We start from the raw sequence: 115,343 nt of genomic DNA on the forward strand, positions 1-115,343 counted from the left end.
TCCTGGGATATCATATCTTTGATGACATACTCAAGAATGGATTCCTGGGAATGGTTCTTAAACAACTGGACAATCCTTGCCTTATCCATACCTATACTAAGAGGATTTTCCTTGTGGAAATTTTCAAGCTCTGTTCCCACAAGCTTTTCCATTTCCGCGGTCACTTTATAAGAAGTGATATTCCCATTTGGCATTTCAATAATTTCTTTGCCTGATAAAAGTTCCTCAAGTTCATATGATGAGAGAGAAGATTCTTGGAGAAGGCGCTCTTCCGGCAACGCCTTGAATTTTGCTAAAACATCTTCAATCCTTTGCAAGGGCGTTCCGTTTTTTTTCTGCTTCAACAAACGGATTGTGTCCTCTCCAAACTTATACCGGCTTCCGTTCGGGTCAATAACATATCCCCCGGCGACAGTTTCAGCTGGCGTCGGCCTTCTGAGGATGATCCGGTCATTTCTTTTCACGACGATCTTTCCATCTAACCTTACCTGACAAAGGATTTCCTCGTTTTCTTCCTTCACTTCATTTCTATCAAAAAACACAATCTTCCCCATTGTTTCCATAGTGCCTGCATGGAGTTTTACCGGCATCCGCTGCTTGAGAGCCAGCTCCAACCCTTTCACAAGCCTGATACTCACATCAATTGTATCTGTCACCGTGAAAAACTCAGATTTAACGAGCACATCGCCTCTGGCAGCCTCTTCTCTGCTGATTCCGGATATATTGATGGCCGTACGCTGGCCGCCAAAAGCTTCTTCCGCCTTGCTGTGGTGAACTTGAATCTGCCTCGCCCTCGTCTCTTTTCCAGCCGGGAGAAGCAAGAGAGAGTCACCCTCTTTAACACTTCCTTCATAAACTGTTCCCCTCACAACTGTACCTTGCCCTTTCACTGTAAACACCTGGTCAATAGGCATCCGGAAATCACCTGAAACACTTCTGGACGGACTTTCGCCTAAAAACTGAATGATCTTCCCTTTCAGTTCTTCTATTCCCTTGCCGCTCAGGCTGTCAGCCAAAATGACCGGGCAGCCTTCAAAAGAAGAACCTCTCAATTCTTCCACAATCTCTTCCTTAGCCAAGCTATGTAATTCTTCATCTACTTTATCAATCTTGCTTAACACAACGATCCCTTTGTCTATACCCAAAAAGGACAAAATCTCAAGATGTTCCTTCGTCTGGGGCATAACACCTTCATCAGCTGCAACGACGAGCACAACCAAATCTATGCCTGCAACTCCGGCGATCATCTGCCTGATGAATCTTTCGTGTCCAGGGACGTCCACTACCGAGACTTCCATTTCTTCTGTTTTCAGAAGGGGGGCAAACCCCAGTTCAATGGAGATCCCTCTTTCTCTCTCTTCCTTCAAACGGTCCGTGTCAATATTTGTTAAAGCTTTTACTAACGATGTTTTTCCATGGTCTATATGTCCTGCCATACCGACAGTAAAATATCTTTTTGCCAAAGCTACACCTTCCTTCTAAGAAGCCAAATAGTACAAGGAACAAATCCCTATCTTTTTCTGTTGAAAACCAAGAGGCCGACCATAATGAGCAGCAATCCAGAAAAGATGATTCCCTTGGAAACATCCCCTTCAATAAACGTTCTTATCACCCAGATAAGGATAAAAATTGTAAAAACAATATCAAATAAAAACAGTCTCTTTTTAGTTCTCTCTTTCAACTTCTGCCATCATCCTTTCTTTGACCATTACTCCCTGCCGGAACCTGGCCATCCTGAATTCACCTGCATGCCTTCCGGTTTGGATGATGGTTGCCCTGGAAACGCCTTCATCTTTAAAACCAAGCCGTTTAAAAATTTTTTTGCCTGGTCTCCAGCACTGTCAAATTCAACCCTTTCCAGCATCAGCCAATAATCCGCCAAATCAAGCAGCCTGGCGATCAGGGCCGAGCCTGCACCCTTACCATGATAATCTTCATGCACCATTATAAAGAGCGTACCGCTATGCGACCTTCGCCCTTTTCCCTGATGCATACCCGCAAAACCAATCACCTTTCCTTCCGTGACTGCAACAAAATCATGCTGACCGGGAGCGGCATTCTTCAAGATGTTCTCCATACTCTCTCTACACGCATACTAGGTAATGATACCACATTAGGCAGGACGTTTTCTTGAAGCATGATTTCTGTAACTTGCTCTGCATCACTCAATTTAATAGGCCTAATCTTTATGTCCATCTACAACCCCAACCTTCCACTTTTTCATCAGACTATTTAAAAACTTCTGTTTATTAAGATTCGACAATTCCGGTCTTTATCCTAGTGCTGAGTAAAATTAAAATTATCTGCCATTTGAATACAGATGGGAAGACATATTTACAAGCATATAGGTACTCTACTATTAATAACTTTTATTAAAGAGGACTGTTTAACAACGAGGTTATCAAAGATATCGATCAAAAAAGAATAAGAGTGGAGGATTAGAATGGGCAAAGAATATATTTCCATTTGGGAGGAGCATCAATTCTGGTTGAATATGCTTCAGGATCATGCTTATTTTGTCAGAGATTATTTGTCACCGGCTGAGAGCAAATGGGTCTACGAGGCAGACAGGTTTATAGGAAAATTCGAGACTGTTCTTGAAAGCTTGAGGCTAATCCCTCAAAATGCATCCTATTCATCTCCAGAAATGATACAACTGTCCCATATGGCTTATGATACAGCAAGCAAATATTATCTTTTTGAGGGGCATATCTTGAATTTACGATTAAAGAATGAGATAAACATTAATCTTACCCCTACCTATTTTAATGGAACGTTGAATGAGAATGCTGAATATCTCAGAATTCTGGAATATTTCATGAAGGGTGAAGATGCCCCTCCCCTTTCACTTTCCGACCTATTGACTCTTTGGCTTGAAGATCAGCTTGGCCATGCAGTATTACTCATCAGGCTGGTGGACGGCATTGAATTTGAAATCGTACAGCAGGCCAACGCTTTAAAACTAAAATTTTCCCAATTCATTGTAAAGAACAATTCTATCAAAGGCTATATGCGGTTCGTACCAGCAGGCTTCCCCGTTCAAATCAGGTTTGCACATCAAGTGGCTGAATCAGTCGTTGCCTTCAACCAGCTGGTCAACCATACGCTGCAATTATATGACGAAAAATCACTTGTCAATCAATCAACAAGACGGTTCCTGTTTCACCACTTTCCTGAAGCATGTTACTTTATGAAAAAGATGTCCTACTATGCCCCGAACATTCAGTATCCTCCCTGCCAGGTAACCTACCCTAAAGGAAGGTAAGCTGTTGTTGTGACAGGGATTGCCCGAAATATGTCGAATGGTGATTGATCCCTCTTGTGTATTTATTATTGGGTAGGGTTAACATTGGTCCGAATGTTTTTCTATGTTATTAGAGGGTTTTATGCTATCTATATTTTTTCATCAATTCAGATGTTACTTGATGGGGGATTTACGTGGCAGACCCTTGGGCAGCCATGGAAATGGTACTTACGGAGGAGTTATTTACCATCTAGCTCTTTGGTTTGCCTTTCAGATGGCACTTAACAGACGGGTATTTACCACCTAGCTCTTTGGACAGTCTTCCAGATGGCACTTAACAGACTTTTATTTACCACCTAGCTCTTTGGACAGTCTTCCAGATGGCACTTAACAGACTTTTATTTACCACCTAGCTCTTTGGACAGCCATGCAGATGGTATTTAACAGACTTTTATTTACCACCTAGCTTTTGAAGCAGCCTTCCAGATGGCACTTAATCCGCTTTTATTTACCACCTAGCTCTTTGGACAGCCTTCCAGATGGCACTTAACAGACGGTTATTTACCACCTAGCTTTTGAAGCAGCCTTCCAGATGGTATTTAACAGACTTTTATTTACCACCTAGCTTTTGAAGCAGCCTTCCAGATGGCATTTAACAGACGGTTATTTACCACCTGGCTCTTTGGACAGCCATGCAGATGGCACTTAGCAGACGGTTATTTACCACCTAGCTCTTGAGGCAACCCTACAGATGGCATTGAAAGGAGATTTACGGAACAAACAATGCGCCAAACATGTCAATAGTAGTTAGAAATAAAAAAGGACTGCCTTTTGACCAAAGGCAGTCTATTTTTTATGCGAATTATTCTGCTCCCTCTTCAATCAGCGCTTCCATATCCAAAGCGATTTGATCAAACGGCACCTCTTGATAACCACCGTAGCTCTTTACGACGACCCCATCCTGGTTGACCAGGTAAAAACTGGTCTGGTGGATAACCTGATCGGTATTAGGATCATCGGCTACAAGTGACTTAAATGATTTCTCAGCGAATTTTGAAATTTCATCCTGAGTATAACCTGTTAACAAATCCCATTTACTGGTATCGGCTTCATACTTCCCGATATATTCTTTCAATGCTTCTGGAGTATCCACTTCCGGATCAACACTGAAGGAAACAATACGATAATCTTCAACGCCCTCTTCTTTTAATTTTTCTTGAAGTTGGGTCATATTATAGGTCATTGGAGGACAAACCGTTTCACAGTTTGTGAATATGAAGTCGGCAAGCCAAACCTGTCCCTTTAAATCCTCCAAACTGACTTTTTCATTATGTTGATTCGTATAACTGAAGTCCTGGACTTCATAATTAATATCCGCTTTAAATCCACCATTCCCGCATGCTGCCAAAATGGATCCTGTTATTAATAATGATGTCAGCATAACTATTCGTTTGAACAAGAGAATCCCCTCCACAATCTAATCTGCCAAGTAAGCAATTCTTACTTATCTAATGGTAGAATAAACGAAAACAGAATACAATCTGAAAAGGAAACTATACTTGACTATTTTGTGAAGAGAGTCTGCCATTTTTCAACCAATTAAACAGCCTGTCGCTCCCGCATAAGCTTCCTTTCTTAAGAAAACGGGTCTATAGGAAATAATATCTTGAAATTGCGCCAAATCACTTTTCAACATTTCGTTCGCTGAGAGGGCACTGCCTGAGAATACAATAGTATTGGTTTTCTCATACTCTGCTGCCCGTGTTGCAAGAAGAATGATATTCTCTGCAACCATATTGATCATCGCCCTCAGAGTGTCTTCCACCTTGACGTCTCCGGAAAATCCCCCTGCAAAATTCCCTGCAGTCAAATGGCCAGAAACAGGCGGCGATTCTGTCTCATATATATCCTTAACAAGTAAATCGACATTGGAACGGTCACCTTCTTCAGCGAGACGAATGATTTCCCCGAACGACTTTCTGCCCGACAACAGCCTCCCCAACCCCATGATGGTTCCGCCTCCCATACCTGTACCTATCAGACGTTGCTGTTCCTTGTTTTCTTCATTCACATAGAATAAGGAAGTGCCTGTTCCGATATTCACCAGAATAAAAGGACCGTTATGCTGGTGCTCCTCCTTTACCAGATAGTTTGCACCGCTGCAAACAGCCTGAAACTCAGGAATTTCTATACATTCAGGCAGATATGGCTTAATTGCCGCCGCCTTTCCTCCTGTCACATAATATACTGATTTTGGTGAAAGCCATTGCAGCCATTCTCCCACCTTTTCAATTTCACTAGATGGGAAAAACTTATAATGCCTTGTATTGCCTTCATAATACACAATCTTCACCAGTGACCCTCCTGCGTCAATTCCAACCTTAGTCATGAAGAGGTATCCTTTTTTTTAGAAAATAAGAAAGCAAGAATAAGTCCATTCAGTACCATAATGACTAAAAACGCAATGAATAAATAAAAAATCCCTGTTATCTGTTCCCCACCATCCTGAGTTGAAAAATACCACCAGATTGAGCCGGCCAGCATAATAAGAAAGTTTAATACTGCCCCTTCTATAAATGGTTTTTTATAGCTGTTAAAGTCAAGCAGACGCTTCCAGCTCCAAAAAAAAGACACAGCGGCCGCCAGAAGGACGAGTACTACGTAAATAAATAATTCCATTTTTTATTCACCTTCCATCTTTTGGGATAATTCCATATTATTAGAAAGTTATGCTTATGGAAAGCCTGAGAAGCAAAACAGAACTGCCCTTTCCAGAATACCCTTAGGCAGCCCGGGAAAAACTCAATTAAACTCCCTTCCTCTATTTCTAGTTTGAATCATTTTTCAAACGGGAAAGTACGTAATAAATCTCTAATTTAGAGGAGGATATCCAAATGAAGACATTAGAAGTGAAACTTGAATATAAGGACAGTTCAAAAGAAAGTAATGCCAGGGAGAAGCTCGAAAATTTACTGGAAGATTCTAATTTCAAGCTTATCGCTTTAAAGGAAAATGCCGATGGAAAGAGTTCAGCACGGACGGACTCTTCATTTGATAAAATGCATTCATCACTTCCTGATCAGCCTGAAAAAGGTGACCCTGATGTAAGCTCTGCAGGGGCAGGAGGAATGGTTTCTCCAGACTCCGGTGCTTACCCTAACAGAAAAAAACAATAAAAATAAAGGGGATAAGGAGCCAGAGCCCTTATCCCTTTTTAATGCCTCATCAGCTGTAGCTCCGTTTTTAAAAAAAGCTTATGATTCTATGCCAAAAAATGAAATTCTGTTCTGCTTCCATTCTGAGATGAAATAACTTCAAGGCGCGCATCAATTCTTTCTTTTAATTCAGGTACATGTGAGATAAGACCCACAAGGCGCCCGCTGCTTTGGATATCCATCAATGCCTCTATCGCATGGTCAAGTGATTCGGGATCAAGGGTTCCGAAGCCCTCATCAATAAACATTGTTTCCAAGGAGACTCCCCCGGCATATTGCTGAACTACATCCGCTAATCCTAAAGCCAGACTTAGGGCAGCTTTAAAACTTTCTCCCCCTGAAAGGGTTTTAACATGTCTTTCTTGTCCTGTATATTGGTCAAAAACGAGAAGTTCCAGGCCGCTTTGTACATTTCCTTTACTTCGATCTTTCTTACGTATTAGCTTGTATCTTCCTGACGTCATTTTCATGAGCCTGTCGTTTGCAATCAGGAGAATATCCTCCAGGAAAGAGGCTAATACATATCTTTCAAAGGTAAGGCGGTGAGCATTTTGCCCTCTTGCCATTTCTGCAAGATGTCCGGAGATGCTGTACCTTTCTTCAAGGCTTTTCATTTCCTTATTCAGATTCGTGACATGCTCAAAGGTTGCCTTGTTCTCTGAAATCCTCATCTTCAGGGCATTGTATTCTTCATTTAAACCTTTCAGTTGATGGTTCATTTCGCTAAAATGCAGCTGAAGCCTTTCCAGCTGAGGCTCGTCTGTATCCTCCAGTGCCTTTTCAAGCTCTTCAAGCCTGTCCAGCACCGACCTCAGCTCCTCACCATACCCGATGACAACCTTCTCCATTGAGCTGATTTCTTCTTCGGTTCTCTTGGCTTCCTGATACGCCTTATAATTTTCAAAACCCTGCTCATCAAGGATTGCCAAGAATTTTTTTCGTTCGCTGTCCATTTCATCTGTTACCTTATTGACTGCAGCCATCTTATCCTTTACCTGAGCTTCATTAACAGATAACTCTTTACTCAACTGATTGTATGTCTCTTGTGCTTTTTCATATGATTCTTTAAGTGAATTCAGTTCCGTTCTGGCAGAGTTCAGGGCAGAGATAAATTTATCTTTTGTCCGGATCTCCGCTGGAATCGCGTTTTGCCTGCTATCCAAAACTCCCTTCTTCTCATGGTAGGCTTCTGCAAGCTCCTGTTCATCGTTATTCAGCTTTTCCACCTTTTTCTCAAGTCCCAAAAGCAAAACCTTGTTCTCTTCAATATTCTTAATAAGCGGGTTAAGAAGGTTCAACTGGCTGTTGTAAGTATTTACTGTTTCTTTCTGTTCATCCAGGGAATTTCTTAACAGCCTGAGTTCTGAATCAATATTTTCTTCAGTGAACCCTTCCCTTACTTCTTCAATTTCGTTTATCGCTTGTTGTTTTTGTGCATTAACAGCTATATTCTTTGCTTCTATTTCATACACCGCTCTGCTTGTATCGTGTTCGTGCTTTTCTTTTTGCATAAGCATTTCTTTTGCCGCTTTAATGTCTTCCTCTCCGGGCAGGTCTACCTGCAGGTGAGCAAGGTTGGGGTGATGATCTGAACCGCAGACAGGGCAAGCCTCACCATCAGCCAGGCGGGACGCCAGTATACCTGCCTGTGCTTTATTCCACTTGTCTTCCAGCCATTTTAAAGTTGAGCGTGCATCCCCTGCATCCTTTTCTGCCTTCTCATGTTCTAGTTTTCTCTTAGAAACAATGGTTTCTATTTTACTGCTTTCTGCCATTATTTTCTGCAGCTGTAAAAAAAGTTTTTCGTCGCTCTGGAGAACCGAGATCGCTTTTTCTTTTTCAAAAACTTCAAAACGCAGCTTTTCAAGGTTTGCTTTTTTCTCTTCCTGCTCCTTAAGTAGAGCTTTTTTACTATTAAGCTCGTTTATCGTCTTTTCAATCTCAGTTTTAAGCTGGGTTCTTTGCTGCTTCAGCTTGAGAACCTCTCCTTCCAGCTGTGCAAAGGAATAAATGTCTTCTTTCAAGCTTTCGAGCGTAGTCACTTTCCTCCCTGCTTGATCACGTTCTGCCTCTTTGTTTTGTTCTCTAGTCCAATTCTCATGGGCAGCTTTCATTTTACTGCTCAGTGCTTCCTGTACGGAATGGAGCTTTTGCAGCTCTTCCTCCAAGGCTTTCAACTCACGGTTCAGCCTGTGGCAATACTCGTCCTGCTTGAGGAGTTTATCAGCTTGATGGGCTTTCTTAATCTGCTCTTTCAGGCTTTCAATCTCTTCTTTTTTATTTTGCAAAGAGCCTTTTTGTTCTATCAGCACTCTTCTTTTCTTAAATTGTTCTACTAATTTCTGGGCTTGTACAATCTGTTTCTGCAATTCGTCTCTTTCTTTTTGTTTATTTTCATAAGAAAGATGTAACTTCGCTAACTCTTCACTCATTGAGTCTATATGGGGCGAAAGCTTCTCTAAGATTAAACCATCATTCATAGGTTCTTCCAGCAACAACCCTCTCAGCTCTTCGTTTTGCTCAAGGTGAATGCCAAGTAAATTCCTTGTTCTCTCTTCAACAGCCTTTTCGACATCCTTTTTCAAACTGTCACTTTCTTCTTTTAACTTATCTTGTATGAGCTTATAAAATTCAGTATGAAACAGCCTCTGAAGGATAGCTTCTTTATCTTTACTGTCAGAAGTAAGGAGCTTCCTGAATTCCCCTTGAGGTATCATCAAAATCTGCCTGAACTGATTGGCGTCAAGCTGGATAATCTCTTTTATCTTCTCATCCACATCCCTAACATTTGCAGCAAGGAGGACGCTTTCGCCCGTTTCATCAATGGCGTAAAATTCAGCCTTTGCATTGACGGTCGTAAATCCCTCTCCGCGTGCCTTCTTCTTCTCCTGCTGAGGTGAACGGGTAATGAGATAGGTTTTTCCCCGTAATGAAAAGGTAAGGGAAACTTCCGTTAGGTCATTGTCATTGGCGAACTGGCTCCGCAAATCATTTCCGCTTCTGTCTTCTCCTGAGGCTTTTCCATAAATAGCAAAAGAAATTCCATCAAAAATCGTTGTCTTTCCAGAACCGGTCTTACCAGAGATGACAAACATGGTCCTGTTGCCAAGAAGCTGAAAATCAATGGTTTCTGAAGATGGATAAGGGCCAAAAGCCTGCATGGTCAACTTTAATGGTTTCATTTCTTAGCAGCCTCCCTCTTCGCCTTTTCAATGACATTAATCATAATTTTCTCTTTATCTTCATTGAATGCAGAGGTAGTCATTTCACCGTAAAACTGTTGAAAGAGTTCCAGTTCTGTTTTCTTTTCGTCTCTCAGGCTGGTGTAGTTGTCTTTAACTCTTATGTCATGCTGCTCTATTTTTCTCTCCAGATGAAGAACATTCGGATATACCTGGCGCAGCTTATTTATCGGATCAATCAATGCACCTTCATCATGAAGGGTCACTTTCAGAAAGTCATCTGTTTTTTGCTGGTGAAAAAATTGCGGATCGAGCAGTTCTTCCAAAAATCCTGCAACTTCACGCATGTCCTGTTTAGGTGTCAGGCTCCTTTCTTCAATAGAAATACTGCCTTTTGAATCTATTTCCACTATAGATACACTTTTCCTCTGCTTGGCTTCTGAGAAGGAATATTTTAATAGTGACCCCGAATATTTCACCTTTTCATGTTTGATGGCATCTGGGCTGTGGAGATGGCCAAGTGCTGTATAGTGAAATGGATTAAATAGTTCAGAACCGACACAGCCAGAACCGCCAACAGATAAAGTCCTTTCAGAGTCTGATGTCTTTCCTCCCAGGACAAACGCATGGCCAACAAACACATGAGGCTGGGATGGATCCATGTTTTTCTCAATTTCTGTTATCAATGCTCCCATAGCATCATGATGAGAGTGGATCGAATCATTTTGGAGCAGCTGCCTCACAATTCCCGGTTCTGCATAAGGAATCAAATGGAAATTCACTCCTTCTACTTCTACCGGAGACAAGTCAGTCGTCAATTTCCCCTTTAAATATAATCGGCTTTTTCTGTACCAAGAGGAACCGAAAGAAAGCCGTTCAGCACTGTCATGGTTTCCAGAAATCGCGATTACGGGCGTTTGCAGCTCAACATTGATTTTATAAAGAATTTCATCAAGCAGCTCAACTGCTTCTGTCGGCGGAACAGAACGGTCATATAAATCTCCTGCTATAACGACAGCATCAGGTTTTTCTTCTTCTACAAGACTGACAAATTGATGAAGGACCTCCCGTTGCTGTTCTGTCATGTATATTCCGTGGACAAGCTTCCCCAAATGCCAGTCAGCCGTATGTATAAACTTCATTGCTTTCACCTCTCGAACAGATATTCTATCTCGTATTATAGCAGAGATTTCTCGCCTAATGTTACAGGAACTGGACGATGGCATGAATTAACGATTTAAATTGCTTATCCTTTATAAGATACTGCAGAATCAAAGCATTCTATTAAAATAATCACCTTTTGGAACAAAAGCCATAAATAAAAACAGCTGCCACTTTGATTTTAGTAGTCAAAGTGGCAGCTGTTTCGTTTATTGCTCCTTCATTTGCTGAGGCAGCAGCCTGATTGAAGAAATGACGTCCTCCAACTTTGTTTCAATCCGGTGAAGCAAATACATCGTTACCACAATCGGGAAGCCTACCTCTGAAATGAAGGGAAATAACTGCTCCATCCATTCACCTCCTTATTTTTGTAATCTTAAACCTCGTGTTAAGTAATACCAATTTTAATTTTCAACCTCTCTTTAAAGAATGGTGCCCCCTTAGGCCAAGACCTTCAGGACACCATATCCTACTTAGATTTCATATTCAGTGACATTTCGTTCGATCACTCTTGCACCTTTGGCAGAGACCAATGGGCCGCTGTTGCTTTGGAATACGTTAGTTGCAATCAATGTATCCATTACCTGCTGCACAATGAGTGTATCGACAGGTTCAACAGGCTCATCAATGGATAGGCGTGCTGTTTTCCCCAACTGGGTTGTGAATTGCAATTCAAGAGTTTTTGCCATTTTTACACCTCCCGTCTTTGTTTATTTCACTTCACTCCCTACGCATTAATATCAAAGCTGTCATTCTTCTCAATTAATACGAGTGGTTTAGCACTCAAACCTGCCAACGCCTCAGCTGCCTGAAGAATCTCGTCAGCTGTAGATGAGAAATTAATATTGCTGTACGACTTGTTGGAATACTGGGGTTTTCCATCGGCATCCACCCCGTTATCAAACACCATCCTTAGCTTAATGCCTTTCAAATCTGCTGTTGCCATTTGCCTCACCTCCCTTCACCGTCTATATAGAGAAAGGGAGTGAAAAAGGATACCTATCCATGAAGATTTTATTTATGGCATTGAATGGTTGAAAAAGTAAAAGGGTAGTAAATTTCATTTGAATAGTACGCTGCGTGGGCAGGCAAAGACAAGGTGGGATATATGGATACAAATCAAGACATAAAAAAAGGGTCTTTTCTAAAGACTCTTTTCTCAAAGATTGTTGCTTTTAATGCTATTTTACCCTCTAACCTATTATTTAGGGGGCTTGGAGCGGAAGCCGTGCGACCTCCTGCGGGACTAGCGGGACAGGTGAGACCAAGGTTACGTACCCACCGGAACGTAACCCCGCAGGCCAATCCAGCTCCAGCGCCCGCCCCGCGGAGTCGTACGGCTGGAGCGGAAAGCCATTCTTTTTACTCCGTCACAATCTTTGCGAAAAGAGCGTAAAAAAAAGACTGCCCGACATTAGGTGACGGACAATCTTTTTCTAAATCAATTAACCATTAATATCGTTGCTAAGGCTCGATTTAACAAGACCAGCTTCTTCAAGAAGGTTAGCAATTTGTTCTTCTGCTTCAGCAAACTTTTCGTTTGCAGCATCAAAATTCACTTCTTCTTTTTGAAGTTCTGCAGCTTTCATTTCATAAGATTCAGCAAGTGTAGATTTGAAAGTTTCCAGCTCTTCTTCGAATTGAGCTAGATCTTCAGAAACTTCCATTCCTTTGATTTCTTCGCTAACAGCCGTAGCTGATTGAGTTGCAGCTTCTTTCATTTCTGCACTTGGAGCTTCTTCTCCACCCATAGCAGCTTCATAATCATTTAACTCATTGTCGATTCCGTTAAGAGCCGTTGTCATGTTCAAGTAGAAATCCATCATAGCGCCAGATACATCAGCTGTTTCTTCTGTCGTTTCAGTGCCTTCTGCATTTTCTGCATTATTATCAGAACCGTTTTCAGTGTTGTTTGCACAGCCTGCAACCGCTAACAATAAAGCCAATCCTAACCACCATAATTTTTTCATGAGTCTCATCCTTTCTGAAATTCCCTAGTTGTTTTGATTGTTGCCAAAATCTATGTGACTGCCCTATCAGACAGCATTAAATATTTCAGCCGATAAGTATCGTATCATGGTAAATATGGAAAGGTAAAGGAATCTTTCCCCATTTCACTAAAGTTTAAATCTTATAAAAATTCATCCTTTTCCAATAATTGAACATTGGGATCTTCTTACTTGAAAAAAAGGGTCTCTTTCTCCATAATAGGAATGTACATTAATAGTTTGCACATCTTCCATTTTGGGGCTGATTGTGTTGCTGGTGCATGCCTCGGTCTTCAAAACCGCTTGGGAGGCGCGTGCCGTCTCCGCTGGGTTCGATTCCCAGGCAGTCCCGCCAAATACATCACACATTACACGTTAATATAACTAACAAAAAAAGACCATTCATGGTCTTTCAGCTTGTAGAGAAACCTAGTGTTTTTCTCTACAAGCTTTTTTTGTGGTTAAATATATTGTTGAAATTACCCTCCAAATTTTACTGAAAATAGCCTCCCACACACCTAGCCCTTCTTGGCTAGGTGTGTGGCAATCTTTTTCATGTTCTGGCAAGCTGCGGTAAGCAACACCTGCTCACTTGCATTTTGTATTCCCCTTAACCGGCAATAGCGAAGCCCATGCAGTTGTTTTGAATCTGCAAAGCTTCGCTCAACTTTTTCTTTTCTAAATTTATAAAGCATTTTTCCGGACTTTGACAACCGGTTCAACCTTACTTGTTCTTTATGTTCCTCCCAAACATGGCGTGTCACTACCTTTTGGTGGTTTTTTGAGCGTGTACACTCTTGTAAAAGAGGACACTGTGCACATTGTTTAGGATCGGATTTGTATTCTCTATACCCCTCACGGGTTGTCGTGCGGTAAGGCAAAGTCTGGCCGTTTGGACAAATATAGTGGTTTTCTTCTGAGTTATAAATAAACTTCCATTTTGGAAAAAGCCCCTTTGTAGGATGGTATCTTCTATGAGCTATTACTCCGTATATTGTACGATCAGCCAACCCCTTACAAATCGGATTCGTGAGATACCCGGAATCTAATGCGACAGCTTCTACTTCTAAATTGAATCGTTCAATCTAACGGTCAAGACGCTGAAGGTAAGGTACAGAATCATGGACATTACCAGGAGTGACAAAGGCATCGGTAATAATATTGAATTTCATATCGGTCGTCCGGTGATCTAAATAACAAAACATCTCTTGTTTTTGGTCACGCGACATAAATCCACTCTCTGGGTCTGTGTTACTTTTTCTTATTTCTTTTGTATCCTTCACCTCCTCGCGGTCCTTTAGTTCTTTTTTCCGTTATTCTTCCTGTCTTCTTCAATAGCTTTGTTTAAATCTTCCACATATTCCCGTGTTTCGACTTCTACGACTTTTTTGGTGAATTTGTGTTTGTTAGCATTCGCTTTCAGATGCGTTGAATCAGTAAATAGAACTCTTCCGCCGACCATTTTATGATTGATGGCCAGAAGAACGATTTCATCAAAGATCTCTTGAAAAATATTCGTTCCTTTAAACCTATGATGACGATTCCAACTGATGGTGGAGTGATGAGGGACGGAGTCACCGAGTCGAAGACCCAAAAACCAACGATAAGCTATATTCATTTGAATCTCTTTTTCAAGTTGGCGTTCGGAACGAATTCCATATAAATAACCTATAAACATCATTTTAAATAAGACGAGGGGATCTAATGAAGGACGCCCGTTGTCTTCACAATAGTAAGGACGAACCTTTTCGAGGATAAAGGAGAAATCTATGTACTGATCGATTTTTCTTAGAAGGTGATCTTGGGGGACTAACTCTTCAATTGAGATAAATTCGATTTCATTTTGCATGTCTTTTCTAGTATTAAACATGATAACACCCACCTTTGTTTTATAATTATATTTTAACATATTAACGCGGTGAATTATTAAAGTATTCAAACAAAAGGAAAGGCTGTCGAGACTTTCTCGACAGCCTGAAAGACCATTCATGGTCTTTTTTTGTTTTCATTACTTTTTGTTGCTCTTCTTAAATAACACATAAGCAGCAAAAAACAGCAAAATGCCTATAACGATGCCACTCAAATCAACTAACAGTCCCAAGGAGGTCCCACCGCCTTAAAAAAAATAATCTTATGTATTGTCTTTCCATTAATTTTTCTTTGGGTGTATAAAAAATCCCAGCCAGCAGATGTTAATATTCATGAAATGTAATTGTCCCATAATAATGCCTTTTACGCCAATTCAATCAATCAGGACCTCGTGGGGCAAAATATGCAATACACTTCTGTACAAATAGAAATTCATATCGTTAGTTTTTAATGGGGGGGGGAAAAATGAAGAAAAAGGAAGAGAAATCGATTTTACTTCTTCTGCTTGTTTTCGGGATCGTTGCCCTGATAAATCTCATACGCAAACCACCGGTAAAAGACTGGGTGATCATTTTCTTGCTTAAAGCATATATCTCTTCGATTTTAGATAAATTCACAGTAAAAAAAGGATTTCTTGTTTATCCTATCAAGCTGATCAATCTCTTTGATACAAGCTTTATTTTCGACTATCTCTTATTTCCTATTTCTTGTGTTTATTATAATCAGGTCACTTATCAAAAAAGTTTTTTTTCGATTTTCACGAGAGTATTGCTCTTTAGCATCCCAATGACGATAGTAGAACAATGGCTAGAACATAAGACTGATTTGGTTAAATATAAAAAAGGGTGGAACTGGATTTATACTTTTACTTCCTTAAATCTTACATTTCTTTTGGTACGTGGAGCGATTGCCATAATACGAATAAAAAGCAAACAAGCTGAGGATGAATTTTCCAGCAGCCAATAAAAAAACCGGTAATCACCGGTTTTTTATCCTAGTTGGCCAGGTATTCTATTATCGTTGTTTCCACCCGCAGATTCACTGTTGGTTGAACTTCGATATTGACCATGATTTTCGTCCATCACCTCTTCACCGGCTTCTTTAACTTTACTGCCGATTTCCTTCAAGTCGGAAGTGGCATCTTTTGCAGAAGAGAGGATTTCAGTTGATTCATCTTTAACCTGGTTCACCTGTCCTACAATATCGCCGTTAACTTTCTCATATAGATTTTGTGCATCATTAATTGCTTCTTTCAATACAGATGAAGCTGACTTCATACGTTCTTGCAGATCGTTTTTGACTCCCGAAGGGTCATTTTTCACTTGGCCGACCATATCCATTGTGGAATCTTTCATATCTTTCGTCGTGGATGATACTTTTTGTCTTGTAGTAGAGTCCAGCATCGCCAAAGCGCCTCCAACTACTGCACCAACTACCATTCCTTTAACTAACTTTCCGTTCTTTTCTTCTTCCTGGGTTGATACGTTATTATTATACGAAACTGTTTGTGTCATAAAAATATCCTCCTAAGCATGTATTTATATATTGTCTTACTTTTTCCTTTCCCGTTTTTCCTCTAATTAAACTTAGCCACCGCACGGCTCCACACTGTAATTTTTTCCATAAAAAAAGCCGCAAATTTCTTTGCAGCTTTTTAAACGGACTCTTTTAAAGTCTTTTTTTCTCTTCTTGATTTCTTTGGATGGACTGCTGGCAAAGAAATATCGAACGAGGTACCTTTACCTTTTTCACTTTGCACATGGATTGATCCATGATGGTCTTTTAAAATTCTTAAGCATACCATGAAGCCAAGGCCTGTTCCCTTTTCCTTTGTTGTATAAAAAGGTTCTCCAAGCTTATTCAGAGTGGCTTCATTCATCCCCACTCCCTCATCCTGGAAAGTAAGCAGCACTTGACCGTTTAGTTCACTTGCCGAAATATAGATATTTCCACCATTCGGCTGGGCTTCTATTGCATTCTTTATTAAGTTAATGAACACCTGCTTTATTTGATTTTCATCACACCGAATATATAACTCTCTCTTTTTGTACTGAGGATGTATTGAAACGTCAAACAGTGTAGCATTTGTTTGCAGCAGCGCCGTAACCTGCTCGATAATATTTATGACATTCTTTTCCTTGAAATGGACAGCCTGAGGCTTTGCAAGCATCAATAACTCGCTTAACACCAATTCGATTCTCTTTATCTCTGCAAAGATGATATCTAAATAATATTGATTTGTTTTAGGGTCGGATTTCATTAATTGAAGAAAGCCGTTGATGGCAGTGAGGGGATTTCGAACTTCGTGAGCGATTCCCGCAGCAAGTTGTCCTGCTATGGAAAGCTTTTGTGATTGTACTGCCAGCTTTTCATTTATTTCAATAAGTTCTTCTTCTGCATATACCCGGTGTGTAATATCAGAGATCGTGCCAATTGTACCCAGAAAAATGCCCTTTTCATCATAATTAAATTTCAGATGAAGCTCTGCCCAAAAGTTTCCGCCATCTTTCATTCTATAAAGGATTTCCACCTTGGTTCTATCGGATTTCTCCTTAATGCACCCTCTGATTATAGGCTGGACTTCATGCCGCTGCTGCAAAGGCAAGAAATGAAGAGCATTTGCATTAAGGCTTTCATTTACACTGTACCCGGAAAAAGTTTCCCATGCAGGATTGAGAAATTGAAAGTACCCCTTAGAATCAGTCCTGAAAACAACTTCATCGATATTTTCAAGCACCATGCCCATTTGATCTGACAGGGTGCGGTATTTCTTTTCATTTTCTTTAAGCTTTTCCAGATATCCATAATGGCGGTCATAAAAACCGCCGAGCCAGACGCCGGCTCCTAAAATAAGAATGGTGTAAAGTATGTCGATAGTCAAATTCATATCATTTTCCAACACGAAGTAAAAAATATAATCCCATACAATTACAAAAAGAGCTACTATTGAAAATCCCGTAATTCTGCCGCGATATCGACTCATTTCGTCACCCTTCATCCACTTCTGAGTATTTATCCTAAAATTCGCACAATTATCTTAAAATCAGTATACCATCTCTTAGAGAAAAAGAAATAATTTCCTTGCTAAATTTTTTCGAAAAAATTTCTGGCTAGAGCGGTGATTTATTTTATAATAACTATTTGAATCAGTACACGTTGATATAACTTTGCAGCCATGAAGCCTATCTGCAAGACAAATTTCTCCTGAAAAATTTTAAACTGATACAATTTAATGGTACTGCCACTTGTCACTCTCTCTTGCCTTGTCTATAATGAAAGACGATAATTGGCTTGAAAATACGAGGTGAAATGGATGCAAGTAGAATTAGAAGGCTGGTTTTTATTCTTTATTCTTTTTTGGGTAGTCATCCTTATATCTTTATTTGCAATTGGCGGATTTTTTATGTTCAGGAAGTTTCTGAAACGCATGCCGAAAGAGGATGGCCGGTCTGATTTGGATTGGGAAGAGTTTTATGTCAACAAAACCTATCAATTATGGGGACCCGCTGAGATAGAAATATTAAAAGAATTGGTATCCCCTGTTCCTGAGCTTTTCAGGGATGTCGCAAAACAAAAAATTGCAGGCAAGATTGGTGAGCTTGCACTAAAAGAGAAAGCTGACTCTATAACTCAGGATCTGATTATTCGCGGTTATATTCTTGCAACCCCCAAAAGAGATCATAAGTTTTTGAGAACAAAACTTGATGAGATGGATATAGATGTTACACCATATGAACATCTCTTTTAACCTATCCTTGAAAGGAATTTAACTGGATGAGCGCAATTTTAGTGATCCCTGCCATACTATATTTTATATTTCTTGCAGCGGGTATCTACGTTTACAGACAATACAAAAAGAAAAAAGGATGAAGCGGAAAATCGCTTCATCCTTTTTTCAAAGATTCCTTTAAAAACAGCAAGAGGAATTCCTCTTCAAGTGTTATATACAAATGCTATCCCAGCCAGAGCAAAGCGGTAATAGGCAAATGGTGTCAGTTTCACTTTAGAAAGAAGTTTCAAGAAGAACATAATGGCCAATATAGCAACGAAAAAGGCCGAAGCAAAACCTGTAATAAATAAATCTATATCCTGTACAGTGATAACATGATAGCTTTTCAACAAATCAAGGCGGCTGCTCGCACAAAAGCAGACACCGGCCACACTCATTAAATAGTATTAGTCGTCATTTCATCGTTATTATCATTTAACAGCCTTCTATATTGCATGTACATTGCAACTCTCCACGGAACAATCATTCCAAAGGCAAGGATCCAGAACATACCGCTCAGTTCCCCATAATCTATACTGCTGCTTAACAGAAGCTTGGCCGCCATTCGAATCAATAGTAATCCGATTAAAATAAAGGCGAAGGCCTTGGATCGTTTTAAGTAAATATCATTATCGCGAACTTCAAAACGGGATGTTTTGATAAGAAAAATAGAAAAAATCATGCCCACTATCAAAGCCTCTACAATTTCAGCAAAGCTGACCCTGAACATTGGAATAAAAAACATAAGTGCTCCTGTACTCATAAAAATCGGAGGCAAAATGATCTTTCTGGCAGTTACGGGTTTCTTTTGAGCTTTCATGCGGATAAAAATCACAAAAAAGCCCATGCAAATCGCAATAATGGATGAAACAATGGTCATTGACATACCTATCATCCTTTATAAATAAAATACAACTATCGACATTTATTATAGACTATTAACACAAAAGCGCAAGTGCCCTTGTTAGAAGTACATTGCCAGCCGTTGATGGACTCAATATTTTCATTACGGGCAGTCCAAGGTCTTCCTTCTAGTGACATACATATCCCTGCCTTCATTTCTAAGGAACACTAAACATTTACTTCTTCCTGAGACCCCTTAGCGCTCTCTAAAGACACTAAAACCACAAATTAATCATCTATGTCTATGACAGCTTTCTTAAGTACAAAATCCCCCAAGCAATCGCTTGGGGGATTTCAATTAGTTCAATACTCTGTTAATCGCCTCGATTACACGGCTTTCATCAAATGGCTTCACGATGAAGTCTTTTGCACCTGCTTCAATCGCTTCCACGACAAGTTTTTGCTGGCCCATTGCCGAACACATGATAATCTTGGCATCCGGGTATTCTTGAATAATTTTCCTTACAGCCTCTAAACCGCTCATTTCAGGCATTGTGATGTCCATCGTTACGATATCCGGCTTTAGTTCACGATATTTCTCAATTGCCTGTACTCCTGTTTCTGCTTCGCCAATCACATTGTGTTCGCTTGTCTTCAGCATGTTTCCAAGCGTCATTCGCATAAATTTTGCATCGTCCACTATTAGTACTCTTGCCACTGGTGCGCCCCCTTGCTCAACAATGTATAGGTATATACTGGTAGATCAGTTGAATTATCTGAATTATTAACAACTATAAATATAGCACTCTTTCCTGGATAATTTCAATTCAAAAAAACATAAACTTCCAAGTTGTACCTATTTCAGATTAAGGTCCATATTAAAATCCTGTGAATCCAGTCAGTTCATTAAAGAAGATGATCACCTTCGTCATCCAGTCAAAAAACAGCATGATACCTACAAGGATCATAATATATCCGCCGACCTTCATGATTTTAGCGTTATTCCTTCTGATCCATTGCATCTTGCCGACAAAGAAAGATAAAACAAAGAATGGAATCGAGAAACCTAATGCATACGAAATCATATAAACCAACCCAGAACCTGGATTGGTCCCTACAAGAGATATTACAGCAGCCAGAATAGGGCCTGTACATGGAGTCCAACCTGCAGCGAATGCCATTCCGATTAAAACTGAGCCTGCAAATCCAGCTGGCCTGTTTTTAAATTCAAACTTCCTGTCCTTCATTAAAAATTGCGGTTGAAAAACACCGATGACCATAAGGCCAAAAATTACAATGAATATTGCACCAGCCTGACGGATAATATCCTCATATTGAAAAAGAAAGTTGCCAAGGAAGGATGTACTGAAGCCGAGAACCACAAATATGGAAGAAAAACCTGTAAGGAAAAGAATAGTATGGATCATGCTTCTTCTTTGCAGTTTAACATTTTCATTTTTCAAATCGCTCACTGACATTCCCGTAATATAAGAAAGAAATGCCGGGTAAAGCGGCAGACAGCACGGTGATATGAAACTCAGAAAACCAGCGCCAAATGCCAGGAAAATATTTATGTCTGTCATACGACCCCAACTCCTAAAGATACTTTTATTAGTTCATTGTATCAGAGATTGGACATTTAATGATGTAAAAGTGTTGTGAACAATTTGTGTACGCTCCCGTGCTTATCACAGAAGTGATTGAGTATTCATCACTTTTACAGTTAATTACTTTTTTCATAAAAAATGTGAATACTTCTTTTAAATAAGTTATATTTTCGCTATACTATATTTATCAGTTACAGTTATTAGCAAATATATTGATAGGTTTATATTAAAAGAGCGAAGAATAACTCTTCTAGAAAGGACTTAAGGCCATGTGTAAACAAGAGCTACTAGATCGAATCGAAAAAAAGCGTGCCCAGTTAATAGACATAGCAGCGGTTAATGGTCTTAATTCACCTCTGGCTATCAAGTACAGTCAAGAATTAGATTCCCTTTTAAACCATTATAACCGTCAATTTATCAAAACATCATCTATATCAAAGTCCCTTCTTCCAAAAGAGGCGACCTGTTAAACACAAAATAAAAAGGCAAAAGCGCACTTTTAACACACTTTTGCCTTTTCTGATTGTAATAAGGTACTTAACCAGAATATATTATTACAATACGACTTCATTCACTTCTTTGGATTGTGTATCAACTGAATACCAGCCATAAGTAGCTTTGTGAGCTCCTTTTCCTTCCCCAACAACTTCAAATACGTGGATAATATAGTTTCCATCTCTCTTATGGTCATATTCAACGATATAGCGGTCGCGTTCTTCAGGGGTTAACTGCTCAAGCACCAGCTCTTCCGCATCCTTTCTTGCAGCTTCTTCTTCATTCCCTTCTTGCAATTCCGTCTTGTAGCTGCCTACAAGCCAGCCATCCTCCATTCTTTCAATCATGTATGTCAATTCCCTGTTGCCACGCAATTCATTTTGTATTTGTTGAGTGACTTTATATTGTTCATTTGACACTTTTTCGAATTGAAAATCCTGTTCAGGGTTGAGGAACACAGGCGGTTCAGTAGCAACGACAGATAACTCTCCGTCTTCTTCCTTAATAAATGTTTCAGCCTGTTTCTCAGCAAGGGATTCTGTCATGATTTGGGCAAAATGATCGATGATTTCTTCTTTTGATTGATATTCTTCAAGTTCCGGTCCTGCAGTCACGACTTGCATAAAGTTATCCTCATACTGTTTCATTACTTCTTCAGCTTCAGCCTTTGTTAATTCATTTGAGTGTTCATTTGCGGTTACCTGCTTTGTTTCTTCTTCATTTTGTGAGACTTTCTCTGATTCACTTTCTACTTCTGTATCCAGGCTTTCTTCTGCCGTTCCACATCCTGCAAGCAATAAAATTGAGATTCCCAATACCGATGATAATTTCTTCAATAGATTCCTCTCCTTTTTTGTAGTCTCATTATTGTCTCTATCACATTGGGTAGGTGTCTAAACGCTTCTATGAAAAAAAGCCGGCATGTTTTTTTCACATGCCGGCTTTCCTTAGTTAACTGTTTACCGCATCTTCTAAGCCTTCTACAAGGCCATTCTGCAGTAAGTACATTTTATGATACAGCCCTTTTTGGGAGAGCAGCTCTTGATGATTGCCTCTTTCAACTATTTCGCCTTGATGCAGAACCAGTATACAGTCAGCATCCTGGATGGTCGAAAGCCGATGTGCGATTGCAATCGTCGTACGCCCTTTTCTCATCTTCGCCAGTGCTTGCTGTATGGCATCCTCTGTTTCGGTATCAATATTGGCGGTTGCTTCATCCAGTACAAGGATCTTTGGATTGGTTGCGATTGTCCTGGCAAAAGCAATCAACTGCCTCTGCCCGCTGGAGAATGTCGAGCCTCTCTCCACCACCTTATGGGAATAACCATCAGGCAGCTTTTCAATGAACGTGTGCGCTTGGACAAACTGGGCTGCAGCTTCCACTTCTTCTTCTGTCATTTCCGAAGAATGAAGCTTGATGTTATCTTTAACAGTCCCATAGAAAAGGAACGGGTCCTGAAGGACAAGCCCTATTCTTTCCCGGAGTTCTTCTATTGGATAATCTTTAATAGACTTACCATCAATTAAGATTTCACCCTTTTCGAACTCATAAAACCTCATCAGGAGATTGATGATTGAGCTTTTACCGCTTCCCGTATGCCCTACAAGAGCAACTGTTTCACCGGGTTTGGCGACAAATGAAATATCTTTGAGTACATCTTTTCTCCCATCATAAGAAAAGGTAATATCCTTAAATTCAATTTCCGCATCCGAAATGCTCCCCTCTCTATCTTTATTCTGAGCAGGGGTTTCTTCGGTTTCATCGAGAAGTGTAAATACACGGGACGAGGCAACGATTGCCTGTTGAAACATCGACAGCCTCATCATCATTTGATTGACCGGTTCAAAGAAGCGGTCAAGATAATTAATGAAGGCATACAGCACCCCGATTTCAATCGGGTTATTAAAAGATGCAATACCAAAGTAACTGAGAACAACGATCAGGGCTGAGACATAAACAAGGTCAATCGCCGGACGCAGAAGAAGCCCATCCATTTTAATATTACGCATACCCGCTTTGTAATGACCTTCATTAATTTCACCAAACTCTTTCCTGAGGCGTTTCTCCTGGCGAAATACCTGGATGATCGCCATTCCCTGCAGAGATTCACTCAACTTTGCATTCAGCTGGCTTAAGCGCTCTCTAAGATCTTGATAGAATACAGAGCTATACTTTCTATAAGTCTTGATGATCATAAACAAAACCGGCAAAATAAACAGGCAAAATACAGCCAGTTTTACATTCAGTATAAACATCGCTGTAAAAATCCCGACAATTAGAAAGCTTCCCTGAATAAAGCTGACCAGAACACTGACAAACATATCTTTGATTGCTTCCGTATCATTTGTAACTCTTGAGACAATCCCCCCCGCAGGTGTTTTGTCAAAATACCTCATCCCCAAGTTCTGAACTTTTGAGAATACATCAACTCTTAATTGTTGAATGATTTTGAGGGCGATCTCCTGGAATTTCAAAAGCTGAAAGTACGAGATCACTACATTGGATATTTGAATCCCAATATACGCTGCCGCCAGCCATACTAAAGGTTCATAGGGAAAGTTCCTTGGTGTCAAGTAATCATCAATGAATACTTTTACCAGGTATGGACCAAGAACATCTCCCAGCGTTGTTAGAGCCAGCAAGAAAAATGCAAGAAAGATTGATTTTTTGTGAGGCGATGTATATTTCAAAAGCCTTATTAATACATGGCGCTGTTCTTTTGCCGACATGGTTGTTGTTTTTTCCATAGGCTTATCCTCCATGCTCTACTATTTCTTCTAATTGCTGCCGCAAGAACATCTCACGGTACCATCCATCATTGTCCATCAGTTGTTCATGGGTACCCTTTTCGGTGATTTGTCCATCCTCAAGCACAATGATCAGATTGGCATGTTGAATCGCACTTAAGCGGTGTGCAGTGATAATTGTCGTTTTCCCTTCCCTGTTTTCTTTTAAAGCTTTCAGAATCGACTCCTCCGTTTTCGCGTCAACAGCTGAAAGGGAGTCATCCAGGATAAGAACCTCCGGATCCATTAATAGGGCCCGGGCAATTGAGATCCTCTGTTTCTGTCCGCCTGAAAGCGATACGCCGCGTTCTCCCACCACTGTCTGGTAACCATCTGTAAATTGTCTAATATCATCATGAATATGAGCCAGGGAGGCAGCTTTCTCTATTGCATCCTCACCAATAAAAGGGTTGGTAAAGGCAATGTTTTCAGCGATAGTTGCAGAAAAAAGGAAGTGATCCTGAGGAACATAGCCCAGCGATTCACGTAGTTTCTCCAATTTAAAATCTTTAATGGACCGGCCACCGAATTCTACAGTTCCTTTGTAGCCTTCAAACTCCCTGATAAGCACTTTTATTAATGAAGTCTTGCCGGATCCCGTTTTTCCGACTATCCCCAGAGTTTCACCTCTTTTTAGTGTAAAGTGAATATTTTTAAGGACAGATTCGTCTTCATCAGGATATATAAAATCTTCCAAATCAAACCTGATATCACCTGTAGGCTTAATATCGACAGACTCTAAATCGTCATCAATCTCAATCTTTTCAGAAAGCAAATTGAAGACCCGGTCATAGGAAGCCCGGCCTCTCTCGACAATATTAAAGAGCCATCCAAAGGCGAGCATCGGCCAGATCAGCAAGCCCAAATAGGCAGTGAATGAGACAAGTTCACCAATTGTCAATTCCCCGGAGATGACATATCTTGCTCCAAAAGCGACTGAGAGAAAGAAGGATATCCCCACAATTATAGAGATGGTCGGATCAAATAGTGAATCGACTCTCGCAACTGATATATTCTTCTGTACGACATCTTCTGACTGGCTTCTGAAGGATTCAATATCTTCCTTTTCCTGGCCAAATGTCTTGATCACCTTTATTCCTGATACACTCTCCTGTGTCTTATCATTCAAATTGGAAAATGCCTCTTGGGCTTTGTGAAAGCGTTTATGTAATAATGTGCCGTAATAATTGGTCAGAAGGGCCATAATAGGCATTGGGATAAGTGCGATCAACGTCAGTTTCCAGCTGATTGTTGCTGCCATCGCAATGATAACAAAGCCGCCTGTTGCAAGGGAGTCAACAAATGTCAGGACTCCTTGGCCTGCTGTCATTTGGATTGCCTGAAGGTCATTTGTTGAATGTGCCATCAAATCTCCCACACGCCGCTTCTGATAAAATGAAGGGGTCATCTTTGTAAAGTGATGATACAATCTATTTCTAAGCAGCTTTGAGAGCTTAACAGCAGAACCGAATATCATCATTCTCCAAACAAACCTTAAGCCATACATACAAACCGCAGCACCAGCAAGTATGCCAACCCATTGCAATAGCTCTGTTGAAGTTAACTCACCCTCCTTTATACTGTCTACAACAATTCCAATTACCTTGGGCGGAACCAGTTGAAGCATCGCCACGATCAATAACATGGCAATTCCTAACAAGTAGGACTTTTTCTCTTGTTTAAAAAACCACATCAAATCCAGAAAGACTTTCATGATGTTTTCCCCCGAATCCAGAAAATTTTCGACTCTTAATTTTAGCAAATTTTTTAAAAATAGAAAATAAATAAACTACAATTTTTATTAACAATAAAAAAACGTGCGGTGGGCACGTTTTTTCAGCCTTGCCTATCATGAATATGAACAACCGGTTCATTTTCGGGTTCTTTCAAAATGGTTGCCGCCGTTCCTTCTGGTGTATTGACGTAAATATAAATCGGTTCATGCGGAAAGAAATCCGCTATTTCCGGAGTGAAGGCTTGTACAAAGCCAACAATCTCCCCATATTTAGTCATATCTGTGTTAACATCTATGACCAGCTTTTGCAGGTCATTTTCAATATACGTTCCTTTTGATACCAGCTGAACCGTCCTGTTTTTGAAAAATGAATTCATATCCTCTTCCAGGCCTTTCAATCGATTAGAGACAACCCGGTCATGCTCTTCAGCACTGTCAGAAGGGAATAAAAAGTCCTTCTTAACAATCTCTCTCCACTTTTTAATCGAGTTATCATTAGAATCAAGATATGCATAAGTAAAGTAAGATCCTGGCAGGACACTATTTTTCTCTTTAAGTTCATATAAAGAAATGACAATCGGTACATCCTTTAACTTTTCGTCTTGCCTTACTCTATTAATGATGGTTTTAGCCATTTTCTTTCCTTCACTAATCATTTTTTTAGCACTGATTCTTTGGGTATCGAAATGTTTCAATCCCAGGTTATCATCAACCGTAATATAGTCAGTCGATTTCATTGCCAGCCCAATTGACAACCCTTTTAGATTCCCTTTTTTATCAATATAATTCTGCTCATGGACATAGCCCAGATACATCGGATTTTCTTTTTTCAGCTCCATCACTTTTTCCCAGCCCATGTCTTCCGTAACTTCAATGGGGGGGTTCAGTCCAAGTTCATCATTTGACTCTCTGCGGATCCAGCTGCCTATATCCTTTAAATACTGGCCTTCCTGATAGATAAATTCATCTGCTGGAAAGTATTCTTCAGACAGGCTCATTAATCCAGTTTCTATTTCATTCATATCGACCCGATTATTCACTTGATATGTGATCAATTCTCTATTCTCACTGAAGACTGAAGATTTCACTTCATATCTTAAATATTCATTTGTTTCATTTTCTGATGTAATTTGTTGTGTAACCAAGTTGGTGTTTTCAGTTTGAGAATTCTCAGGAAAGCCCCAAAAGCTGCACCCGGATAAAAGAAACACAAAACCTGTACTTGTTGCAATCAGTCGTTTTTTCATTTAGGTCTCCCTCCGACCATTATTGTATCACATAGGTTGTTTTAAAGTGTGTGGTGTTTATTATAAGTTAATAAAAAAGCATTGCCGGATTTCCGCTCCAGGTGTGCGACTCTGCGGGGTCTCACCTGTCCCGCAGGTCCCGCAGGAGGTCGCACACCTTCCGCTCCAATCAACCTAAATATTTTCTGTTGCCAAATGATTTCCTGTAATAAAAAATTCTGGATTCTATTATCTGAAACAGAGTGAATGCTGTGGCAAAATATCAAAGAATGGCATCAGAACAAATTCACTTTTTTTGGATGAAATATTAATCTTTTTTTGACCTACAAAACATATCATTAACTAAACCATCACAAAAAATCGCGGTGTAGACCAGCCATATTTAATTCCCATTCAACCTAATATTGATATAAAGAAAGGTTAAATTCAAGCTAGAAGCTTTCAGGATTTTCAATAGTAAAAAGCACTCCATTTTGAAGTGCTTTTCTGCTTATTTCATATTCTTATTCATTGCATTCATCATTTGATTGATTTTCTTTTGGGAAGGTTTTTGTCCCATTTGCATCATCATCATTCTTAACATTTGTTCGTTGATTGGCGGATTTTTCTTAAGGTAGCTCATCATATATTTACGAGCGATGAAAAATCCTAGCGCGACACCAGCTAAAGCAGCCAGTACGCCGACTAGAATGAATTGCCAAAGCATAATTCTATTTCCTCCTTCATGTTGTCCTTATAAAAGTGTACTAAACCAAGAAACATTATACAATAATTTATTAGAAATTTCTCCATAAATCGCTCTATCACTATTGAATGCTGTCCTTACACAGCAAAAATAAACATCATTATACATATTTCCTGACTTTTATCGGTTTCAGCCAGCCGAATTGTTCATTGTTCAAATCGATAGCCAACAGGCGGCCATCCAATTTCCTTAACAACTCAAAGATGTAGGCTTCCCAATCACTATGGCCCGTTAACTCTACTCCTATCATGTTGTCCAAAACCTCTATCACAGCCGTATTATTACCGCATGGGGATTCAATATAATATTTATTATCCTGCTGGATATAATCTCTTCTATTGGCAAGTGCTTGTGCTATCGAACGGTTAAAAGGCAAAAACGGGATGGGTTTTGTGACATAGTGTATCTGTTTATTGATGATTTCTTTCAGTTCCCCGGAGCACCTCGTGCCATCCAGGAATAAATTAAAAAATGATCGTTCTCTGCCATAAAAATAATCAGCAATCTCATCTTCTATCCAGTAGAGTCGGTAGGATTTCATTTCTCTTCCTCCCTATAGGTTGTCCTTTTTTTTAGTATAAAGAACAATAGGAAGTAACCTTGTAGAAATCTGCAAAAAAATAACACTAGTTTTGTCGAAAGCGGTGACCCGATACACTTACAGCTTTCCTTCAAAAAATGAGGCTGCTGATGAACAGCAGCCTTTGAATCCTTACCCCGTACATCCCTTATTTTTCAAGAAGGGCCTTTACGCGGGACACTACATTATTAACTGAGAATCCGTATTCTTCCATGATTTTCTCTCCAGGAGCAGAAGCGCCAAATCCGTTAATTGCCAGGATATCCCCTTCATCACCTGCATAACGATCCCATCCAAGAGGCGATCCGACTTCAATCGCAAGGCGTTTTTTCACAGCTTTTGGAATAATTGATTCCCTATATTCTGTAGACTGTTGTTCGAAGCGGTCCCATGACGGCATACTGATAACTGATACAGCAATACCATCTTTAGCAAGCACTCTTTGAGCTTCCACAGCAAGGCTGACTTCAGAACCTGAAGCAAGCAGCAGGGCATCAGGCTGTTCTTTTCCAGCAGGTGAAACAACATAAGCACCTTTTTCAACACCTGTTTGCGCTTTAGAATCTGTTCCCTTCAGAGTGGGCAGATTTTGCCTTGTCAATACAAGTGCTGTCGGTTTGTCTTTTGATGTTAAGGCAGTACGCCATGCGGCAGCAGTCTCATTTCCATCTGCCGGGCGGATGACTGATAGGTTCGGCATCGCACGCAGAGAAGCTAATTGTTCAATAGGTTCATGAGTCGGACCATCTTCACCGACAGCAATACTGTCATGAGTGAAGACATACGTTACAGGCAGTCCCATTAAAGCTGCAAGTCGAATGGCTGGTCTCAGGTAGTCAGAGAATACGAAGAAAGTGCCTCCGAATACTTTGATCCCACCATGAAGTGCCATACCATTCATAGCGGCCCCCATTCCAAATTCACGAACACCGAACCAAATATTGCGGCCATCATATGATTCCGGTGTAAAGTCACTCTGGTCCTTGATCATTGTTTTATTAGAACCGGCTAAATCAGCAGAACCACCCATCAGAGTTGGCATATTCTTTGCAATTGCATTCATTACTTCTCCAGAAGATGCACGGCTGGCAAGGCTTTTTCCTTCTTCATAGACCGGAATTTCCTTATCCCACCCGCTTGGCAGTTCGCCTGTCATCGCAGATTCGAATTGAGCTGCAAGCTCAGGGTATTTAGATTTATACTCGTCGAACATTTCGTTCCACTCACGCTCTTTTCTCTCGCCTGCATCAACCATTTGTTCTTTAAAACGCTCTTGAACTTCTGAAGGCACATGAAAATCTTGATCAAAAGTCCATTTGTAGGCTTCTTTTGTCAATTTCATCTCTGCTTCGCCAAGAGGCGCTCCATGAACATCTGATTTTCCTGATTTGTTTGGTGCACCATAACCAATGACTGTTTTTACCTCGATCAGGGTTGGATGATGTTCATCAAGCTTCGCTTCTTCAAGAGCTTTTGCGATTTGCTCTGTATCGTTTCCATCATCTACTCGGATATACTGCCAGCCATAAGACTTAAAGCGTCCTTCTACATTTTCTGAGAAAGACTTATCCAGGTCTCCATCCAAGGAGATATCGTTGGAGTCATACATAACAATCAGGCGGCCCAGCTTAAGATGAGCAGCAAGGGAGGCAGCTTCTGAAGATATACCTTCCATTAAATCTCCGTCTCCACAAATACTATATGTATAATGATCTACCAGGTTGAAATTATCCCGGTTATACACGGCTGCAAGGTGGCGTTCTGCCATTGCCATTCCGACCGACATCGCCAATCCTTGGCCAAGAGGGCCTGTAGTCGCCTCAACGCCTGGTGTATGTCCATATTCCGGATGGCCAGGTGTTTTGCTTCCCCACTGTCTGAATTGTTTAAGATCTTCCATGGAAACATCATACCCGGAAAGATATAATAGGCTGTAAAGAAGCATGGAGCCATGGCCTGCAGAGAGAACAAAGCGGTCTCTATTATGCCAATCTGGATTATTAGGATTATGGTTCATAAATCTGGACCATAATGCATAAGCCATCGGAGCAGCTCCCATAGGCATTCCTGGATGCCCAGAGTTCGCTTTCTCGATTGCATCAATTGAAAGTGTACGTATAGTATTAATGGCTAATTGATCTGTTACATCAAACATTAATCAACATCCTTCCTGTTTTTCGGTTATTACTTGTTAATATTAATATTCTTATGAAGTTTATACAACCGATTTGTTTTTTGAGAAAACCTCCATAACTAATATGAAAGCGTTTACTTCATTGATTTTTAAACCTTTCCACCAAACGAAAATTATTTCCGTCATTCTAAAAATACACGAAATTATTTTCCGGAAAAACCTAAATCAATGTTAATTCATACCGGAATGATTGAAACGGATTATCCACTCCAGCGGGCTCACCTCGCACCCATGGAAAGCGAGTGTATGCAGCGGTATTCAACAAGCCTGATTCAAGACATGTCTTAACTCCGGTGTATACAAGCATTTCCTTTTTTAGATTGCTCCTTTTTTAATTCCTAATACCCTAATTTCACGTTAATAAAGATAATTAAAATAAAAAACACGCAAAAATGCGTGTTTTTGATAATATTGATGAACTTCAAGTAGTTTAATGAAGCTTTTTATTTTTTTGTATTTCTTTTACTTTTTCAGGAGTTACTTCATTTCCCTCTGGATCAAACATTCTTGTATTTTCAATCGTAGACCTCATTGATTGTCTGAATGTCTCAAGGTATTCTTTTCTTAACTTTGTTTGTTCCTTTGCTTCTGCAGCTGTTAATCCTTCACCTTTAGCTTTCTTTGCGAGTTTATTGATCCTTGCCATTTTTTCTTTTGAAAGCATAAATTGTTTCTCCTCCTGTAAATGTCGACATATAAATTTAAGCACGAATGCATATAGTCAATTCAAATAATACCGATTTAATATCGACATGTTACTAGAAATAGAGAAAAAAGACAAGTGTCATGCCTCTTCGGAGGAGCTGATAAATTCTTGATACCTTCTATGTACAGTGGCTTTGGATATATTAAAACCAAATCCCCTTAAGGTTGCAGCAATTTCTGCAAAGGTCAGTTTATTGTTTCTAAGCTTCACTATTTCCTCAACAGGAACCTCAATTCGTTCACGGCCTTCCATGTTTCCTCTGTTTTTCAGGTTCTTCTGGGGTTTATACCCCTTTTCAACAGCCCTTCTCATACCTCGCTTGATTTTCAAGTTATGGAGTTTCCGCTGGTGTTCCTCAACCATGCTGACAATCTGCAGTACCATTGAATCTGATTCGGAAAGGTGAAGTTCTCCATTATGAGAAATACTGTAGATCTTAACCCCTTCTTTCACTATACAATGGATCAGGGCAATCTTTGCATTTCCCCTGCCAATCCGTGTTTCATCTTGTATAAGCACCGCGCCAATGCTCTCTTTCTTCAACAAATCGAGCAGTTCGAGTACTCCCTCCCTGTCGAGTTCATACCCGCTGGCCTGGTCTTTAATAATATGCGCAACTTCAAAATTGAAGCTGGCAGCAAGTTGAAGAAGTTCTTCCTCCTGCCTTTGCAATGATGTTTCCTGTGTATCCTTTTTTGTACTTACTCTGCAATAAATTGCCGCTTTCATAACAAACGCTCCTATTCTGTACCGCTTGCAAGCTCATAATTATCTTTTTCAATAAGAAATGACTTTTCTGCCGGAATGATAAGAGAATCGCCAGGCCTGATGATATCCGTTGCCAGGTTATTCTTCTCGCTTACCCATTCCATCACTTCTTTAGTAGAAAGATCGTGTTCTTCCGAAAGCTCTTGAGAAATAGTCCAAAGCGAATCCCCTTCTTGAACGGTCACTTTTTGATAGGATATTGTGCTTTCTACTTTCATTAATGCTATAAAACTTGTTATGAGTGCCAATCCCATTAGAAGGATAACATAAGAATAATTTTTCCAAATTGCAGTCAACATTGAAATACCTCCATGCGAATGTTTGTTCGTTAATTGTTAAATCGATTATAATACGAACATTCGTTTGGTGTCAACAGATATTCGAACTTATGTTTGTATCCATTTCTTTGACATGCTATAATGGGAACAAAAGATCGGTTTTGAGGTGGAATAAATGACAAAATTATCTAAAAGGCAGCAGGATATCCTTCAATATATTAAAGAAGAAGTTAAATCTAAAGGATATCCGCCTTCTGTAAGGGAAATTGGTGAAGCTGTCGGGCTTGCTTCCAGTTCAACGGTACATGGCCATCTTGCCAGGCTGGAAAGCAAGGGGCTGATTAGACGAGATCCTACTAAACCAAGGGCTATTGAAGTGTTAGACTTAGAGGAAGATAGTATCCCTAGACAAACTGCCGTGAATGTACCGCTTATCGGTAAGGTTACTGCCGGCCAGCCTATAACGGCGATTGAGAATGTGGAGGAATTCTTTCCGCTTCCCCAGCACCTCGCTCCAGCTGATGAACAGGTATTCATGCTTGAAATCATGGGTGATAGTATGATAGAAGCCGGGATTCTCGATGGAGATTATGTTATTGTACGCCAGCAGCAGACCGCAAATAATGGGGACATTGTCGTAGCGATGACAGAAGAGGATGAAGCAACAGTAAAACGTTTCTTTAAAGAACAGGATTTCGTACGACTTCAACCAGAGAACTCTTCTATGGAACCTATTATCCTTCGCCATGTTTCAATTCTCGGTAAAGTAATTGGCGTTTATCGCCAAATACATTAAAACGAAAAGCAAAAAGCCAGACAAAATGCCTGGCTTTTTGCTTTTTTTAATAGATTATTTGTGTCATCTACTAATACTAATATATAAATCACTGCACTTTTTCAGGCTTCTCTATTCAGATTATTTTCTACAAGTCATTGTAGACTCCCTGCACGAACCAAACCAAATAAATGATGATAGAGCCTGCTTTTCATCATTTATTGCTGTTTGATGATGAGTTAATCCTATCTACTAAGTCATCCAGACTGCCATAGCATTTCTCAACTTCCTGCAAATAGTAGAAGGTACTGGTTTGATTTAGACTCATCGCTTCTTTATTTGGAAAATGGAGGAAGACTTTTTTACGGAGCCCCAAAGCGATCCCCAATTCAATATGGCTGCCTTTTCCTGCAGGCAGCAGCACCACCACGAAATCCGAATCCGATACTGCCTGTTTCTCTTCTTTTCCAATTTGTTCAAGCTCCTCAATGTTTACAGCTCTTTCATTCTGAGTCCAATCATAACTATGTATATAGCCCCTGTGTTTTAATTGTTCGCTGATATATCTCACCTGCTGAATGTTTTTGAAGCTGGAAGCCACATAAAATTTCATTCCTCCAAAATCCCCCTCATTCGGATTACCTTGCCATCCAGCTCAGGAGCCACTTCCTTCATACCCATCCTTTTATAGAACTTCCTGGCTGATGTATTCGTTGGCGAGACTCTTAAATGATACTCGTTAACGTTTTGTTTCAGAAAATAATCAAGAGCATACCTATGAATCTCTATTCCGTGTCCCTTGTGCCTGCATTCCGGTTTTAAATAATAAAGATGAACATATCCGATGGGTTGGCCTTCATGCTGCCTTATCGATAATTCCAGCTGGCCAATCAGTTCATTTTCTGCCTCTGCCATAACAAAACCTTCTGGAAACTCATTGATTTTCTCTTTCAGCCACCTCAGATATTCTTCCTCATTAAAGCTTGAAGTATCATTAAAACTGACTGCAAAGGAATCTTTTCGGAAGTTGAGTACAAACTTTTCATGCTCTACCAGATCGATTGGTTTAAACCGCATAAAATGGCCTCCCTCTTTTAATGATACTGTTAATTATTTCAAACCTGTAAACATTGGGCAACAAAATTTTTGAGAGAAAAAAACACCTGCATTTTACTGCAGGTGTAAGATTTATTTTTCCAGAACCAGCTCTGCAACACACTCTACATGAACTGTATGAGGGAAAAGGTCAACTGGTTGAACAACTTTCAAACTGTAACCGAATTGCTCCAATTCTTTTATATCTGTTGCGAATGTATTTGGATTACAAGATACATAGACAATTCTCTCCGGCTGTGAACGTCCGATTCTTCTCATTACCTTGCCGCCCGCACCTGAGCGTGGAGGGTCAAGAAGCAATAATTCAGGTCTGCCAAAGCTCTCCAAGATCTGGTCAATTCCCTTCCTCGCATCTTTCGCAAGGAAAGTAGTATTGTGAATTCCATTATCCTCAGCATTACGTTTAGCAGATTCAATGGAGCTTTCTACGATTTCAATTCCAGCTAGTTCTCCGACTTTATTAGCAAACGGAAGTGAAAATGTTCCTACACCACAGAAAAGATCGATCATTTTTTCTGTTTTCTTGGGTTTCCCCATTTCTACTGCAAGGTCTACAAGTTTTTGTGCCTGAACAGGGTTCGTTTGGAAGAATGTATCGAACCATAGACGAAAACGATACCCATCCATTTCATCGTAAATAAAATCACGACCACCAAGGACATGCGTTTTTTCAGATTGAGTCCGGTCTGCCCAGTCTCTGTTTTCCAGCCATAACAAACTTTTCACTTTCGGGAACTTTTCTCCTACTCGATTCACCAGGTCAGCGATTGCACTTTCCAGTTTACCTGCTGGTGCTTCCGTGGCGAAAAGTCCAAGCATAATTTCACCTGTAGCAAATGACTGTCTGACCATTAAATGGCGAAGCAACCCTTCATGGGCATCTTTGTCATACCCTTTTAATCCATAATCTTTAACCCATTCAGCCACTTCCATCGCTGTTTCTACCATTTCTTCACTCGCAATCAGACAAGTCTCCAGTGAAATGACTTTACGGAAGTTTCCTTGTTCGTGAAGACCCAATGAACCATCCGGAGCGAATGTAAATTCCATTTTGTTACGGTAACGCCAGGGATTGTCCATTCCGATTGTATCCAATACAAGAGCTGGGTCATAACCTTGAGTCGCCACCGCCTCTTTAACATGATCAGTTTTCTGATTCAGTTGACCTTGGTAGCTCAAATGCTGCCATACACAACCGCCGCAACGTTCAAAGTGAGGACAAGGCGGAGCTGTTCTTTCAGGATGTGCTTCAAGTATTTCTTCAGGAAGCGCCTTCCTTCTCCTCTTCAGCGGCTCGTCCACTACCACTTTTACTTTCTCACCTGGAAGAGTGCGCGGAACCGTAAGTTTTAATTTCCCTATGTTTCCTTTTTCATTCTCACGCCAGACAACAGCCTGCCCAGCTCCTCTATCATCTAATCGATGAATTTGCGCTTCTATCATTTCACCACTAGCAATTTTCAATTTAATTTCCTCCTTCAAAAAGAGCCTTAATACTATATAAAAGAATATATAAGTTCAATTATCGAATATATTTATGCCATACATACCAGAAAGCATACTAAACTAGTATAAAGGACGAGAAGCCATTATGGAATCCTTTAGTGCCCGGTAGTAGAAATTTACAACAAAAACAGCCTGGGCAACTGTAATCCTGAGTCAGCCTTCTCTCCTTAAAATCCGTGAGGCCGCTTGCCCTTTCCCTTCTCCAATTCTATTTGTTTTTCGGTTTCTTGTTCATGTTCTATTTTCCGCTGTTGTTTTGGAGAGTTATGCTTCTCTTTCTTATTGTCCCAGTAGAACATAAAGATAAGCAGTCCTGTAAAAACTACAGCCCAGATAATACCATCGATCAAAACAGTCACCCCTTACATTTTGCTTATACTGACTTTACGAAATGTCCCCATGAAAAGTTTCAGAGACCCGAATTGCTTTCTGAATTGTCTTCATAGGAATTTGTTATGAAAACAGTATTTACAAAGTAGCTGGTTAACAGCAAACAAACTTCCATACAAATAAAACCCCCAACATAAGTTGAGGGTTTCTCTCTCTATTAATACATTTGCAGGTATTGCTCGCGCTCCCAAGGGTGAACTTGGGTTCTAAACATATCCCACTCGATTTCTTTCGCTTCGATGAAGTGTTCAAAGATATGGCCGCCAAGTGCATTCACCATTACTTCGTCTTTCTTCAGAGCTTCAAGAGCATTGGAAAGATTTGCTGGAAGATCTTCAATTCCTGCTTCTTCGCGCTCTTCTTTATTCATAACATAGATATTGCGGTCAACTGGTTTAGGAGCTTTCATTTCATTTTTGATCCCATCCAAACCTGCTGCAAGCAATACAGACATTGCAAGGTAAGGATTCGCTGCCGGATCAACACTTCTTACTTCTACACGGGTACTCATACCGCGTGAAGCAGGAATACGGATCAACGGACTGCGGTTCTGTGCAGACCACGCAACATAACAAGGTGCCTCATAGCCGGGAACCAGACGTTTGTAAGAGTTAACTGTCGGGTTCGTGATGGCAGTGAAACCAGTAGCATGCTTGATTGTTCCCGCAAGGAACTGGCGTGCAGTTTCACTTAATTGCAGTTCTCCACTTTCATCGAAGAAAGAATTTTTGCCCTCTTTAAATAGGGACATATTGCAGTGCATACCAGAACCGTTTACACCAAACAGCGGTTTAGGCATGAACGTTGCATGAAGTCCATGCTTACGCGCAATTGTTTTAACAACAAGCTTGAACGTCTGGATGTCATCACACGCTTTTAGTGCGGATGCATATTTGAAATCGATTTCGTGCTGTCCTGGAGCAACCTCATGGTGAGATGCTTCAATTTCAAAGCCCATTTCTTCAAGTTCAAGCACAATATCTCTTCGGCAGTTTTCACCAAGGTCGGTTGGAGCAAGATCAAAATAGCCACCGTTGTCATTCAGTTCAAGTGTCGGTTGTCCTTCTACATCAAGTTTGAAGAGGAAAAATTCCGGTTCTGGTCCAAGGTTGAAGTCTGAGAATCCAAGCTCTTCCATCTCTTTAAGAACCCTTTTCAGGTTACTGCGTGGATCTCCTGCAAATGGAGTCCCATCCGGATTATAGATGTCACAGATAAGACGCGCAACTTTACCTTTTTCAGCTGTCCAAGGAAATACAACCCAAGTATCAAAGTCAGGATATAATTTCATGTCTGATTCTTCAATTCTTACAAAACCTTCGATTGAAGAACCATCGAACATCATTTCGTTATCAAGAGCTTTTCCTAATTGGCTAACCGGGATTTCAACGTTTTTAATCGTTCCCAGGATATCGGTGAATTGTAAACGAATGAACTTTACATTCTCCTTGTCAGCCATTTGTAAAATGTCTTCACGAGTAAACTTTCCCATCTTAACTAATTCCTCCTCAAGATTTTCAAATATTATTTTTTAGTGGAAAAAGCGAGAAAGATCTCCTTGGCGAAGAGAGGATTTGTTGAAACGCCCCGCATGAAGCAGTTCATTTCTTAACAATTTTCTCAATTCATTATCGGTAAGATCCGGCTTAGCTTTTTCTGTTTGCTGCTCGTTGGCATCTGTTTCTTTATGTTCTTCTTGTACAGCAAAAATCTTCTTAATACCTGCCATGTTAATTCCTTGATCCAATAAATCCTTAATTTCTAATAATTTATCGATATCATTCAAGGAGAAGAGCCTTCTTTTCCCTTCAGTTCTTGCAGGGAAAATCAATTCATTCTCTTCATAGTAGCGAACCTGGCGAGCAGTCAAATCGGTAAGCTGCATTACAATTCCCATAGGGAATAGCGGCATGCTTCTTCTAATTTCACTTCCACTCATCCCGATTCACCTCCTTCTTGCTTTCCTGATATCATTATATGTTATGTAAGGAGTTTTGTCAAAGAAATGTTATGTTTTCTTACATGACTTTTCAAAAAAAAGGACAGCTCTGATATAAGCTATCCTTTTAATCGTTTATTATCCTTTTTATATACTTAGTAAACCTTTTTCGAGCAACTTATTTAAACTTGTTAAAATAGCGATTTTAACATGAGAATAGGTAAGCCCTCCCTGCACGTAAGCTGTGTATGGCGGCCGGATCGGCCCATCTGCAGAAAGTTCGATGCTCGACCCCTGAATAAATGTGCCTGCTGCCATGATGACATCATCTTCATAGCCCGGCATATAATTCGGATACGGCGTAAAGTGTGAATTGACAGGTGAAGCAAATTGGACCGCCTGACAAAAGGCCACCATCTTTTCCTTATCATCAAATTGAACGGATTGGATTAAATCTGTTCTTTTCGCATCCCAGACCGGATTTGTGTTCATGCCGAGACTTTCAAGAAGAGAAGCAGTGAATACAGCTCCCTTCAACGCCTGAGCCACTACGTGAGGGGCAGAGAAAAACCCTTGATACATTTCCTGAAGCGAATAGAGAGATGCTCCTGCCTCCGCACCAATTCCCGGAGAAGTCATACGGTAAGAACAAGCCTCCACCAGCTGTTTCTTCCCGGCGATATAGCCGCCCGTTTTTGCCAGCCCTCCACCTGGATTTTTTATTAGGGATCCGGCGATAAGATCTGCCCCTGCATCGCATGGTTCTTCTTCTTCCACAAACTCACCGTAGCAGTTATCCACGAAAACCACTACATCCGGTTTGATCTCTTTCACAAAATCGATCATTTCTTTAATTTGACGGATTGTGAAAGAAGGGCGGTTAGCATATCCTTTTGACCGCTGGATGCCGATCATCTTTGTATTCGGCTGTATCGCTTCGGACACCGCTTTAAAGTCAACGGATCCATCCTCCTGCAAAGGAATGGACCTGTAACCTATCCCAAATTCCTTTAAGGAACCAGTTCCCTCTCCGCGGATGCCCACAATCTCTTCCAAAGTATCGTATGGTTTGCCTGTAATATATATCAATTCATCTCCAGGCCGAAGGATCCCAAATAGCGAAATCGAAATGGCATGCGTACCCGAAATGATTTGCGGGCGGACCAATGCAGCCTCTCCTCCGAACACATCCGCATAAATAAGCTCAAGGGTATCTCTGCCAATGTCGTCATACCCATAACCAGTTGTCGGAATAAAATGCGAGTCACTCACCTTATGTTTCTGAAATGAGGACAGTACCCTGAATTGATTGGATTCCGCTCTCCGGTCAATTTTTTGGTGAATTTCTGAAATTTTTTCTTCAGCCTTTTCTGCCATTGCCTGTAGCTGTTTTCCGTAAGTTAAATATTGATACATCTGTTTCTCCTTCTGAAAAGCTGATTATACTATTTCCGCTGCAAAACAAGGCGAACCAGCCCCTTCTTATTGCAATTTGGACAGCCTTTATTTTTGATATTTCCTGATGCTTCCTGTCACGGGATGGTCAATTAATGAAAAACCCTTCGCTTCATAAGTATGAGTGTCTTCTTTAAATTCCAGTTTTCTCAAAATCGTTTCATTTTTAAGCTGAGACAGCAATTTCCCTTCATTTGAAGGGAGATCGACGTGATAAGGTTCCATTTGTTCAATCACAATATCTTCTATTCTATCTTTGAGAATAATTCTGTCGTTTTCATCAAGTGCACTGATGATTATCTTTTCACTGATGCTGTCAGGAACAAAGTCTGGATGCATTTCATCTCGTTTATTATAAATCGTAAGCTGTGGGATGTGCTCCATTCCTAATTCAGCAAGTAGTGATTGGACCGTTTTTTCATGATTGTTATAATCCGGGTTGGAACTATCTACAACATGAAGAAGTAAATCCGCTTCCTTTACTTCTTCCAGAGTCGATCTGAAGGCAGCGACAAGCGCTGTAGGAAGATCCTGAATAAAACCAACCGTATCTGTTACCAGCGCTGTGTATCCACTTGGCAGGATCAGTTTTCTTGTTAACGGATCAAGTGTTGCAAATAATTGATTCTCTTCGTAAGATTCAGCGATTGAAATCCGGTTGAAAAGAGTGGACTTCCCTGCATTGGTATAACCCATTAATGCCATCTGGAATGTTTTATTCTTTTTACGCCTCTCCCTGTACCGTTCACGATGGTCGACAACAACCTGCAGTGATTTCTTAATATCATCGATTCTGCGTCGGATATGGCGCCGGTCACTCTCAAGCTTTGTCTCACCAGGACCTCTTGTACCGATTCCCCCGGCCAGCCGGGACATCGATGTCCCTTTACCGATCAGGCGGGGAAGCATGTATTGCAGCTGCGCCAATTCCACTTGCAGTTTTCCTTCCTTTGATCGTGCTCTCTGGGCAAAGATATCCAGAATCAACTGAGTCCTGTCAATAACCCTCGCGTCCAGCTGCTCTGATAAATTTCGAATCTGACTAGGTGACAGCTCATCATTAAAAATCACCAGGTCAGGTTCAAACTGTTCTTCAAGTGCAATTAGTTCTTCCACTTTCCCTTTTCCTATGTATGTTTTCGGATGAACCCGTTCTCTCTTCTGTGTAAGGGCAGCCAAGACCTCTGCTTGGGCAGTTTCTGCCAACGAAGCAAGCTCTTCCATTGAATAGGCGAACCGCTGGTCATCTTCTTCAATTTGACATCCCACCAGCAAGGCTTTTTCTATAATTTTTTCTTCCAAACAAAGCCCTTCTTTCCTTATATATTTGCTATTTTTCATCATATCAAAAACGAATTGTAAAGACTATGTTTATACTTTCATAAAAAGTGATAAAAAATGGTTGCAAAACTTTATATGCGTGTTAAAATCAATATGTTTGAAATGAAAACAGCAATGAGCCATGGGGAGTTTCTTTAACAGATTAACGCTCTAAAGGAGCTGGGGACTGTCCCTCAGCGCGTTAATGTGTTAAAGGAATTATCCGGAATTTTCAGCAAAGGGGGAACTGATTGTATGACTTGGGAGGTTTTAAGTATCATAGGCACAATTGCTTTTGCCGTATCAGGAGCGATTGTGGCCATGGAGGAAGAATACGACATTTTAGGCGTTTATATTTTGGGGATTGTTACTGCTTTCGGAGGAGGAGCGATCAGGAACTTGCTTATCGGCGTACCAGTTTCAGCTCTGTGGGAGCAAGGCTTCTTATTTCAGATAGCTTTGCTGTCGATTACAGCCGTCTTCTTATTTCCCAATAACCTGCTTAGGCACTGGCGGCGCTGGGGCAGTTTTTTCGATGCCATAGGGCTATCAGCATTTGCTATTCAGGGAGCTTTGTACGCTTCCGAGATGAACCACCCTATCAGCGCCATCATCGTAGCTGCTGTCTTGACAGGAAGCGGCGGCGGAATGATCAGGGATTTGCTTGCCGGCAGAAAACCACTTGTATTGCGATCGGAGATTTATGCAGTTTGGGCAGTGTTATGCGGAGCTTCAATTGGATTGAATTTCGTAACTGAAGCATGGGAGCTGTATACACTCTTCATCCTGACCACTTGCTTAAGAGTGATGTCCTATTCCTATAAATGGCGGCTGCCAAATAGAAACCTTAAGGCCTTTCAATAATAAAAAGCTTGAACCCTCCAATAAAGTGATGGGTTCAAGCTTTTTTTGGCCAGCGCAGTTCACTCAAAAACGGAAACTGTCAAAGTATCATTCAATGTTATTGATTCCATCGCACACTGTCTTTAACAGAAAATCCAAATCTTTGACCTCTATATTTAGAGGAGGCGATATCGTCAATACATTATTATAACCTGCAACGGTTGCACCATTCTTACCAATAATGACTCGCTTATCTTTGCAATACCTAATCACCTGATTCACTTTTTCTACTGGTAATGGTTGTTTGGATTCCTTATCAACGACAAGTTCAATCCCGATCAATAACCCTTTCCCCCGAACATCTCCCACACAATCATTCTGCTGTAATTGGGTTATCAGGACGTTGATTGCCTTGTCACCCAATTCAGCCGATCGTTCAAACAGCTTTTCCTTTTCCATAATTTCTATATTCTTCAATGCCAGGGCACATGAAGCCGGGTTTCCACCAAAAGTATTAATATGGCGTAAATAATCATATTCTTCGTTCCCTTTGAATTCTTCATAGATTTCACGTTTGACCGCTGTTACAGATAACGGCAAGTAAGCACTGGTAATCCCTTTAGCCATCGTAATAATGTCAGGCTTAACACCATAATTCATGAACCCGAAAGGCTTTCCGGTACGCCCAAAGCCGCAAATCACTTCATCGACTATAAGGAGTGCACCATGCGTTTTACAGACTTCCTGAGCGGCTTTCATGTAATCTTCTTGAGGAACGATAACTCCCCCACCGGTAATGATAGGTTCCATAATTGCCGCAGCTATCGTTTCACTCAATTCCCATGTCATCGCCTGGTCTATAGCTTTGACTCCGGGCAGCTGATGACCTTCTCCTGACACTTCATCCCGATATAAATCAGGCGGAGCGACATGGATGAACCCTGGCGCAAGAGGTTCATATTTGTACTTCCTTTGTGCCTGACCTGTAGCTGCTAACGCCCCCATAGAGCTTCCATGATATCCTCTGTATCTTGAAACTATTTTGTACCGGCCGCCTTCCCCTTTTTGCTGATGATATTGACGGGCAATCTTGAACGCTGTTTCGTTTGCTTCCGAACCGCTGTTCGAGAAAAAGAAAACATAATCCCCTCCCAGCATCTCATTCAATTTTTCCGCAAGGGCAATTGCAGGCTCATGACTTTGGGTCAGCGGAAAATAAGCCATTTTCTTAAGTTGTTCATACGCTGCTTCAGCAAGCTCCTCACGCCCGTATCCAACATTCACACACCATAATCCTGCCATGCCATCCAGATATTCTTCCCCATCTTTATCTGTAACCCATGAGCCTTTAGATTCTGCAACAACCATCGTGCCTTTGGGATTATACGGCTTCATCGAATGCCAAATATATTGTTCATCCTGAGCCAGCAGGCTGTCATGAGATCGACCTGTTTTCTCCATTTTCTAACGCCCCTTTGTTCTTCCTTATCCAAGGAATTGTTCAAATACTTTAACGATAGCGATTAAAAATCAAAACGGGAAGTTATCATTTTCTTCTTAGTAAAGAAATTTACTCCGTCTTTCCCGTTAACATGCATGTCTCCATAGAAAGAATCCTTCCATCCGGAAAACGGGAAGAATGCCATAGTCGCTGGAACCCCTACATTAATTCCAAGCATACCCGCATCGGCTTCCTCTCTGAATTGCCTAACTGCTTTGGCATCTTTCGTATAAATTGTCGCCCCGTTTCCAAATCGCGATTGACGGATATAATCAAGTGCTCCGTCTAAATCTTTTGACCGAAGCAAACTCAGAACAGGGGCAAAAATTTCTTCCTTAGCAATTGTCATATCCGGGGATACATAGTCAAAGATGGTCGCTCCCATAAAGTTCCCTTCTTGGAATTCATCCATTTCTTTACGGCCATCCCTGATCAGAGACGCCCCTTCCGCCAAGCCCTTTTCAATATATTTCAGCGTTTTTTCACGATGTTCCTTTCGAATGACCGGAGTCAACAGAACTTCTTCATCCATTCCATTTCCGATACATAATTCATCCGCTTTCTTCTTCAACGCTTTCACAAACGGTTCATTGTCACCAACGACAACGACTGCACTGCAGGCCATACACCTTTGCCCCGCACTTCCGAAAGCTGAGCTGATGATATGTTCTGCAGCCTTATCCATATCTGCATCAGGCATGACAACATGATGGTTCTTTGCACCTGACAAAGCTTGCACACGCTTTCCTTTTGTTGCCGCTTTCTCGTACACATATTTAGCCACAGGCTGGGATCCCACAAATGAAATCGCAGAAATGTCTTTGTGCTCCAGAAGGCCATTCACCACATCGTGTGCTCCGTGCACCACATTTAATACACCCGACGGGAACCCCGCTTCCGTAAACAGTTCAGCAAGCCTGTTTGCAAGGATCGGCGTCCTTTCGGAAGGCTTAAGTACGAATGTATTTCCACAGGCCACTGCGAGCGGGAACATCCAAAGCGGCACCATCATCGGGAAGTTAAACGGGGTTATGCCTCCAACCACTCCCAATGGATAACGGAACATTTCTGAGTCAATATCTTCAGCAATTCCACTTAGGGTTTCTCCCATCATTAAAGTTGGTGCACCGCAGGCAAATTCTACACACTCAAGTCCCCGCTGCACCTCCCCATAAGCCTCCTTATATGACTTCCCATTTTCTTGAACAACCAGCTTTGCAAGCTCTTCATGGTTCTCAGAAAGCAGAGAATGATATTTATACAGAAAGCGTGCTCGCTTTGGGACAGGGACCTTCTTCCATGTTACAGAAGCCCTTTTGGCTGCTTTAACTGCTTGATCTACGTCTTCTTTTGAAGAAATCGGCACTCTTGCAATCTCTTTATTCGTTGCCGGATTGACGACTTCCATCGTTTGGGAGCTGAGTGACTCCACCCACTTCCCGTCAATGTAATTTTTTAATACGGCTACTTCATTTTTGATCATAGTCATATAAATGAATCCTCCTCATCGCATTATATTCAAAAAATTCTATATCTTCATTATGGGAGATATTGATAGGGCTTTCATTAGACAAAGTGTAAAAGAACCTGGTATGTCCTTTTTACATTGCTGTTAAAGAATGTTTTTTGAAAAAACGTTATATTAATAGTGTTGCCTGATTTCCGCTCCAGGTGTGCGACTCCGCGGGGCGGGCGGTGAGCCTCCTCAGCTTCGCCTGCGGGGTCTCACCTGTCCCGCTAATCCCGCAGGAGATCGCACACCTTCCGCTCCAATCTACATTTATTATCCACTGGAGCAAAAAAATTTCATTAATTTATCAGATGGTTAAGAATGCTAATTTATTATACAAATGGTAAAGATATTTCTCCTTTAGAGCTATAAACATCATCAATAACAGATCCTTTACATTTGACTAAAATTCTAATTCTCATTAATTTATCTTCGCTCTGTCCCTCGCTCCTGAAGGCTGCAAATAGTCGTGTGCTGACAATAGAAACTCAATCGCCACCCGTTTTTCTGCCTCCATATAGTCAGCACCAAGCAGATCTTCGATTTTCTTCAGCCGGTGATACAACGTTTGCCTGACGATAAACAGTTGTTTTGCGGTTTGCTGCTTCGAGCCCTGACACTTTAAAAATACCTTCAACGTTTGAAGCAAGCTTCCATCATGGTCTTGATCATATTTTAAAATGGGCCCCAAAAACTCTTCTGTCATTTGCCACAGGTTCACATTTTGATTCACAATGGAAATGAGCCGGTATAAATGCAGATCATCTGAAAAGTAAAAGCCATTCTCTTCTCCCAACTGAGCCGGATAAAACAGGCTATCCTTAGCGGTTTCGAAACTTTTGTGTACATCAGTCACATTCTCCAGGTATTTCCCTGTAGCAAATACGAGTCCAGTAGAATTCCGACAGAACTCCGACTCAAGGATTCTTTCATAAGCACTGGTAACCCTCCGCCTCCAGGTCTTGCATTCCCCTGTGTCCAAAAGGATAAATACGAGACTGTCCCCATCAGTTTCAGCCAGCACATGAAAACCATACTGCTCAAATAAATTTCTTGTTACAAGGTTGAAATAAGTCAAATCAAGGCTTTCATTTTCCTTGAACCTCTTGACCTGGCAGATACTCACTACCCCACCGGTTATTTTGACTTTGAGTTGTGTTAAATAATTAGTCAACCAGTCAGAGGATTGCTCGTCTTTAATCCAAGACTTTATCCACCTGGATTCTTCCGCCCTTTTCTTTTCATTAAAATAGAGCTCTCTCATCAAATACTGTGCAAGGGCAGTAGCTGTCCTGTCCAAAATCAATAATTCATACTCACTGAAGGGGAAATCGTTTCGATAGATTAAGAGATCTGCATATTCCCTGTCCAGCAATATGACCTTCGCTAAAGCAAATTGATCATTGCTCCCTCGCTTATATTCACGATAATGCAGCATCAGCTTATGCTCCTCCGGCCGGCGCATCTTTGGATGAATCCCCGCATCGTGTCCTTCCAATTGAAATAATACCGGCACAGAAAGCTCTTTATGCAGTACCTGAAGGATTTCCTTATAGTCATTAACACTCAGAAGGATTTTATTTAATTCCTGTGCATAACAATCCAGTTTTTTCATCATACTGTACTGCTGATTAATCAAAATGGAGTGGATATCTTGTGTAATGCCTACAAAAGGGACCTCTTTTTCAAAGACAATCACAGGGAAGGCATTTTCTTCTGCACACTGCAAAACCGCTGCCGGAATCTCAGATATATTGGTATCAAGTTCAATTCCCAGGGCTGATGCACCACTTTCAATTAACTGCTGAATTAGAGAAAGGAACGCCTCCTCCTCTTTTAATGCAAGGCCGGTGGTAAGAATCAGTTCATTTCCGCTAAGCAGATTCCTGATTGTTGTCACTTCTACGACATGGACCCATTTAACCTGCCGGCGGATTCCCTTATGGCCCGCGATGACTTTGGCATGTTCAAAATGTCTTCTCAAAAGAATATCTTCTACTGAAAAATAATAGTCACTCTTCATGAGACTCTCCTCATTAATTAGTTATAGAAGATGAAATGAAAATAGAGAAAAAGGATTGGAAAACCCAACCCTTACTCTTCCATATGGGGAATTGAAAAATAAACCTCATCACTCATTTCTTCATCTGACAGATGTTGAGAAGTCAAGAAAACCATCACCCATTCGACCAGTTCCTCCGAACTCATGATCATCCGGCTGGGATGAGGTTCCTTTTTCACCCGTGAATTTTCCGGTTCCGGGACAGACAGGTTTTTCACCAAATTCCCCCTTCCCTGCTGATATCACCCTTTTATTAACAAATTCGAAAAGTACTTGCGTGCATTGGCAGTTTTCACATGGAGAGTGGCACTTCTTTTATTCTCGGTATTCTTGAACAAAATGAATGCGCCGCTTAAATTCTCCGTCACCTTTTCTATTTTGAAACCTTTTTGCATAAGAAAGTCTATCTTGTCTCTTTCACTTAAAAACTCCTGATACTCAGACATGGACTTCCCTCCAATTTATGATTCAATTACCATCCATTATATGCTAGACACTCTTGATTGCAGGAATTTCTTCCACTTGCGTTTCAATCTCCGCTTCAATCTCCCAATCCCTGCCGACAGAAATCCCTAAATATAATTCGTCGCTTGGATTCGTTAGTTCGGATTGCTCATATTTCTTGAACCACCAGTACTTCGCTAACACAAAGTAACTGAGAGCCCCAATGCCAAAACCAACGAGGAATGAAAAGTTAGGTACAAAATAAGACGCAACCCCTCCTAAAATCCAAGAGATGAATCCAGCTAAATTCACGCCATTCATATACTTGAATTGACCCTCTTCTTCATATAAATCGGGAACGTTGACTCTGCGCTTCCTGATAAAGTAATAATCAGATACAAGAATTCCGACAATGGCCGAAAGAATTCCACCGACAAACAGCAGCACAGGAATAATGACATCGAAAAGGTTCCAAGGCTGAACGATCGTCCCGACAATCCCTGCCGTTATGACCCCTGCCCAGAAAGGAAACTTTGGACCGCCCACATTCGAGAAAATTGTTGCCGCAGGAACAATGTTGGCAGCAATGTTAGTAGACCACTGAGCCAATACAATCATAAGAAGCAATACACCCAATATCAGTCCACTCGCTGCTTCCTGGAGTGCCACAACCGGGTCATAATTCAACACGGCGATGTATGCTACCGCACCAATCATGACCATGAATGACTGGGTCAACGGAAGAGCAATAAGGTTACCGATTAATGAACTTCTGTTTCTTTTAAACCAGTTCTTCTCATTCTTTGGAGCTTTCATGAATCGTGATATAGAAGGAATATCCGCTGCCAAGGTAGCCCAGAATCCCATATTGCTGAAGATGACGACCAGGAAGGCTGTAAAGGCCGCTCCTCCGGTAACAGGGCTTTCAACCCAGCTCCATATCTCTCTTCCTTGAGATACCGCTGAATCAGACAAAGAGGAATACATCCAAACTGAAATCAGGATAATGACAGGTGCAGCAAGGTCCGCAAACCTTTCAACTGCTTTTATTCCCAAGGCGGTGTTGACTAGTTGAAGAACAGCAAAAATCAAGAAACAGACAAACCAGTTGTCAAAATTAAATAATATATTCAAGATTCCATTCATGGCAGTAGCGCCAAAGAAAGTATTAATACCAAACCACATTGATGCAGCCAGTCCTCTTACCACAGAAGGTATATGCGTGCCAATTGTGCCAAAAGGCGCTCTCATATATACAGGAAACGATAAACCGTGCTCAATTCCTATATCACCTGTTAACGTAATAAAAAAGCCGATCGCCAGAGAACCAATTACTGTGGCCAGGACAACCATTGGCAGCGGCAGGGAAATGACTCCAGCGCCACCGATAGCAAAGGTTGCCAGGACGACAACCATCCCAACCCACATAAATGAATATCCAAGCTTCGTGATCTTTCGCTCCCCTTGCTTAATAGGCAGCAGATCAGGTGATTTCAAATAGCTCTTTTTCAAAATGAACACTCCCTTTTGTTTGCTTCGAATGGCAAAACCTTTCTTACTTGTTACAAGAGAGGCAAGAGGAGGAAGGCTGGCTGCTTGCGATACATGCCTTACAAACCTCTTGCAGGAGCTGTTCTGAATAGTAAGCTGAATAATTGATTGATAGTTTTCAGGATTTAGAGGATTGGAGTTTTTCACTCTCTTCTGTAATCAGATGATTACCGTATCTCGCTCTTTTCACATACTCGCCTTTACCCAGTCTGCCTACGAATTTCCTGTCTTTTACAACATATTCGCCCCTGGAAATTACAGAGACCGGCTCCCCTTTCACCTTCATTCCCTCAAAAGGATTATAGTCAGCTGCCATATGGTGTGTCTCTGCAGAGATAACTCTTTCCGCCTTAGGGTCAAAGATAACAAGATCTGCATCTGAACCAACAGCAATCGTTCCTTTTTTAGGGTAAAGGCCGAACAGTTTTGCACTGCGGGTAGACATGATGTCCACAAACTGATTTAAGGTGATTCTGCCTTTTTCAACTCCTTCAGAGAATAATATAGATACACGGTCCTCGATAATCGGCCCGCCATTCGGAATTTTGGTAAAGTCCCCTTTCCCCAGATCCTTTTGCCCTGCAAAGTCAAAGGAACATTGATCAGAACCCAGAGTTTGCAATTGTCCGCTCTTTAGCGCATTCCATAGAACCTCTTGGTTCCATTTCTCACGTAAAGGCGGGGACCATACATATTTAGCACCTTCAAAATTCGGTCTCTCCAGATACGACTGATCCAGAACTAAATACTGTGGACATGTTTCTCCCCATACGTTCAGCCCCTTGCTTCTGGCAGATGCGATCTGCTCAACCGCTTCTGCACAAGAAACATGAACAACATAAAGCTGCGAATCTGCCAATCCAGTTAACTTGGCTGCTCTTCCGGTTGCCTCCCCTTCAATTTCCGGCGGCCTGGTCAGTGCATGATAGATAGGATCGGTATTTCCCTCTTTCAACGCTTTTTCTGTTAAATATTCAATGACATCCCCATTTTCAGCATGGACCATGACGAGCGCACCCAAGTCCTTGGCTGCTACCAAAGTCCGAAACAGGGTTTCATCATCTGCTTGAAACACATTTTTATAGGCCATAAATACTTTAAAGGAAGTAATTCCCTCTTCACTCATGACATCCGGAAGCTGTTTCAGCACCTCTTCATTGATCTCGCCAATCATCAAATGGAAACTGTAATCTATAACGGCCTTATCTCTCGACTTTGCATGCCATGTATCAATAGCAGCCTGTAATGGTTCCCCTTTATTCGTTAAGCAGAAGTCGATTACAGTAGTCGTACCTCCAAAAGCGGCAGCTATTGTCCCGCTCTCGAAGTCATCTTTAGAGACGGTTCCGCCAAACGGCATTTCCAAGTGGGTATGCGGATCGACCCCTCCAGGAAAAATATATTTCCCGCTCGCATCAATTACTTCAGTATTTTCATCAGCATCAAAATGGTTTCCTATTGCTGAAATCTTCCCGTCTTGTACAAATACATCTGCTTTATATGTGTCTGTTGCCGTAACAATAGTTCCATTTTGGATAATCTTATTCATTCTTTGACCTCCCCAATTATTTCACTGCATCAATTTTAGATTCGGCCAGTTTACCGACCGCTGCCTGACGTTGGTTCCAAGTCATTGGCATATGCCCGCTCGGCACTTCTATCATGTCTATCGCCCCGTCTACCGGACAGACGATTGAGCAAAGGTTACATCCTACACAGTCTTCTTCCCTTACTTTCAGATAACTGTTACCTGAAGCATCTTTTAACATATCGATACATTGGTGAGAAGTATCTTCACAAGCAATGTGGCATTTATTGCAATTAATGCAAACATCTTTGTTGATTTTGGCAACAACACTGTAATTAAGATCAAGATTACCCCAGTCAGAATACCTCGGTACTGATTTCCCAACGAGATCCTGGACAGACGCAATTCCTTTATCATCAAGGTAATTATTCAATCCATCCAGCATGTCTTCCACAATTCTGAATCCGTGGTGCATGGCAGCAGTACAAACTTGTACCCCTGAAGCCCCCATTAACATGAATTCAACAGCATCCTGCCAATTTGACACCCCGCCCATTCCGGAGATCGGTACGTTAATGCGTGGGTTCCTGGCACATTCAGCCACCATATTCAACGATATCGGTTTGACTGCAGGGCCGCAGTAACCTCCATGGGCTCCTTTGCCAGCCACATGGGGGATCGTATTCCACGTATCGATGTCAACTCCGGCCAAACTGTTGATTGTATTGATCATACTTACTGCATCTGCACCACCTTGTACCGCTGCTTCAGCCGTTACGGTGATGTCTGTAATATTCGGTGTCAATTTAACGATAACAGGTGTTTGGGCAACCTCTTTGACCCAGTACGTCTGCCTTTCGACCAGCTCCGGCACTTGTCCGGAAGCTGCTCCCATTCCCCTTTCTGCCATCCCATGGGGACAGCCAAAGTTCAGTTCTAATCCATCGACACCAACATCCTCTACCTTTTTGACAATTTCATGCCACTTTTCCTGTTGGGGTTCAACCATTAAGGAAGCGATAATCGCATGATTCGGAAATCGCTTTTTTGTTTCATAGATTTCTTTTAGGTTCACCTCTAACGGTCGGTCCGTAATCAGTTCAATATTATTGAAGCCAGCTACCCTCTGGCCATTAAAACTGACAGCCGCAAACCTCGAAGAAACATTAATAATCGGTTCACCCAATGTCTTCCAAACTGCCCCTCCCCATCCTGCTTCAAATGCCCGCTGAACCTGATAGCCCGAATTGGTAGGCGGCGCTGATGCCAGCCAGAAAGGATTTGGTGATTTAATTCCTGCTAAATCAATGTTTAAGTTTGCCATAAAACTCCCCCCTCAGAACACTCTTAATTCACTTGAACTTTCTCCAATTGCCGATGCAGGTGATAAGCTGCTTGCTTGCCTTGTTCCGCTGCTGTCACCACCATTGCCTCCCCCATTCCCTTTCCAAAAACGATATCTCCACAAGCAAAAACTTTTGGGTTTGATGTCTGTAATGTCTCTCTGTCGACTTGGACAATGCCGTCAATGTGATTCAGTCCAAACTGTTCAACCAGCGATAAATGACGCGTTTGTCCGATGGCCTTGATCACTGCATCAACAGGTATAATGAATTCAGATCCATCTACAGGCACAGGACGTCTTCTTCCATCATTTCCCGGCTCTCCCAATTTCATTTTGATACATTCGATGCCGGTCACTTTTCCATCCTTATCTCCAATGATTTTCTTAGGCACAGTCAGCCAGCGAAATTCCACACCATCCTGCTTGGCAAATTCATATTCAAAGTCATAGGCTGTCATTTCTTCTTTTGTACGGCGGTAGAGAATCTTTACGTTCTCCGCTCCCAGACGGACTGAACATGTTGCTGCATCAATAGCCGTGTTCCCAGCTCCAATTACTACCACATTTTTCCCAATATAATCCTTTGAAAGTTCACCGCCCTTGGTGGATTTCACAAACTCAATCGCATCATGAACCCCTTCCAAACCTTCTCCATCCACCCTCAAATCAGGAACTTGAGCCATTCCCGCTGCTAAAATAACATAATCATGGCTGTTCACGATTTCTTCAGCAGAAATGTCGACTCCTACCTTTGTACCCGTTCTAATATCTACATTCAATTTCTTCACTTGGTCGACTTCCCAGTAGGAAATAGATTGAGGCAGACGGAAGGATACGATTCCATACGTATTCAATCCCCCCGCTTTCTTTTCCGCTTCATAAATCGTCACTTCATAGCCAAAACGGGCCAGTTCCCTTGCAGCAGAAAGTCCGGCTGGGCCTCCACCCACAATACCAACCTTCTTTCCGTTCGGTTTTCCCGCTTCAAACAAGACCGTATCATTGTGCCTTGCCCAGTCCGTGGCATACCTCTGAAGATCTCCAATCATGATCGGTTTTGTAGAATGGTTCAAAACACATGCCCCTTCACACAGCTCATCTGTAGGACATACCCGCGAGCAACTGGCTCCCACTGGATTCGAGAGCATAATGGTCTTTGCAGAACCTTTTAAATTCCCTGAAGCAATCTTCTTGATGAAAGAAGGAATATCAATTCCGGTCGGACAAGCCTGTATACATGGAGCATCAAAGCAATACAGGCACCTATTTGCTTCTTCAACGGCTTCTCTACTTGACAAACCTTCGTGTGCTTCTTGGAAATTCTTTTCCAAACTTAATAATGAAAGTGAATTAGACAAACAAACTTCCCCCTTTTCCCCTTCAATTTCCTAAATGAATGAACGACTCCCCGATAAACACTTCAGGGCTGACAGTTATCACTGTCCCCACAGCATATAATTGTCAGCCATTTTGTATTAAGGTAGTAATGCGGTCATTTCGTTGTAAGTTTCTGGCCTGCGGTCACGGTAAAATTGCCACGTGTCCCTTACTTCCCGTATTAATTTCTTGTTCATTTCCCCTATAATTACCTCATCGCTGTCCCTGCTTCCAATCGAAACGAAACTTCCGCGAGGATCCACCAGATAAGATTGACCATAAAATTCACCCATGTTCCAAGGCCCTTCAAATCCTACACGGTTGATTGCACCCAGGTAGTAGCCGTTAGCAACTGCATGCGCAGGCTGTTCCAGCTTCCATAAGTACTCCGACAGGCCGGCGACAGTAGCGGAAGGATTAAAAACAATTTCTGCTCCTTTTAACCCAAGAAGGCGGGCACCCTCCGGGAAATGCCGGTCATAGCAGATGTAGACTCCGACTTTGGCATAAGCAGTATCAAATACCGGATACCCCAGATTTCCAGGTTTGAAATAGTACTTCTCCCAGAAACCATATCCTTCATCTCCGACGCCGACATGAGGAATATGCTGTTTTCGATATTTTCCGAGATAGGATCCATCCGCATCAATGACTGCTGCTGTATTGTAATATGTAGCGATGCCCTCTCTTTCATAGATCGGCAGGACAATAACCACATTCAGTTCCTTCGCCAACTCCTGAAAACGTTTGGTGGTAGGTCCATTCGGAATTTCTTCTGCAGAGTCATACCACTTCGAGTTTTGTTCTGAGCAGAAATAAGGCCCGTAGAAAATTTCTTGTAAACAGATGATTTGCGCACCCTTCTTTGCCGCATCTCTTACCAATCCAATATGTTTTTTGATTGATTGCTCCTTATGAACCTCTACCGGTTCCTTCCCATCAACATCATGCGAAGCCTGAATAAGACCAATTTTCACCATGTCTGACACGTCAATTCCCCCTAAATAGATAAAAATTTCAATAGTAAGCGCTTTCAATGCAAGAAGTTCAAAAACAGAAAACGATTACTAGTGCTTATTTTGTTGTCTGAATATTTTGTATTTTTAATATATATTAACTCGTACCACAAGGGATTGCATTATACAATTTGTAAAATCAACTCCCTTACTTATTTGACATTATGTAGATTCTTTTAGACTGGCCATCCAGTTAGTTGCTGTTTCTATTACCCTAGCACAAGTATTCTACGAAATTTGTAAAACAAGCTGTCTATCCTTAAGGAAAATTATCTGATTTATCGACAATTTCCCTTACTTTCTTTTCGTTTTTTACAATTAAAACGACATTCAAAAAAGAGCTTGTACCTAATGTGCAAGTAGTTCAGTTTTGGAGTACAAAACACTATTTGTCCTCTTAATTGAATTGCTTTTCCCTATGAAATCGCATACTAATCTGCACCCTAATTCGTAAGGTAAAGTGCAACCAAAACTGTCAGCCTAACTGAAAGAAAATGATAAGATGAAGGGTAATGGGAAGGAATGTTTCATTAAAGGAGCAGGATAATGGAAGATGATTTTTTGATTATAGAAAGTACTATCCTTAAGTGCGGGTCACAGATCCATAAATAGAGGGAGAAATTCCCCTTAAACTGCAAAACATAGCTGAGTTAGCTATAAATAAGGGGAGATTTTCCCCTTAATCCTGGCACAGCACCCCATTTTTCATGTTTTTCAAATGAATAGCGGTAAATATTCCCCTTATTTCAACTTTTTTTAGTGTCATTTCCTAAATAAGGGAAGTTTCTCCCCTTATTTTTATCAGCTCATGCTGCTGATTTCTTTTGGGTCCATGAGATTCCGCTCTTGAATGGGGGGACACCCAGTGAACAAACGGCGTTGTTACTTGAAGAAAAGCCGTCTTTCAAACTGTAAATCCGCTGCATATTTGAACCCCTTATGAAGGAGCGAATTATAACCATAATGAACAAAATTCGTTATGGTGTTTTATGCCATTTCGCAAGTCAATTAGCGACATAAATCGCAAGACTACATTATTTATTTCAGTGTTGTGGAAACGTGTGCAAAACTAGATAAAAAAACACTTGAGAGTAGATGACTTGCTGTAATATCAATAAAAAAATAGCATACGAATAATGGTGCGAATTCGTATGCTAAAGATTTTGGATTTTTACTTTTTGGACCTCTAAAGTGAACTCCTTACCTAATGTGGTTCAAGCTCTTTTCTTTCTTTTACACTCATTTCTTTCAATGACTTATTCAAACGTCCCTTTCACAACAGCATGTCCATTTTCAACCATCAATCTCCCTCTGGCAAAGACACTATTAATGCTCAGTGAATCCTTATCAACCAAAACGATGTCTGCATCTTTTCCATTACTGATCATCCCTTTTTGTGTGAGCTTTAAAATTTTTGCCGGGTTTGAAGTAATGACCTTTATCGCTGTTGCCAACGGGACGCCTTCTTTAAGAACTGCATCCCGAACAGCATTAAACAGACTGGAGACGTCCGCAACTTTCAAACCAATAAATTCTCCCTTACTGTCGAATTCCGGCAAGCTTCCCTGTCCGTCAGAAGTGAATGTTATTTGATCTACAGGAACACCTTCAGTAAGCATCCGTTCCAACCCTTTACCGCATTCCACTTCTCCGTCTTCAAGGAATTGCGGAATGGTGCTCGTTGTAAAATCAACATAACCGCCTTTCAAGGCATATTGAATACCTTGCTCAAACAGATGGGCATTTCGGTTGATATGAGTGGGATAGAACTGCCTGATAGGTATATCCGTGGATTCGATTACGTCATAAATAAGTTTCAGACCATCTCTGCTGTCACCTAAATGGACATTAACCACAACCTGATTTGCCGGAAAGGATTCCTCCTACACGGGATTGTGATGCAATCCTGGCAAATTCCTCTGCAGTAGGCTGTGATGAACGATGGTCAGCAATTGCAATTTCCCCGGTCCCGATAATTTTATCAACGAGGATGATATCATCTTCTATCTTTCCGGTGAGTGTCCTGACAGGAACCTGGTAAGAACCAGTTTGAACGTAGCAAGTTATCCCTTCTTCATCCAGTCCTCTTGCTTTCGCTACAAGGCTGGCCATCCTCCTTGTCGTTCCATCAGTTCCGATTACACCGATCAGCGTGGTAACCCCGGAGAGTGTAGCATCAGTGAGTTTAATTTCAGGCGTACGGGTTTTATACCCGCCCTCTCCTCCGCCTCCAAGAATATGAACGTGGGAATCAATGAATCCCGGGAGTACAATCTGTCCCTCAGCATCGATTACTTTAATATTATCCGAGAAAAAACCTTCTGGTATAGCTATATTGTCTTCTACAAAACCGATTTTTTCATCAACAATCAAGATATCTTTTTTTCCTAAGTGTTCTGGAGCATAAATTTCTCCATTCCGTATTAAAATCAACATGATGCAAGCTCCTTTCAATTAGTGTGCCACTCTCCAGTTTTGAGAGAAGCTTTGCAGCCCGATCATTCATTCTTTATGGAGTCGTACACATACACTTATAGCAAAAGTCAACTACTATAGATAAATTATATAATACTCTACCAATCTTTCCATTACTAAGTTTTCAGAAGCAGATTCTCAATATATCTATTATAGTGTAAAGGTAAAAAAACCGAACACCTCTGCTCGGTTTTTTCTATATGACAGATTTTACTTGCTATACTAAACGAGGATCTTTCAGTCATCTGCTGAAGGAAAAATCAAGTCATTGCTTCTTATGGTCATCAACTCATGGCGGTCAAATGAGTTATGCATCAGCAGCCTCATCGCCTGAGCCCGGATCGATTTCTCGATTACATTCCGCACATACCTTCCGTTTGAGAATGCTGCTGGACTGATCGCCGTTTTCACTTGTGCGAGATGTTCCCTCATTTTTCTTTCCGCATCTGCGCTCAATTCATATTCCTTTTCAACAAGCATTCTCCTGCCGATCTCCATTAATTGTTCCACCGAATAATCCTGGAATTGGAACACAAGGGGAAACCGTGAATGAAGACCGGGATTGAGTGTAAGGAACTGGTCCATCTCGCGAGAATATCCTGCAAGTATAAGTATAAATTCATGCTGTTTGTCTTCCATATGTTTTACAAGTGTATCAATAGCCTCTTTCCCGAAGTCTTTTTCTCCCCCGCGTCCGAGAGAATAAGCTTCATCCACAAATAAAATACCGCCCATAGCCTTCTTGATTAAGTCTCTCGTTTTTTGTGCAGTATGGCCGATGTATTCCCCAACGAGATCCGCTCTTTCCGCTTCAATCAAGTGTCCTTTTGAAAGAACATTCATCTTGTGAAAAAGTTTGCCGATTAACCGCGCAACGGTCGTTTTCCCTGTTCCAGGATTCCCTTTAAACATCATATGCAACGCCTGTTTGCCGGCTTTCAGGCCCGTTTCTTCTCTTTTCTTGTTTACATATATCCAAGCATATATCTCTTTGACCATTTTTTTCATATCTTCCATTCCGACCAACGAAGCAAGTTCTGCTTCTATTTCCCTTAATGCAGCATGTTCTTGGGGAAGGACTTTTACCGGAGCCTCCGCCTTCGCTATGTCACGCACAGGATTGCGTTTATGTGAATTCAGCACGATACTTATTTGTCCATTATTCTTCATTCTCATTGGCTCTTCCATATCTTCACCTCACCATTCTTTACAGTGTACGCCTGGAGGTTATAAACGGTGACAAATGCCCAGTACAGGTTTAAGAAAACTCTCTTATCATCCTATTCAACATATGTTGAAATCATTATACAATTTTATCTGCCGTTGTTTTCACAACAAAAAAACACACCAGAGATATCCGGTGCGTTTTATCACTCTTATGATTATTGACCTTCATCAAAGTTAATTTGAACGTTGCGTTGAGGCGAGAAGGTTGAAATAGCATGCTTATAAACCATCTGTTGTTTTCCTTCTGACTCAAAGAGAACGGTAAAGTTATCGAAACCTTTCACAAGACCGCGTATTTGAAATCCATTCAGTAAAAACACCGTCACTTGTGTGTTATCTTTTCGTAACTGATTAAGAAATTGATCCTGGATATTAATTGCTTGTTTCATGATTAGTCCTCCTCTTCTATCTCTATCTTAACTATTCGACTATAAGCCTAGCTTTCCTGCAACAAATTCTGTTATCTCTTCAATTTTTTTGTTATTTTCCCTAGTGTTCGTCATATCAAACCATACCACATCCATTTTGTTGCGGAACCAGGTTAACTGGCGTTTAGCATACCTTCTGGAGTTCTGTTTCAGGTTTTCAACGGCATCGTCCAATGTCACCTTACCATCCAAATACTCATAAAGTTCTTTATAACCGATTGCCTGGATCGATTGCACATCCCTTAAATCTCTATCGTAAAGAGACTTCACTTCTTGCAGCAAGCCTTGTTCCATCATCAAATCTACTCTGTAATCGATCCGGTTGTATAATAAGGCCCTGTCCATTGTCAATCCGATTAACGTAACGTCGTATAAAAGTTCGCTCTGCTGGCTTTCCTGATATTCAGTCATGGTTTTACCAGTGCAATGATAAATTTCCAGGGCTCTTATGACTCTCCTGATATTGTTGGGATGAATGCTGGCAGCAGCTTTAGGATCCACCTTTGCCAGTTCTGCATGGATCCGCTCAGTCCCGGCTTCTTCAACTTTTTTTTCAAGCTTTCTCCGGTACTCCTCGTCTCCGGGTGCATCGGTAAATTGATAATCATAGATGACCGACTGAATATATAATCCAGTACCTCCGACAATCATCGGAAGCTTTCCCCGGCTGTGGATCTCGGAAATTTTTTCTCTTACAAGCTCCTGAAACTCTGCAACTGAGAAACTGTCTTCAGGTTCCCTTATGTCAATAAGGTGATGAGGAACACCTTCCATTTCTGCTTCCGTTATCTTCGCAGTACCAATATCCATTCTTTTATAAATCTGCATAGAATCACCGCTGATTATTTCAGCATCGAATTCCTTTGCCAGATTAATACTTGTGGCTGTCTTGCCCACAGCAGTAGGACCGATGAGGACGATCAGTTTTTCTTTCTGTTTCAAACCATTCACTGCCTTCTATGTAAAAGATGAGTTTACATATTATCGTACCATAAGAATCAGTCATTACATATCAGAACAGTATAACCAATAAAAACTTTTTTATACAAAGGAATTTTAAAATGAATGCAATTATTTCCACTCCAATCAATCATAGTTTGCAATTCAGCTCCATTTAGTAGCAGAAAAGAAAACATATTAACCAGGTTTTCCACTTCCATTTAAACAATAGAAAGTAATTTATGTTCTCCCATCATTCACAAACTACTGCCTTATGAAATTCTCATGCGGGAGTGTCATCCCTTAATGGATTTTCACCTTCTCGATTGTTAAAGAAAAGCAATGATATGCCGCTTCCTGCAAATAAAATCGATCCAATATAGAAGATGAATGAAATCGTAAAGAAGTCAATCAGAACCCCTGTTGCAAATACGGCAAATGAGGCAAAAAGAGACGTCCAGAAATGATATTTGCCGATTTTCTTTCCGGCTCCTTTTCCATGGAACACCTCACCAGCCATTGTCTTTTCACATGTTTTTTGAACAGCTCCCAAGAACCCCAAAATTACTTGGAGCATATACACACCAGTTAAAGTATCAACTTCAGGGATCAATAAGAATATGAATGCCATTCCCCATGCATACCCAATAAGCAAATTGCGGCTCCCTATTTTATCCGAAGCTGTTCCTATCCACCGGTGAAAAAGAGCAGAACTTAATGTGAACAACCCATAAGCAAAACCGAAGCTCGTGTAGTTTGAGCCGATATTTTTGATGAACAACAGGTAAAAAGGAAAAGAAATCGAACTGGCCATCATTGCAAAACTTTGTGACAGGATAAAGTATCTCATTCTCCATACACCTCATAAAATTGATTCATGAAAACTTCCTGTGGATCGAGTTTTCTTTTACTCTCAAAGAATGTATTTGTCTTTGGATAGGCTTTTCTCATTTGTTCCTTTGAAGGGTATGAATAATAAGGCAGGTAGTAGCTTCCCCGGTGTTCCAATGTCACATCAACCATCTTCCGGATAATCCTTTCTGTATCAGCTATGCCTTCCTTTGATTTTTCCTGATTGATAAGGAGGACCAGAGCAAACATATCTTCTTTGGAGTATGACAATACCGCATCTTCATTTTCATCAACATAACGAATGGTGATATTGATCAAGTTGAGTTCTTCTTTATCCAGGACCTCTCTTAAATCATCTATATAGGCAGTGAACTTATTTACAGGTATAAAATACTCCTGCAAAATGTCCGTATCACTGGCGCCTTCATATTCCATGAATTCAGATTCAGACCTCATTGCATTATTTCTGGTAACGAGATCGCCATCTTTGCCTGCAAAGTAGGTCTTCTGCATCTCCCAAAAGACGTCCTTTCCCCAATCAAACTTTCTGGAAATACCCAGCATGAATTTCGATATAAACGTTCCTTCTTCACCCTTTAATTCTTTGTATTCATTCATTAACTTCTGCTGTCCGGCACTGACATAGTCTGTTACATACATGTCCTCCAAAAAAGTATCAGGTGCAGTGGATATTCTCGCCAGATGCATCTTTACTTCAGGATTACCCTTTACCTCCTGTTGAAAAAATTCACTGTATTGATCATACGGCAGCTTCGTTGTTTTCATTTCATAAAGCTCATCATTTGTCAGCTGAAGTTCTACATCCAAAATGACACCTAATAGCCCATAACCGCCGATCACCAGGGGGAAGTACTCTTCATTCTCTATCCTGGAAACATTTATGATCTCCCCATCATGCTTCAATAATCGAAAAGAATTCACAGTTTCGATCAATGCACCATGCCTGATATCCCTGCCATGGACATTAACAGACAGGGATCCGCCTATGGTAAAAATATTTTGGGACTGCATCACTTTTACCGAAAGTCCGTGCGGGTTCGCTGCTTCCTGAATATCATTCCAAGTAGCACCACTTTGAACACGAATCGTCTTCTTATCAACATCCAGGTCCAAAACTTTGTTGAAACTGGTCATATCGAGTACCACACTGCCCGGATAATAGGTGTGGCCTCCCTGGCTATGCATTTTCCCAGCTATCGACACTTTCAAGTTTTCTTCTACAGCATCATTTACCGTTTTCACTATCTGCAGCTCTTCTTCTCCCTTCTTCACCTGTTCTATTTTTGTGGGCATCAAGCCGCCAATATCACTTACCATATCAGCCTCCACCGGCTCTTTTTTGTAGGCAACCATAGAAAAAACAAACCCATACACAAATAAAAAAATGATAAGCAGCCAAATTTTCGTGGATCCCCTTAATTGAACGCTTAACTTGCTCATTTTCAGCACCTCATATTTACCAAATTTCCCTTTGTTTTCTTAGTGTAATTTTACACTATATAAGATAAATTACAATATTTTTTTAATATATTTTTCTTTCTTTCCCATAATAGTTTATAAAGGAGAGGATGACTATTATGAGCAAAAATAAGCTTCTCGTACCTGAATCTCGCAGCGGGTTGAATAAAATGAAGGCTGATTTATTTCAACAAAAAGATACAGCTGAGGTAAAATATGAGGCAGCAACAGAGCAGGGTATCCCTTTTAACAAAGGTTATAATGGCGAGTTAAGTTCGCGGGAAGCAGGAAAAGTCGGAGGGAAAATCGGCGGGAGCATGGTAAGGGAAATGATCAAGCTGGCAGAAGAATCGATGGCTAATAAGAAGAGGTAGAAGCGATTTTGCTTCTACCTCTTCGTTTTCAGCTTGTAACAAAGAATGGACTGCCAGCCTTTTCTTCCCATTAGTTTCTTTCCATGGTCTTCAAACCCTGATTTCAAATAGAGAGACCTGGCTGACAAATTTTTTTCGTTTACAGCTAGGACGATTTCATCTGTATCAGGAAAATGCATAAAGGTAAACGAAGGAAGCAGTATCATGGCTTCCTTCGCGAATCCTTTTCCCTGATGGATTCGATTCACAGAAAAAGCCCTTAGCAGCAAAGCATTTGAATTGGCTGTATACTCTTTTATCGCTTCCCCTTTATGAAGAACAAAAAATCCAACTGCTTTACCTTGATCAGACATGACAATCGGGAACCTGTTCTCGTCTTTAATTTCCAACGCTTCTGAAGGTAAAGCAGTGAACTGATGCTGTTCCTCTACAAGCGAAAAGGCATTCAGATCTTCTTGGTGATTCTCATTGAAAAATTCCAGTTTCATAAAAATCCCTCCCGAATCAGCAGCCGATCATATCTTTTATTTTCTTAAGCTGTGCAGACGCCATCCTTCTTGCCTCATCTGCCCCTTTTTCAAGGATCTCATCCAGTTCATCTTTATTGTTCAGATACTCATAGTATTTTCGACGCGGCTCACTCAGCTCCCTGTTCACAACTTCAAACACTTCTTTTTTCACTTGCCCCCAACCGATTCCGTTCCCGTATTTTTCCTTCAGCAACGCAGTTTCGGAGGCTGAAGCGAATTCTTTATAGAGGGTGTATAAGGATGAACCCTTAACTTCCTTGGGCGCCTCTGGAGGAGTAGAATCCGTTACAATCTTATTAATCAACTTTTTCAGTGCCTTTTCTTCTGAAAAAAGCGGGATGGTATTCCCGTAGCTTTTGCTCATTTTTCTTCCATCGAGACCAGGTATGACAGCTGTTTCTTCCTCTATTACATACTCAGGAAGTTTGATGCCTTGCCCAAAAGTGCGATTGAAGTTCTCGGCAATGTCTCTCGCGATCTCTACATGCTGAACCTGGTCCTTTCCAACGGGTACCTTATCCGAGTTAAAAAGCAAGATATCTGCTGCCATCAATATCGGATACGTAAATAGTCCCATATTCACACCCGCATCAGAATCATTTCCTTCCAGGTTGTTCTCCTCCACTTTCGCTTTATAGGCATGCGCCCTGTTCATCAGCCCTTTTGGTGTCATACAGGACAAAATCCAATGAAGTTCAAGAATCTCCGGCACGTCGGATTGCTTATAAAAAATAACCTTGTCAGGATCCAGTCCAAGTGCAAGCCATGCTGCCGCAATTTCGTAAGTGAATTCTTTAAACTTTTTGCGGTCCTGTACTGAATTCAATGCATGGTAATCGGCAATGAAGTAAATTCCTTGTGAACCACTATCCTTCGCCATATCCAGCGCAGGCTTTATTGCGCCGATATAATTTCCGAGATGCGGATGCCCTGTCGGCTTAATCCCTGTTAATACTGTCGGTCTTTCCATTTTGATTCCCCCTAAAATATAAAAAGGGGCCTCTCATCCAAAAAGGACGAGAAACCCCGCGGTGCCACCTTCATTTACCCTTTTTGAAGGGCAATCTTTAAATAGAGCTTTAAAATATGCTCTAATATTCCTTTTATCGGTAGAACTCTCCGCCGGCCTATTCATTCAGCCTGGATGCTCCAAAGCCCATTCAACATGATCCAACACTGATTCCCACCAGCCATCAGCTCTCTTAAGTCTTCTCCATGTCTACTCTTCTTCTTCATCACATAATATTAAAAAAAATTTGATTTTATTATAGCTCATTGCGTATGGGATGGCAATCCTCTTTTCCTTTGATTCCCTGTCTTATTTTCACTGTTTTATAAGCCAAAATAGGGGTAAATAACAAGAAAGAATGTTTCGCTTTCTTGAAAAAATGAAGTAACATAGGAGGTCTTTCTATCATGATCATTGTTTACTTAAGCATAGCGCTATTTGTTCTTTCCATCGCCTACCTCGGATATAAAGGCGTTAAATTCATGAAAGAAACCAAACCCACGATCAACCACCTGAATGAAACAGTGGGGAATTTACAACAAAAAGCCCAGAATCTGCAGGAGGAAACGAATGAACTTTCTGAACACAGCCAGGAAATCAAGGCTGATATCGATGAAAAGAAAGATAATATCCAATATACAGTCGGTGCTGTCAAACAGCTGCCAAAACCCGTAAAGAAAATTTGGGAAAACAATTTCAAAAAACCGGATGAAGGAAAGAACTACAGGACTTCCAATGGATGATTATCAAGAAGAGGCTGGAACAAAACCTTAATAAAATGAATCATCCGCATGAAGTCAAGAATATAAACCTTGATCTCATGCGGCTTTACTTTAGGTATCCCTACTTGAATCAATTTATTTTTCAACTTATGTCCCAGCCTCTTCTTTTTTATATGGCCTTTAGAGTCCCTCTGCAACTTTAATCGCTTCATCAAGCTCGAGAATATATCGACTTTTTATTTCGGCATCCCAGTCCAGCAGGATTTCCATCATATCAACGACCTCCTTTTTCCAATTCTTTACCCAGTCAATATCAAAGAATAGCCTGCCGGATCTCCTCATAAAGAAATCTAAAGGGGTCACTGTCATTTCTTCATTTATTGAATACAGCAGCATGGCATAAATTTTTGGGGGCAGTTTCCTTTCCGGCTGGGGTGAGGTTTTTTTATAGGCATGCGCAATTTTATATAGTTCTTCTATATTCGATCCGTATTGCTGAACCAGCTCACATCCTGATTGTACACTCAATCCAAATTGTTCCGCTTGAAGTGATTTCTCTTTTTTAAAGGACTGAAACCCCGCAGATCCGCCAACATCACCTCCGGATAAAGGAAGATGCTTTGTTCTTGATTCAGGGAAGCTTCTCTTGGTTTCTTGCTTTAATCTTTTTGCGATCAAATCAACCACCTGCTCCGCCATTTTGCGGTATCCTGTCAATTTCCCGCCGGCAATGGTGACCAGTCCGCTGTCCCCTTCCCATACTTCATCTTTCCTCGAAATTTCAGAGGGATCTTTTCCTTCTTCGTAGATCAACGGCCGGATCCCAGCCCAGCTCGATTCAACATCAGTCTCTTTTACCTTCACTTCAGGAAACATATAGTGTATTGAACTCAGCAAATAATTACGGTCTTCATCGGACATCTTCGGACTTGCTGTGTCCCCTTCAAAAAAGGTATCTGTTGTTCCTACATAAGCTTTTCCTTCCCTTGGTATAGCGAAAATCATCCTGCCATCGGGGGTATCGAAATAAACCGCTTGTTTCAACGGGAATTTCGACTGATCCACCACAATGTGAACACCCTTTGTATGGCGTAGTTTTTTATTATTAATGGAGTAATCTTTTTTCCTCACTTCATCAACCCATGGACCAGATGCATTGACCACCTTTTCTGAATGAATTTCAAAAGTGCCTCCTGTCAACACATCTTTTGCCTGGACCCCTTTTACTTTTTTACCCTTATAAATAAATTGTTCAGCTTTCATATAATTCAAGGCAACCGCTCCTAGTTCAACTGCCTTTTTCAAAACTTCTATAGTCAAACGTGCATCATCGGTTCTGTACTCGACATAATAGCCCCCGCCTCTTAACCCTTTCCTTTTGAGTAATGGTTCCTTTTCCACCGTCTTGGAGGCAGATAGCATTTTTCTCCTTTCCTTCTTTTTTACACCGGCCAGGTAATCATATATCCTCAGGCCAACTGATGTACTGAATTTACCAAAGGAACCTCCTTTGTGAATCGGCAGCAGCATCCATTCCGGAGTAGTCACGTGAGGCCCGTTTTCATATACAATTTCTCTTTCCCTTCCGACTTCAGCAACCATTTTAACTTCAAATTGTTTTAAATAACGCAAGCCACCATGTACCAGCTTAGTTGAACGGCTCGAAGTACCTGCAGCGAAGTCCTGCATTTCCAACAGAGCGACTTTCATTCCACGGGATGCGGCATCAAGGGCAATCCCCGCTCCCGTTATACCGCCGCCGATAATTATGAGATCATAATGACAGTGTTTTAACTTTTCTTTCATATTGCTTCTTTGCAAGCTTGAAAAACCCATGCCTTATTCCCCCGCTTCTGAAGTATGCCAATAAAAAAGCGCAAGCGCCCCGCTTAGCCCTTGAGCGAAAAAATATAAAAGAGAGACCTGACATTATGGAGAAAGCATAATGTTGTCAGGACTCTCTAGATTCTCTAACCAATTATTAATTTATGTTTATGTTAGCATAACATTCTAATTTTTGAAATATTTCAGCTTATTTAAAAGCCATTGCAGCATTCACTGCCTTTTTCCAGCCGCCGTAATACTTATCAATTTCCTCTTTTCCCATGGACGGTTCAAATTTTTGATCCAAATTCCATTGAGCGGTAATTTCACTTATATCCTTCCAGTACCCAACAGCAAGGCCGGCAAGGTATGCTGCCCCAAGAGCGGTTGTTTCGTTCACCACCGGCCTTTCTACAGCAGCATTTAAAATATCACTCTGAAATTGCATTAAAAAGTTGTTCCTGACTGCTCCCCCATCGACTCGGAGCGCTTTAAGCCCTATTCCAGAGTCTGCTTCCATGGCATCAAGAACATCTTTCGTTTGATAGGCCAGAGATTCAAGAACCGCACGGATAAAGTGTTCCTTTGAAGTTCCGCGTGTTAATCCAAAGACTGCTCCGCGAACATCACTGTCCCAATATGGGGTCCCAAGTCCGACAAACGCAGGCACCACATATACGCCATCGTTTCCATCTGTTTTTTCGGCATAGCTCTCAGTCTCACTCGCGTCATTGATCATCCGCAATCCATCACGAAGCCACTGGATGGCAGATCCTGCAACAAAAATACTGCCTTCAAGTGCATACTCAACTTTGCCATTTAGACCCCAGGCAATCGTTGTCAGCAATCCGTGATCTGACTTGACGGCCTTTTCGCCTGTGTTCATCAGCATGAAACAGCCTGTTCCATAAGTGTTTTTTGCCATTCCTTCAGTGTAACAAGCCTGACCGAATAATGCCGCCTGTTGATCTCCTGCTACACCAGCTATCGGTACTTCCTTCCCAAAAAAATGATAAGGAACTGTCTTACCGTAAATTTCCGAAGATGGTTTGACCTCTGGAAGCATGCTATCCGGCACCCCTAAAATTTCCAGAAGCTTCTCATCCCATTTTAAGTCATAGATATTGTACATCAAGGTTCGGGATGCATTGGAATAATCCGTTACATGTGATTTCCCTCCTGTGAGTTTCCATATCAGCCAGGTATCAATTGTACCGAAGAGAAGGTCTCCTTTTTCAGCTTTTGACCTCGCTCCCTCCACATTATTCAGGATCCATTTGACTTTTGTCCCGGAAAAATAGGCATCAATCAATAGCCCTGTTTTTTTACGGAAGGTATCTTCCATGCCCTTCTCCTTTAAATCATCGCAAATACTGGAAGTCTGGCGAGACTGCCACACAATGGCGTTATAGACAGGCTCACCCGTATGTTTATTCCAAACTACTGTCGTTTCACGCTGGTTGGTGATGCCGATCGCAGCTATAGTCTCCGGCTTCACGGATGACTCAGAAAGTACCGCTGCTATGACAGACAGAATCGAACCCCAGATTTCATTAGGATTATGCTCCACCCAGCCCGGTTTCGGGAAATGCTGTGTGAATTCTTTTTGTGCAGTATGAATAATTTCTCCTTCTTTGTTAAAAAGGATTGCTCTCGAGCTTGTCGTACCCTGGTCTAATGATAATATGTATTTTTCCATTCTCCCCACTCCTTTTCAAATAGTCACTGAAAAAAGCAGAAAAACTCACACAACTATCGCGTGCGATAACCTGTGTGAGCCTCTTCTTGTTTCTTTACGAATTATTAACTTAATTTTAGATTAATAGAAAATGGAAACGTTGTCAATTCCCTTTTTCGTGGTTGAACAGCTTCGATAGTTCCCTGTTTGATGGGTTGGTTCTTACTTTGTTTGGAGGTCGATATGTAAAAAGGCCTATACACATCTATATGTATAAGCGCATTTTTCTTCTACATGATCCTCTTGAACATTTTCTCCATTTCATACACAGAATAGTGAATGATGATGGGACGGCCGTGCGGGCATGTGAACGGATCTTCTGACTGCCTGAGTTCATCCAGCAAAGCAGCAATTTCTTCGTTCCTCAAGTACTGGTTTGCTTTTATGGAAGCTTTGCAGCTCATCATGATGGCGGCTTCTTCACGAAGTTTCTTAATATCGACCTTTTTCATGTTGAGGAGCTGTTCTATCATTTCATCAATGAGTTCTCCCTCCTGGCCTGACGGCAGCCATTGAGGGTGTGATCGGATGATGAAGCTGTTATGGCCGAATTCCTCCAGGAAGACGCCGACTTTTTCCAGCTCATCTTTATGTTCATTTATTTTCATATATTCATCCGCAGAGTACTCCAGGGTAATCGGAACAAGCATTTCCTGCAGTTCGTTCTCGACTCTTCCGACTTTCTCCCTGTAATATTCATATTTTATCCGTTCCTGGGCAGCATGCTGGTCGACGATATACAAACCATTTTCATTTTGGGCAAAAATATAGGTCCCATGCATTTGTCCAACCGGATACAGGGGCGGAACCCTGGATTCTTTCTGTTGTTCCTCTTGGCTGGATTGATGAGGTACAGGCTTTACCTCCGGGGTTTCCTCATGAATCTTGGAGATTTCATTTTCTTCCAATTGGTCATCTTCCTGTTTATACAGCAATTCCATGACCTCTTTTGGTGGAAGTTGTTCAGGATGGTACGTGCTTGGCGGCTGATTTAGATTTGCTCTTTGTTCATGTTGATATGGTTTTTCAATCTTAGCCGGAGCACGTCTTTCCTCCGATAAGTGGTCTAGTGTCAACGTTGTTTGTTCTGACTGGGGTTTCATCTGTTTAGGTTCTTTATACCCGGATGGAATCAGTTCTCTCGTTTTAAATGAATCTCTTATTGCAGTGGATACCAGTTCAAACAATTCAGGTTCTTTACTGATTCTCACTTCCATTTTGGAAGGATGCACATTGACGTCCACCAGCAGAGGATCCATTTCGATTGAGAGCAGCACGATTGGATACCTTCCAATCGGCAGCAACGTATGATATCCTTCTCCAATTGCTTTTGCCAGGCCATAGTTCTTGATAAATCTGCCATTGATCATGGTAGAAATATAGTTCCTGGAAGCCCTCGTGATTTCCGGAAGGGAAATATACCCTTTGACAGAGAAATCCAAGGAAGAGGCTTCTATCCTCACCATTTTTCTGGCAATGTTGGTGCCATATATAGCTGCCAGAACCTGACGGACATCTCCATTTCCATTTGTATGAAGCAGCGCTTTGCCGTTATGGATCAGCTTGATTGATACTTCCGGATGGGAAAGGGCAATCCTGTTCGTCACATCGGTTATGTTGCCAAGCTCTGTATGGATGGTCTTCATGTATTTCAATCGAGCAGGTGTGTTAAAGAAAAGGTTTGAAACGGTAATGTCTGTCCCTCTTCTGCTGGAGGACTTCTCCCGGGAGATGACATTGCCGCCCTGCAGTTTGATTTTCACTCCCGGACCATCACCAGTGCTTGTATGCATTTCCAGATGGGAAACTGAAGCGATACTCGGAAGTGCTTCGCCCCTGAAACCAAGGGTGCGGATACGGAACAAATCATTTTCATCCTTGATTTTGCTGGTTGCATGCCTGCTGAATGCAGTAATAACGTCTTCTTCGAGAATTCCGTCTCCGTTGTCTATGATCCTGATGGAGGCAAGCCCCGCTTCTTCAACATGGATTTGGATTACATCCCCATTTGCATCAATCGCGTTTTCCAAAAGTTCTTTTACAACGGAAGCGGGTCTTTCCACAACCTCACCGGCGGCAATTTTATTAGACAATGCATCATCAAGCTGAAAAATCTTTCCCATATTCCCACCTCCTTATTTTTTCAATTTCTTCTGCAAGTCATAGAGCGCATTCATGGCCTGTAACGGATTCATTTCAAGGATATCGAATGATTTCAGTTCTTCAAGAAGCTTTCTTTCTCTTCTGTTTAAATCACATTCAGCCTTCGATGCCTCTTTTTCTTCTTGGAAAAATGAAAGCTGTGAAGGCTGCTCTTCGCGTGCTTTCTCAGTAACTTGCTTTATTTCTTGGTAGCTATCTATAGTAGTATCAGCCTTTTGCTCGAGCTTTTTCAAAATTTCATTGGCTCTGACAATCAGGGTTTCAGGGAGCTCAGCCAATTGAGCTACATGGATTCCGTAACTCTTATCTGCTGCACCTTCTTTGATTTTATGCAGGAACACAAGATTTCCATTATGCTCCATGGCACTTACATGAATATTCTTCACGTTGTCCAGCTCTTGTTCCAGAATGGTCAATTCATGGTAATGAGTAGAGAATAATGTTTTTGCTTTTATTTTTTCATGAATATACTCAATGATCGCTTGCGCCAAAGCCATTCCGTCATAGGTACTGGTTCCTCTTCCGATTTCATCAAATAGAATCAAGCTGTCCTGGGTTGCATTGGTGATGGCATTCTTGGCTTCAAGCATTTCGACCATAAAGGTACTCTGGCCTGAGATCAGATCATCCGCTGCACCGATTCGTGTAAAAACCTGGTCGAAAATCGGCAGGTTCGCTTCTCTTGCAGGAACATAACAACCGATTTGGGCAAGTATAGCCGTAAGAGCCAGTTGTCTCATATACGTACTTTTACCTGACATATTCGGCCCTGTTACAAGCAATATTTCCCTCTCTTGATCCATGTAGCAGTCATTCGGCACATATTCCTGTGCATCCATCACTTTCTCCACGACTGGGTGGCGGCCATCCTTAATAGCGATCCTTCTTTCACGGTTGAAAGAAGGTTTCACGTAATGCCTCTTTTCGCTCACAGTCGCAAAGCATTGCAGGACATCGATTTCACTTACAATCTTTGCAAGCTTCTGCAAGCGCGGGATATATTGCTTTACCGTTTCCCGGATATTAAGGAACAGTTCATACTCCAACTCGATACTTTTTTCATCTGCCTGCAAAATCAGAGCTTCCTTTTCTTTCAGCTCAGGAGTGATGAAACGTTCAGCATTCGTCAGAGTCTGTTTGCGTTCATAGCGTCCTTCTTCCAATGAGCCCAGGTTGGCTTTTGTTACCTCGATATAGTAACCAAAGACACGGTTATAACCGACTTTCAGGGAGCGGATTCCGGTTCTTTCCCGCTCTTCTCTTTCAAGCTGGGCAATCCATTTCTTCCCGTTTCTGCTTGCATCCCGGTATTGGTCCAGATCTTCGCTATAGCCGTCCTTTATAATGTTTCCTTCTTTGATTGAAAGCGGCGGCTGCTCATGAAGTGATTCATGAAGCATGTCCGTCACCTCATCACATGGGTCGACCATTTTTATGATTTCATCCGCGATATCGTGCCCCAGCTCTCCAATGATATTCTTGAGAAGCGGTACTTGGGCAAGAGATTTTCTCAATTGGATCAAATCCCTTGCATTTACATTTCCGAATGCCACCCTTCCAGCCAAGCGCTCCAAGTCATAGACCTCTTTAAGCAGCTCTCTGATATCTTCGCGCTCAAAAAAACGTTCCTGAAGAAGTTCAACCATGCTATGTCTCTTCTCAATTTCCCCCTGGTCAATGAGCGGGCGGTCTATCCAGCGTTTCAACATTCTTGCACCCATTGCCGTCATCGTTTCATCAAGAAGCCAGAGCAATGAACCTTTCTTCCCCTTCGCACGGATGGTTTCAGTCAATTCCAAGTTGCGCTTAGAATAGTAATCTATTTTCATAAAGTGATGTATTTGGTAGGTTTCCACTTTTTGAAGGTGATCCAGACTTCTCTTCTGAGTTCTGAATAAGTAATTTAACAGCCTGCAAACGGTACTCTTCAGCTTGTCCTGTTTTAACTCGTCAATGAGTGCTATGAAATTACCATCGACTTCTGTTCCATTTTCAAAAGAAACTGTGACCCCGGTCCTGTCACACATGTTCTTTTTTAATTCTTCATCGAATTCGGAATGGATGACAACTTCTTTTGCCCCAATTGTTGCCAATTCATTGATGGCATCATCAAAACGGCCTGACAGTTGGGTTACTTTCGTTTCTCCCGTGGATAGGTCACTGTATGCCAAAGCAGCGGTATTGTCATCAAATAGACTGATAGAAGCTATATAATTATTCTCTTTATCCTGCAGCCCTTTCCCGTCCATGACCGTACCAGGAGTAATAAGCTGAACGACTTCTCTCTTCACGACCCCTTTCGCCTGTTTCGGGTCTTCAGTCTGTTCACATATTGCCACCTTGTATCCTTTTTCAATCAATTGTTCAATATAATTGGGTGCTGAATGGTACGGCACTCCGCACATCGGAATCCGCTCCGTACTTCCCCCGTCACGGCTGGTTAATGTAATCTCGAGTTCCTGTGAAGCTTTAATTGCATCATCAAAAAACATTTCATAAAAATCGCCTAAACGAAAAAACAAAAAGGCATCTTGATACTCTGCCTTTACCTTTAAGTATTGCATAATCATTGGAGTGTATGTCGCCATTGGCCAACCAAACCTTTCCGATCTTATCTAGTAATCTACAAACACTAATTATATCACAGAGGATTGTATTTTTATATTGGTTGAAGCAATAGGCAGGGATTGGTATGGATGGGGAAATCAACAGAGAGTGTGATGCCGAGCTGTCTTTAATTAAGCAAGGGACACCATTTCGTTCTGCATACCCTTTTGATGTCCTTCGCTCCGAGGCCGAGGGACATCATTTCACTTCCAAAGATTTTTGATGTCCTCAGCTCCTTGAGCAAGGGACATCATTTCCTTCCCAAAGCTTTTTGATGTCCTTCGAACCCTGAGCGAGGGACACCATTTCCCTCCCAAAGCTTTTTGATGTCCTTCGAACCCTGCCCAAAGGTCATCAATCCCTACATAACACCTTTATAAGGATGCCATTACTCCAACGTGCATTAGATATGTAAGAATAAAAAAAAGTTCCACTCCTAAAAAAAGAAGTGAAACCCAAATAGCTAAATATACTGAAGAAACTCTACTCTGTTTCCAAACGGATCATTGATGAAAATTCGCTTCCTGTCTTCGATTCTGAAGTCTTCCTTAACGTCAATCGAAAACTCTTCCAGCCTGTTTATCAATGAATCAATATTGTGCACAACTATTGCAGGGTGTGCTTTAAGTGCAGGGGAGAACTCATTCTCCACTCCAATATGTACTTCCTGTTTGCCGCATTGAAACCAGCAGCCTCCTCCGCTTTTGAGTTTCTCTGGCTTTTCGATTTCCTTCATGCCGAGAATCTCCCCGAAAAAATATCTTGCTTTTCCTTCTGAACCCTCTGGTGCCGCCAGCTGGACATGATCTAGCCCAATAATTTCAAATCCCATAATTAATCCTCCTCTTCTCTCCCTTTTATCATACTACTTTTACCAGCAAAATTATCCACCTGAAAGAAATTTTTAAACGAACAAAAGGACGCGCCATTTAAGCGCATCCTCAATCAATAAAAAAACTAGGAAGAGGCCGTCTTCCTAGTCTCCGTTATTCTTCGTCAAGCCCTTCCAGGAAGTCCGGGTTGAGCTCTTCAAAATCGTCATCATCGAAGTCGCAATCCCAGTCGTCGTCACAGCCATCCGGGTTTACCAGGACACAAACTTTTGTCTCGCCTATGACTTCCACTTGGAATTCTCTCTCTACATGTACGATGATCTTGTTGCCGTTTGGTGAAATTACCGCTTCCACGCAATTAGGCTGCTGCAGGACGATTGCATTTACCTCTTTATCATCTAAGCAGTCAGGATCACGGTATTTCAACTTAATGACATCACAGTATTCAACTTTTTCTGTTACAACCGACGTCTTGCGATTATCGTCGTGTGAATACCAGACGTTGATTTCGTAGAAACCTGACACTTCGACTTTTTTGCCGACTTTGTGTGCTTCATACGTGTGATTTATGATCCAGCAGCCTAAAATGCTCGATGGATGGTGCGGCGGGTTGATCGTATGATGGGATTGAGTGAATTTACGTCCCTTCGCTACGACCGCTTTGGTGATAATCTCTCTGTATTCTGCCATTCGAGCGTACCTCCTCATTCATTTTCAATTCATCTTATGCGGGCCTCTAGACGTTTGTGCGAGTATTTTAAGATAGGTGACAAATTAGTTTCGAGATAGTTCATTGTATGCTTAAAAATAGTGAATGTTCCCAATTTCCCAATCGGTGAAAAACAAGGTCGGTGAAAAACAAGGAATGATAATATCCTGATGAAAAAAGATAAAATGAAGGATTCATTATCCGTAATATAATATGATGGTAAAAAGAAAAAAGACATCATTTATCGGGGAGGTTTGGATATGTTTCATAAAGGAGCAAGTGCCTATGAACAGAAGGAATTTTTAGAGAGCTTCATGAACAGGAGGCAGCGTAAGGAAAGTCCGAATAACGCAATGGAAAAACCTGCTCTCCTTGAACTGTTAGGGGATGTACGGAATAAAAAAATATTGGACCTGGGATGCGGTGATGGCGGTTTTGGTTCAGAGCTGCTTCAAATGGGAATCAATCATTACACTGGAGTGGACGGCTCAACAAACATGATCAAGTACGCACAAGAAGAATCAAATTCAAATAAAGCCACTTTTATTTTAAGTAATCTGGAAGAGCTGCAAATAGAGGATAATGAATACGACCTAATCCTCTCCCGGATGGTTTTGCACTATATAGAAGAGCTGGAACCACTTATGCATAAGGTTTACACTGCGTTAAAGCCGGGAGGGAAATTTATCTTTTCTGTCATGCATCCTGTTATCACGGCTACATTCGATCATTTTTCCGGAAAAGAAAAACGCACCCACTGGATTGTAGACAATTATTTCGAAACTGGAAAAAGAGTTGAAGCCTGGATGGATCATTCTGTAGTAAAGTATCACCGGACAATTGAAGGATATATTTCATTGGTACTTGCTGCCGGTTTTAAGATAACTAACTTAAAAGAAGCAGAGCCGAGAAAAGAATTCTTTCTTGAAGAGCAAGAGTACCAAAGGAGAACAAAAATTCCTTTATTCCTTATTCTGGAGCTCGAAAAATAAGCAAGGCTTCCAACTTGCGCACATTCATGCTTTAATAGAACTACCCTCTCAATGAGGGAATAAGAGTTAGAGGTGAGTTCTATGGCCAAGAGCATGGCTAGAAAAAAGCGTGACCATTTGTTGCGGACGAAAGGCAGAGACGTGACTATTCAAAGAGGGACTGCGAGTGACTTCAGCACCCATGAAAGAAGAACGATGACTAGAACGGAAAAGCTGAACAAAATGAATACTAAACATAAAAGGCGCCCCCTTCAGGATTCATATCATGAAGAGAGCGCTTTTTAATTTATAAAAAAACTGACTCCCACAACTTGTGAGAATCAGCCCGTTTTTATTAAGAACAGCTACCAGGAGAGGAGTTCTTCACTTGAGATCCAGTTTCTCCTCTTAAAAGATCTCCGCCTGTAGACGTCAAGATCTGGTCTGTCACTGTGTTTGAGATAGTGGATGCAACAATTTGAAGAAGATCATTCACATCAACTTGTGACTGCTTGAATTCCTGCACAACAGGAATTGCATCAATGTCATCTTCGAGCTTTTCGATCTTCGCCTCAACCATTTTCAATGCTTCTGTCTTTCCATAGTGCTGAAAATTGACTGCTTGTTTTTGCAAACTCTTGATGCTTGCGATCATTTCACGAACTTTCTGGTTCTCGTGGATTTGCGCTTCAGCACGCTTGAAGAAATCCACTTCCTCCGTCTCAGCGATCATGTTTGCAAGTTCTGCCGCTCTATCCATAATGTCATCTTTAGTATATTTTGCCATATTATTTCACCTCTGCTGCTTCTTGAAATTCTGTACCGATCATGCCTTCTTCAACCATTTCCCCATTGAGTGACCATGACTTAGTATCAGTGATTTTTACTTTTACAATTTTACCGATTGCCGTTTTAGGAGCTTTAAAGTTTACAAGCTTGCTTCGACGAGTGTATCCAGCAAGAATGTCAGGATTCTTTTTGCTTTCTCCTTCTACAAGCACTTCAACGATTTTGCCTTCATATTGATTAAGCGCTTCTGCGGAATACTCTTTCACCACTGCATTCAGTCGCTGCAGACGCTCTTTTTTCACTTCCATCGGAACATTATCGTTCATTTTGGCTGCCGGAGTGCCCTCTCTTGGAGAATAAATGTACGTAAATGCAGATTCAAACCCGACTTCTCTATATAAAGAAAGGGTCTCTTCGAATTGCTCTTCCGTTTCATTGGGATACCCTACAATAATGTCTGTCGTCAATGCAACATCGGGCATTGCCGCCTTGATTTTGCCGACGAGCTCCAGGAATCTTTCACGCGTATATTTGCGAGCCATGATTTTCAATACAGCTGAGGACCCGGATTGTACAGGCAGATGTATATGCTCGACAAGGTTGCCTTTCTTGGCAAGCACCTCAATCAAATGATCATCAAAGTCGCGCGGGTGACTTGTCGTAAATCTGATTCTTGGAATGTCGATCTTCCGTAATTCATCCATCAGATCTCCAAGACCATAATTTTCAAGGTCCTCTATGTCTTTACCATAGGCATTGACATTCTGTCCAAGAAGGGTGATTTCCTGATAGCCCTGTGCAGCCAGATGACGTACCTCCTGGATGATTTCTTCAGGCCTTCTGCTTCTTTCTTTTCCTCGTGTATATGGAACGATACAGTACGTACAGAATTTGTCACAGCCATACATAATGTTCACCCATGCCTTGATGTTGCCACGGCGGACCTTCGGGAGGTTCTCAATGACGTCTCCCTCTTTAGACCATACCTCAACTACCATCGCTTTTGACATATATGCATCAGAAAGGATTTTAGGAAGACGGTGAATATTATGTGTTCCGAAAATCATGTCTACCTGCTGATAGGTTTTGAGAATCTTGTTAACGACTGATTCCTCTTGGGACATACATCCGCAAACCCCAATAAGCAGCTCCGGTTTTTCACGCTTCAAGTGTTTCAAATGCCCAAGTTCACCAAATACTTTATTTTCGGCATTTTCACGGATAGCACACGTATTCAAAAGAATAACATCTGCATCATCCGTGCTGTCAGTTGCTTCATAGCCGAGTGCCATGAAGATCCCGGCCATGACTTCCGTGTCATGTTCGTTCATCTGGCATCCGTATGTACGGATATAGAACTTTTTATTATCACCCAATCCGCGGAACTGTTCATCGATCTTAAAATCATTATGATATTGAACGGATTCTTTTCCGCGTTTTTTTGCATCTTTTAAAGAAGGCGGAATATAGACGCTTTGAAAGTATTTCGAAAAGTCTTTTTCTGTCTTCTTATCTTTATTCTCAGCCACTTGCTGACTGTGTTTACGTTGTTCCTCATTCATTCAAAAGGACTCCTTTCTTGCTCTGTTGACAGCGCGCTGTAGTCTTGGCTGCCCCGTTATAGAACGATTCTGATCATCGCCGTTTCTATTATAAAAATATTGATAGTTTTTTACAAAAGGATTGCACGTTAATCTAGTATAAAGGTTTTTGAGTGCTTATACAATAGAAGCCTGCAAGTGTTGCAAAATGTTCACTTTAATCCTTTAAAGCATAAAGAGGGACTGTCCCTTTTACTACTTTAAAGCACTAAAAGGGGCTCACCAGCTGGTGAGCCCCTTTGTGTTACTTGTGTTTTACTCCGGCAATACTTCATAGAAATTATCGAATAAAAACTTTCTTACCTGGCTTTCGTTATAATTTTTCTGCAAGGCATCTACCAGGTTTCCGTATTCACGATAACAGGACAGCCCCTCAACCGTTTCAGAGATTCCATCAAAGTCTGATCCGAAACCTACATGGTTTTCGCCTCCAAGAGAACATACATGGTCAAGATGAGAGAGGATGGCAGATATATTTGCCTTTCCGTTCTCTTTCAGGAAGGGCGGGACAAAAGTTAATCCCATTACGCCGTTCTTATCAATCAACGCCTTGATTTGCTCATCTTTTAAATTTCTTGGATGAGGACAGTAACTAAAAGTATTCGAATGTGACGCGATTGGATATTCTGCAATTTCAATGGTATCCCAGAAAGAACGTTCACAAAGATGGGAAACATCCGTTATCATTTTATGGTCATTCAAGAATTGAACGGTTTCCCGGCCAAACTTTGTAAGCCCGGCTGCCCGTGGTTCCAGTGCTCCGTCTGCAACCGCATTAGCCCAATTCCAAGTTAATCCGACTGCACGAACCCCCAACTGGTATAAAGTATGAAGCTTTACAAGGTCTTCCTCGATTGCTTCACAGCCTTCCAATGTGAGCATGGCTCCCACTTCATCTTCTTTCAGGCTGGCAATTTCCTGTTTTGAACGAACCATTTTCAATTTGGGGTTAGGTATCAGGATTTGTTTATGGAACACTTCCACCATTTCCAATGCAGTTTGAAAGCGCTGGCCTGGTTTTAAATAAGAAGGCAGGTAAATAGCAAACAGCTGCACCTTGCTTCCCGCTTGATTCAACTGGGGGTATGTAATATGCAAATCATTGTTGCTTTGGAATGAAACATCGTCCTTATCATGATGCAATTTCAATAATACATCACAGTGGGCATCAAAGATCATATAAAAATTCTCCCTTCCTTCTGTTTACTCTATGTATATACTTCTTTAAATTGTTTTAAACTCCTCTCGAATACAGCCAAACTGCAAAAAACAACCAAAAAAAGAGGCTGTCCCAATGTTGCCTATTAAGGACAGCTCCCTGATCAGTCATCGAGGTTCAATAATTAACTTGATAGCAGTTCGTTCTTCCCCATCAATCTGAATATCAGTGAAAGCGGGAATGCAAATGAGGTCAACGCCGCTAGGGGCGACAAACCCTCTTGCAATGGCAACGGCCTTGACAGCCTGGTTAAGGGCACCTGCCCCGATTGCTTGTATCTCTGCTGCTCCTCTCTCACGAAGAACTCCGGCAAGTGCACCAGCTACAGAATTAGGATTAGACTTTGCTGAAACTTTTAATATCTCCATTTCTTTTCCTCCTTGTCATTTCCCCATACCGAATGTTCAAAGCAAAGAACAACCTGGTATTAACGATTCCACTGCTACTATATTCATGAAAACAGTAAATCATTCCCGCTTGGCCTAAAAAAGCGGTTGACAAGACTAAAAAGCGGAAGCGGCCGGTCAGCACCGTACAGATTGGAGGGCTCTCGCATGAGATAAAGGAAACACAACGAACGTAGTGAGTTGATGTTGACTTATCGCAAGGAGAGAGACCGAAATCTGCTAGGTGATGGCCGCTGGAGCTGGATTGAATAAAAAGCGGAAGCGGCCGTTCAGCACCGTACAGATTGGAGGGCTGCGGCAAAAATCAATCCCCCTTTATAATGGCTCTATGACGACTCCGATTCTTAATCTTTTCTGATTCGACAACCTCATTGGAGCTATTCGACAATTCCATAAGGACTTCAAGACGACACCGATTTCCCATAAAAAAGATTCAAGCACCTCATAAAAGCAATAACAACATCTATCGAACAAAAATTAGCGAATACTAAAAAAATTAAATAGCAGCAAAAATAAAAAAGCAAAAGCACTCTTGTTAAGGGACTTTTGCTTTCTCTTTTCTTTATTCAGCAATAAAAGGGTGATCGTCATTTATAAGAATCCGGTCGATGCTTTTCGCCTTACCCGTTTTCTCATTGATTTCAATTATGACGCCGCTTAATATCTTTCTGCCCTTACTCGGGACCTCAAAACGGACAGGCAGGCTTGTTCGGAACTTAGTAATAACTGACTCTTTGTTCATTCCCAGTATTTCATCGTAAGGCCCAGTCATTCCTACATCAGCTATAAAAGCCGTGCCATTTGGCAAAACACGATTATCTGCCGTCTGAATATGAGTATGGGTACCTACTACTGCAGAAACTTTACCATCTAAAAACCATCCCATCGCCTGTTTTTCACTAGTAGCTTCCGCATGAAAATCAACAAACACAAAAGGAGTTCTTTCTTTAGCTTGAGCTACAAGATCTTCTGCAGCTTCAAAAGGGCAGTCCAAGGCAGGCATAAAAGTTCTTCCCTGAAGATTAATGACCGCCGTTTCAAACCCATTGATATTAATAAAAGTCAAACCGCTTCCCGGTGTCCCATTCGGATAATTGGCCGGCCTGACCATTAGTTTGGTATTATCAATAAAATCAAATATCTCTTTATTATCCCATGTGTGATTCCCCATAGTGATAATATTCGCTCCATCATTCAGAAACCGTTTGTATATTTTTTCAGTTATCCCCCTTCCACCTGCAGCATTTTCACCGTTGACAATTGTCACAGATGGACGGTATTTCGCTTTCAACTTAGGCAGGTATTCAGATACCATTTCCCGGCCAAGAGAGCCTACGACATCTCCGATAAATAATATATTCATTTGCAAACCCTTTCTAATCAACATTTCTTATATAGTACCACAGCCTGAAACAAATCTCACAATTTGAGGGCATAGGAAAAGCGGTGTGAAACTCACACCGCTTTATTTTGCATATTCAACTGCCCTGGTTTCGCGAATGACCGTGACCTTGATATGGCCTGGATAATCCAATTCCTCTTCAATCCGTTTACGGATGTCACGAGCCAGACGATGGGCTTCCAGATCATCAATTGATTCTGGTTTTACCATGATTCGGACTTCTCTTCCTGCTTGGATAGCGAATGATTTCTCTACACCTTCATAAGATTCCGAGATATCTTCAAGCTTTTCTAAGCGGCGGATATAGTTTTCAAGCGTTTCACTTCTTGCACCTGGCCTTGCAGCTGAAAGTGCATCAGCAGCAGCGACAAGCACTGAAATGACAGACGTTGGCTCTGTATCACCATGGTGGGATGCAATACTGTTGACCACAACCGGGTGTTCTTTGTATTTCGTAGCCAATTCAACACCGATTTCAACATGGCTTCCTTCCACTTCATGGTCAATCGCTTTCCCGATATCATGCAGTAGACCTGCACGGCGGGCAAGAGTAACATCTTCGCCTAATTCAGCAGCTAGCAAACCAGACAGGAATGCTACTTCCATAGAGTGCTTCAGAACGTTTTGGCCATAGCTTGTACGGAACTTCAAACGTCCTAAAATCTTGATTAAATCTGGATGGAGCCCGTGAACACCTACATCAAATGTAGTCTGTTCACCAATTTCACGGATATGCTCATCCACTTCCCGTCTTGCCTTATCGACCATTTCTTCGATGCGGGCTGGGTGGATACGTCCGTCTTGTACTAGTTTTTCAAGTGCGATTCTCGCAGTTTCACGGCGAATCGGATCAAAACCTGATAAGATAACCGCCTCAGGAGTATCATCAATTATCAAATCGATTCCCGTAAGCGTTTCTAATGTACGAATATTACGTCCTTCACGTCCAATGATGCGACCTTTCATCTCATCATTCGGAAGGTTTACAACAGATACCGTTGTTTCTGCAACATGTTCTGCTGCACAACGCTGGATTGCAAGTGAAAGAATCTCTTTCGCTTTCTTATCAGAGTCTTCCTTCGCACGTGTCTCATGCTCTCTGATCATCAAGGCAAGGTCATGAGAAAGTTCATTCTCAGTGCGGTCAAGGATGATCGCTTTTGCCTCATCGCGCGTAAGTGCAGAGATGCGTTCCAGTTCGGTTTGCTGTAATCGTATCATCTCGTCCACTTTGCTTTCCATCTCTTCAATATGTTGTTGTCTTTCGTTTAGAGAATTCTCTTTTCTTTCCTGCTGTGATTCACGCTTGTCCAGCGATTCATCTTTCCGGTCGAGATTCTCTTCCTTTTGCATTAAACGATTTTCCTGCTTTTGCAGTTCATTTCTTCGTTCACGAAGGTCATTTTCGATATCAGTACGAAGCTTATGATTTTCATCCTTTGCTTCCAAGAGCTTTTCTTTCTTCAGAGCTTCTGCCTCGCGCTTTGCATCTTCAAGAATCTGCTCTGCTGAACTTTTCGCTCCAGCAATCTTTGCTTCAGCAATGGATTTACGAATAAAATATCCAACAACTACACCGACGATTAGGCCAAGCAAAATGGAGATGAGTGTAATGGGTTCCATCATTTCACCTCCCCTTGCTATGAACTTTTGTCATGTCTTTTACATGTCGGCTGGTACATTGTTTCCAAAGGTTTCAATATACAGCGCTAGGCTTTCAAATATTAACATTCGAAAATTTGTAAAATATACATGTTAATTTTAAATCTCAGAATATTCATTGTCAAGGGGGGCAGTCCTTTCCCGCCTTGATTTTCCAAGATAATTTGAGATTTCTATTCCAAACGATGCCATAACAACTCCATGTTTCTAAGCAGAAAAAGGAAGCAGAGACCGTTTTCTCTGCTTCCTTTCATATAATTATTCCCCAAGAAGCAATTCATCCTGCGCTTCTTCAGTCTCCGCTTTTCCAGTATCCAAACCATAATGGTCACGGATTTTCAACATGATTTCATTACGGATTTCAGGATTTTCTTTTAGGAATATCTTCGCATTTTCACGTCCCTGGCCAAGGCGCTCTTCGTTGTAAGAGTACCAGGCACCGCTCTTTTGAACGATATCAAGCTCAGAGCCCATGTCGATGATTTCACCTTCTCTGGAAATTCCTTGTCCGTACATGATATCGACTTCAGCGACCCTGAAAGGAGGGGCTACTTTATTCTTGACCACTTTGACTTTCGTTTTATTTCCGACCATTTCGTTTCCTTGCTTCAATGCTTCTGCACGACGCACTTCAAGACGTACAGAAGAATAGAATTTCAACGCACGGCCCCCCGGTGTAGTTTCGGGATTACCGAACATAACTCCGACTTTTTCACGGATTTGGTTAATGAAGATCGCAATGGTCTTGGATTTATTGATTGCACCAGAGAGTTTCCTCAAAGCCTGGGACATCAAACGCGCCTGAAGACCTACGTGGGAGTCTCCCATTTCTCCTTCTATTTCCGCCTTAGGTACAAGCGCAGCTACCGAGTCAATAACCAGAATATCCACTGCTCCGCTTCGCACAAGCGCTTCAGCAATCTCTAAAGCCTGCTCACCAGTATCCGGCTGGGAAAGAAGAAGTTCATCAATATTGACTCCAAGCTTTTGGGCATAAACCGGGTCAAGGGCATGCTCAGCATCAATAAACGCAGCCTGGCCACCCTGAGCCTGTACCTCAGCAATTGCATGAAGGGCAACAGTTGTTTTACCTGAAGATTCCGGACCATATGTTTCAATGATTCTTCCGCGCGGGTAGCCTCCCACTCCGAGGGCTACATCCAATGCAAGTGAACCACTTGGTATTGTTACTATATTTCTTTCTGTCTGTTCTCCCAATTTCATGATAGAACCTTTACCGAATTGTTTCTCAATTTGTTTAAGTGCCATATCCAAGGCAGCTTGACGATCGCTCACAATATTTCCTCCTTTTAATCTCTTACATATATAGAAAGACAAAATAGCAATTTATTAACTGCTTGTCTCATTTCAACAACCTATCTCTACTATAAACCTTTTTGTTTGATTTAACAAGAGAAAAATCGAACATTCATTCGGTTTTTTTATCCACTTGTTTTTTGCAGATTTCTTTCTTTCTTTTAGAGATAATCAATTTTCCAGGCTTATTTTATGTGTAAAACTGCGCTTTAGCTATTTATCTGCTTATTAAACAATAATCGCTCAAAAGAGAGTTACACTGTTAGAAAAAAACACGCACAGTATATTAAAGATACCTGTAAAGCCCTAACCAGCGACCAAGAATCAAAAAGGACAGGGGATATTCCCCTGCCATTTCATGAATCATGCCTCTTCCCCTTTTAGCTCCTTAAGGAGAAAATAACATCCATATTTGACTGTCCTGGCCCGGTTGCCATTTCTGGTGCCGGCTAAATTCAATAAGAAGACTTTGGTCTTCCTATCTTTTCTTGCGATTCCGATCCAGATTGTCCCCTCATCTTTTCCTTCATGAGGACCAGGACCGGCCGCCCCTGTGAAACTAATCCCAATATCTGTATTAAATTTTTCCCTTACGTTCTCTGCAAGCTCCTTTGCGCACGGCTCACTTACAGCGCCATGTATGCTCAGGGTATTCGCAGAAACAGAGAGAATCTCCTTCTTAATTTCATTCGTGTAGCAAACGACTCCGCCTTTTAAAATGGAGCCTGCCCCTGAAATGGAAGTTAACTGAGATTGAAATAAACCGCCAGTCAGGCTTTCAGCACAGGATATTGTTAACTCATTTGCTTTTAGGGCATTGGTTGCTTCTTCCATAAGAGTAGTATCGCCATATCCATAAAAGTACGGCCTGACCCTGTTCAGTACTTTTTCTTCCATGTCATCCAGAAGTTTCTTCGCCTCTTTCTTAGATGAGTGTTTGGCAGTAAGCCTAATTGTAACCTCTCCTTCTGCTGCAAGCGGTGCTACAGTCGGGTTTGTCTGTTCATCAATAAGGTCCATCAGTTCGGTTTCCAACTGGGCTTCACCTATGTTAAAAAATCTAAGCACCCTGGAAGCGATCGTTTCTTTTTTCCCCAGTGCTTTTTCAATTACAGGTTTGCCGTATTTTTTAAACATTGGAATCATTTCAGACGGAGGTCCGGGAAGCAGCATGTAAAAGCGGGAGTCCTTTGACAGGAACATTCCCGGAGCCATTCCCTGCTCATTCTTCAGCACGGTCGAACTTTTTAGCACATGAGCCTGTTTTTCATTATTAGGGGTCATCTCCCTCTGAGCACGTTTAAAATAATCTTTAATATATGTTAAAGCCTCTTCATCTCGTTCCAATGAAGTATCTAAATGTCTTGCTATCGTTTCCTTTGTCAGATCATCCTTGGTCGGTCCAAGTCCGCCTGTGAAAACAATCAATTGAGAACGTGATTCTGCAATCTCCAGAGCACCTTTCAGCCTGTCTGGGTTATCCCCAACGACCGTGTGATAAAAAACGTTAATACCCATCTCGGCGAGTTGTTCTGACAAGAACCTGGCATTTGAGTTTACGATTTGTCCGAGCAAAAGTTCCGAACCGACAGCAATAATCTCTGCATTCATACTCTTATCCCCTTTACTACAAGCATAAATAAATTATAGGCTTTTTGCCTTGATTCCACAAAAAAGAAGTTCTAAACCATTTATAATCCTATGGCTTGAACTTCCTGCTTTTTTCAATTATTTAGAGTTGACAAATGCCTGGCGGTTCTTGTAAAAGTATTCCCAGCCAGACCAGATGGTGATGATCATCGCTACCCATAATGCGATCGTATCGAAGGGAAAAGAAACCGCTTCGAAGATGATATTATGCAGCAAAAGTGAGGATATCGCGATAATCTGTGCCCATGTCTTAATTTTCCCAAGCGTGTTGGCTGCCACCACTTCACCCGTTCCAGCCAATACGAGCCTCAAACCGGTTACAGCGAACTCCCGGCTGATGATGATGATGACGATCCATGAAGGAGCAAATCCCATTTCCACCAAGACGATCAAAGCCGCAGAAACAAGCAGTTTATCCGCCAGGGGATCGAGAAATTTCCCAAGGTTCGTTACAAGGTCAAGCTTGCGGGCATAGTACCCATCAATCCAGTCTGTTGTGGCTGCGATGATGAAAAGAAGCCCTCCAACAAAGTGTGAGACAGGCATGTCAGCCCCAAGGATGGACATTGTCCCCCATTCAAAGGGATAAAGCATGATAACCATGAATAATGGAATTAAGAATATTCTTGATACTGTAATTTTATTGGGCAGATTCACTGTTTATTCCTCCTTAAATCATAACAAAACAGAATAGCCACTCATCGTGACTATTCCTGTGTAGAAAGTGTGATAATGATATCCTGCCGAACCACATCGGTCGGCGAAACTTCGTACTCCAGCTGTTCACCATTCACCTTGATTGTAGTGGCAGATGCATTTCCGACAATGATAAAAGCTTCTCCGTCTTGAGAAAGGTCGAAGGATTGATTGTCACTTTCATTCATCATTTCAGAGAAGAGCGTGTCATCCTTGGAATTATAAACAGTAATCCAGGTGTCACCGCTTGCTGAGATTTCCAAGTTGAAGTCTTCTGTGTTCTGAAGATTGTAGGTAGTCGCTTTGCCGCTTACATTTGCGACACTGATTTCCTGAGTCTGTTCCTCCGCAGGCTCGGTATCTTCGCTATTTTGTTCCGAATCTGAAGCTTCATTATTTTCCTCATCATCGCCTTCTGTACTGTCTCCTGTGCCTTCTTCCTGATCCTCAGGCTGCTGCACTTCTTCGGATTCGGAGAAGCCAACATCTTCTTCTACCTGATTATCTCCTGTACCTGAATTGTTACCATCCCCCAGCCTGGTCTGAAGCAGATACCAGGCGACAAGGATTGCCCCGATTACGAAAAGAGCAACCAGGACTTTCGGGAAGATGCTCACCACCTTTGAAGTGCTTTCAGATACCGGCTTTCTGGATTGCACTCTTGACAGTTCAGGAAGGTCAGCCGTATTCGTCACCGGGATCTCATTAGAATACTCATCGAAGATCATATCCGGATCAAGGCCAACAGCTTCTGCATATTGCTTGATGAAAGCCCTGACATAGAACTTTCCGGGCATCATATCATAATTACCTTCCTCTATCCCCACAAGGTAGCGCTTTTGGATTTTTGTCATGTTCTGCAAATCATCCAGGGAATATCCTTTTGCTTCACGAGCTTCCTTCAGTCGTGTTCCTAGTTCAGTCAAAACAAACACCTGCCAATTTTTAAAAATCGAATCCTCCAAAGTCAGAGTCTTGGAAGAAATTGTTTTTCTCTACCAAATCATATGTAATTTCTTCTTCCGGATTGTTTCGAAGTTCGATGATATAATCAAAATCATCCAAGGAGTACTCGGAATTTTGCACGAAGATATCCGGGTGCTCAATTACTTTGACAGCGGACAGCCTCATGATTTCCCTTACCAGCTGCCAATGTCTCTCATTCGCTCTCCTGGTTGAAACAATTCCATCGATAAGAAAGATATTTTCAGATGAATACTCATCATCAATCAGCTGACTGCGGATTGTCTGCTTGAGTAATGTAGATGATACAAACAGCCATTTCTTATTGGCACACACAGAAGAGGCGACAACGGATTCAGTCTTCCCCACTCGAGGCATTCCCCTGATCCCTACCAGCTTATGACCTTCCTGTTTGAAAAGCTCTGCCATGAAATCAACAAGCAGCCCAAGCTCATCCCTAATGAACCTGAAGGTCTTTTTGTCATCAGCATCCCTCTGAATATAACGGCCATGCCTTACAGCCAGACGGTCCCTTAATTTTGGTTCACGAAGCTTTGTTACATTTATCGTATCCATTGTCTGCAATATCGATTCAAGCCGTGTGATCTGTTCATCTCTGTTGGCCAAAAGCAGCATTCCTCTTCTGCCTTCATCCACACCGTTGATTGTCACAATATTTATTGAAAGCATACCCAGCAAAGAAGAAATGTCACCTAGGAGTCCAGGACGGTTTTTTTGTATTTCATATTCCAAATACCATTCTTTTCGTTCCATAAAAAAATCCCTCCAGTAAAAAAAAGTGACATTTCAAGTTGCAATTATCTACATATCTCCTGACAAATAGAGAAAATCAGTCATCTTCTCGTCTAGGTTCTATAATAAAGTATTTTCTCCCAATAGAAAAGGAAAACCTTGCAAAAGAGAGTAATATTTAGCCATTATATTTCAATCATACCCTTAAATCTGAATGCCAAATCATCAAAAACATATTACCAAGTATTTGTAGCAGAGTGATACTGAAAAAAGTTCAGATAATCAAGGTCTTAGATTGTCCTTTCGAAATAACAAGCATTCCTTAACCAATAAAAAAAGAGAGGAATTATTCCTCTCTTAGCGACTACCATCATTCTTTACAAGTTTGACCATCATATTGGCGATTGCATGCTGCTCTTCTGTAGATGCAACAGACCACAGATCAGCAAGAACTTTTTCCTGCTCATTCTTTGGCTCTACTTGGTTCGCCAGGTAATCACCAACCTGATAAGCGAGGTCGGACACTACTCCGCCTTGCATTCCTTCATGTTGTGCTTGATTCAGACGGTCACCCAAAAAGTTTTTCCAGTCTTGCCAGTTATCTAATACAGACATAAAATGGAGCCTCCTTAAAAGTCATGCTGCACTACCAGCCTCACTCTGCAGATTTAAGGCCGGTGCATTTCATTAAGAAATACAACTATAGTTTGCATCGTAAAAAGGAAAATATTCATCTTCATTTATGACCATATTTTCCGAAAACTACGTATACCATCCGCCATTCACGGATAGGACCTGTCCTGTAATATAGGAAGATTTCGGTGACACCAAAAATTCAATGGTTTGAGCGACTTCAGACGGATCAGCAAACCTTCCCATAGGAATTTCTTCAGCGATATCCGCGAGTTCTTCAGGAGTAAAACTATTTAGCATTTCTGTGTCGACAGCCCCGGGGGCAACTGCATTAATCCGGATGCCATTTCTTGCAACTTCTTTGCTTAAAGACTTTACAAAAGCAATTTGAGCCCCTTTGACAGTGGAGTATAATACTTCACAAGCTGCCCCAGTCTGCCCCCAGATGGAGCTGACTATGACAGTACTGCCGTTTGAACTCTTTAACATCTTTGGCAGGAGCCCCTGCAATATTTGCAAGGGTGATTTTACATGAAGGTTCCACATGGCATCCATTTCAGTCTCAGTGATATCCTGGAACAGTCCATATAACGGTGTTCCGCTTGTATAAATAAATGCATCTACATGAAATAACTGGCTTAGCAGATGTTCAGGGCCATCTGTTTGTGTCAGGTCTGCTTTTACCGGAATATACTCTCCAGCAAAGGATTGAAGTTCTTTAAGGAGCTCCTCAACTGCTTTTTCATTGGAATGATAATGAAGATAAAGATTCCAGTCCTGTTCGGCAAGTGTGAGCGCCGTCTGCCTTCCGATTCCTCCGGATGCCCCAGTAATTAGTGCGAATTTTTTCAACTATACCATCCTTTTCCTTACTAAATATAAAAAAAACACAAAAAAAGGGGATCCCCCCCTTTTTTTTGCTGTTCAGCGCTCGCTTAAATATTATTTAGCTTTTGGCAGCACTTGACAGACAGTAAATCTTTTCTCGTCAAAATACCGTGACACCACTGTACGTACATCATTAAAGGTGATTTTTTCAAGGGCAGGCACCACATTGAATAAATCCATTTCATTGAAAGCGTACCTTGTAAATTGATTAGCAATATATTCAGGCGAATTAATAGCTCTCAAAAAGGCTCCTATTTTCTTTTTCTTAGTACGCTTAAGGGCTTCCTCGGTAAGGCTGTTCCCCTCAGAAGCATTTAACAGGATTTCTTTAATCCGGTCAGCAAGTTCATCCGGTTTTTCTGTGTCCCCGCCAAGAATGGCGAAACCGAAACCTTGCTCTTGGGTAAAGTCATAGTGAAAGGTTTCATCAATGAGACCATCATTGTACAAAGAAAAATAATTTTCAGAGCTTTTTCCGAATAGCATATCAAGTGCTATATTCATCGTCAATTCATTTATCAGCATCTCTTCCCCTTGGCTGTCGGTATCCAGCGCTTTAACACCAACAAGGCATTTAGGAGTCTGCACATTCATATGGAGGATTTGCTTTTTCTCTGCCGCTTCAACCGGCTCATCTTCAAATGTCCGCTGGATCTCATCCATCTCTTTATAGTCTTTCTTGTCCTGATTTTCCCTGACCTGGTTCATTATCTGTTCAGGGTCTACAGCTCCTACTATGAACATCAGCATGTTGCTTGGATGATAAAAGGTTTCGTAGCACTGATAGAGCATGTCTTTTGTGATATGTGAAATGGATTCAACCGTTCCAGCTATATCGATCTTTACAGGATGATTTTTATACATATTCTGTATCACACCAAAGTATAAGCGCCAATCCGGATTGTCATCATACATCGTGATTTCCTGGCCGATGATCCCTTTTTCTTTTTCGACGGTACTCTCAGTAAAATACGGAGCCTGGACAAAGTCGATTAATGTTTCAAGGTTTTTATCAACATCGGAAGTGGAAGAAAACAGGTAAGCTGTCCTTGTAAAGGATGTGAAGGCGTTTGCTGACGCACCTTGCTTACTGAATTTCTGAAAGACATCTTCATCTTCTTTTTCAAAAAGTTTATGTTCAAGGAAGTGGGCAATGCCATCAGGTACCTTTGTGAATTCTGTGTCGCCTTTAGGCACGAAATGATTATCAATGGACCCGTATTTTGTGGTAAAAGTAGCATAGGTCTTATTGAATCCTTTTTTAGGAAGCACATAAACTTGAAGTCCGTTATTCATTTTTTCATAGTATAACTCTTCCTGCAGCTGATCAAATGTGATTTTTTCCATACCCTTTACCCCTCCATTCCTGTAAGAAAATAGATGGTGTCCATTTCCACTTTTTGAGCCACTTGGGCAATTTCTTCTTTCGTGACCTTTTCAATATTCGCCAGCCACTCTCCCAAGTCAATTTGTGTACCTGCTATAACGTTATGGTAAAGGATCTCCACCATCCCCCTTGAAGTGTCAACTGTTTCAAGAAGCTGATTTCGAATGACAGCTTTCGTCTGCTGTATTTCTCCTTCAGTAAAATCGCCATTCTTCATTGCCTGCATTTGCTCTTTGATAATCGATACAGCCTGATCATAGTTTTTGCCATCAATTCCTGACATGACCATCATCAAGCCTTTATGGCTTTCAATTCTGCTTGCAGCATAATAGGCAAGGCTTGCTTTTTCCCGGACATTGATAAATAGCTTGGAATGGGAAAAACCGCCAAATATCCCGTTGAACACTTGAAGCGCCCAATAGTCTTTATCGCCGTAAGACACATTCGTTCTGTATCCAATATTCAATTTTCCCTGCTTTACATCCTGCTTTTCAATTACTTCATTGACCTCTTTGATCGAAGCTCCGGCAGATTGACTGGTTTTCAAGGGATCTCTGTGATCAAGTGAAAAAATTTCATCACACATCTTCTCTGCTTCCGCTGTGTCTACATCGCCAATGATATATAAATCCAATTCATCTTTTTTAATTGCATTTTTATAATATTTAAATAGGCTCTCGGCTGTTGTTTTTTCAACTTCCTCAAGAATCCCGTTTGGATGCAGGGCATAAGCTTCTCCCTTGCACATTTCATCGACAAGGCGGGAATTGGCATATCTCATCTTGTCATCGAAGACTGACTGTATTCTGACTTTCTGGTTCCTCTTTTCTTTCTCAACAGTTTCTTCATGAAAAGAATTGTTTTCAGCATTAGGATCGAGAACTACATTCGAAAGGAATTGCAATCCTTTTTTCAGGAGCGGTTCTGAATCCTTGAGAAATTTTTCGTTGGCTACTTCTACGGAAAAACTCATGACATGGTATTCACCTTTTTTGGCAAGGTCCACGAAAAAGTTTGCCCCGTATAATTCATCCAGGTAAGATCTAAGTGCCGTTGTGCTGGGATACTTCTTTGAACTGCTTTGAAGTACATGGGGCAGAAGTCCTCTCAATGTAACTTCATCAGAATTTAATGGAGACTTCATTCTCCAGACGAGGGTATTTGTCTTGTATTTATCAGTCTGGACGATATGTAACGAATAACCGTTTTTCGTTCGAACCACTTCATTGACTTTAGACATTTGCCATCCTCCTTTTGCTAACAAATCCAGATTTTACTAAGTGCTGTAAACATGATGATCCATGAACCAAAAGGCCTCAATATCATATCTATTTTGAGGTAAATTCATCTTTACTATACATGTATCTCTGGAGCTCTTTCAAGTTTTTCCCACTGACTCCAACCGTTCATCAATGTGTATACACCCTTATAGCTGGAATTATTTAAAGTGTATGCGGCATTTCACTAAAAAAGGAGCTTAGAGCATGAATAATATACAAGTGTGGAAGATTGTTTTCAATACAGCCAAATAAAAAGCGAGTGCAGAGCCTGCTCGGCTTTGCACTCGCTTTTCGTTTCACCTTTATTTTTTACCTGTTTCCTTTAATATAAGGATTACCCAGTGCTTTTGGTGCATCAGCACGACCGATGAATCCTGCAAGAGCAAGGATTGTCAGAACATATGGAGCGATCTGCAAGTAAACACTTGGTACATTTTCAAATAGCGGGATACTGGAACCGACGATACTTAAACTTTGTGCAAATCCAAAGAATAAAGCAGCACCCATCGCACCCAGTGGGTTCCATTTTCCGAAAATCATAGCGGCAAGAGCCATAAACCCTTGGCCTGTGATTGTGGAATGACTGAAGTCAAGTGAGATGGACTGAGCGTATACAGCACCTCCCAGACCTCCAAGAAGACCTGATAAAAATACACCGATATAGCGCATTTTTGTTACATTGATCCCCATTGTATCAGCTGCCATCGGGTGTTCCCCAACAGAACGTAGCCTTAAGCCAAATGGAGTTTTGAATAGGATATACCAAACAACAAACGCCAGGATAATGGCAATATAAGCAGTGTACGTTACACGGCTGAAAAAGATGTCGCCGATAACGGGAATATCACTTAAGAACGGAATATCCACTTTTTTAAAGCTGTACTCTGTACGGATAAAATCCGTTTGGCCTTTTCCATACATAAGCTTCACTAAGTATAATCCTGCACCCAATGCAAGGAAGTTAATCGCAACGCCACTGACTACCTGATCTGCCCGAAAAGTAATTGATGCCAAGGCATGCAGAAGTGAAAGTAAGCCGCCGACAGCCATTGCTGCGAGCAGGGCTACCCAAGGTGTTGCCACTCCAAAAGTGGATGCGAAGCTAAGGTTGAATACGATTGCTGCAAATGCACCTATGACCATTAGCCCTTCCAACCCGATATTAACAACTCCGGAGCGCTCAGAGAACACTCCTCCTAATGCAGTGAAAATAAGCGGAGCAGCTACAACCAGTGTAGAAGAGATAATAATCTCTAAAATTGTCATAATACCCACTTATTTCACCCCCTTCTTAGAACGATTAAGCAGCCATCTGATCATATAGCTCGAAGCTACGAAGAAAATAATCAGGGCAATAACAATTTCTACAAGTTCATTCGGAACGTTTGCTTCAAACGGCATATTCAAGGCACCGACTTTCAAGCTTCCAAATAAAATGGCAGCAAGAATGACCCCGATTGCTGTATTTCCACCCAGAAGGGCAACAGCGATACCATCAAACCCGACTCCAGAGAAGCTTGAATGCAGGAAAGCAAACCCAAAAGTACCTAAACCTTCCATTGCCCCTGCAAGACCTGCAAATGCGCCGGAAATGACCATTGACAATACAATATTTTTATTAACATTCATACCGGCATATTGTGAGGCATTCTGGTTGAAACCAACTGAGCGGAGTTCATACCCGGTTGTCGTCTTTTCAAGCAGGAACCACATGATGAATGCCGCAACTAAAGCTAAGAAAATACCGTTATGAAGTGTGGAATAATCTGTAATTGTCTCAAAGAATCCACTTTTAAGAGAAGCAGATTCTGCAACACTTTCGGTTGCATCCGCTTCATCTGCGATTACATTACGAATAATATAATTAGTTGTATAAAGAGCAATATAGTTCATCATAATCGTTACGATTACTTCATGGACACGCCACTTCGCCTTCAATATCCCCGGAACAAATCCCCATAGTGCACCCGCTGCTGCAGCTGCAAGGATTGATAAAGGCAGATGGATAACAGTTGGAAGGTCAAAAGCAAGCCCTACCCAGACTGAAGCTGTCCAACCTACCAACAGCTGGCCTTCAACACCGATGTTGAAAAGTCCTGTACGGAAAGCAAATGCGACAGCCAATCCGGCTAAAATATAGGGAGTTACCTGTCTTAATGTTTCACCGACATAGAATCTCTCTCCGAACGCACCATTCCAGAGTGCTGCATACCCTTCGATCGGATTATAGCCTGTCACCAGCATGATAATGGCACCTGCAAGTAATCCAAGCACTACAGAAATGACTGGTATTAATATATTTTGATATTTATTAGACATTGATAGAGTCACCTTCTTCCTTGCGTCTGGAACCCGCCATCAGCAGTCCTAATTCCTGCTCTGTCGTTTCTTTAGGATCAACAACCGCGACAATTTCTCCTTCGTAGATAACTGCGATTCGGTCACTGACATTCAAAATTTCCTCCAGTTCAAAGGAAACCAACAATACTGCCTTATTTGCATCACGCTGTTCAATCAGGCGTTTGTGAATGAATTCGATTGCTCCTACATCCAGTCCCCTTGTCGGCTGTGCGGCTATAAGTAAATCTGGATTACGGTCAATTTCACGTCCTATAATAGCCTTTTGCTGGTTACCGCCTGACAATGCACGTGCCAACGTATATTCACTCGGAGTACGGACGTCGTATTCACCAATAAGTGAGTTCGCTTTTTTATAGACCTGTTTAAAATTCATGATACCTGATTTAGAGTACGGCTTTTGGTAGTAGGTTTGCAAAACCATATTTTCCCCAATTGGGAAATCAAGAACGAGTCCGTGCTTGTGACGGTCTTGCGGTATATGCGCCAAGCCGGATTCTGTAATCTTTCGCGGTTTCTGATTTTGTACTTCTTGTCCATTAAGTTTAATGGAACCACTGGAAGTCTTATGCAAACCAGTAATAGCCTCAATGAGTTCTGTTTGTCCATTTCCATCAACACCGGCAATCCCCACGATCTCACCAGCCCTGACAGTAAGGTTCAAGCCCCTTATCGCTTCGACACCTCTGGAGTCCTTTACTCTCAGATCCTGTACTTCCAAGACCGGATCTTTCGGCGAAGCTTCACTCTTTTCGGTCGTAAACGTGACTTCACGCCCTACCATTAAGCTGGCAAGTTCATTCACATCCGTATCAGAAACATTTACAGTGCCAATGCCTTCCCCCTTACGGATAACTGTACAACGGTCACAGACTTCCATAATTTCTTTGAGTTTGTGAGTGATAAGTATAATCGATTTTCCCTCTTTAATTAAGGTTCTCATAATCTGAATCAGTTCTTTTATTTCCTGAGGCGTCAATACTGCAGTCGGCTCATCAAAGATGAGAATTTCTGCGCCTCGGTATAATGTTTTTAAGATTTCAACCCTCTGCTGCATACCGACAGAAATCTCTGAAATTTTAGCTTGGGGATCTACTGACAGTCCATAACGGTCAGAGATTTCACGTACTTCCTGTTCAGCTTTTTTAATATCGATTTTTGCGCCTGATTTAGGCTCTTTGCCAAGAATGATGTTTTCTGTAACCGTAAATGTATCAACAAGCATAAAATGCTGGTGAACCATTCCGATTCCAAGGTCATTGGCGATGTTCGGATTAGTGATTTTCACACTTTTTCCATTCACTTTGATTTCGCCCTTTTCCGGCTGATACAGTCCGAAAAGCACGTTCATGAGAGTTGACTTTCCTGCTCCATTTTCTCCGAGGAGTGCATGGATTTCCCCCTGCTTCAACTGAAGGGTGATATTATCATTTGCTACGATACCAGGAAATTCTTTGCGAATATTGAGCATTTCAATTACATATTCCACCCAGCTTCACTCCTTGCTATAGATAAAGCCTGCCTTAAAGTAAGAGGTCAGACTTTCGGTTATTTTTTTAGGAAGAGGCATTACACCTCCTGAAAAACTCCTAAATAAAAAGCAGAATCGGCTAATTCTACTTTTTATTTAAGGCTTCTCAGTATTTGGCCAGGGAAGGGGCATTAAGTGCCCGCTCCCTGGAGACCATCTACCTTGTTATTATTCTGGCTTAGTTGGTACTTCCACTTCACCATTGATGATTTTTTCTTTCCACTCTTCAACCTTTGCAATTACATCTTCTGAAAGATTGTCTTGAGTTGGAGCAATTCCTACACCATCATCTTCCAAGCCGTAAGCAAGAATTTCTCCACCAGGGAATTCTCCAGCCATTGCTCTTTCAGCAACGTCAATGACAGCTGTATCAACACGCTTAACCATAGAAGTCAATGTAACGTTCATTTCTTCACCGTTAACAGTAACAGCACCTTCAGCAGCTTGGTCACGGTCTACACCGATAACCCATAGTTCCTGATCAGGATCTTGTTGTTTGCGGTTCTTCGCTTCAGTGAAGACTCCGTTTCCAGTACCGCCTGCTGCATGATAAATGATGTCATTTCCAGCTTGGTACATAGAAGCAGCCATTGATTGACCTTTTTCAGCTTTATCGAACGCACCAGCGAACTGGATGTCAATTTCAGCATCAGGATTTACAGCTTTTACACCAGCTTCAAATCCAGCAGCGAACTTGTTGATAAGATCTGAGTCAGTTCCTCCGATAAATCCTACTTTATTTGTTTTAGTAGTAAGACCTGCTACTACACCAACAAGGAAAGAACCTTCATGCTCTTTGAATGTTACACTTGCAACGTTATCCATTCCTTCGATAACACTGTCAACGATTACAAAGTTGCTGTCTTTGCGTTGTTTAGCAACTTCTTCGATAGCCGGCTGCAATTTGTAACCAATTCCATAGATAAGGTCAAAATTGTTACGTACTGCAGTGTTCAGGTTTGTTTTATAATCTGCATCAGATTTTGATTGCAGGTAATCGTATCCCTCTGTACCTTTATCAAGTCCGTTATCTGCACCGAAAGCCTCAAGGCCTTCCCATGCTGACTGGTTGAAAGATTTATCATCCACACCGCCAACATCCGTTACCATAGCTGCTGTGAATTTGTCAGCCTGGCCGTCTTTAGCTGGAGCTACATCTTCAGTATCATCGTTGTTTCCACATGCACCAAGAATTGTACCTGCTGCAAGAACCATTGAAAGTGCAATACCAAATTTACGTTTTTTCACTTTGGTTACCCCCTGTTAATTAAGTTGATTGTAGTAAGAAAAATAAAAGACTTACAAAATGAATCAGACCCGCTTTCTTAATACTTGGAAGCTGAACTTGTCCGACCGGAAATAATTGACCGAATAAAGAATCGGCGTATCACTCTCATCAAAATGCAGCTGTTTTAAAACAAGCAGTGCAGATTCCGGTTCACAGTCGAGGATCGGAGAAATCTTTTCATGATACCCCAACGGCTCAATCTGTGTTACCGCATACGAGATTCGTTTATTCTCTTCTCTTTCAAGCACTTGAAAGAGAGAGTTGACTTCTGTCGTGAAATTCCGCGGAAAAACTTTTGATGGAAGCTTGTCCACACAATATACAACCGGCTCTCCGTTTGCTGTTCTTACTCGCTCCACCATGACTACTTCTTCTTCCTCTTGTAATGAAAAACGCCGGATATCTTCATCTGTCGGGCCCTGAGTCGCTGAGCTTAAGAAAATGGTTCCAGGTTCCATACCTGCTTGCTTAATCATATTCGTGACACTATTCAACTGCTCAATACCAGAAGTGAAGAGCGGTTTAGCGTTTACAAAAGTTCCAACCCCATGCCTGCGAATAATGACATTTTCTTCTTCGAGAATCCTTAATGCTTCCCGAAGTGTTGCTCGACTTACTCCAAGCTGCTTAGCAAGGTCAAATTCAGAAGGAAGTTTTTCTTTTTCTTTATACTGACCTTTATCGATATCTTTTTTTAGACGGTCGATCACTTGTAGGTACAAATGCCTATTGTCTGCTTTGATTGTCATCCAAGAACCACCACCATTTTTACTCAAGACACCAGACTCTGATGTATATCTTTCCTACTAATCCAAAATACTATATCACTTTTAAAAGAAGAAATAAATAGATTCTGAAGTTTTTGTCGAAAAAACAAGATAATCTAAACATTCATAATTTTCAAATGCATATTTGGGGTGGTTTTCTGGAATGATTCACCTTTTAAGCTTAAATTTTTAAATGGATAACTCCATGTAAACGCTTTAAAAAGTATATCACATTAAGAGTCTGTAAGGCTAGAGGTCTGACATCAATAAACGATTTTAATTTTTTCCAGAAGATAAATCGGTTACATTATGCTCCCGAGGCCTTAACAACTATTCATAACAGACTTAAGGTCCTCACTTGCTAAGAGAAAAGGACCATTTGAACTAATCACCTAACAAACTTACCGAACCCCAACTAACTTCAGCCACTAGGAAATTAAAAAAACTGCCCGGAGGATCCGGACAGCTTTTAATCTCATTCTTATGAGGAATGTTCTTCTGATGGTTTTCCAATTAATACGCTTCTTGGCTTACTTCCTTCATAAGGACCAACCACTCCGCGCTCTTCCATTGCGTCAATCAATCTTGCAGCCCTTGTATAGCCTATCCTGAATCTCCGCTGCAACATCGATACTGAAGCTGTCTGCATTTCAGCGATCAATTGAACAGCCTCATCATATAAATCATCTTCTACAGAAGCTGAACTATCCCCTTCCGGAACTTCATCCGGTATCATTTCTTCTTGGTATTGCGCCTTTTGCTGCCCGATGACATAATCTACAATTTCCTCAACTTCATCATCCGATAAAAAGGCCCCTTGCACTCTCGTCGGCTTTGAAGCTCCAACAGGGATGAACAGCATATCTCCCCGCCCAAGCAGCTTCTCCGCACCTCCAGAATCCAAAATGGTCCTTGAATCCGTCTGTGATGAAACAGCAAATGCAATCCTGGAAGGAATGTTCGCTTTAATGACGCCTGTAATGACATCAACTGATGGACGCTGAGTAGCAATGATCAAATGAATTCCTGCTGCCCTTGCCATTTGTGCAAGTCGGGTAATCGCATCTTCAACATCGCTTGAAGCCACCATCATCAAGTCGGCAAGTTCATCGACAATCACGACGATATATGGCAATTCCGGCTGTTTCTCTTCATTTTCATTATTGTGCCTTTTGATATGCTCGTTATATCCTTCAATATTTCTTGTGCCAGTATGAGAGAATAATTCATATCTCCTCTCCATTTCACTTACGACCTTTTTTAATGCCTGTGAAGCTTTCTTGGCATCCGTGACTACTGGCGCAAGCAAATGAGGGACCCCATTATATACATTCAACTCCACCATCTTCGGATCTATCATCATCAGTTTAACCTCATGCGGTTTAGCCCTCATCAAGATACTCGTGATAATCCCGTTGATACATACACTTTTACCGCTCCCGGTCGCACCGGCTACAAGCAGGTGGGGCATTTTATTGAGTTCGGCCAGGACGGCTTCCCCGGTAATATCCCTTCCCAATCCTATTAACAGCTTGGAATTGGGCTTATCATTGGACTTTGATTCCAGCACTTCCCTTAATGACACCATTGCAACTTCTGAGTTAGGAACTTCAATGCCAATGGCAGACTTGCCTGGAATCGGTGCTTCTATCCTGATATCCTTTGCAGCAAGCGCCAATGCAAGGTCATCACTAAGATTGACAATCTTGCTGACCTTTACCCCTGTATCAGGATGCACTTCATATTTTGTAACAGCTGGCCCCAGATGTACCTGGGTAACCTTTGCTTTCACACCAAAGCTCTGGAATGTACGTTCAAGCTTCGCTGCATTGGCATGTATCATCTTATACTCGCTGCTTTGATCGGTCTGGCTAGGCCTTGTCAACAACGAGATAGGCGGAAGATGGTAGTCTTTATTCTCCACTTCAGTAAACGTAATCGGTGGTGCTTCATCCTCATCTTCCGCTTTCATTTCTTCCCTATTGTTGTCACTCTCTTTTGCATTGGCTTCCGTTTCTGCTGGTGAAGCCTGTGAAGCTTCTTGAGGATATGCTTTCTCATTAAAGCTGGATATGATTGGCTCAACCTTCACCTCTTCAACCAGGTCGCTGATACTTTCATTTTCAGGCTTTTCCTTGATCTTGTCCTGTTTCTGCAGCTGTTTCTCAGCTTTTTTCTCTTGTCTTTCTTCCTTCCAATCTTTCATATCTTCCTGAAACGCAGCCCACTGTCCCCCAATAAAATCAGTTGAAGCCCTGCCTGCTTTGCCAAGAACAGCGCCAAAAGATTTTCCGGTGATAAGGACAATTCCTATTGCTATAAGTGCCATACACAGGATTTTAGTTCCGGCGGAATCAAATAGAAAAAACGACACAGCGTACAATATAGAGCCGATCATCCCCCCCCCTAAATCTGAGGTACTTGATTCTCCACGTACTTCCATCCAAAATAACTCCCAGGTATTTGCAATCACGCTTGGATTCTGGAATGCTCCATCATTGGAGAGCAGCTCAAACAGCTTTACATGGCTAAGAAGCAAAGTGCTGATCAAAATTATGTATAATCCGGAAAGCCTTCTTGAAAAGAAGTTCGGCATTTCTCTTTTTACCATCATATATCCTGCTGTTAATAGCATGCTGACAAATGCAAGCATATACCATTCACCAAGGAAAAATCGAAAGAAAAGAACATATGCTTTACCTACTGCACCAAGCTGTATGATGGCTATTAAACTGAGAGCGATCATCAGCATTCCAATTAATTCATATTTTATTGTATGTTTTAAGTTTGAGGATTTCTTCCTGGTCCTTCGTTTTCTTTTCGCCAACGTTCTTTTCACCTAAATTCTCTAATAATATCCTTTATCCCATATTAGACCATGCGGAGAGTAAATGGGAGACCTTTCTTTAAAAATGCAGGATCGCAAAGATGAAGAAAGGGCTGGCATTTTCAGCTGAGGCAAGTAGCTGTCCATACCAGTCCCATATATTCAGAAAACTTTATCGTTCCGCATTCCCTATATTATATCATATCCTGCCATCGGCGAAAATCAAACGAAAGGTTACATCTGCAGATATTGTCCAGGGCAAATATCATCGTTAAGATAATGTGCAGGGTCGCTGCTCATCACCCTTACTACTCTGTATTGCTGCTGCGATTGTTCAACAAGCAGCGGAATCCCCTGCCACTCCACCATCATTTGTTGGGTAAAGGCATCCTGCCCAGGCGGAAAGATTAATTCTTGCGGCACAGTCGTATGAAGAATCATTGCAGCATTCCTTCTTCCTCGGTTCCACCTTTAAGCTCAATCAGTTCATTCAGTTTTTTTATAGCTTCACCAATGCCTCCAACACCATCAATCAAACCATATTTGACCGCATCTTCCCCGACCACATTGGTTCCGATATCTCTGGTTAGGTTTCCTTTTGCGAACATTAACTCCTTAAAGTCCTCTTCAGTAACTTTGGAGTGGGTGGTCACAAAATTAACGACTCTTTCCTGCATTTTATCAAGGTACTCAAACGTTTGCGGCACACCGATTACCAGGCCGGTCAACCTTACAGGATGAATTGTCATTGTTGCTGTTCCGGCAATGAAGGAATAATCGCATGATACAGCAATCGGGACTCCTATCGAATGTCCCCCGCCCAATACAATGGAAACGGTCGGCTTCGATAAGGAAGCAAGCATTTCCGAGATGGCAAGCCCTGCTTCTACATCTCCCCCTACTGTATTCAGGACAATTAACAAGCCTTCTATTTTAGGATTTTGTTCTATTGCCACAAGTTGAGGAATGACATGCTCATACTTTGTCGTCTTATTTTGCGGCGGCAGCTGCATATGTCCTTCAATCTGTCCGACAATTGTCAAGCAGTGGATATTTGAATCATTGGACAACTGCGGGACATTGGTTTGTCCAAGCTGCTGAATCTTCTCCATTAAGCCGGAGGGCTTGCCCTCTTTTTCTTTTTCTTCACTCTTATTGGGGTTGTTTTGATTCATGTTAAAGTTCATTTCTCCTGACACTCTCCTTCTCAACAATAATGACGTTAGTATTTTCATGTTGAACTGTTTCAATTCATGGACGGATTATCAGGAGGAGTAATTAATGTGGGTGAAAGAGGGGTCTTTAATGGATATTGATGTTTCCTATTTGGAGGAGTCAGTCAAGAGGTCTCAATCCCCGGGCAAAAAAGACCCTCAATACAAAGATTAAAGGGTTCCGTATTGGGAGAGAAAATTACAAATAGTATTACCAATAGCAGGCTAACTCACAAATGAATTAGAACTGCTCTATTTATTGTTCATACAATGTTTTCACTTGATTTTGGGTTAATTAGAACTTCGAATAGCACCTTATTTAACAAGCGTACAATAATTATTGTGCATATAAAAAATGAGTTTCTAATTAGCATCCTGCTCTTGAGGAGCTATAAACAGATACGGTTGTTGGGAAAATGAAGATTGAGTAACCAGTGATAGAAAATAAGCGGAGTTTTTACCGTTAAATGCAGACTGGAAGTGGTTTTTGGGGAAAATAAGAGGAATTTTTCCCTCTATACAAAGCAAAGCTGCCTATTTTCACGTTTTTTTAGTCGAATAAGAGGAATTTCTCCCTCTATTTAAGCTGATTTTTAGTATTATTTGCTAATTAAGGGGAAATTTCCCCTCTATAATTCTCAATCAGCAGAGAACCTGCTGTTCACCTATTCAGCGATCGGGGTAATAGAATAAGGAGTTTAAAAAAATCAAAAATCCCGGACCTTTTTGGATCCGGGTTTTTGATTTTAAATACAGTGTTATTTGCACTGTTATTTCAGCTGCTGATTAGGGTGTGATTTAAGGTTCTCTCTCCTTAAACGGAACCCCTTATACAAAGATTGAAGGTTCTTTTATCTTTTCTAATTCTAATGTGCTTATACTTCCATGATTATTGGAAGGATCATTGGCCTTCTGCGGGTTTTTCCGAAAAGAAGGTGATTAAGCTGGTCGCGGATATCCTGCTTGATACTGGACCACTCAAAGCTGCCTTTTGAAAGATAGCCGTCAACGATCTGTTTCACAAGCTGCGTCGACTCTTCCATTAGTTTTTCTGATTCCCGGACATACACAAATCCGCGGGAAATGATTTCAGGGCCAGAAACCAATATTTTTCCTTTTCTGCTCAATGTTACGACGACAATGAAAATTCCGTCTTGAGATAACAGCTTCCTGTCCCGGAGAACGATATTTCCTACATCTCCTACACCAATTCCGTCTATTAATACATTGCCTGCCTGTACTCTTCCGCTCATTTTCATTTTTCCGTCTTTATACTGAGCAACATCCCCTTTATCAAGAATGAACACTCTGTTATGGGAAATGCCTACGGAGTTTGCAACCTTGGCGTGAGCGATGAGCATTCTGTACTCCCCTTGAATAGGGATGAAATATTTCGGTTTCATCAGATTTAACATGAGCTTCAAATCTTCCTGGCTCCCATGACCTGAAACATGCACCTTTTTACTCGCAGTCAGGACGTTCGCTCCTGAACGGTAAAGCATATCCACCGTTTTCGACATCGTTAATTCCATTCCATGTGAAGGTGTTGCGGTAATAAAGACGCTATCTCCATCAGTGATATTGACCAGTTTGTGTGTTTGCTTAGACATTCTCTGGAGTGCTTCGAATGGCTCTCCCTGGTCTCCGGTTGCGATGATTACCACTTCATCTTCATTATATTTAGATAGATCCTTAATAGGAATGATTACATCTTCTTTAATCTGCAGATAGCCTAAATTTAGAGCGATTTCATATACTCTTTCAAGGCTTTTTCCGACAACGGCTACTTTTCGGTTGTTTTTATGCGCTGCATCAAAGACCTGCTGGATCCTGATTAAGTTGGAAGCGAAGCAGGCTACGATGATTCTGCTTTTGGCTGAATGGAATGCAGAGTTCAGTTGGTTAGCAATTACTTCTTCAGAAGTTGTGTAGCCGGGCCTTTCTGCTTCAGTACTGTCTGAAAGAAGGCACAACACACCGTTATCCCCAATTTTCGCCATTTTCCCCATATCAGGACGATACAGTCCCTTGGCTGCCTGGTCGAACTTAAATTCTCCGGTATGTACGATTGCACCTTCTGATGTGTTGATGCAGACACCAACAGAATCTGGAATGCTGTGAGTTGTTCTGAAGAAAGTCACATCAACTCCGTCAAAAAAGAGTCTGCTGTCCGAATGCACATTATAGAATTTGATATCTTCTTTTACATCTTCATCCTTAAGCCTGCCTTTAACAAGGGCATTAGTTAGTTTCGTACCGTATACCGGCGCTTTGATTTTTCTAAGCACATAAGTTATGGCACCGATGGCATCTTCATGTCCATGGGTAAGAAATATTCCCTTGACCCGCTCTTTGTTTTCGACGAGATATTGGATATCAGGTATAACCATATCGATACCGAACATTTCGTCTTCAGGGAACATAAGCCCTGCATCGATGACGAAAATTTCCTCGTCCACTTCTATTACATACATGTTTTTTCCGATCTCCCCTACTCCTCCGAGGGGTATGATCTTAATGCTTTCATTCTTTCTCTTGCTCAATGTCGTTTCCTCCTATGCTGTAATTCCCGATCATTAATCAGTTAGATACATTATACTTTATGGGATTTTATCTTTACAATGAAAATCATCATAATCGGTCAATAAATTCAAAATATTATGCAATTCTTACAATTTCCTGTCAATCCCTGATACTCCTTTTAACTATTCTCTATAACCTTCTGATTTTCCTTTTAATGAATAGTTTTAAAAAATGTGGTATAAGATTTTTGTGCTGCATGATTTCCGCTCCAGGTGTACGACTCCGCGGGGCGGGCGGTGAGCCTCAAACAAAGTCTATTCTAAAGAAGCCATGAGTTTCTTAAATTAAGAAATGAGATTAGTCTGCAGTTCTGCATCATATAATTTCAATAAAGGAAACATTTCTTCCGTTCATTAAAAAACAATTTCATTGACTAACAAAACCATTAAAAGATAATGATATTCCACTAAAGTACACATAAAAAAGACCGCTTTCCCAAGAGGATTCCCCCTCCGGCAAGCGGCCCTGGTTTTTAATTTAATTTAATTGCAGCACTTTAGTAAGACGAGTTCGTTCCTCTTCGGTCAACGGGATGAGTGGTAGTCTTACTGATCCGACATCCATTCCCTTCAATTGCAGTGCTGTTTTCACTGGTGTTGGGCTTGGTGCTGAGAATAGTTCATTCATCACAGGAAGCAGTTTTCCGTGAAGATTGGAAGCTTCACGAAGATTGCCTTCAAGGAAGTTCTTGATCATTTCCTGCATATCGTTTCCGATTACATGAGAGGCAACCGATACAATACCAGTTCCACCGATTGATAGAATAGGAAGCGTCAAACCGTCGTCACCGCTGTATAACAGAAAGTCATCAGGTGTATTGGCAATAATTTCTGTCATGGCGTCAAGGTCACCGCTTGCTTCTTTAATGGCAGTGATATTCTCGATTTTCGATAGCCTGATTACCGTTTCCGCTGAGATTTTTGCCACTGCACGGCCCGGTACATTATAAAGCATTACCGGAAGCGTGGTCGCTTCTGCTACAGCTTTAAAGTGCTGATACATCCCTTCCTGACTTGGCTTATTGTAATATGGAGCAACAACCATCACAGCATCGATCCCTGTTTCAGCAGCTTTCTTTGTGAACTCCACTGATGCATAAGTGTTATTGCTGCCCGTACCTGCAATGACCGGTACTCTGCCATTGACAGATTTAACGACGTGACGGAAAAGAGCCAGTTTCTCCTCTTGGGATAAGGTAGGAGATTCGCCCGTCGTTCCACCAACGACAAGTGAATCTGTTCCATTTTCGATTAAATAATTGACTAGTAAAGCCGTTTTTTGAAAATCAATATTTCCTTTGTTATCAAATGGTGTCACCATTGCTGTTGATACGCGGCCAAAATGCACTATTCTCCACTCCTTTTATTCTTCTATTCCAAGTGTACTTGTTTCTGCTTCTAATTGAAATGAATCGTGCAGAGCATTTACAGCAGTTGTTAAATCCTTTTCCTTTATCAGAACCCAGATTGTTGTGTGGCTGTCAGCTGATTGCAGAATCCGGATATTATTTTCTGAGAGAGCTGTCACAATTGCAGCAGTTACCCCCGGTACTCCTCTCATACCGGCCCCCACAACAGATACTTTTGCACATTCGGTTTCGATGAGCGGGTCATGGCCCAGACTTTTAAGCACTCGGAATGCCCTGGAAGTCAAATCAGATGGAACTGTATAAACGACTCCCTGTGGCGAAATGTTAATGAAATCCACAGAAATATCTTCATTTGCCATTGCTTTAAATACTTCTGATTGCAGATTGTATTGTTCTTTTTTGGCAAACACTTTGATTTGAGATAGACCTCCGATGTGGGCAATCCCGGTTACTGTTCGGCCAGCCTCGCCTTTTTGTTTCTTTTTTTCAAGAGATGTGACCAAGGTTCCCAGATTATCTGAATACGTTGAACGGATCCTGATAGGGATTTTTGCATCCATGGCTACTTCAACTGCTCGCGGGTGGATGACCTTGGCTCCTTGATTTGCCAGGTTACAAACTTCATTATATGAAATGATGGAAAGCGGCCGTGCTTTGTCTGTTACACGCGGGTCGGCTGTCATGATCCCCTCGACATCTGTAAAAATATCAACCCAATCCGCCTTTAAGGCTGCACCAAGGGCTGCTGCTGATGTGTCGCTTCCACCCCTGCCGATTGTTGTCACGTCCCCTGAAGGAGAAGCCCCCTGGAATCCCGCAACAACAACCGCTTCATTCTTTTCGAGCTCTGCTTTAAGCCTTTCACACTTCAGCTCTGTAATTTTTGCGTTAGTATGGTCACTGTTCGTATGGAACCCCGCCTGGGCGCCCGTCAGGCCTGCTGCTTTAATGCCGTGCTCCAACAGCAGGTTAGTAAATACTACGGTAGAAATCGTTTCCCCGCAGGAAAGCAGAATATCTTGTTCTCTCTTGCTTACTTTTGTATCTCTGCCATTTATTAAAGATAGAAGTGTATCGGTTGAGTATGGCTCTCCCTTTCTTCCCATAGCAGATACAACCACAACTACCTTATAACCATCTTCAATCGCCCTCTTGACATGTTCAGCCGCTTTCTTGCGGCCATTCTCATCACGAACCGATGTTCCTCCATACTTTTGAACAGTTATTTTCATTTCTACACCCCGATGTTTTTATAGTAAAAACAAGAGGCCCTGCTTCTAAAATTACTGAAAAATAGCTGTATTTATTATTGTGTGCGGCCCACTATGATTATTTCTTTGTTAGTAAATTCAAGTTAACCAGGCTTTCCGCAATCTGCACAGAATTCCATGCGGCACCCTTCAGAAGATTATCCGAAACAACCCACATGTGGAAACCTTTTTGGTCATCAAGGTCCTTTCTGATTCTGCCGACGAAGATGTCATTGCTGCCGACAGCATTAGCTGGCATAGGGTAAAGCTGTTCTTCAGGTGAATCCTGCAGAACGATCCCAGGGGCATCTTTTAGCAAGGATTTGATATCTTCTGCTGAAACATTCTCATCCTTAATCTCAAAATATACACTTTCGGAATGTCCTGTGACAATCGGAAGCCTTACACACGTAGCGGCTACTTTGAGCTCAGGCATTCCCATGATCTTCTTCGTTTCGTTGATCATTTTCATTTCTTCAAACGTATAGCCGTTTTCCTCAAAGTTATCGATTTGAGGAACGGCATTGAAGGCAATTTGATGGTGCTTTTTCCCGCTCTTTACAGGCAGAACTTCCGCATTTGGCTCCTCACCGTTCAGAATAGCTTGTGATTGCGAATGAAGTTCATCTATCGCTGCAGCTCCTGCACCTGACACTGCCTGGTAAGTCGAAACAATGATTTTATTAAGTCCATATTTTTGTCTGACAGGTTCAAGGGAAGCAACCATTTGGATTGTCGAGCAATTCGGATTGGCAATGATTCCGTTGTGGTTTCTGATTTCTTCTTCATTGACTTCAGGAACCACAAGCGGTACATTCGGATCCATTCTAAATGCACTGGTATTATCAATGCACACGGCACCCCGTTTGGCAGCCTCAGGAGCTAATTCCTTTGATACACTTCCTCCTGCACTGAATAATGCTATATCAATATCATCAAAAATTTCTGGTTTCGCCTCTTGAACAGTTATTTCTTTTCCTTTATAAGTAACTTTCTTGCCCGCGGATCGGGCAGAAGATAAAAGTGTCAGCTTTTCAATCGGGAAATCCCTGCTTTCCAGCGTTTTGATCATTTGCTGGCCAACTGCGCCTGTAGCGCCGACAACAGCTACATGAAAACCATTTGTACTCATCATATAATCTCCTTCCAGCCTGTTAAATCTATTGCAATTCTTTTTAGACAAAAAACCTTTTAATCATTTACCGTGGTAAAGAATATTTTAACATAAACAATAGTCTGACCATATCCTTTTTTTCAATTGCATATATTAATATTATTATTTCCCCTTTGATCAATTCCGGCTGTTTACTATGATTGCTTTGTTACAGATTCCGGGCTCTGCTGCCCTCTAAAGTGAAGTTGACTATTTTCAGGGCAAGCCAAAACCGCCCCCATATTGGAGCGGCAAATGATTATGGCTGTAATCAGCTCCCATCCATTCACAAATAGATTAAGGAGCTATTATATTAATCCAGATATTTTTCAACTATCACAGGCTGAAGCTGTTTGCCTTCCATTGCAGCTTCTACTGTATCCATCAGCCGCGTCATTCTGGCTACCATCGATTTTGGTTTCTTCTCGGGGTCATCCTGGCCAAATGGAATAAAATATATATCCTTAGCGGAAATCAACTTCATTAAATTTACTCCATTCAGTCCTAATGCATCATTTGTTGATATCCCTACCACTACAGGGCGATGGTTCCTTAATGTAGCCTTCGCAGCCATCAGTACCGGAGAATCTGTCATTGCATTTGCAAATTTGCTCATTGAGTTTCCTGTCAATGGAGCAATGACCATACAATCAAGCGGTAATTTAGGACCCAGAGGCTCTGCCTTTACAATGGTGTCGACAACCTTGTTTCCTGTTACATCTTCAATTCTCTTAATCCAGTCCTCACCATCACCAAACCTTGTTACTGTGTTTTTCACTGTGGAGCTCACGACAGGAATGACTTCGGCTCCTTCGTTTACCAGTCTTTCAATCTCAGGAAATACTGCATCGTACGTACAATGAGATCCAGTTAAACCAAATCCGATTCGTTTTCCTTTTACACTCATATTAATTACTCCTTTCTGGATGTTAAGTCTTGAAGCAAAAGCTGTGACAGGACATTGGCAAGAATCTGCCCAGCTGATTTCGGAGCAACAATCCCTGGAAGTCCAGGTGCAAGCAAGGCTTTCACTCCCCGCTTTTCTGCATACCTAAAATCTGTTCCGCCAGGCTTTGAGGCAAGATCAATTATCAGTGTATGTGCAGGCATCCTGGCGATAACCCCTGCTTTGACAACGGGAGCAGGAATTGTATTGATACACATATCACAATCACTGACCTCTTTTTCTAAATCATCCAGATGAAATGGCTCTAAGCCCATCTCGGTTATCCGTGCAAGATGTTCACTCTTTCTCGCCCCTACTTTGACGCGGGCACCTAAATGATGAAATGTTCTTGCTACACTCATGCCTACACGCCCCAATCCCAAAACGATCAAATTAGAGCCATGAATTGTAAAATCAGTATGCTGTATAGCCATCATGATCGTTCCTTCTACAGTTGGAATAGAATTATAGATGGCAACATCATCCCGTTCAAACAGTTGAACCAGGTCCCTCTGTGTGGAAGCGGTAATTTCACTCAAATACTTATTGGTGATCCCAGAATACACTTTGCAATGGGAAGGGGTCCCCTGCAATATCTCTTCCGTCAGTTTTATCTTCTCATTAGAAAAAATCGTTTCAATTTCTCCCTCAAGATTTGTACCCGGAACCGGGAGAATAATGGCGTCCACAGAATCGAATTCCACTTCATCTATCTTTTCTTTAACCGCACCTGTAAAAGCATGGTCCAATTGTTCAAACCCTATCAAGGAAATTTTCGCATCGAGCTCTGTAAGCTTCCGAATAATCTCGAGTTGACGAGCATCTCCGCCTAAGACTGCGATCTGCATTCCAGTCAACATCAATGCTTTCACCTTCTTTTAACGTAATCGCGTTGCACCTGCAAAGGTTTATCACTTCAACATTGTATGAAGGGTAAGGTCAATAGGTGAGTACCCTCTGGAAATTATCATTTTTAAAGCCAATAAAAAAAATCCCTTGTGAGGGGATTCAATATAAGGCACATTCTATTCCCGCCGGTTATTCCTCGGCGACTTCCAGGATAATCATATCAGATCCGATTGTCCTGATATGATGCCACGGCACCCTTATTTCACTGTTTTGTTTCCTCATCCATTTCCCGGTAGGGATAACCAAAGCATTGATTTGTCCTGTCCGTTCATTGAATTCCAAATCTGTCTGGCCCAGCACACCAAGTCTTTCTGCCCTTTTAAAGTCTACGATTTCCTTTCCGCTCAGTTCACTCAAACGCATATTATTCCCCCCGTTCTCCTCTGCTGAATTCAACTTTCCGGAAATCTTAGATTTTCTTTCCTTATAATTAATGTATAAGGAGCTTTTCCATTTTAGAAGTATTATTGGCAAAAATTCTATCGGTACCAACTGCTGACTCCGGTTAAGCAACACTCATTTATAAGACAGAATAAATAAAAAAGCTTCAAACCTTATTTAAATGGTTCGAAGCTTTGAAGTATTTCACTTTATTTGATATTAGATGGCATATTACCATCCGGACTGATGAGAGCTGCAGAAAAATCATTGCTGAATATCTGCTTTCCAAGATTATTCACCCGTTCGATTGTAACACCGTCAATTTCATCCACAATTTCATCCAGAGAACGGTGCTTCTTCAACAATAATTCATTCTTTCCATTTCTGCTCATTCTGCTATTTGTACTTTCCAGGCTCAGCATCAGATTTCCCTTAAGCTGCTCTTTACTGTTCGCAAGCTCCTTAGAGGTGATTCCTTCTGCAGTAAGCGTATTTAAAGTGGATTGAATGGTATCAAACAACTGATTCAGCTGCTTCGCACCCGTCCCGCCATATAATGTAAGCATCCCACTGTCTTCATAGGCAGAATGGTATGAAAAGACCGAATAAGCGAGACCTCTCTGCTCACGAACTTCCTGAAACAATCTGGAAGACATACTTCCGCCAAGTACATTATTCAAAACAATCAGGCTGTAGATATCTTCATGGCCAATCTGCAAACCAGGATATCCCAGACATAAGTGTGCTTGTTCGGTTTCTTTCTTTTTTGAAACCTTATTATGATGGAATGAAGGAGCTTCATTTTGCTGATGCCCTTTTCCGCCTTCATAGTTTCCGAACAGCTTCTCCACTTCTTTAATAAATGAAGGGTCTACGTTTCCAGCTACAGAGACCACAACATCATCCGGGGTATACATATTATGCATATAATCCCTTAACGTCTGGCCATTAAAGGCATCAAGGGTCTCTTCTGTACCCAGAATCGGATACCCTAATGGGTGATTTTCATAAACAGCCTTGCTTAACACATCGTGAACGATATCATCCGGAGTATCTTCATACATTTTGATCTCTTCATATACAACATTCTTTTCTTTCTTAAGTTCCTCTTCATCAAATGCTGAGTTGAAGAACATGTCTGCAAGTGTTTCTAAAGCATAGGATGCATGGTTATCGAGCACTTTTGCATAATAGCAGGTATATTCTTTTGAAGTGAAAGCGTTCACCTGGCCCCCGATACTATCAAAGGATTCAGCGATTTCCCTGGCACTTCTTGTTTCCGTTCCTTTAAAGAACATATGTTCAAGAAAATGCGAAATGCCATTGTTTTCTTTGTTTTCATGACGGGAACCGGTTCCAATCCATATGCCGATCGCGACGGAGCGGACAGTCGGAATTTCTTCCAGTACAATTCTAAGTCCATTTGAGCACGTATATTTTTTTATCAAAAAAATTCCTCCTGTTCATGTTGTCAACATCTTCTAGTTCATATCATTACTTTTTCCTTTTAGGAGAGAATTATTGCCTGTTTTTATAATTCTTTCTTCCTTCAGTAAACTAGAGACTGTTCCAATTCTTAATTCTTCCTGTTTAACAGCTTCAATCAGGGCTGGCAGCGCTGATGAGGTTGATGCTGTGGGATGCATCAGAATAAGTGCACCTTTATGCAATTTTGAACTCACTCTCTCTACTATGACACTTGGCTGCGGTTTTTGCCAGTCAATAGTATCAACGCTCCATAATATTGTTTTCATATTATACTCTCCGGCTATGGTCACCACTTGATCATTAAACCCGCCGCTTGGCGGACCAAAGAGCTTTACCCTCTTGCCGGTCGTTGCCTCGATAATTTCATTGGTCTTTGTAATTTCTTCCCGAATTTTTCCAGGTGATAATGTTTCCATTTTAGGATGCGAATAAGAGTGATTGCCAATCTCATGCCCCGACTCTGCGATCATTTTAGCTAAATCAGGATTTTCTTTTACCCATCTTCCTTCAAGAAAGAAACTGGCATATACCTGATGTTTTTTTAATGTAGCAAGCATATCCGGAATATACTCATTTCCCCATGCAACGTTAATGATAAATGAGGCCATAGGCTTTTCAGGGTTCCCGCGGTATATAGGAAGCGGGGGAAGATCACTCAAGTGGACTTTCGGAGAAACCTGGTCGAATACCAGCCTGTCACTGTCAAAAGTACCTTCATCTTTCATTTTCTCATAAGAGCTCTTAATATTCACCTGTAAGCCATTGTATCCCGGAGTTCCCTTCCAGACAGGGTCATCTTTTGCATCGATCGGAGGGACCTCGAATTTTTCCGCCTCTTGTTTTATCCTCTTCATCAATTCTTCAGGTTTCGCATCCACAGGCATTGCTTCTCCTTTTAAACTGGAAACATATTGTGAAGTAACGGGGTTGCTTACTGAAATTATGGCTGTCACCACACATACTGTTATGCCCGCAAGTACTTTATAGTTCATATCTTTGATCACCCTTTCTTATCACTAAAAACATATGATAAGACTGGACAAGGTAGAACAAAGGCCCTCTTTTGTTTGGCTTAAAACGTTCAGGTTAAAAAGCAAAAAAAAGAAGCTGGCAATGCCAGCCTCTTTTACTATAATTTTTGTGCCTGCTCAGCCTTTTCACGCTGCTCTTTTAAAACAGCTTTGCGAGAAAGGTTCACACGGCCTTGTCTATCGATTTCAGTTACTTTCACAAGAAGTTCGTCCCCGATGCTTACTACATCTTCAACCTTGCCGATTCTTTCCTCTGCAAGTTCAGAGATATGAACGAGTCCGTCTTTGCCATTGAAGATTTCAACAAACGCACCGAATTTCTCGATTCGTTTTACTTTCCCAAGATACAGCTGGCCGACTTCGACTTCACGAACGATATCTTCGATGATCTTTTTAGCCTTTTTATTCATCTCTTCATCAGTTGATGAGATGAAAACTGAACCGTCTTGTTCAATGTCAATCTTCACGCCGGTTTCTTCAATGATCTTATTGATTTGTTTACCGCTCGGCCCGATAACATCTCTGATTTTATCAGGGTTGATATGCATTGTAAGGATTTTCGGTGCATATTGTGACAACTGGCTTCGTGATTCAGAAATTGTGGAAAGCATACTGTCCAGAATATGCATACGCCCGCTCTTAGCCTGCTGCAATGCTTCTTCAAGGATCTCCCTTGAAAGTCCTTCAATCTTGATATCCATTTGTAAGGCCGTTACCCCTTTGGAAGTTCCTGCAACTTTGAAATCCATATCTCCCAAATGGTCTTCCATGCCTTGAATATCTGTCAGAATGGAATAATGCTCCCCGGACTGGATAAGACCCATTGCAATACCAGCAACAGGGGCTTTAATAGGAACTCCGGCATCCATCATCGCTAATGTACTTGCGCAAATACTTGCTTGAGAAGTAGAACCGTTGGATTCTAATACCTCAGAAACAAGGCGGATTGTATAAGGGAAGTCCTTCTCATTTGGAATAATAGGCTCAAGTGCTCTTTCACCTAATGCTCCATGCCCGATTTCACGGCGGCCAGGTCCGCGGATTGGACCAGTTTCACCCACACTGAATAATGGGAAGTTATAGTGATGCATAAAGCGTTTGGATTCCTCCAGGCCTAAACCATCGATTACCTGAACATCTCCCATTGCACCCAAAGTACAAATGCTCAGTGCCTGAGTCTGTCCGCGTGTGAACAAACCTGAACCGTGAGTTCTAGGAAGAAGACCTACTTGCGATGCCAGCGGACGGATTTCATCAAGGCCACGGCCATCAGGACGTACTTTTTCTTGTGTAATCAAGCGGCGGACTTCACCTTTTACCAGCTTGTCCAGTACCTGCTTCACTTGTTTAAGCTGACCTTCATCCGCTTCCTTCTCTTCGAATTTAGCGATGACATCATCTTTAACCTCTTTGATTGCCGCTTCGCGCGCATGTTTTTCCTGAACCTGGATCGCTTTGATCATCTCTTCTTCACAGATTCCACGAACTTCGGCTTCTATGTCTTGATCGATTTGATAAAGTTCAATTTCCATCTTTTCCTTGCCGACCTGCGCAGCAATTTCTTCCTGGAAGGAAATCAACCTTTTGATTTCTTCGTGCCCGAACATGATTGCTTCCAGCATCGTTTCTTCCGGAACCTCATCAGCACCTGCTTCAACCATGTTGATTGCATCCTTTGTACCGGCTACAATCAAGTTGATTTCACTCTTCTCAAGCTGTTCAACATTCGGGTTGATAATGAAGTCGCCCTCTATTAATCCAACTTGAACACCAGCGATTGGACCTTCAAAAGGAATATCAGAAACAGTCAATGCCAATGAAGAACCAAACATTGCTGCCATCTCAGATGAACAATCCTGATCCACACTCATGACCATGCTGATTACTTGAACTTCATTCCTGAATCCGTCAGCAAACAATGGACGGATCGGACGGTCAATCAAGCGGCTCGTCAGGACTGCTCTTTCACTTGGACGGCCTTCACGTTTAATGAACCCTCCAGGGATTTTACCTACTGCATACAAACGCTCTTCATAGTTGACAGTCAACGGGAAGAAATCCAGCGGCTTTGGCTGTTTTGATGCTGTAGCGGTACTTAATACCGCAGTATCTCCGTAGCGAATCATTGCTGCTCCGTTTGCCTGTTTTGCCAGCTGGCCGTATTCCACTGTTAATTTTCTGCCTGCCCAATCTATGGAAAATTCTCTTGTTTCTTGTTCCATAATGTACCCCTCTCTTTACTTCTTCTATTAGAGTATTCGGTTTCTCTCATACCCTTGAAGCAGATATATACACATTTAAAGATGAAATAAAACGACTTTTATATGTATTGTGACTTATCCTGTTAGGAATATTCTTTTCAATATACCTTTCCAGAATTAAACTTTCGGCATTGCCTTAAAGAATTTTCGGCTATCAACTTTCAAAATATGAAAGGAAACAATCAAAAATGAAAAAGCAAAAGCTTTTTGCTGCTTCATTCTTGATTGTTTGACTAGCAGTATATCCTTTTCAGCCCATGCCTTAAACCTAAAGAAAAAGCGGGAAGAATCCCGCTTCTGAGTAACTTATCGGCGTAAACCTAATTTGTTGATCAAATCACGGTAGCGCGCGACATCTTTATTACGTAG

The 115,343-nt window shown here is 41.5% G+C and carries 103 protein-coding genes, 1 tRNA gene, 2 pseudogenes and 1 other annotated feature (2 of these 107 running past the window's edge); of the genes and pseudogenes, 11 read left to right on the forward strand and 95 right to left on the reverse strand.

Annotated elements, in window-relative coordinates; all coding sequences use genetic code 11:
* Positions 1–1,463: the 5' portion of a selenocysteine-specific translation elongation factor gene (gene selB, locus M1E09_RS13630; RefSeq protein WP_456271411.1), read on the reverse strand. Its footprint begins 430 nt before the window's first position; 1,463 of the gene's 1,893 nt are visible here — the first part of the coding sequence; it begins with the start codon at positions 1,461–1,463; its stop codon lies off the left edge, out of view.
* A gap of 245 nt (positions 1,464–1,708) precedes the next feature.
* A complete protein-coding gene (locus tag M1E09_RS13635) occupies positions 1,709–2,077 on the reverse strand; it encodes an N-acetyltransferase family protein (protein WP_456271412.1) in 369 nt (122 codons plus the stop codon).
* A 366-nt stretch (positions 2,078–2,443) separates the two neighbouring features.
* Here M1E09_RS13635 and M1E09_RS13640 point away from each other — a divergent pair, with 366 nt between their 5' ends.
* Positions 2,444–3,265 carry a DUF2935 domain-containing protein gene (locus M1E09_RS13640; RefSeq protein ID WP_456271413.1) on the forward strand — a complete coding sequence of 274 codons (822 nt, stop codon included), beginning with the start codon at positions 2,444–2,446 and terminating at the stop codon, positions 3,263–3,265.
* A gap of 841 nt (positions 3,266–4,106) precedes the next feature.
* Here the strand turns inward: M1E09_RS13640 and M1E09_RS13645 are convergent.
* The 3 genes from M1E09_RS13645 to M1E09_RS13655 all read right to left on the reverse strand — a co-directional run bounded on the left by M1E09_RS13645 (position 4,107) and on the right by M1E09_RS13655 (position 5,923).
* On the reverse strand, positions 4,107–4,703 hold the full coding sequence (locus M1E09_RS13645; protein ID WP_456271414.1) for an SCO family protein: 597 nt from the start codon (positions 4,701–4,703) through the stop codon (positions 4,107–4,109).
* A gap of 132 nt (positions 4,704–4,835) precedes the next feature.
* Entirely contained in the window at positions 4,836–5,597 is a 762-nt protein-coding gene (locus M1E09_RS13650; RefSeq protein ID WP_456271415.1) for a type II pantothenate kinase, read from the reverse strand.
* Positions 5,598–5,629: 32 nt separating this feature from the next.
* Entirely contained in the window at positions 5,630–5,923 is a 294-nt protein-coding gene (locus M1E09_RS13655) for a hypothetical protein (RefSeq protein WP_456271416.1), read from the reverse strand.
* A gap of 215 nt (positions 5,924–6,138) precedes the next feature.
* On the opposite strand from M1E09_RS13655, the gene M1E09_RS13660 reads away from it, so the two are divergent.
* Positions 6,139–6,420, forward strand: a complete 282-nt coding sequence (locus tag M1E09_RS13660) for a hypothetical protein (protein ID WP_456271417.1) — start codon at positions 6,139–6,141, stop codon at positions 6,418–6,420.
* Between the two features lie 86 nt (positions 6,421–6,506).
* On the opposite strand, the gene M1E09_RS13665 is transcribed toward M1E09_RS13660, so the two are convergent.
* The 6 genes from M1E09_RS13665 to M1E09_RS13690 form a co-directional block, all read right to left on the reverse strand.
* Complete coding sequence (locus tag M1E09_RS13665; RefSeq protein WP_456271418.1) at positions 6,507–9,641, reverse strand: AAA family ATPase; 3,135 nt, start codon at positions 9,639–9,641, stop codon at positions 6,507–6,509.
* Positions 9,638–10,783, reverse strand: a complete 1,146-nt coding sequence (locus M1E09_RS13670; protein WP_456271419.1) for an exonuclease SbcCD subunit D — start codon at positions 10,781–10,783, stop codon at positions 9,638–9,640. Before M1E09_RS13670 ends, M1E09_RS13665 begins: the two co-directional genes overlap by 4 nt.
* Before the next feature lie 228 nt (positions 10,784–11,011).
* Positions 11,012–11,152, reverse strand: a complete 141-nt coding sequence (locus M1E09_RS13675; RefSeq protein WP_456271420.1) for a YvrJ family protein — start codon at positions 11,150–11,152, stop codon at positions 11,012–11,014.
* A gap of 123 nt (positions 11,153–11,275) precedes the next feature.
* A complete protein-coding gene (locus tag M1E09_RS13680; protein ID WP_456271421.1) occupies positions 11,276–11,491 on the reverse strand; it encodes a DUF2922 domain-containing protein in 216 nt (71 codons plus the stop codon).
* Between the two features lie 38 nt (positions 11,492–11,529).
* Positions 11,530–11,748: a DUF1659 domain-containing protein gene (locus M1E09_RS13685; RefSeq protein WP_456271422.1), complete on the reverse strand. Its 219-nt coding sequence runs from the start codon at positions 11,746–11,748 to the stop codon at positions 11,530–11,532.
* A 499-nt stretch (positions 11,749–12,247) separates the two neighbouring features.
* Complete coding sequence (locus tag M1E09_RS13690) at positions 12,248–12,772, reverse strand: hypothetical protein (protein WP_456271423.1); 525 nt, start codon at positions 12,770–12,772, stop codon at positions 12,248–12,250.
* 276 nt (positions 12,773–13,048) lie between these two features.
* Here M1E09_RS13690 and M1E09_RS13695 point away from each other — a divergent pair.
* Positions 13,049–13,145, forward strand: a tRNA-Sec gene (locus M1E09_RS13695).
* Positions 13,146–13,308: 163 nt separating this feature from the next.
* Here M1E09_RS13695 and M1E09_RS13700 read toward each other — a convergent pair.
* Positions 13,309–14,660, reverse strand: a pseudogene (locus M1E09_RS13700) (IS1182 family transposase).
* Positions 14,661–15,124: 464 nt separating this feature from the next.
* Between M1E09_RS13700 and M1E09_RS13705 the strand changes: the two are divergent.
* Positions 15,125–15,625, forward strand: coding sequence for a CBO0543 family protein (locus tag M1E09_RS13705; protein ID WP_456271424.1), 501 nt, complete (start codon positions 15,125–15,127; stop codon positions 15,623–15,625).
* 23 nt (positions 15,626–15,648) lie between these two features.
* On the opposite strand, the gene M1E09_RS13710 is transcribed toward M1E09_RS13705, so the two are convergent.
* Together M1E09_RS13710 and M1E09_RS13715 are read right to left on the reverse strand one after the other, a co-directional pair.
* A complete protein-coding gene (locus tag M1E09_RS13710) occupies positions 15,649–16,173 on the reverse strand; it encodes a YtxH domain-containing protein (protein WP_456271425.1) in 525 nt (174 codons plus the stop codon).
* 140 nt (positions 16,174–16,313) lie between these two features.
* On the reverse strand, positions 16,314–17,642 hold the full coding sequence (locus tag M1E09_RS13715; RefSeq protein ID WP_456271426.1) for an ATP-binding protein: 1,329 nt from the start codon (positions 17,640–17,642) through the stop codon (positions 16,314–16,316).
* A gap of 330 nt (positions 17,643–17,972) precedes the next feature.
* Here M1E09_RS13715 and M1E09_RS13720 point away from each other — a divergent pair, with 330 nt between their 5' ends.
* Positions 17,973–18,407 (forward strand): DUF2621 domain-containing protein, encoded by a 435-nt coding sequence (locus tag M1E09_RS13720; protein WP_456271427.1) that lies wholly within the window; start codon positions 17,973–17,975, stop codon positions 18,405–18,407.
* A 185-nt stretch (positions 18,408–18,592) separates the two neighbouring features.
* Here M1E09_RS13720 and M1E09_RS13725 read toward each other — a convergent pair whose 3' ends face one another.
* The 4 genes from M1E09_RS13725 to M1E09_RS13740 form a co-directional block, all read right to left on the reverse strand.
* Positions 18,593–18,781 (reverse strand): undecaprenyl-diphosphate phosphatase, encoded by a 189-nt coding sequence (locus M1E09_RS13725; RefSeq protein WP_456271428.1) that lies wholly within the window; start codon positions 18,779–18,781, stop codon positions 18,593–18,595.
* 44 nt (positions 18,782–18,825) lie between these two features.
* On the reverse strand, positions 18,826–19,314 hold the full coding sequence (locus tag M1E09_RS13730; RefSeq protein WP_456271429.1) for a CcdC family protein: 489 nt from the start codon (positions 19,312–19,314) through the stop codon (positions 18,826–18,828).
* A gap of 315 nt (positions 19,315–19,629) precedes the next feature.
* Complete coding sequence (locus M1E09_RS13735) at positions 19,630–19,989, reverse strand: response regulator (protein WP_456271430.1); 360 nt, start codon at positions 19,987–19,989, stop codon at positions 19,630–19,632.
* 160 nt (positions 19,990–20,149) lie between these two features.
* Positions 20,150–20,854 carry a cytochrome c biogenesis CcdA family protein gene (locus M1E09_RS13740; RefSeq protein WP_456271431.1) on the reverse strand — a complete coding sequence of 235 codons (705 nt, stop codon included), beginning with the start codon at positions 20,852–20,854 and terminating at the stop codon, positions 20,150–20,152.
* Positions 20,855–21,147: 293 nt separating this feature from the next.
* On the opposite strand from M1E09_RS13740, the gene M1E09_RS13745 reads away from it, so the two are divergent.
* Positions 21,148–21,348 carry a Spo0E family sporulation regulatory protein-aspartic acid phosphatase gene (locus tag M1E09_RS13745; protein ID WP_456271432.1) on the forward strand — a complete coding sequence of 67 codons (201 nt, stop codon included), beginning with the start codon at positions 21,148–21,150 and terminating at the stop codon, positions 21,346–21,348.
* An 84-nt stretch (positions 21,349–21,432) separates the two neighbouring features.
* On the opposite strand, the gene M1E09_RS13750 is transcribed toward M1E09_RS13745, so the two are convergent.
* The 10 genes from M1E09_RS13750 to yneA form a co-directional block, all read right to left on the reverse strand.
* Positions 21,433–22,209 carry a hypothetical protein gene (locus M1E09_RS13750; protein WP_456271433.1) on the reverse strand — a complete coding sequence of 259 codons (777 nt, stop codon included), beginning with the start codon at positions 22,207–22,209 and terminating at the stop codon, positions 21,433–21,435.
* A gap of 115 nt (positions 22,210–22,324) precedes the next feature.
* Positions 22,325–24,121: an ABC transporter ATP-binding protein gene (locus tag M1E09_RS13755; RefSeq protein WP_456271434.1), complete on the reverse strand. Its 1,797-nt coding sequence runs from the start codon at positions 24,119–24,121 to the stop codon at positions 22,325–22,327.
* 4 nt (positions 24,122–24,125) lie between these two features.
* On the reverse strand, positions 24,126–25,874 hold the full coding sequence (locus M1E09_RS13760; protein WP_456271435.1) for an ABC transporter transmembrane domain-containing protein: 1,749 nt from the start codon (positions 25,872–25,874) through the stop codon (positions 24,126–24,128).
* Positions 25,875–25,996: 122 nt separating this feature from the next.
* Positions 25,997–27,142: a CamS family sex pheromone protein gene (locus M1E09_RS13765; protein WP_456271436.1), complete on the reverse strand. Its 1,146-nt coding sequence runs from the start codon at positions 27,140–27,142 to the stop codon at positions 25,997–25,999.
* A 490-nt stretch (positions 27,143–27,632) separates the two neighbouring features.
* Positions 27,633–27,851 (reverse strand): YneF family protein, encoded by a 219-nt coding sequence (locus M1E09_RS13770; RefSeq protein ID WP_456274987.1) that lies wholly within the window; start codon positions 27,849–27,851, stop codon positions 27,633–27,635.
* Positions 27,852–27,987: 136 nt separating this feature from the next.
* Positions 27,988–28,428 (reverse strand): sporulation inhibitor of replication protein SirA, encoded by a 441-nt coding sequence (gene sirA / locus M1E09_RS13775; RefSeq protein ID WP_456271437.1) that lies wholly within the window; start codon positions 28,426–28,428, stop codon positions 27,988–27,990.
* 187 nt (positions 28,429–28,615) lie between these two features.
* Positions 28,616–30,622, reverse strand: coding sequence for a transketolase (gene tkt, locus M1E09_RS13780; RefSeq protein ID WP_456271438.1), 2,007 nt, complete (start codon positions 30,620–30,622; stop codon positions 28,616–28,618).
* 469 nt (positions 30,623–31,091) lie between these two features.
* Complete coding sequence (locus tag M1E09_RS13785) at positions 31,092–31,325, reverse strand: DUF896 domain-containing protein (RefSeq protein ID WP_456271439.1); 234 nt, start codon at positions 31,323–31,325, stop codon at positions 31,092–31,094.
* Positions 31,326–31,445: 120 nt separating this feature from the next.
* Positions 31,446–32,096, reverse strand: a complete 651-nt coding sequence (locus M1E09_RS13790) for a YneB family resolvase-like protein (protein ID WP_456271440.1) — start codon at positions 32,094–32,096, stop codon at positions 31,446–31,448.
* 11 nt (positions 32,097–32,107) lie between these two features.
* Positions 32,108–32,434 carry a cell division suppressor protein YneA gene (gene yneA / locus M1E09_RS13795; protein WP_456271441.1) on the reverse strand — a complete coding sequence of 109 codons (327 nt, stop codon included), beginning with the start codon at positions 32,432–32,434 and terminating at the stop codon, positions 32,108–32,110.
* A 154-nt stretch (positions 32,435–32,588) separates the two neighbouring features.
* Between yneA and lexA the strand changes: the two genes are divergently transcribed.
* Positions 32,589–33,209 carry a transcriptional repressor LexA gene (gene lexA, locus M1E09_RS13800; protein ID WP_456271442.1) on the forward strand — a complete coding sequence of 207 codons (621 nt, stop codon included), beginning with the start codon at positions 32,589–32,591 and terminating at the stop codon, positions 33,207–33,209.
* A 193-nt stretch (positions 33,210–33,402) separates the two neighbouring features.
* Here lexA and M1E09_RS13805 read toward each other — a convergent pair whose 3' ends face one another.
* The 8 genes from M1E09_RS13805 to hflX form a co-directional block, all read right to left on the reverse strand.
* Positions 33,403–33,801, reverse strand: a complete 399-nt coding sequence (locus M1E09_RS13805; RefSeq protein WP_456271443.1) for a group-specific protein — start codon at positions 33,799–33,801, stop codon at positions 33,403–33,405.
* Complete coding sequence (locus M1E09_RS13810) at positions 33,798–34,265, reverse strand: GNAT family N-acetyltransferase (RefSeq protein ID WP_456271444.1); 468 nt, start codon at positions 34,263–34,265, stop codon at positions 33,798–33,800. Before M1E09_RS13810 ends, M1E09_RS13805 begins: the two co-directional genes overlap by 4 nt.
* Positions 34,266–34,376: 111 nt before the next feature.
* The gene (gene rlmD / locus M1E09_RS13815) at positions 34,377–35,747 is read right to left on the reverse strand and encodes a 23S rRNA (uracil(1939)-C(5))-methyltransferase RlmD (protein WP_456274988.1); all 1,371 of its coding nucleotides are present in this window, start codon (positions 35,745–35,747) and stop codon (positions 34,377–34,379) included.
* A gap of 230 nt (positions 35,748–35,977) precedes the next feature.
* Positions 35,978–36,160, reverse strand: a complete 183-nt coding sequence (locus tag M1E09_RS13820; RefSeq protein WP_456271445.1) for a hypothetical protein — start codon at positions 36,158–36,160, stop codon at positions 35,978–35,980.
* 197 nt (positions 36,161–36,357) lie between these two features.
* Positions 36,358–37,692 (reverse strand): type I glutamate--ammonia ligase, encoded by a 1,335-nt coding sequence (glnA, locus tag M1E09_RS13825; RefSeq protein ID WP_456271446.1) that lies wholly within the window; start codon positions 37,690–37,692, stop codon positions 36,358–36,360.
* A gap of 39 nt (positions 37,693–37,731) precedes the next feature.
* Positions 37,732–38,139: a MerR family transcriptional regulator gene (locus tag M1E09_RS13830; RefSeq protein WP_456271447.1), complete on the reverse strand. Its 408-nt coding sequence runs from the start codon at positions 38,137–38,139 to the stop codon at positions 37,732–37,734.
* A 147-nt stretch (positions 38,140–38,286) separates the two neighbouring features.
* On the reverse strand, positions 38,287–39,516 hold the full coding sequence (locus M1E09_RS13835; protein WP_456274989.1) for a methionine gamma-lyase family protein: 1,230 nt from the start codon (positions 39,514–39,516) through the stop codon (positions 38,287–38,289).
* Positions 39,517–39,642: 126 nt separating this feature from the next.
* A complete protein-coding gene (gene hflX / locus M1E09_RS13840; RefSeq protein WP_456274990.1) occupies positions 39,643–40,935 on the reverse strand; it encodes a GTPase HflX in 1,293 nt (430 codons plus the stop codon).
* Positions 40,936–41,169: 234 nt separating this feature from the next.
* Here hflX and M1E09_RS13845 point away from each other — a divergent pair, with 234 nt between their 5' ends.
* A complete protein-coding gene (locus M1E09_RS13845; protein ID WP_456271448.1) occupies positions 41,170–41,778 on the forward strand; it encodes a trimeric intracellular cation channel family protein in 609 nt (202 codons plus the stop codon).
* 87 nt (positions 41,779–41,865) lie between these two features.
* Here M1E09_RS13845 and M1E09_RS13850 read toward each other — a convergent pair whose 3' ends face one another.
* From M1E09_RS13850 to M1E09_RS13925, 16 genes and pseudogenes are all read right to left on the reverse strand, one after another.
* The gene (locus M1E09_RS13850; RefSeq protein WP_456271449.1) at positions 41,866–43,218 is read right to left on the reverse strand and encodes an aminotransferase; all 1,353 of its coding nucleotides are present in this window, start codon (positions 43,216–43,218) and stop codon (positions 41,866–41,868) included.
* A gap of 62 nt (positions 43,219–43,280) precedes the next feature.
* The gene (locus tag M1E09_RS13855; RefSeq protein WP_456271450.1) at positions 43,281–44,747 is read right to left on the reverse strand and encodes a CoA-acylating methylmalonate-semialdehyde dehydrogenase; all 1,467 of its coding nucleotides are present in this window, start codon (positions 44,745–44,747) and stop codon (positions 43,281–43,283) included.
* Positions 44,748–45,189: 442 nt separating this feature from the next.
* Positions 45,190–46,791 (reverse strand): PucR family transcriptional regulator, encoded by a 1,602-nt coding sequence (locus tag M1E09_RS13860; RefSeq protein ID WP_456271451.1) that lies wholly within the window; start codon positions 46,789–46,791, stop codon positions 45,190–45,192.
* A 71-nt stretch (positions 46,792–46,862) separates the two neighbouring features.
* Positions 46,863–47,048: a hypothetical protein gene (locus M1E09_RS13865; RefSeq protein ID WP_456271452.1), complete on the reverse strand. Its 186-nt coding sequence runs from the start codon at positions 47,046–47,048 to the stop codon at positions 46,863–46,865.
* 24 nt (positions 47,049–47,072) lie between these two features.
* Positions 47,073–47,276 (reverse strand): hypothetical protein, encoded by a 204-nt coding sequence (locus M1E09_RS13870; RefSeq protein WP_456271453.1) that lies wholly within the window; start codon positions 47,274–47,276, stop codon positions 47,073–47,075.
* Between the two features lie 43 nt (positions 47,277–47,319).
* Entirely contained in the window at positions 47,320–48,786 is a 1,467-nt protein-coding gene (locus M1E09_RS13875) for an NCS1 family transporter (RefSeq protein WP_456271454.1), read from the reverse strand.
* A gap of 157 nt (positions 48,787–48,943) precedes the next feature.
* On the reverse strand, positions 48,944–50,374 hold the full coding sequence (gene hydA / locus M1E09_RS13880) for a dihydropyrimidinase (RefSeq protein WP_456271455.1): 1,431 nt from the start codon (positions 50,372–50,374) through the stop codon (positions 48,944–48,946).
* Positions 50,375–50,390: 16 nt separating this feature from the next.
* Positions 50,391–51,677, reverse strand: coding sequence for an NAD-dependent dihydropyrimidine dehydrogenase subunit PreA (gene preA / locus M1E09_RS13885; protein WP_456271456.1), 1,287 nt, complete (start codon positions 51,675–51,677; stop codon positions 50,391–50,393).
* A gap of 23 nt (positions 51,678–51,700) precedes the next feature.
* Positions 51,701–53,056, reverse strand: a complete 1,356-nt coding sequence (locus M1E09_RS13890) for an NAD(P)-dependent oxidoreductase (protein WP_456271457.1) — start codon at positions 53,054–53,056, stop codon at positions 51,701–51,703.
* A gap of 117 nt (positions 53,057–53,173) precedes the next feature.
* Positions 53,174–54,064, reverse strand: a complete 891-nt coding sequence (locus M1E09_RS13895; RefSeq protein WP_456271458.1) for a nitrilase-related carbon-nitrogen hydrolase — start codon at positions 54,062–54,064, stop codon at positions 53,174–53,176.
* A gap of 1,283 nt (positions 54,065–55,347) precedes the next feature.
* Positions 55,348–56,527: pseudogene (gene iadA, locus M1E09_RS13900) on the reverse strand (beta-aspartyl-peptidase).
* A gap of 276 nt (positions 56,528–56,803) precedes the next feature.
* Positions 56,804–57,754: a stage V sporulation protein K gene (gene spoVK, locus M1E09_RS13905; protein WP_456271459.1), complete on the reverse strand. Its 951-nt coding sequence runs from the start codon at positions 57,752–57,754 to the stop codon at positions 56,804–56,806.
* 194 nt (positions 57,755–57,948) lie between these two features.
* Positions 57,949–58,182 carry an RNA chaperone Hfq gene (gene hfq, locus M1E09_RS13910; protein ID WP_456271460.1) on the reverse strand — a complete coding sequence of 78 codons (234 nt, stop codon included), beginning with the start codon at positions 58,180–58,182 and terminating at the stop codon, positions 57,949–57,951.
* 39 nt (positions 58,183–58,221) lie between these two features.
* Positions 58,222–59,163: a tRNA (adenosine(37)-N6)-dimethylallyltransferase MiaA gene (gene miaA, locus M1E09_RS13915; protein ID WP_456271461.1), complete on the reverse strand. Its 942-nt coding sequence runs from the start codon at positions 59,161–59,163 to the stop codon at positions 58,222–58,224.
* Positions 59,164–59,443: 280 nt separating this feature from the next.
* Complete coding sequence (locus tag M1E09_RS13920; RefSeq protein WP_456271462.1) at positions 59,444–60,010, reverse strand: MFS transporter; 567 nt, start codon at positions 60,008–60,010, stop codon at positions 59,444–59,446.
* Entirely contained in the window at positions 60,007–61,386 is a 1,380-nt protein-coding gene (locus tag M1E09_RS13925; protein ID WP_456274991.1) for an FAD-binding oxidoreductase, read from the reverse strand. Before M1E09_RS13925 ends, M1E09_RS13920 begins: the two co-directional genes overlap by 4 nt.
* A 224-nt stretch (positions 61,387–61,610) precedes the next feature.
* On the opposite strand from M1E09_RS13925, the gene M1E09_RS13930 reads away from it, so the two are divergent.
* Positions 61,611–61,865, forward strand: coding sequence for a small, acid-soluble spore protein, alpha/beta type (locus M1E09_RS13930; RefSeq protein ID WP_456271463.1), 255 nt, complete (start codon positions 61,611–61,613; stop codon positions 61,863–61,865).
* A 14-nt stretch (positions 61,866–61,879) separates the two neighbouring features.
* On the opposite strand, the gene M1E09_RS13935 is transcribed toward M1E09_RS13930, so the two are convergent.
* On the reverse strand, positions 61,880–62,353 hold the full coding sequence (locus M1E09_RS13935) for a GNAT family N-acetyltransferase (protein ID WP_456271464.1): 474 nt from the start codon (positions 62,351–62,353) through the stop codon (positions 61,880–61,882).
* Positions 62,354–62,369: 16 nt separating this feature from the next.
* Positions 62,370–63,365 carry a tryptophan--tRNA ligase gene (locus M1E09_RS13940; RefSeq protein WP_456271465.1) on the reverse strand — a complete coding sequence of 332 codons (996 nt, stop codon included), beginning with the start codon at positions 63,363–63,365 and terminating at the stop codon, positions 62,370–62,372.
* Positions 63,366–63,404: 39 nt separating this feature from the next.
* Positions 63,405–63,640, reverse strand: a binding site (T-box leader).
* 171 nt (positions 63,641–63,811) lie between these two features.
* Here M1E09_RS13940 and M1E09_RS13945 point away from each other — a divergent pair.
* Positions 63,812–64,147, forward strand: coding sequence for a DUF948 domain-containing protein (locus M1E09_RS13945; protein WP_456271466.1), 336 nt, complete (start codon positions 63,812–63,814; stop codon positions 64,145–64,147).
* Here M1E09_RS13945 and M1E09_RS13950 read toward each other — a convergent pair.
* The 7 genes from M1E09_RS13950 to cotE all read right to left on the reverse strand — a co-directional run bounded on the left by M1E09_RS13950 (position 64,126) and on the right by cotE (position 73,981).
* Positions 64,126–64,272 (reverse strand): hypothetical protein, encoded by a 147-nt coding sequence (locus M1E09_RS13950; protein WP_456271467.1) that lies wholly within the window; start codon positions 64,270–64,272, stop codon positions 64,126–64,128. The genes M1E09_RS13945 and M1E09_RS13950 overlap by 22 nt on opposite strands.
* 34 nt (positions 64,273–64,306) lie before the next feature.
* Positions 64,307–65,962 carry a glycerol-3-phosphate dehydrogenase/oxidase gene (locus tag M1E09_RS13955; protein ID WP_456271468.1) on the reverse strand — a complete coding sequence of 552 codons (1,656 nt, stop codon included), beginning with the start codon at positions 65,960–65,962 and terminating at the stop codon, positions 64,307–64,309.
* A gap of 196 nt (positions 65,963–66,158) precedes the next feature.
* Positions 66,159–67,649 (reverse strand): glycerol kinase GlpK, encoded by a 1,491-nt coding sequence (gene glpK / locus M1E09_RS13960; protein WP_456271469.1) that lies wholly within the window; start codon positions 67,647–67,649, stop codon positions 66,159–66,161.
* Positions 67,650–67,918: 269 nt separating this feature from the next.
* Positions 67,919–69,811, reverse strand: a complete 1,893-nt coding sequence (gene mutL, locus M1E09_RS13965; RefSeq protein WP_456271470.1) for a DNA mismatch repair endonuclease MutL — start codon at positions 69,809–69,811, stop codon at positions 67,919–67,921.
* Positions 69,812–69,823: 12 nt separating this feature from the next.
* The gene (gene mutS / locus M1E09_RS13970; RefSeq protein WP_456271471.1) at positions 69,824–72,439 is read right to left on the reverse strand and encodes a DNA mismatch repair protein MutS; all 2,616 of its coding nucleotides are present in this window, start codon (positions 72,437–72,439) and stop codon (positions 69,824–69,826) included.
* Positions 72,440–72,921: 482 nt separating this feature from the next.
* Positions 72,922–73,290, reverse strand: a complete 369-nt coding sequence (locus tag M1E09_RS13975) for a VOC family protein (protein WP_456271472.1) — start codon at positions 73,288–73,290, stop codon at positions 72,922–72,924.
* Positions 73,291–73,444: 154 nt separating this feature from the next.
* Complete coding sequence (gene cotE, locus M1E09_RS13980; RefSeq protein ID WP_456271473.1) at positions 73,445–73,981, reverse strand: outer spore coat protein CotE; 537 nt, start codon at positions 73,979–73,981, stop codon at positions 73,445–73,447.
* A gap of 279 nt (positions 73,982–74,260) precedes the next feature.
* On the opposite strand from cotE, the gene M1E09_RS13985 reads away from it, so the two are divergent.
* Positions 74,261–74,992 carry a class I SAM-dependent DNA methyltransferase gene (locus M1E09_RS13985; protein ID WP_456271474.1) on the forward strand — a complete coding sequence of 244 codons (732 nt, stop codon included), beginning with the start codon at positions 74,261–74,263 and terminating at the stop codon, positions 74,990–74,992.
* A 334-nt stretch (positions 74,993–75,326) separates the two neighbouring features.
* Here M1E09_RS13985 and M1E09_RS13990 read toward each other — a convergent pair whose 3' ends face one another.
* The 34 genes from M1E09_RS13990 to rpsO all read right to left on the reverse strand — a co-directional run.
* The gene (locus tag M1E09_RS13990) at positions 75,327–75,758 is read right to left on the reverse strand and encodes a RicAFT regulatory complex protein RicA family protein (RefSeq protein WP_456271475.1); all 432 of its coding nucleotides are present in this window, start codon (positions 75,756–75,758) and stop codon (positions 75,327–75,329) included.
* Position 75,759: 1 nt separating this feature from the next.
* Positions 75,760–77,322: a tRNA (N6-isopentenyl adenosine(37)-C2)-methylthiotransferase MiaB gene (gene miaB / locus M1E09_RS13995; RefSeq protein ID WP_456271476.1), complete on the reverse strand. Its 1,563-nt coding sequence runs from the start codon at positions 77,320–77,322 to the stop codon at positions 75,760–75,762.
* Positions 77,323–77,616: 294 nt separating this feature from the next.
* Positions 77,617–78,540 (reverse strand): dipeptidase, encoded by a 924-nt coding sequence (locus M1E09_RS14000; RefSeq protein WP_456271477.1) that lies wholly within the window; start codon positions 78,538–78,540, stop codon positions 77,617–77,619.
* A gap of 147 nt (positions 78,541–78,687) precedes the next feature.
* Positions 78,688–78,948, reverse strand: coding sequence for a stage V sporulation protein SpoVS (gene spoVS / locus M1E09_RS14005; protein ID WP_119116493.1), 261 nt, complete (start codon positions 78,946–78,948; stop codon positions 78,688–78,690).
* 601 nt (positions 78,949–79,549) lie between these two features.
* The gene (locus tag M1E09_RS14010) at positions 79,550–80,350 is read right to left on the reverse strand and encodes a TIGR00282 family metallophosphoesterase (RefSeq protein WP_456271478.1); all 801 of its coding nucleotides are present in this window, start codon (positions 80,348–80,350) and stop codon (positions 79,550–79,552) included.
* Positions 80,351–80,452: 102 nt separating this feature from the next.
* On the reverse strand, positions 80,453–82,012 hold the full coding sequence (gene rny, locus M1E09_RS14015) for a ribonuclease Y (RefSeq protein WP_456274992.1): 1,560 nt from the start codon (positions 82,010–82,012) through the stop codon (positions 80,453–80,455).
* A 297-nt stretch (positions 82,013–82,309) separates the two neighbouring features.
* On the reverse strand, positions 82,310–83,347 hold the full coding sequence (recA, locus tag M1E09_RS14020) for a recombinase RecA (RefSeq protein WP_456271479.1): 1,038 nt from the start codon (positions 83,345–83,347) through the stop codon (positions 82,310–82,312).
* Between the two features lie 384 nt (positions 83,348–83,731).
* Positions 83,732–84,979, reverse strand: coding sequence for a competence/damage-inducible protein A (locus M1E09_RS14025; protein WP_456271480.1), 1,248 nt, complete (start codon positions 84,977–84,979; stop codon positions 83,732–83,734).
* Positions 84,980–85,096: 117 nt separating this feature from the next.
* A complete protein-coding gene (pgsA, locus tag M1E09_RS14030) occupies positions 85,097–85,675 on the reverse strand; it encodes a CDP-diacylglycerol--glycerol-3-phosphate 3-phosphatidyltransferase (RefSeq protein ID WP_456271481.1) in 579 nt (192 codons plus the stop codon).
* Positions 85,676–85,725: 50 nt separating this feature from the next.
* Positions 85,726–86,649 (reverse strand): RodZ domain-containing protein, encoded by a 924-nt coding sequence (locus tag M1E09_RS14035; protein WP_456274993.1) that lies wholly within the window; start codon positions 86,647–86,649, stop codon positions 85,726–85,728.
* A gap of 10 nt (positions 86,650–86,659) precedes the next feature.
* Complete coding sequence (locus tag M1E09_RS14040) at positions 86,660–87,451, reverse strand: DUF3388 domain-containing protein (protein ID WP_456271482.1); 792 nt, start codon at positions 87,449–87,451, stop codon at positions 86,660–86,662.
* A 336-nt stretch (positions 87,452–87,787) separates the two neighbouring features.
* Positions 87,788–88,045, reverse strand: coding sequence for a DUF3243 family protein (locus M1E09_RS14045; RefSeq protein ID WP_456271483.1), 258 nt, complete (start codon positions 88,043–88,045; stop codon positions 87,788–87,790).
* A gap of 147 nt (positions 88,046–88,192) precedes the next feature.
* A complete protein-coding gene (ymfI, locus tag M1E09_RS14050) occupies positions 88,193–88,915 on the reverse strand; it encodes an elongation factor P 5-aminopentanone reductase (protein ID WP_456271484.1) in 723 nt (240 codons plus the stop codon).
* A 90-nt stretch (positions 88,916–89,005) separates the two neighbouring features.
* Positions 89,006–90,298: an EF-P 5-aminopentanol modification-associated protein YfmH gene (gene yfmH / locus M1E09_RS14055; RefSeq protein WP_456271485.1), complete on the reverse strand. Its 1,293-nt coding sequence runs from the start codon at positions 90,296–90,298 to the stop codon at positions 89,006–89,008.
* 5 nt (positions 90,299–90,303) lie between these two features.
* On the reverse strand, positions 90,304–91,578 hold the full coding sequence (gene yfmF, locus M1E09_RS14060) for an EF-P 5-aminopentanol modification-associated protein YfmF (RefSeq protein ID WP_456271486.1): 1,275 nt from the start codon (positions 91,576–91,578) through the stop codon (positions 90,304–90,306).
* A gap of 349 nt (positions 91,579–91,927) precedes the next feature.
* On the reverse strand, positions 91,928–92,893 hold the full coding sequence (locus M1E09_RS14065) for an ABC transporter permease (RefSeq protein WP_456271487.1): 966 nt from the start codon (positions 92,891–92,893) through the stop codon (positions 91,928–91,930).
* Positions 92,894–93,937 carry an ABC transporter permease gene (locus tag M1E09_RS14070; RefSeq protein WP_456271488.1) on the reverse strand — a complete coding sequence of 348 codons (1,044 nt, stop codon included), beginning with the start codon at positions 93,935–93,937 and terminating at the stop codon, positions 92,894–92,896.
* Entirely contained in the window at positions 93,930–95,465 is a 1,536-nt protein-coding gene (locus M1E09_RS14075; protein ID WP_456271489.1) for an ABC transporter ATP-binding protein, read from the reverse strand. Before M1E09_RS14075 ends, M1E09_RS14070 begins: the two co-directional genes overlap by 8 nt.
* Before the next feature lie 210 nt (positions 95,466–95,675).
* Positions 95,676–96,755, reverse strand: coding sequence for a BMP family lipoprotein (locus tag M1E09_RS14080; RefSeq protein ID WP_456271490.1), 1,080 nt, complete (start codon positions 96,753–96,755; stop codon positions 95,676–95,678).
* A gap of 63 nt (positions 96,756–96,818) precedes the next feature.
* Positions 96,819–97,544 carry a GntR family transcriptional regulator gene (locus M1E09_RS14085; protein WP_456271491.1) on the reverse strand — a complete coding sequence of 242 codons (726 nt, stop codon included), beginning with the start codon at positions 97,542–97,544 and terminating at the stop codon, positions 96,819–96,821.
* 499 nt (positions 97,545–98,043) lie between these two features.
* Positions 98,044–100,389 carry a DNA translocase FtsK gene (locus M1E09_RS14090; protein ID WP_456271492.1) on the reverse strand — a complete coding sequence of 782 codons (2,346 nt, stop codon included), beginning with the start codon at positions 100,387–100,389 and terminating at the stop codon, positions 98,044–98,046.
* Positions 100,390–100,623: 234 nt separating this feature from the next.
* Entirely contained in the window at positions 100,624–100,830 is a 207-nt protein-coding gene (locus M1E09_RS14095; protein ID WP_456271493.1) for a YlzJ-like family protein, read from the reverse strand.
* Complete coding sequence (locus M1E09_RS14100) at positions 100,827–101,564, reverse strand: ClpP family protease (RefSeq protein WP_456274994.1); 738 nt, start codon at positions 101,562–101,564, stop codon at positions 100,827–100,829. The genes M1E09_RS14095 and M1E09_RS14100 overlap by 4 nt, the downstream gene beginning before the upstream one ends.
* 914 nt (positions 101,565–102,478) lie before the next feature.
* Positions 102,479–104,146, reverse strand: a complete 1,668-nt coding sequence (locus M1E09_RS14105) for a ribonuclease J (RefSeq protein WP_456271494.1) — start codon at positions 104,144–104,146, stop codon at positions 102,479–102,481.
* Positions 104,147–104,663: 517 nt separating this feature from the next.
* Positions 104,664–105,536, reverse strand: coding sequence for a 4-hydroxy-tetrahydrodipicolinate synthase (gene dapA / locus M1E09_RS14110; RefSeq protein ID WP_456274995.1), 873 nt, complete (start codon positions 105,534–105,536; stop codon positions 104,664–104,666).
* 12 nt (positions 105,537–105,548) lie between these two features.
* Positions 105,549–106,787 (reverse strand): aspartate kinase, encoded by a 1,239-nt coding sequence (gene dapG, locus M1E09_RS14115; protein ID WP_456271495.1) that lies wholly within the window; start codon positions 106,785–106,787, stop codon positions 105,549–105,551.
* 97 nt (positions 106,788–106,884) lie between these two features.
* On the reverse strand, positions 106,885–107,940 hold the full coding sequence (gene asd, locus M1E09_RS14120; protein ID WP_456271496.1) for an aspartate-semialdehyde dehydrogenase: 1,056 nt from the start codon (positions 107,938–107,940) through the stop codon (positions 106,885–106,887).
* 331 nt (positions 107,941–108,271) lie between these two features.
* Positions 108,272–108,865, reverse strand: a complete 594-nt coding sequence (gene dpaB / locus M1E09_RS14125; protein ID WP_456271497.1) for a dipicolinate synthase subunit B — start codon at positions 108,863–108,865, stop codon at positions 108,272–108,274.
* A 5-nt stretch (positions 108,866–108,870) separates the two neighbouring features.
* Positions 108,871–109,764: a dipicolinic acid synthetase subunit A gene (dpaA, locus tag M1E09_RS14130; protein ID WP_456271498.1), complete on the reverse strand. Its 894-nt coding sequence runs from the start codon at positions 109,762–109,764 to the stop codon at positions 108,871–108,873.
* A gap of 178 nt (positions 109,765–109,942) precedes the next feature.
* A complete protein-coding gene (locus M1E09_RS14135) occupies positions 109,943–110,176 on the reverse strand; it encodes a YlmC/YmxH family sporulation protein (protein WP_456271499.1) in 234 nt (77 codons plus the stop codon).
* Between the two features lie 227 nt (positions 110,177–110,403).
* Positions 110,404–111,642 (reverse strand): M16 family metallopeptidase, encoded by a 1,239-nt coding sequence (locus M1E09_RS14140; RefSeq protein WP_456271500.1) that lies wholly within the window; start codon positions 111,640–111,642, stop codon positions 110,404–110,406.
* Positions 111,643–111,675: 33 nt separating this feature from the next.
* The gene (locus M1E09_RS14145; protein ID WP_456271501.1) at positions 111,676–112,674 is read right to left on the reverse strand and encodes a polysaccharide deacetylase family protein; all 999 of its coding nucleotides are present in this window, start codon (positions 112,672–112,674) and stop codon (positions 111,676–111,678) included.
* 137 nt (positions 112,675–112,811) lie between these two features.
* Positions 112,812–114,935: a polyribonucleotide nucleotidyltransferase gene (pnp, locus tag M1E09_RS14150; RefSeq protein ID WP_456271502.1), complete on the reverse strand. Its 2,124-nt coding sequence runs from the start codon at positions 114,933–114,935 to the stop codon at positions 112,812–112,814.
* A gap of 345 nt (positions 114,936–115,280) precedes the next feature.
* Positions 115,281–115,343, reverse strand: the final stretch of a protein-coding gene (gene rpsO / locus M1E09_RS14155) for a 30S ribosomal protein S15 (RefSeq protein WP_113929935.1). Its footprint extends 207 nt past the window's final position; only the last 63 of its 270 coding nucleotides appear in the window; its start codon lies beyond the right edge, outside the window; it ends in the stop codon at positions 115,281–115,283.

It is taken from the genome of Bacillus sp. AK031 (assembly GCF_053903065.1).

Excerpts from the sequence above, each read along its gene's own strand:
- dpaB (WP_456271497.1), bottom strand. The coding sequence starts at position 108,865 with ATGAGTGTAAAAGGAAAACGAATCGGATTTGGTTTAACTGGATCTCAT.
- M1E09_RS13860 (WP_456271451.1), bottom strand. The coding sequence starts at position 46,791 with ATGAAGAGTGACTATTATTTTTCAGTAGAAGATATTCTTTTGAGAAGA.
- pnp (WP_456271502.1), bottom strand. The coding sequence starts at position 114,935 with ATGGAACAAGAAACAAGAGAATTTTCCATAGATTGGGCAGGCAGAAAA.
- M1E09_RS13665 (WP_456271418.1), bottom strand. The coding sequence starts at position 9,641 with ATGAAACCATTAAAGTTGACCATGCAGGCTTTTGGCCCTTATCCATCT.
- M1E09_RS14045 (WP_456271483.1), bottom strand. The coding sequence starts at position 88,045 with ATGTCTGTATTAGATAACTGGCAAGACTGGAAAAACTTTTTGGGTGAC.
- M1E09_RS13945 (WP_456271466.1), top strand. The coding sequence starts at position 63,812 with ATGATCATTGTTTACTTAAGCATAGCGCTATTTGTTCTTTCCATCGCC.
- hydA (WP_456271455.1), bottom strand. The coding sequence starts at position 50,374 with ATGAATAAGATTATCCAAAATGGAACTATTGTTACGGCAACAGACACA.
- M1E09_RS13635 (WP_456271412.1), bottom strand. The coding sequence starts at position 2,077 with ATGGAGAACATCTTGAAGAATGCCGCTCCCGGTCAGCATGATTTTGTT.
- M1E09_RS13760 (WP_456271435.1), bottom strand. The coding sequence starts at position 25,874 with ATGAAAGTCTTTCTGGATTTGATGTGGTTTTTTAAACAAGAGAAAAAG.
- M1E09_RS13975 (WP_456271472.1), bottom strand. The coding sequence starts at position 73,290 with ATGGGATTTGAAATTATTGGGCTAGATCATGTCCAGCTGGCGGCACCA.
- spoVK (WP_456271459.1), bottom strand. The coding sequence starts at position 57,754 with ATGGAAGAGCCAATGAGAATGAAGAATAATGGACAAATAAGTATCGTG.
- M1E09_RS14000 (WP_456271477.1), bottom strand. The coding sequence starts at position 78,540 with ATGATCTTTGATGCCCACTGTGATGTATTATTGAAATTGCATCATGAT.
- rny (WP_456274992.1), bottom strand. The coding sequence starts at position 82,012 with ATGGAACCCATTACACTCATCTCCATTTTGCTTGGCCTAATCGTCGGT.
- preA (WP_456271456.1), bottom strand. The coding sequence starts at position 51,677 with ATGGCAAACTTAAACATTGATTTAGCAGGAATTAAATCACCAAATCCT.
- cotE (WP_456271473.1), bottom strand. The coding sequence starts at position 73,981 with ATGGCAGAATACAGAGAGATTATCACCAAAGCGGTCGTAGCGAAGGGA.
- M1E09_RS13690 (WP_456271423.1), bottom strand. The coding sequence starts at position 12,772 with ATGAAAAAATTATGGTGGTTAGGATTGGCTTTATTGTTAGCGGTTGCA.
- M1E09_RS13680 (WP_456271421.1), bottom strand. The coding sequence starts at position 11,491 with ATGGCAAAAACTCTTGAATTGCAATTCACAACCCAGTTGGGGAAAACA.
- M1E09_RS13710 (WP_456271425.1), bottom strand. The coding sequence starts at position 16,173 with ATGACACAAACAGTTTCGTATAATAATAACGTATCAACCCAGGAAGAA.
- hfq (WP_456271460.1), bottom strand. The coding sequence starts at position 58,182 with ATGAAACAAGCAATTAATATCCAGGATCAATTTCTTAATCAGTTACGA.
- mutL (WP_456271470.1), bottom strand. The coding sequence starts at position 69,811 with ATGGGAAAGATTTTTCAGCTTGATGATGCATTGTCTAATAAAATTGCC.
- glnA (WP_456271446.1), bottom strand. The coding sequence starts at position 37,692 with ATGGGAAAGTTTACTCGTGAAGACATTTTACAAATGGCTGACAAGGAG.
- M1E09_RS13845 (WP_456271448.1), top strand. The coding sequence starts at position 41,170 with ATGACTTGGGAGGTTTTAAGTATCATAGGCACAATTGCTTTTGCCGTA.
- yfmH (WP_456271485.1), bottom strand. The coding sequence starts at position 90,298 with ATGGAAAAAATCACATTTGATCAGCTGCAGGAAGAGTTATACTATGAA.
- glpK (WP_456271469.1), bottom strand. The coding sequence starts at position 67,649 with ATGGAAAAATACATATTATCATTAGACCAGGGTACGACAAGCTCGAGA.
- yfmF (WP_456271486.1), bottom strand. The coding sequence starts at position 91,578 with ATGTCTAAAGTCAATGAAGTGGTTCGAACGAAAAACGGTTATTCGTTA.
- M1E09_RS14070 (WP_456271488.1), bottom strand. The coding sequence starts at position 93,937 with ATGTCTAATAAATATCAAAATATATTAATACCAGTCATTTCTGTAGTG.
- M1E09_RS13720 (WP_456271427.1), top strand. The coding sequence starts at position 17,973 with ATGCAAGTAGAATTAGAAGGCTGGTTTTTATTCTTTATTCTTTTTTGG.
- M1E09_RS13830 (WP_456271447.1), bottom strand. The coding sequence starts at position 38,139 with ATGAGTGGAAGTGAAATTAGAAGAAGCATGCCGCTATTCCCTATGGGA.
- yneA (WP_456271441.1), bottom strand. The coding sequence starts at position 32,434 with ATGTTGACTGCAATTTGGAAAAATTATTCTTATGTTATCCTTCTAATG.
- M1E09_RS13955 (WP_456271468.1), bottom strand. The coding sequence starts at position 65,962 with ATGGGTTTTTCAAGCTTGCAAAGAAGCAATATGAAAGAAAAGTTAAAA.
- M1E09_RS13765 (WP_456271436.1), bottom strand. The coding sequence starts at position 27,142 with ATGAAAAAACGACTGATTGCAACAAGTACAGGTTTTGTGTTTCTTTTA.
- M1E09_RS13745 (WP_456271432.1), top strand. The coding sequence starts at position 21,148 with ATGTGTAAACAAGAGCTACTAGATCGAATCGAAAAAAAGCGTGCCCAG.
- M1E09_RS13755 (WP_456271434.1), bottom strand. The coding sequence starts at position 24,121 with ATGGAAAAAACAACAACCATGTCGGCAAAAGAACAGCGCCATGTATTA.
- M1E09_RS14100 (WP_456274994.1), bottom strand. The coding sequence starts at position 101,564 with ATGAATCAAAACAACCCCAATAAGAGTGAAGAAAAAGAAAAAGAGGGC.
- rlmD (WP_456274988.1), bottom strand. The coding sequence starts at position 35,747 with ATGATAGAAGCGCAAATTCATCGATTAGATGATAGAGGAGCTGGGCAG.
- M1E09_RS14010 (WP_456271478.1), bottom strand. The coding sequence starts at position 80,350 with ATGAATATATTATTTATCGGAGATGTCGTAGGCTCTCTTGGCCGGGAA.
- M1E09_RS13715 (WP_456271426.1), bottom strand. The coding sequence starts at position 17,642 with ATGAGTCGATATCGCGGCAGAATTACGGGATTTTCAATAGTAGCTCTT.
- M1E09_RS13685 (WP_456271422.1), bottom strand. The coding sequence starts at position 11,748 with ATGGCAACAGCAGATTTGAAAGGCATTAAGCTAAGGATGGTGTTTGAT.
- M1E09_RS14095 (WP_456271493.1), bottom strand. The coding sequence starts at position 100,830 with ATGATTCTTCATACGACTGTGCCGCAAGAATTAATCTTTCCGCCTGGG.
- M1E09_RS13670 (WP_456271419.1), bottom strand. The coding sequence starts at position 10,783 with ATGAAGTTTATACATACGGCTGACTGGCATTTGGGGAAGCTTGTCCAC.
- M1E09_RS13790 (WP_456271440.1), bottom strand. The coding sequence starts at position 32,096 with ATGAAAGCGGCAATTTATTGCAGAGTAAGTACAAAAAAGGATACACAG.
- M1E09_RS13985 (WP_456271474.1), top strand. The coding sequence starts at position 74,261 with ATGTTTCATAAAGGAGCAAGTGCCTATGAACAGAAGGAATTTTTAGAG.
- tkt (WP_456271438.1), bottom strand. The coding sequence starts at position 30,622 with ATGTTTGATGTAACAGATCAATTAGCCATTAATACTATACGTACACTT.
- miaB (WP_456271476.1), bottom strand. The coding sequence starts at position 77,322 with ATGAATGAGGAACAACGTAAACACAGTCAGCAAGTGGCTGAGAATAAA.
- M1E09_RS13850 (WP_456271449.1), bottom strand. The coding sequence starts at position 43,218 with ATGGAGAAAACAGGTCGATCTCATGACAGCCTGCTGGCTCAGGATGAA.
- M1E09_RS14040 (WP_456271482.1), bottom strand. The coding sequence starts at position 87,451 with ATGGAACGAAAAGAATGGTATTTGGAATATGAAATACAAAAAAACCGT.
- M1E09_RS13740 (WP_456271431.1), bottom strand. The coding sequence starts at position 20,854 with ATGACAGACATAAATATTTTCCTGGCATTTGGCGCTGGTTTTCTGAGT.
- M1E09_RS13940 (WP_456271465.1), bottom strand. The coding sequence starts at position 63,365 with ATGGAAAGACCGACAGTATTAACAGGGATTAAGCCGACAGGGCATCCG.
- dapG (WP_456271495.1), bottom strand. The coding sequence starts at position 106,787 with ATGAAAATAACTGTTCAAAAGTATGGAGGAACATCGGTTCGTGATGAG.
- M1E09_RS14145 (WP_456271501.1), bottom strand. The coding sequence starts at position 112,674 with ATGAACTATAAAGTACTTGCGGGCATAACAGTATGTGTGGTGACAGCC.
- M1E09_RS13675 (WP_456271420.1), bottom strand. The coding sequence starts at position 11,152 with ATGGAGCAGTTATTTCCCTTCATTTCAGAGGTAGGCTTCCCGATTGTG.
- M1E09_RS13925 (WP_456274991.1), bottom strand. The coding sequence starts at position 61,386 with ATGGTTGCCTACAAAAAAGAGCCGGTGGAGGCTGATATGGTAAGTGAT.
- spoVS (WP_119116493.1), bottom strand. The coding sequence starts at position 78,948 with ATGGAGATATTAAAAGTTTCAGCAAAGTCTAATCCTAATTCTGTAGCT.
- M1E09_RS13640 (WP_456271413.1), top strand. The coding sequence starts at position 2,444 with ATGGGCAAAGAATATATTTCCATTTGGGAGGAGCATCAATTCTGGTTG.
- hflX (WP_456274990.1), bottom strand. The coding sequence starts at position 40,935 with ATGAAAAATAGCAAATATATAAGGAAAGAAGGGCTTTGTTTGGAAGAA.
- dpaA (WP_456271498.1), bottom strand. The coding sequence starts at position 109,764 with ATGTTGACTGGAATGCAGATCGCAGTCTTAGGCGGAGATGCTCGTCAA.
- M1E09_RS13930 (WP_456271463.1), top strand. The coding sequence starts at position 61,611 with ATGAGCAAAAATAAGCTTCTCGTACCTGAATCTCGCAGCGGGTTGAAT.
- M1E09_RS14025 (WP_456271480.1), bottom strand. The coding sequence starts at position 84,979 with ATGAATGCAGAGATTATTGCTGTCGGTTCGGAACTTTTGCTCGGACAA.
- M1E09_RS13920 (WP_456271462.1), bottom strand. The coding sequence starts at position 60,010 with ATGAGATACTTTATCCTGTCACAAAGTTTTGCAATGATGGCCAGTTCG.
- M1E09_RS13785 (WP_456271439.1), bottom strand. The coding sequence starts at position 31,325 with ATGCTTTCAAAAGAAAAAATGGCAAGGATCAATAAACTCGCAAAGAAA.
- M1E09_RS13855 (WP_456271450.1), bottom strand. The coding sequence starts at position 44,747 with ATGACTATGATCAAAAATGAAGTAGCCGTATTAAAAAATTACATTGAC.
- asd (WP_456271496.1), bottom strand. The coding sequence starts at position 107,940 with ATGATGAGTACAAATGGTTTTCATGTAGCTGTTGTCGGCGCTACAGGC.
- M1E09_RS13805 (WP_456271443.1), bottom strand. The coding sequence starts at position 33,801 with ATGAAATTTTATGTGGCTTCCAGCTTCAAAAACATTCAGCAGGTGAGA.
- M1E09_RS13935 (WP_456271464.1), bottom strand. The coding sequence starts at position 62,353 with ATGAAACTGGAATTTTTCAATGAGAATCACCAAGAAGATCTGAATGCC.
- mutS (WP_456271471.1), bottom strand. The coding sequence starts at position 72,439 with ATGGCGACATACACTCCAATGATTATGCAATACTTAAAGGTAAAGGCA.
- sirA (WP_456271437.1), bottom strand. The coding sequence starts at position 28,428 with ATGAAATCCTACCGACTCTACTGGATAGAAGATGAGATTGCTGATTAT.
- M1E09_RS13870 (WP_456271453.1), bottom strand. The coding sequence starts at position 47,276 with ATGTCTGAGTATCAGGAGTTTTTAAGTGAAAGAGACAAGATAGACTTT.
- M1E09_RS13835 (WP_456274989.1), bottom strand. The coding sequence starts at position 39,516 with ATGGCAGAAAAGGCTGAAGAAAAAATTTCAGAAATTCACCAAAAAATT.
- M1E09_RS13730 (WP_456271429.1), bottom strand. The coding sequence starts at position 19,314 with ATGTCAATGACCATTGTTTCATCCATTATTGCGATTTGCATGGGCTTT.
- M1E09_RS13655 (WP_456271416.1), bottom strand. The coding sequence starts at position 5,923 with ATGGAATTATTTATTTACGTAGTACTCGTCCTTCTGGCGGCCGCTGTG.
- M1E09_RS14085 (WP_456271491.1), bottom strand. The coding sequence starts at position 97,544 with ATGACAATCAAAGCAGACAATAGGCATTTGTACCTACAAGTGATCGAC.
- M1E09_RS13810 (WP_456271444.1), bottom strand. The coding sequence starts at position 34,265 with ATGCGGTTTAAACCAATCGATCTGGTAGAGCATGAAAAGTTTGTACTC.
- M1E09_RS13990 (WP_456271475.1), bottom strand. The coding sequence starts at position 75,758 with ATGGCAAAATATACTAAAGATGACATTATGGATAGAGCGGCAGAACTT.
- lexA (WP_456271442.1), top strand. The coding sequence starts at position 32,589 with ATGACAAAATTATCTAAAAGGCAGCAGGATATCCTTCAATATATTAAA.
- M1E09_RS13705 (WP_456271424.1), top strand. The coding sequence starts at position 15,125 with ATGAAGAAAAAGGAAGAGAAATCGATTTTACTTCTTCTGCTTGTTTTC.
- M1E09_RS14135 (WP_456271499.1), bottom strand. The coding sequence starts at position 110,176 with ATGCGTTTGAGTGAACTGAGCGGAAAGGAAATCGTAGACTTTAAAAGG.
- M1E09_RS13660 (WP_456271417.1), top strand. The coding sequence starts at position 6,139 with ATGAAGACATTAGAAGTGAAACTTGAATATAAGGACAGTTCAAAAGAA.